The organism is Arthrobacter sp. TE12232 (assembly GCF_054062615.1).
The window spans coordinates 4,394,464-4,508,217 of record NZ_JBSSFK010000001.1 but is presented as its reverse complement, the minus strand read 5'-3'; the positions used below and the strand labels follow the sequence as shown (position 1 = coordinate 4,508,217).

General features: G+C 66.3%; 98 protein-coding genes, 1 pseudogene and 1 riboswitch (2 of these 100 cut by a window edge). Of the genes and pseudogenes, 48 read left to right on the top strand and 51 right to left on the bottom strand.

The window, feature by feature from the left end; all coding sequences use genetic code 11:
* The 3 genes from ACVWZ7_RS20145 to ACVWZ7_RS20135 all read left to right on the top strand — a co-directional run.
* Position 1, top strand: partial view of an endonuclease/exonuclease/phosphatase family protein gene (locus tag ACVWZ7_RS20145; RefSeq protein WP_116768287.1) — a 1-nt sliver only. 707 nt of this gene lie to the left of the window's left edge; only 1 of the gene's 708 nt is visible here; its start codon lies beyond the left edge, outside the window; the stop codon is cut by the window's left edge — 1 of its three bases falls inside, at position 1.
* Between the two features lie 96 nt (positions 2-97).
* Positions 98-1,366, top strand: coding sequence for an alkaline phosphatase family protein (locus ACVWZ7_RS20140; RefSeq protein ID WP_344367570.1), 1,269 nt, complete (start codon positions 98-100; stop codon positions 1,364-1,366).
* Positions 1,363-2,565 carry an alkaline phosphatase family protein gene (locus tag ACVWZ7_RS20135; protein WP_456508901.1) on the top strand — a complete coding sequence of 401 codons (1,203 nt, stop codon included), beginning with the start codon at positions 1,363-1,365 and terminating at the stop codon, positions 2,563-2,565. The genes ACVWZ7_RS20140 and ACVWZ7_RS20135 overlap by 4 nt, the downstream gene beginning before the upstream one ends.
* A 37-nt stretch (positions 2,566-2,602) precedes the next feature.
* Here ACVWZ7_RS20135 and ACVWZ7_RS20130 read toward each other — a convergent pair whose 3' ends face one another.
* Positions 2,603-3,544, bottom strand: a complete 942-nt coding sequence (locus ACVWZ7_RS20130; protein WP_237563547.1) for an alkaline phosphatase family protein — start codon at positions 3,542-3,544, stop codon at positions 2,603-2,605.
* A gap of 438 nt (positions 3,545-3,982) precedes the next feature.
* On the opposite strand from ACVWZ7_RS20130, the gene ACVWZ7_RS20125 reads away from it, so the two are divergent.
* Positions 3,983-5,020: an isopenicillin N synthase family dioxygenase gene (locus ACVWZ7_RS20125; protein WP_344367568.1), complete on the top strand. Its 1,038-nt coding sequence runs from the start codon at positions 3,983-3,985 to the stop codon at positions 5,018-5,020.
* Between the two features lie 45 nt (positions 5,021-5,065).
* On the opposite strand, the gene ACVWZ7_RS20120 is transcribed toward ACVWZ7_RS20125, so the two are convergent.
* From ACVWZ7_RS20120 to ACVWZ7_RS20110, 3 genes are read right to left on the bottom strand one after another with little or no spacing between them, the layout of a single operon-like run.
* Positions 5,066-5,533, bottom strand: a complete 468-nt coding sequence (locus ACVWZ7_RS20120; protein WP_116768291.1) for an SRPBCC family protein — start codon at positions 5,531-5,533, stop codon at positions 5,066-5,068.
* Between the two features lie 48 nt (positions 5,534-5,581).
* A complete protein-coding gene (locus ACVWZ7_RS20115) occupies positions 5,582-7,264 on the bottom strand; it encodes a DUF5671 domain-containing protein (RefSeq protein ID WP_456508900.1) in 1,683 nt (560 codons plus the stop codon).
* Positions 7,261-7,794, bottom strand: a complete 534-nt coding sequence (locus ACVWZ7_RS20110; protein WP_456508899.1) for a hypothetical protein — start codon at positions 7,792-7,794, stop codon at positions 7,261-7,263. Before ACVWZ7_RS20110 ends, ACVWZ7_RS20115 begins: the two co-directional genes overlap by 4 nt.
* A 104-nt stretch (positions 7,795-7,898) precedes the next feature.
* Here ACVWZ7_RS20110 and ACVWZ7_RS20105 point away from each other — a divergent pair, with 104 nt between their 5' ends.
* Positions 7,899-9,353: a DUF5129 domain-containing protein gene (locus ACVWZ7_RS20105; RefSeq protein ID WP_116768293.1), complete on the top strand. Its 1,455-nt coding sequence runs from the start codon at positions 7,899-7,901 to the stop codon at positions 9,351-9,353.
* Positions 9,354-9,401: 48 nt separating this feature from the next.
* Here ACVWZ7_RS20105 and ACVWZ7_RS20100 read toward each other — a convergent pair whose 3' ends face one another.
* Positions 9,402-9,596: a DUF1918 domain-containing protein gene (locus ACVWZ7_RS20100; RefSeq protein ID WP_456508898.1), complete on the bottom strand. Its 195-nt coding sequence runs from the start codon at positions 9,594-9,596 to the stop codon at positions 9,402-9,404.
* A 269-nt stretch (positions 9,597-9,865) separates the two neighbouring features.
* Between ACVWZ7_RS20100 and ACVWZ7_RS20095 the strand changes: the two genes are divergently transcribed.
* The 4 genes from ACVWZ7_RS20095 to ACVWZ7_RS20080 are packed head-to-tail and all read left to right on the top strand — an operon-like array spanning position 9,866 to position 17,552.
* The gene (locus tag ACVWZ7_RS20095) at positions 9,866-13,012 is read left to right on the top strand and encodes an efflux RND transporter permease subunit (RefSeq protein ID WP_456508897.1); all 3,147 of its coding nucleotides are present in this window, start codon (positions 9,866-9,868) and stop codon (positions 13,010-13,012) included.
* Positions 13,009-13,479: an efflux RND transporter periplasmic adaptor subunit gene (locus ACVWZ7_RS20090; protein ID WP_344367563.1), complete on the top strand. Its 471-nt coding sequence runs from the start codon at positions 13,009-13,011 to the stop codon at positions 13,477-13,479. Before ACVWZ7_RS20095 ends, ACVWZ7_RS20090 begins: the two co-directional genes overlap by 4 nt.
* Before the next feature lies 1 nt (position 13,480).
* Entirely contained in the window at positions 13,481-16,621 is a 3,141-nt protein-coding gene (locus ACVWZ7_RS20085) for an efflux RND transporter permease subunit (protein ID WP_456508896.1), read from the top strand.
* Positions 16,622-16,664: 43 nt separating this feature from the next.
* Complete coding sequence (locus tag ACVWZ7_RS20080) at positions 16,665-17,552, top strand: hypothetical protein (protein WP_456508895.1); 888 nt, start codon at positions 16,665-16,667, stop codon at positions 17,550-17,552.
* Between the two features lie 13 nt (positions 17,553-17,565).
* On the opposite strand, the gene ACVWZ7_RS20075 is transcribed toward ACVWZ7_RS20080, so the two are convergent.
* From ACVWZ7_RS20075 to ACVWZ7_RS20065, 3 genes are all read right to left on the bottom strand, one after another.
* Positions 17,566-18,735 (bottom strand): serine hydrolase, encoded by a 1,170-nt coding sequence (locus ACVWZ7_RS20075; protein ID WP_456508894.1) that lies wholly within the window; start codon positions 18,733-18,735, stop codon positions 17,566-17,568.
* Positions 18,736-18,884: 149 nt separating this feature from the next.
* Entirely contained in the window at positions 18,885-20,090 is a 1,206-nt protein-coding gene (locus ACVWZ7_RS20070; protein ID WP_456508893.1) for a type II toxin-antitoxin system HipA family toxin, read from the bottom strand.
* Positions 20,090-20,287 carry a helix-turn-helix transcriptional regulator gene (locus tag ACVWZ7_RS20065; RefSeq protein WP_344367558.1) on the bottom strand — a complete coding sequence of 66 codons (198 nt, stop codon included), beginning with the start codon at positions 20,285-20,287 and terminating at the stop codon, positions 20,090-20,092. The genes ACVWZ7_RS20070 and ACVWZ7_RS20065 overlap by 1 nt, the downstream gene beginning before the upstream one ends.
* Before the next feature lie 205 nt (positions 20,288-20,492).
* Between ACVWZ7_RS20065 and ACVWZ7_RS20060 the strand changes: the two genes are divergently transcribed.
* From ACVWZ7_RS20060 to ACVWZ7_RS20040, 5 genes are all read left to right on the top strand, one after another.
* Positions 20,493-21,050, top strand: coding sequence for a dihydrofolate reductase family protein (locus ACVWZ7_RS20060; protein WP_456508892.1), 558 nt, complete (start codon positions 20,493-20,495; stop codon positions 21,048-21,050).
* Positions 21,051-21,159: 109 nt separating this feature from the next.
* Positions 21,160-21,930: a phosphatase PAP2 family protein gene (locus ACVWZ7_RS20055; protein WP_456508891.1), complete on the top strand. Its 771-nt coding sequence runs from the start codon at positions 21,160-21,162 to the stop codon at positions 21,928-21,930.
* Positions 21,931-21,942: 12 nt separating this feature from the next.
* Positions 21,943-22,665, top strand: a complete 723-nt coding sequence (locus ACVWZ7_RS20050) for a VTT domain-containing protein (protein WP_425547241.1) — start codon at positions 21,943-21,945, stop codon at positions 22,663-22,665.
* A gap of 5 nt (positions 22,666-22,670) precedes the next feature.
* Positions 22,671-23,345: a response regulator transcription factor gene (locus tag ACVWZ7_RS20045; RefSeq protein ID WP_456508890.1), complete on the top strand. Its 675-nt coding sequence runs from the start codon at positions 22,671-22,673 to the stop codon at positions 23,343-23,345.
* Positions 23,338-24,345, top strand: coding sequence for a sensor histidine kinase (locus ACVWZ7_RS20040; RefSeq protein WP_344367554.1), 1,008 nt, complete (start codon positions 23,338-23,340; stop codon positions 24,343-24,345). Before ACVWZ7_RS20045 ends, ACVWZ7_RS20040 begins: the two co-directional genes overlap by 8 nt.
* A 129-nt stretch (positions 24,346-24,474) precedes the next feature.
* Here ACVWZ7_RS20040 and ACVWZ7_RS20035 read toward each other — a convergent pair whose 3' ends face one another.
* Positions 24,475-25,149, bottom strand: coding sequence for a hypothetical protein (locus tag ACVWZ7_RS20035; protein ID WP_456508889.1), 675 nt, complete (start codon positions 25,147-25,149; stop codon positions 24,475-24,477).
* 4 nt (positions 25,150-25,153) lie between these two features.
* A riboswitch (cyclic di-AMP (ydaO/yuaA leader) is annotated at positions 25,154-25,352 on the bottom strand.
* A 177-nt stretch (positions 25,353-25,529) separates the two neighbouring features.
* Here ACVWZ7_RS20035 and ACVWZ7_RS20030 point away from each other — a divergent pair.
* Genes ACVWZ7_RS20030 through ACVWZ7_RS20020 form a run of 3 tightly spaced genes read left to right on the top strand, consistent with a single transcriptional unit; the run spans position 25,530 to position 27,468 of the window.
* Positions 25,530-25,784 (top strand): hypothetical protein, encoded by a 255-nt coding sequence (locus ACVWZ7_RS20030; RefSeq protein ID WP_456508888.1) that lies wholly within the window; start codon positions 25,530-25,532, stop codon positions 25,782-25,784.
* 35 nt (positions 25,785-25,819) lie between these two features.
* Positions 25,820-26,257: a hypothetical protein gene (locus ACVWZ7_RS20025; RefSeq protein ID WP_344367551.1), complete on the top strand. Its 438-nt coding sequence runs from the start codon at positions 25,820-25,822 to the stop codon at positions 26,255-26,257.
* On the top strand, positions 26,254-27,468 hold the full coding sequence (locus ACVWZ7_RS20020; protein WP_456508887.1) for a cation:proton antiporter: 1,215 nt from the start codon (positions 26,254-26,256) through the stop codon (positions 27,466-27,468). The genes ACVWZ7_RS20025 and ACVWZ7_RS20020 overlap by 4 nt, the downstream gene beginning before the upstream one ends.
* Before the next feature lie 21 nt (positions 27,469-27,489).
* On the opposite strand, the gene ACVWZ7_RS20015 is transcribed toward ACVWZ7_RS20020, so the two are convergent.
* Complete coding sequence (locus tag ACVWZ7_RS20015) at positions 27,490-28,200, bottom strand: DNA alkylation repair protein (protein WP_456508886.1); 711 nt, start codon at positions 28,198-28,200, stop codon at positions 27,490-27,492.
* 114 nt (positions 28,201-28,314) lie between these two features.
* Between ACVWZ7_RS20015 and ACVWZ7_RS20010 the strand changes: the two genes are divergently transcribed.
* Positions 28,315-28,941: a DUF4430 domain-containing protein gene (locus ACVWZ7_RS20010; RefSeq protein WP_456508885.1), complete on the top strand. Its 627-nt coding sequence runs from the start codon at positions 28,315-28,317 to the stop codon at positions 28,939-28,941.
* Between the two features lie 209 nt (positions 28,942-29,150).
* A complete protein-coding gene (locus ACVWZ7_RS20005; protein ID WP_456508884.1) occupies positions 29,151-30,314 on the top strand; it encodes a glycoside hydrolase family 16 protein in 1,164 nt (387 codons plus the stop codon).
* 16 nt (positions 30,315-30,330) lie between these two features.
* Here the strand turns inward: ACVWZ7_RS20005 and ACVWZ7_RS20000 are convergent, their stop codons facing one another.
* Positions 30,331-30,984 carry an aspartate/glutamate racemase family protein gene (locus ACVWZ7_RS20000; RefSeq protein ID WP_456508883.1) on the bottom strand — a complete coding sequence of 218 codons (654 nt, stop codon included), beginning with the start codon at positions 30,982-30,984 and terminating at the stop codon, positions 30,331-30,333.
* Between the two features lie 323 nt (positions 30,985-31,307).
* Between ACVWZ7_RS20000 and ACVWZ7_RS19995 the strand changes: the two genes are divergently transcribed.
* Positions 31,308-31,571 carry a hypothetical protein gene (locus ACVWZ7_RS19995; protein WP_456508882.1) on the top strand — a complete coding sequence of 88 codons (264 nt, stop codon included), beginning with the start codon at positions 31,308-31,310 and terminating at the stop codon, positions 31,569-31,571.
* A 30-nt stretch (positions 31,572-31,601) separates the two neighbouring features.
* Here ACVWZ7_RS19995 and ACVWZ7_RS19990 read toward each other — a convergent pair whose 3' ends face one another.
* The 5 genes from ACVWZ7_RS19990 to ACVWZ7_RS19970 all read right to left on the bottom strand — a co-directional run bounded on the left by ACVWZ7_RS19990 (position 31,602) and on the right by ACVWZ7_RS19970 (position 35,900).
* Positions 31,602-32,363, bottom strand: coding sequence for a glycoside hydrolase family 16 protein (locus ACVWZ7_RS19990; RefSeq protein WP_456508881.1), 762 nt, complete (start codon positions 32,361-32,363; stop codon positions 31,602-31,604).
* A 68-nt stretch (positions 32,364-32,431) separates the two neighbouring features.
* Positions 32,432-33,415, bottom strand: coding sequence for a dienelactone hydrolase family protein (locus ACVWZ7_RS19985; RefSeq protein WP_456508880.1), 984 nt, complete (start codon positions 33,413-33,415; stop codon positions 32,432-32,434).
* 85 nt (positions 33,416-33,500) lie between these two features.
* Positions 33,501-33,929 carry a nuclear transport factor 2 family protein gene (locus ACVWZ7_RS19980; RefSeq protein WP_456508879.1) on the bottom strand — a complete coding sequence of 143 codons (429 nt, stop codon included), beginning with the start codon at positions 33,927-33,929 and terminating at the stop codon, positions 33,501-33,503.
* A gap of 164 nt (positions 33,930-34,093) precedes the next feature.
* On the bottom strand, positions 34,094-35,095 hold the full coding sequence (locus tag ACVWZ7_RS19975; RefSeq protein WP_456508878.1) for a zinc-binding dehydrogenase: 1,002 nt from the start codon (positions 35,093-35,095) through the stop codon (positions 34,094-34,096).
* Positions 35,096-35,153: 58 nt separating this feature from the next.
* Positions 35,154-35,900: a TetR/AcrR family transcriptional regulator gene (locus tag ACVWZ7_RS19970; RefSeq protein WP_456508877.1), complete on the bottom strand. Its 747-nt coding sequence runs from the start codon at positions 35,898-35,900 to the stop codon at positions 35,154-35,156.
* Here ACVWZ7_RS19970 and ACVWZ7_RS19965 point away from each other — a divergent pair.
* Positions 35,817-38,381, top strand: coding sequence for an alpha/beta fold hydrolase (locus ACVWZ7_RS19965; protein WP_456509158.1), 2,565 nt, complete (start codon positions 35,817-35,819; stop codon positions 38,379-38,381). The two genes, ACVWZ7_RS19970 and ACVWZ7_RS19965, sit on opposite strands and share 84 nt — an antisense overlap.
* Positions 38,382-38,393: 12 nt before the next feature.
* Here ACVWZ7_RS19965 and ACVWZ7_RS19960 read toward each other — a convergent pair whose 3' ends face one another.
* The 3 genes from ACVWZ7_RS19960 to ACVWZ7_RS19950 all read right to left on the bottom strand — a co-directional run bounded on the left by ACVWZ7_RS19960 (position 38,394) and on the right by ACVWZ7_RS19950 (position 43,896).
* A complete protein-coding gene (locus ACVWZ7_RS19960) occupies positions 38,394-41,864 on the bottom strand; it encodes a choice-of-anchor D domain-containing protein (RefSeq protein ID WP_456508876.1) in 3,471 nt (1,156 codons plus the stop codon).
* A 472-nt stretch (positions 41,865-42,336) separates the two neighbouring features.
* Complete coding sequence (locus ACVWZ7_RS19955; RefSeq protein WP_456508875.1) at positions 42,337-42,975, bottom strand: hypothetical protein; 639 nt, start codon at positions 42,973-42,975, stop codon at positions 42,337-42,339.
* Positions 42,976-43,077: 102 nt separating this feature from the next.
* Positions 43,078-43,896, bottom strand: a complete 819-nt coding sequence (locus ACVWZ7_RS19950; RefSeq protein ID WP_456508874.1) for a nuclease-related domain-containing protein — start codon at positions 43,894-43,896, stop codon at positions 43,078-43,080.
* A gap of 168 nt (positions 43,897-44,064) precedes the next feature.
* Between ACVWZ7_RS19950 and ACVWZ7_RS19945 the strand changes: the two genes are divergently transcribed.
* Positions 44,065-44,760, top strand: a complete 696-nt coding sequence (locus ACVWZ7_RS19945; RefSeq protein WP_456508873.1) for a maleylpyruvate isomerase family mycothiol-dependent enzyme — start codon at positions 44,065-44,067, stop codon at positions 44,758-44,760.
* Between the two features lie 16 nt (positions 44,761-44,776).
* Here the strand turns inward: ACVWZ7_RS19945 and ACVWZ7_RS19940 are convergent, their stop codons facing one another.
* The 10 genes from ACVWZ7_RS19940 to ACVWZ7_RS19895 form a co-directional block, all read right to left on the bottom strand.
* Positions 44,777-45,280, bottom strand: a complete 504-nt coding sequence (locus tag ACVWZ7_RS19940) for a mycothiol transferase (protein WP_344367534.1) — start codon at positions 45,278-45,280, stop codon at positions 44,777-44,779.
* 74 nt (positions 45,281-45,354) lie between these two features.
* A complete protein-coding gene (locus ACVWZ7_RS19935; protein ID WP_456508872.1) occupies positions 45,355-47,166 on the bottom strand; it encodes an FAD-dependent oxidoreductase in 1,812 nt (603 codons plus the stop codon).
* A gap of 12 nt (positions 47,167-47,178) precedes the next feature.
* A complete protein-coding gene (locus ACVWZ7_RS19930; protein ID WP_456508871.1) occupies positions 47,179-48,018 on the bottom strand; it encodes an aldo/keto reductase in 840 nt (279 codons plus the stop codon).
* Complete coding sequence (locus ACVWZ7_RS19925; protein WP_456508870.1) at positions 48,015-48,935, bottom strand: sugar phosphate isomerase/epimerase family protein; 921 nt, start codon at positions 48,933-48,935, stop codon at positions 48,015-48,017. The genes ACVWZ7_RS19930 and ACVWZ7_RS19925 overlap by 4 nt, the downstream gene beginning before the upstream one ends.
* Positions 48,932-51,058, bottom strand: a complete 2,127-nt coding sequence (locus ACVWZ7_RS19920) for an FAD-dependent oxidoreductase (protein ID WP_456508869.1) — start codon at positions 51,056-51,058, stop codon at positions 48,932-48,934. Before ACVWZ7_RS19920 ends, ACVWZ7_RS19925 begins: the two co-directional genes overlap by 4 nt.
* Before the next feature lie 9 nt (positions 51,059-51,067).
* The gene (locus ACVWZ7_RS19915) at positions 51,068-52,192 is read right to left on the bottom strand and encodes a Gfo/Idh/MocA family protein (protein WP_456508868.1); all 1,125 of its coding nucleotides are present in this window, start codon (positions 52,190-52,192) and stop codon (positions 51,068-51,070) included.
* A gap of 65 nt (positions 52,193-52,257) precedes the next feature.
* Complete coding sequence (locus ACVWZ7_RS19910) at positions 52,258-53,013, bottom strand: SDR family NAD(P)-dependent oxidoreductase (RefSeq protein WP_456508867.1); 756 nt, start codon at positions 53,011-53,013, stop codon at positions 52,258-52,260.
* Positions 53,010-53,921, bottom strand: coding sequence for a shikimate dehydrogenase (locus ACVWZ7_RS19905; protein ID WP_456508866.1), 912 nt, complete (start codon positions 53,919-53,921; stop codon positions 53,010-53,012). The genes ACVWZ7_RS19910 and ACVWZ7_RS19905 overlap by 4 nt, the downstream gene beginning before the upstream one ends.
* On the bottom strand, positions 53,918-55,294 hold the full coding sequence (locus tag ACVWZ7_RS19900) for an MFS transporter (RefSeq protein WP_456508865.1): 1,377 nt from the start codon (positions 55,292-55,294) through the stop codon (positions 53,918-53,920). Before ACVWZ7_RS19900 ends, ACVWZ7_RS19905 begins: the two co-directional genes overlap by 4 nt.
* A gap of 172 nt (positions 55,295-55,466) precedes the next feature.
* Positions 55,467-56,369, bottom strand: a complete 903-nt coding sequence (locus tag ACVWZ7_RS19895; protein ID WP_116768324.1) for a LysR family transcriptional regulator — start codon at positions 56,367-56,369, stop codon at positions 55,467-55,469.
* Positions 56,370-56,623: 254 nt separating this feature from the next.
* On the opposite strand from ACVWZ7_RS19895, the gene ACVWZ7_RS19890 reads away from it, so the two are divergent.
* Positions 56,624-57,655: an alpha/beta fold hydrolase gene (locus ACVWZ7_RS19890; RefSeq protein WP_456508864.1), complete on the top strand. Its 1,032-nt coding sequence runs from the start codon at positions 56,624-56,626 to the stop codon at positions 57,653-57,655.
* Here the strand turns inward: ACVWZ7_RS19890 and ACVWZ7_RS19885 are convergent.
* Complete coding sequence (locus tag ACVWZ7_RS19885) at positions 57,652-58,248, bottom strand: TetR/AcrR family transcriptional regulator (protein WP_456508863.1); 597 nt, start codon at positions 58,246-58,248, stop codon at positions 57,652-57,654. The genes ACVWZ7_RS19890 and ACVWZ7_RS19885 overlap by 4 nt on opposite strands.
* A 109-nt stretch (positions 58,249-58,357) precedes the next feature.
* Here ACVWZ7_RS19885 and ACVWZ7_RS19880 point away from each other — a divergent pair, with 109 nt between their 5' ends.
* The gene (locus ACVWZ7_RS19880) at positions 58,358-58,867 is read left to right on the top strand and encodes an LURP-one-related/scramblase family protein (protein WP_456508862.1); all 510 of its coding nucleotides are present in this window, start codon (positions 58,358-58,360) and stop codon (positions 58,865-58,867) included.
* A gap of 34 nt (positions 58,868-58,901) precedes the next feature.
* Here ACVWZ7_RS19880 and ACVWZ7_RS19875 read toward each other — a convergent pair whose 3' ends face one another.
* From ACVWZ7_RS19875 to ACVWZ7_RS19845, 7 genes are all read right to left on the bottom strand, one after another.
* Positions 58,902-59,525, bottom strand: a complete 624-nt coding sequence (locus ACVWZ7_RS19875; protein WP_456508861.1) for a short chain dehydrogenase — start codon at positions 59,523-59,525, stop codon at positions 58,902-58,904.
* A gap of 77 nt (positions 59,526-59,602) precedes the next feature.
* Entirely contained in the window at positions 59,603-60,838 is a 1,236-nt protein-coding gene (locus ACVWZ7_RS19870; protein ID WP_456508860.1) for an NAD(P)/FAD-dependent oxidoreductase, read from the bottom strand.
* Positions 60,839-60,859: 21 nt separating this feature from the next.
* Entirely contained in the window at positions 60,860-61,516 is a 657-nt protein-coding gene (locus ACVWZ7_RS19865; RefSeq protein ID WP_344367522.1) for an amino acid ABC transporter permease, read from the bottom strand.
* Positions 61,513-62,145, bottom strand: coding sequence for an amino acid ABC transporter permease (locus ACVWZ7_RS19860; RefSeq protein WP_456509157.1), 633 nt, complete (start codon positions 62,143-62,145; stop codon positions 61,513-61,515). Before ACVWZ7_RS19860 ends, ACVWZ7_RS19865 begins: the two co-directional genes overlap by 4 nt.
* Before the next feature lie 9 nt (positions 62,146-62,154).
* Positions 62,155-62,928: an amino acid ABC transporter ATP-binding protein gene (locus ACVWZ7_RS19855; protein ID WP_091252141.1), complete on the bottom strand. Its 774-nt coding sequence runs from the start codon at positions 62,926-62,928 to the stop codon at positions 62,155-62,157.
* Complete coding sequence (locus ACVWZ7_RS19850; protein ID WP_456508859.1) at positions 62,928-63,914, bottom strand: ornithine cyclodeaminase family protein; 987 nt, start codon at positions 63,912-63,914, stop codon at positions 62,928-62,930. The genes ACVWZ7_RS19855 and ACVWZ7_RS19850 overlap by 1 nt, the downstream gene beginning before the upstream one ends.
* Positions 63,915-63,965: 51 nt before the next feature.
* Positions 63,966-64,811: a substrate-binding periplasmic protein gene (locus ACVWZ7_RS19845; RefSeq protein ID WP_456508858.1), complete on the bottom strand. Its 846-nt coding sequence runs from the start codon at positions 64,809-64,811 to the stop codon at positions 63,966-63,968.
* Positions 64,812-65,060: 249 nt separating this feature from the next.
* Here ACVWZ7_RS19845 and ACVWZ7_RS19840 point away from each other — a divergent pair, with 249 nt between their 5' ends.
* The 6 genes from ACVWZ7_RS19840 (at position 65,061) to ACVWZ7_RS19815 (ending at position 74,345) form a co-directional block, all read left to right on the top strand.
* The gene (locus tag ACVWZ7_RS19840) at positions 65,061-65,726 is read left to right on the top strand and encodes a GntR family transcriptional regulator (protein ID WP_456508857.1); all 666 of its coding nucleotides are present in this window, start codon (positions 65,061-65,063) and stop codon (positions 65,724-65,726) included.
* 193 nt (positions 65,727-65,919) lie between these two features.
* Positions 65,920-67,110, top strand: coding sequence for an NAD(P)/FAD-dependent oxidoreductase (locus tag ACVWZ7_RS19835; protein WP_456508856.1), 1,191 nt, complete (start codon positions 65,920-65,922; stop codon positions 67,108-67,110).
* Between the two features lie 77 nt (positions 67,111-67,187).
* Positions 67,188-68,603: a 2-oxoadipate dioxygenase/decarboxylase gene (gene hglS, locus ACVWZ7_RS19830; protein ID WP_456508855.1), complete on the top strand. Its 1,416-nt coding sequence runs from the start codon at positions 67,188-67,190 to the stop codon at positions 68,601-68,603.
* 40 nt (positions 68,604-68,643) lie between these two features.
* The gene (gene amaB / locus ACVWZ7_RS19825; protein ID WP_456508854.1) at positions 68,644-70,173 is read left to right on the top strand and encodes an L-piperidine-6-carboxylate dehydrogenase; all 1,530 of its coding nucleotides are present in this window, start codon (positions 68,644-68,646) and stop codon (positions 70,171-70,173) included.
* A 132-nt stretch (positions 70,174-70,305) separates the two neighbouring features.
* Positions 70,306-71,445, top strand: a complete 1,140-nt coding sequence (locus tag ACVWZ7_RS19820) for a Glu/Leu/Phe/Val family dehydrogenase (protein ID WP_456508853.1) — start codon at positions 70,306-70,308, stop codon at positions 71,443-71,445.
* A 44-nt stretch (positions 71,446-71,489) separates the two neighbouring features.
* Complete coding sequence (locus tag ACVWZ7_RS19815; protein ID WP_456508852.1) at positions 71,490-74,345, top strand: FAD-binding and (Fe-S)-binding domain-containing protein; 2,856 nt, start codon at positions 71,490-71,492, stop codon at positions 74,343-74,345.
* On the opposite strand, the gene ACVWZ7_RS19810 is transcribed toward ACVWZ7_RS19815, so the two are convergent.
* A complete protein-coding gene (locus tag ACVWZ7_RS19810) occupies positions 74,317-76,236 on the bottom strand; it encodes a plasmid pRiA4b ORF-3 family protein (RefSeq protein WP_456508851.1) in 1,920 nt (639 codons plus the stop codon). The two genes, ACVWZ7_RS19815 and ACVWZ7_RS19810, sit on opposite strands and share 29 nt — an antisense overlap.
* Positions 76,237-76,332: 96 nt before the next feature.
* Positions 76,333-77,361, bottom strand: coding sequence for a LacI family DNA-binding transcriptional regulator (locus tag ACVWZ7_RS19805; RefSeq protein WP_456508850.1), 1,029 nt, complete (start codon positions 77,359-77,361; stop codon positions 76,333-76,335).
* 374 nt (positions 77,362-77,735) lie between these two features.
* Here ACVWZ7_RS19805 and ACVWZ7_RS19800 point away from each other — a divergent pair, with 374 nt between their 5' ends.
* The 3 genes from ACVWZ7_RS19800 to ACVWZ7_RS19790 are packed head-to-tail and all read left to right on the top strand — an operon-like array spanning position 77,736 to position 80,764.
* Positions 77,736-78,938, top strand: coding sequence for a phytanoyl-CoA dioxygenase family protein (locus tag ACVWZ7_RS19800; protein WP_456508849.1), 1,203 nt, complete (start codon positions 77,736-77,738; stop codon positions 78,936-78,938).
* A 6-nt stretch (positions 78,939-78,944) separates the two neighbouring features.
* Positions 78,945-79,985: an inositol 2-dehydrogenase gene (gene iolG / locus ACVWZ7_RS19795; RefSeq protein WP_456508848.1), complete on the top strand. Its 1,041-nt coding sequence runs from the start codon at positions 78,945-78,947 to the stop codon at positions 79,983-79,985.
* Positions 79,982-80,764, top strand: coding sequence for an SDR family oxidoreductase (locus ACVWZ7_RS19790; protein WP_456508847.1), 783 nt, complete (start codon positions 79,982-79,984; stop codon positions 80,762-80,764). The genes iolG and ACVWZ7_RS19790 overlap by 4 nt, the downstream gene beginning before the upstream one ends.
* Before the next feature lie 13 nt (positions 80,765-80,777).
* Here ACVWZ7_RS19790 and ACVWZ7_RS19785 read toward each other — a convergent pair whose 3' ends face one another.
* The 4 genes from ACVWZ7_RS19785 to ACVWZ7_RS19770 all read right to left on the bottom strand — a co-directional run bounded on the left by ACVWZ7_RS19785 (position 80,778) and on the right by ACVWZ7_RS19770 (position 87,943).
* Positions 80,778-81,797, bottom strand: a complete 1,020-nt coding sequence (locus tag ACVWZ7_RS19785) for an LLM class flavin-dependent oxidoreductase (protein ID WP_456508846.1) — start codon at positions 81,795-81,797, stop codon at positions 80,778-80,780.
* Positions 81,798-81,889: 92 nt separating this feature from the next.
* Positions 81,890-82,570 carry a hypothetical protein gene (locus tag ACVWZ7_RS19780; RefSeq protein ID WP_456508845.1) on the bottom strand — a complete coding sequence of 227 codons (681 nt, stop codon included), beginning with the start codon at positions 82,568-82,570 and terminating at the stop codon, positions 81,890-81,892.
* A 369-nt stretch (positions 82,571-82,939) separates the two neighbouring features.
* Entirely contained in the window at positions 82,940-86,338 is a 3,399-nt protein-coding gene (locus tag ACVWZ7_RS19775; RefSeq protein ID WP_456508844.1) for a putative Ig domain-containing protein, read from the bottom strand.
* A gap of 261 nt (positions 86,339-86,599) precedes the next feature.
* On the bottom strand, positions 86,600-87,943 hold the full coding sequence (locus ACVWZ7_RS19770) for a putative Ig domain-containing protein (protein WP_456508843.1): 1,344 nt from the start codon (positions 87,941-87,943) through the stop codon (positions 86,600-86,602).
* 73 nt (positions 87,944-88,016) lie between these two features.
* Between ACVWZ7_RS19770 and ACVWZ7_RS19765 the strand changes: the two genes are divergently transcribed.
* The 6 genes from ACVWZ7_RS19765 to ACVWZ7_RS19740 all read left to right on the top strand — a co-directional run bounded on the left by ACVWZ7_RS19765 (position 88,017) and on the right by ACVWZ7_RS19740 (position 96,263).
* The gene (locus tag ACVWZ7_RS19765; RefSeq protein WP_456508842.1) at positions 88,017-88,340 is read left to right on the top strand and encodes a hypothetical protein; all 324 of its coding nucleotides are present in this window, start codon (positions 88,017-88,019) and stop codon (positions 88,338-88,340) included.
* Between the two features lie 273 nt (positions 88,341-88,613).
* On the top strand, positions 88,614-89,846 hold the full coding sequence (locus ACVWZ7_RS19760) for an amidohydrolase (RefSeq protein WP_456508841.1): 1,233 nt from the start codon (positions 88,614-88,616) through the stop codon (positions 89,844-89,846).
* Between the two features lie 132 nt (positions 89,847-89,978).
* On the top strand, positions 89,979-91,085 hold the full coding sequence (locus ACVWZ7_RS19755; protein ID WP_456508840.1) for a T6SS phospholipase effector Tle1-like catalytic domain-containing protein: 1,107 nt from the start codon (positions 89,979-89,981) through the stop codon (positions 91,083-91,085).
* Between the two features lie 74 nt (positions 91,086-91,159).
* Positions 91,160-93,025, top strand: a complete 1,866-nt coding sequence (locus ACVWZ7_RS19750; protein ID WP_456508839.1) for a hypothetical protein — start codon at positions 91,160-91,162, stop codon at positions 93,023-93,025.
* A gap of 2 nt (positions 93,026-93,027) precedes the next feature.
* Positions 93,028-94,320: an MBL fold metallo-hydrolase gene (locus tag ACVWZ7_RS19745; protein ID WP_456508838.1), complete on the top strand. Its 1,293-nt coding sequence runs from the start codon at positions 93,028-93,030 to the stop codon at positions 94,318-94,320.
* A 128-nt stretch (positions 94,321-94,448) separates the two neighbouring features.
* Positions 94,449-96,263, top strand: a complete 1,815-nt coding sequence (locus ACVWZ7_RS19740; protein WP_456508837.1) for a DUF222 domain-containing protein — start codon at positions 94,449-94,451, stop codon at positions 96,261-96,263.
* Positions 96,264-96,302: 39 nt separating this feature from the next.
* Here the strand turns inward: ACVWZ7_RS19740 and ACVWZ7_RS19735 are convergent, their stop codons facing one another.
* Positions 96,303-96,647, bottom strand: coding sequence for a cupin domain-containing protein (locus tag ACVWZ7_RS19735; protein WP_456508836.1), 345 nt, complete (start codon positions 96,645-96,647; stop codon positions 96,303-96,305).
* 253 nt (positions 96,648-96,900) lie between these two features.
* Here ACVWZ7_RS19735 and ACVWZ7_RS19730 point away from each other — a divergent pair, with 253 nt between their 5' ends.
* The 5 genes from ACVWZ7_RS19730 to ACVWZ7_RS19710 all read left to right on the top strand — a co-directional run bounded on the left by ACVWZ7_RS19730 (position 96,901) and on the right by ACVWZ7_RS19710 (position 101,769).
* Positions 96,901-97,572 (top strand): DNA alkylation repair protein, encoded by a 672-nt coding sequence (locus ACVWZ7_RS19730; RefSeq protein ID WP_456508835.1) that lies wholly within the window; start codon positions 96,901-96,903, stop codon positions 97,570-97,572.
* A 197-nt stretch (positions 97,573-97,769) separates the two neighbouring features.
* The gene (locus ACVWZ7_RS19725) at positions 97,770-98,618 is read left to right on the top strand and encodes an SDR family oxidoreductase (protein WP_456508834.1); all 849 of its coding nucleotides are present in this window, start codon (positions 97,770-97,772) and stop codon (positions 98,616-98,618) included.
* Positions 98,619-98,822: 204 nt separating this feature from the next.
* Positions 98,823-99,329 carry a hypothetical protein gene (locus ACVWZ7_RS19720; RefSeq protein WP_456508833.1) on the top strand — a complete coding sequence of 169 codons (507 nt, stop codon included), beginning with the start codon at positions 98,823-98,825 and terminating at the stop codon, positions 99,327-99,329.
* A 194-nt stretch (positions 99,330-99,523) separates the two neighbouring features.
* Positions 99,524-100,048 carry a DUF2087 domain-containing protein gene (locus ACVWZ7_RS19715; RefSeq protein WP_456508832.1) on the top strand — a complete coding sequence of 175 codons (525 nt, stop codon included), beginning with the start codon at positions 99,524-99,526 and terminating at the stop codon, positions 100,046-100,048.
* 269 nt (positions 100,049-100,317) lie between these two features.
* Complete coding sequence (locus ACVWZ7_RS19710; protein WP_456508831.1) at positions 100,318-101,769, top strand: phospholipase D family protein; 1,452 nt, start codon at positions 100,318-100,320, stop codon at positions 101,767-101,769.
* Positions 101,770-101,918: 149 nt separating this feature from the next.
* On the opposite strand, the gene ACVWZ7_RS19705 is transcribed toward ACVWZ7_RS19710, so the two are convergent.
* Both ACVWZ7_RS19705 and ACVWZ7_RS19700 read right to left on the bottom strand, forming a co-directional pair.
* Positions 101,919-102,968 (bottom strand): IS110 family RNA-guided transposase, encoded by a 1,050-nt coding sequence (locus ACVWZ7_RS19705; protein ID WP_241709585.1) that lies wholly within the window; start codon positions 102,966-102,968, stop codon positions 101,919-101,921.
* A gap of 445 nt (positions 102,969-103,413) precedes the next feature.
* A complete protein-coding gene (locus ACVWZ7_RS19700; RefSeq protein WP_456508830.1) occupies positions 103,414-104,520 on the bottom strand; it encodes an IS110 family RNA-guided transposase in 1,107 nt (368 codons plus the stop codon).
* Positions 104,521-105,080: 560 nt separating this feature from the next.
* On the opposite strand from ACVWZ7_RS19700, the gene ACVWZ7_RS19695 reads away from it, so the two are divergent.
* On the top strand, positions 105,081-106,130 hold the full coding sequence (locus ACVWZ7_RS19695; RefSeq protein WP_456508829.1) for an IS110 family RNA-guided transposase: 1,050 nt from the start codon (positions 105,081-105,083) through the stop codon (positions 106,128-106,130).
* 174 nt (positions 106,131-106,304) lie between these two features.
* Here ACVWZ7_RS19695 and ACVWZ7_RS19690 read toward each other — a convergent pair whose 3' ends face one another.
* From ACVWZ7_RS19690 to ACVWZ7_RS19680, 3 genes are all read right to left on the bottom strand, one after another.
* Positions 106,305-106,910 carry a cysteine hydrolase gene (locus tag ACVWZ7_RS19690; RefSeq protein ID WP_456508828.1) on the bottom strand — a complete coding sequence of 202 codons (606 nt, stop codon included), beginning with the start codon at positions 106,908-106,910 and terminating at the stop codon, positions 106,305-106,307.
* 890 nt (positions 106,911-107,800) lie between these two features.
* Positions 107,801-108,217, bottom strand: coding sequence for a hypothetical protein (locus tag ACVWZ7_RS19685; RefSeq protein WP_456508827.1), 417 nt, complete (start codon positions 108,215-108,217; stop codon positions 107,801-107,803).
* A 695-nt stretch (positions 108,218-108,912) separates the two neighbouring features.
* Entirely contained in the window at positions 108,913-109,332 is a 420-nt protein-coding gene (locus ACVWZ7_RS19680; protein ID WP_344366126.1) for a hypothetical protein, read from the bottom strand.
* Between the two features lie 433 nt (positions 109,333-109,765).
* Between ACVWZ7_RS19680 and ACVWZ7_RS19675 the strand changes: the two genes are divergently transcribed.
* Positions 109,766-109,933 (top strand): hypothetical protein, encoded by a 168-nt coding sequence (locus ACVWZ7_RS19675; protein WP_344366128.1) that lies wholly within the window; start codon positions 109,766-109,768, stop codon positions 109,931-109,933.
* A 283-nt stretch (positions 109,934-110,216) separates the two neighbouring features.
* On the opposite strand, the gene ACVWZ7_RS19670 is transcribed toward ACVWZ7_RS19675, so the two are convergent.
* A complete protein-coding gene (locus ACVWZ7_RS19670; RefSeq protein ID WP_456509169.1) occupies positions 110,217-110,387 on the bottom strand; it encodes a hypothetical protein in 171 nt (56 codons plus the stop codon).
* Between ACVWZ7_RS19670 and ACVWZ7_RS19665 the strand changes: the two genes are divergently transcribed.
* Positions 110,338-111,087, top strand: a complete 750-nt coding sequence (locus ACVWZ7_RS19665; RefSeq protein ID WP_344366131.1) for a neutral zinc metallopeptidase — start codon at positions 110,338-110,340, stop codon at positions 111,085-111,087. The two genes, ACVWZ7_RS19670 and ACVWZ7_RS19665, sit on opposite strands and share 50 nt — an antisense overlap.
* Before the next feature lie 377 nt (positions 111,088-111,464).
* Here the strand turns inward: ACVWZ7_RS19665 and ACVWZ7_RS19660 are convergent.
* Positions 111,465-111,811, bottom strand: a pseudogene (locus ACVWZ7_RS19660) (DDE-type integrase/transposase/recombinase); the annotation flags it as partial.
* A 745-nt stretch (positions 111,812-112,556) separates the two neighbouring features.
* Between ACVWZ7_RS19660 and ACVWZ7_RS19655 the strand changes: the two are divergent.
* Positions 112,557-113,754: the 5' portion of a hypothetical protein gene (locus tag ACVWZ7_RS19655; protein WP_456508826.1), read on the top strand. Its footprint extends 539 nt past the window's final position; the window shows 1,198 of its 1,737 coding nt (coding positions 1-1,198); the start codon lies at positions 112,557-112,559; the stop codon falls past the right edge of the window.

Genomic DNA, 113,754 nt, shown 5'->3' with positions numbered 1-113,754 from the left:
GCGGGCCATCCCGCTGTCAAGAACACCGGGTGAACAAACGGTGAACCGGGTATCGAAAGCAGGCTTATCGTAATCTTGCCGTGATCTACTGCTGGGCGTGAACTTCTCCAGACGCACGTTCCTGACCACTGCCGGAACGGCCACGGCTACCGCGCTAGCTGCCGGCACCAGCTGGCGCGCGGCGGAGGCCGCCACGGCCGTCCTGCCCCCGGCCGCCGCATCGGGCATCGACCACATCATCGTCGTGATGATGGAAAACCGTTCCTTTGACCACTTCCTGGGCTGGCTCCCCGGAGCTGACGGCGCCCAGGCCGGCCTGACCTTCACGGACCGCTACGGTATTCCGCACACCACGCACCACCTGGCAGACTTCCAGGGCTGTGGCCACCCGGATCCGGACCACTCCTACGAAGGCGGCCGGATCCAGTACAACAACGGCAAGAACAACGGCTGGTTGCGGGCCGGCGAAAACGACGAATTCGCCGTCGGGTACTACAACGCCGCCGACCTCGACTTCTGGCGGCAGGCCGGTCCGGACTGGACGGTCTGCGACCAGTATTTCGCGGCCACCATGGCCGAAACCTACCCGAACCGGTTCTACCAGCACGCCGCCGCCACCGACCGGCTGCACAACTCCACGGTGACGTCCACGCTGCCCACCATCTGGGACCGGCTTGCCGCCGCCGGCGTTTCCGGCAAGTACTACTACGGCGACATCCCCTTCACCGCGCTCTGGGGCGCCAAGTATCAGGGCATTTCGCACCACTACTCCGAATTCCTCACCGACTGCTCCGCAGGGACCCTGCCCGCGGTGTCCTTTGTGGACCCGCGGTTCACCGACGAAGGCTCCGGGACCTCCGGCGACGACCACCCGCACGCCGATATCCGCTCCGGCGAGCTCTTCCTCGCAGAGGTGTACAACGCCGTCACCACCGGGCCGGCCTGGGCGAACACCCTGCTGGTCATCAACTACGACGAGTGGGGCGGCTTCTACGACCACGTCGCGCCAGCCACCGCACCGGACACCAACCCGGAAACCGCCCTGCGCGGTTTCCGGGTTCCCTCCGTGGTGGTCTCACCCCGCGCACGACGCCGGTACGTTGCCCACGACGTCTACGACCACACCTCGGTCCTCAAGGCCATCGAATGGCGATGGAACCTGCCGCCCTTGACCCCGCGCGACCGGGCAGCCCGCAACATCGCCGAAGTCCTGGACTTCAGCAGGCCGGCAAACCTGGCCGCTCCCAAATACTTTGTCCCGCCGTTCGTGGCCGGCCCCGCCTGCACTCCCGTGGGACCACCACCGGCCGAGGAATGGTCTGGACTCAAAGAAAAAGCACTCGCCGACGGATGGAATCTCCCGTGAACCCCACTACCCAAACAGCCCCCGCCGCACGCGCCGCACGGCAACGGCGCGCGAGCCGCCGCACCCTGAAGCGCTTTGCCTCCGCCGCGCTGCTCGTGCTGGCCGCCGCGGCGCTCAGCTACGGCCCTTCGGCCGTCACGGCGGCCACGCCAGCCAATGCGGCCGCGCCGGCCGCAACCACCGCGGGCCAGGGCTACCTGCCCGGCGCAAAGCACATCTTCGTGATCAACCTCGAAAACAAGGGCTACGACGAGACTTGGGGCCCGGCGTCGGCCGCACCGTATCTCTCGCAGACGCTGCGCAGCCAGGGCGTGCTGCTCAATCAGTACTACGGCACGGCTCACAATTCACAGCCGAACTACGTCGCCCAGATTTCCGGTCAGGGCCCCAACCCCCAGATGCAGGCCGATTGCCAGACCTACTCTCCCTTCGCGGAAGCAGGAACGGCCAGCCAAGGCCAGGCCGTCGGGGACGGCTGCGTCTTCCCAGACACGGTGCCCACCGTCGCCGGGCAGCTCACCGCCGCCGGCAAGACGTGGAAGGGGTACATGGAAGACATGGGAACGCCGTGCCGCCACCCGGCCCTCGGCGCGGTGGATGACACGCAGAAGGCCAGGGTCGGCGACCAGTACGCGGCCCGCCACAACCCCTTTGTCTACTTCGCAGGGATCACCGGCTCCCCGGACTGCGCCAAGAACGACGTCGACCTCACCGCCCTGACGAAGGACCTCACCTCGGTAGCCACCACCGCGAACCTGTCGATGATCACCCCAAACCTGTGTCATGACGGCCACGACACCCCCTGCGTGGACGGACAACCCGGCGGCCTGGCAAGCGCGGACGAATGGCTGAAGCAATGGGTACCTGTCATTACGTCGTCCCCGGCCTTCCAGGAGGACGGCGTCCTGGTGATCACGTTTGACGAATCCGACGGGCCGCAGTCCGACGCCACTGCCTGCTGCGCCGCAACCGCCGGGCCCAACACCCCCGAGCCTGGCATCACCGGCCCGGGCGGTGGCCGCGTCGGCTCCCTCGTGATCTCACCCTTCACGAAGGGTGGAACGTGGTCCACCACCCCCTACAACCACTACAGCCTGCTGGCCAGTATCGAAGACAGCTTTGGCCTGCCATACCTGGGCTATGCGGGAACCCCGGGACTGAACCGTTTCGGGCTCGACGTCTACAACGCGGGGGTCTAAACGGCGCCGTGGCAGCGACGAGGGCGGGGCGCCGCCGCTAGGAGCCGGCGTTGAAGACGTCCGCGCCAAAACTGTTCAGGCCCGGCGCCCCGGCATAACCGAGCCGCGGCAGCGAGAAGGCGTCTTCGATGCTGGCCAGGAGGCTGAAGTGGTTGTACGCCTGATCCGACGTCGTGCCGCCCTTGGTGAACGGCGAGATGACCAGCGCACCGATCTTGCCGCCGGCCGTCCCGCCCGGCAGCAGGGCTGACGGTCCTACCGTCTTTCCCTCGGTTTCATCGAAGGTGATGACCAGCATCCCGTCCTGTTTGAACGCCGGGGAGTCCAGGATCGCCGGGACCTGCTGGCTCAGCCAGCTGTCAGCGGCCGCCAGCCCGCCGGCGCTGCCATCGACGCAGGGGCTATCGTGGCCGTCGTTGCACAGATTCGGCGAGATGTAGGCCAAATTGGGTGTGGTGTCGACGGACTGGAGGTCACCGGCAAGCTGGCTGAAGTCCACCACGTTGCTCTGGCAGTCCGGGGTCGAGGTGATGGACTCGAAATACACGAACGGATTATGCCGGGTCGCGTACTGGTCGCCCACCTTGGCACCCTGGCTGGTGTCCTTCGCGCCGAGCTTGGGATGCCGACATGGCGTCCCCATGTCCTCCATGTACCCCTTCCACGTCTTGCCGGCGGCGCTGAGCTGTCCGGCGACCGTGGGGACCGATGCCGGATACACGCAGCCGGTTCCCTCCACCTGCCCCAGCGCGGCCGTCCCCGTTTGCTTGAAAGCGACGTACGTGGGGCAGTCGTCGCGGGTCATGGCGTTGGATGCCTGGCCGGAGATCTGGGCCAGGTAGTTCGGGTTCGAGTTGTGGGCGATTCCGTAGTACTCGGACAGCAGGACGCCCTGGCTGCGGAGCGTCTGGGAGAGATAGGTGGCCTCAGAACCGGCACCCCACACCTTGTTGTAGCCCTTGTTCTCGAGGTTGATCACGAACACATGCCCCGGTTTTGAGCCCGCCTGCGCCGAGGCAGAGCCCCCGGACGTGGCGCCGGGGCTGCTGGTGCCCGCTGACGCGCCGGTACTCGGCGTGGCACTAGGCGTGCCGGATCCCGTTCCCGGGCTGCCACCGGGCGGCGAGGGCTGACACGCTGCTGCTGACAGCACCAGGACTGCTGCAACAAGCAGCCGCGCGGCGATTCGACGTTGAGCTTTCGTGGCGTTCCGGCGCATGGATTCCGGCTTTCTCGTTAACCCGATCAGCGTGGCATTGGCAACCCTCGTTGTTGAACTCTTACACACCGCGATCAAGAAAGCCCGCGAGGAGCCTAGGCAATAGCTGGGAACCGGCACCGCCAATTCGGCTGGCGTCCGGGCAACCGGAACCGGCCTACCGTTCAGTAGGGGATGCCGTGGTGGTAGTTTGCAAGCATGAACGCACCATCGGATTCGATTCCGTTGCTGGATCTCAGTGCAGCCAGAGGGCGGGACGGCACTTTTGACCCGGCGTTTATTGAAGCCTTGCGCGATGCTTCGCACCGGGTGGGCTTCTTCCAGCTCACGGGCTACGGGGCCACTCCCGGCGAGGTGGACGAACTGTTCGACGTCACCCGGCGGTTCTTCGAGCTTCCGCTTGAGTCCAGGCTGGAACTGGACAACCGGCTCTCACCGCATTTCCGCGGCTACACGCGGTTGGGCCACGAAGTCACCCGGGGGCGGCCGGACGCCCGTGAACAGCTCGATTTTGGACCGGAGCGCCCCGCCGTCGAGGGCTACCCGCCGGATCAGCCGTATTGGCTGGTGCAGGGGCCCAACCTGATGCCGGACCGCGCGCTGCCTGAGCTGCGGAGCGTGTGCATGGCCTGGGCGGACCGCATGTCACGGATCGGCGCAGAACTGCTGAGCGCCATCGCCGTGTCCTTGGAACTGCCGGAAGACTACTTCGACGAACCGTTCCGGGACTCGCCGGCCTGGATGGCCAAGCTCGTCCACTATGTCGGCGGCGTCGTCGCCGATGCCGGTCCCCAGGGGGTCGGCGCCCATGCGGACTACGGCTTCGTCACCTTGCTGCTTCAGGACGAGGTCGGCGGCCTGCAGGTGCTCCCGCCGGGCAGCGACAACTGGATTCCGGTGGAGCCGGTTCAGGGGGCCCTGGTGGTCAACCTCGGAGAAATGCTCGAAGTCGCGACCCAGGGCTACCTGGCGGCCACCATCCACCGCGTCGAGGCGCCCCCGCCCGGCGTCGACCGCTACACGGTCCCGTTCTTCTGGTCGCCCCGGCTCGACGCCGTCATAGATCCGGTGCCCCTCCCGCCCGCGCTCGCGGCCCGGTCCCGGGGGATCACCGATGACCCGGACAACCCGATGCTCGCATCCTACGGCGCCAACGTGCTCAAGGGCTGGCTGCGCGCCCACCCGGAGGTCGCCCGGATCCATCACCCCGAACTGGTCCCGACCACCGGGTCCTGAACTGCCCCGGCGGCGGGGCAACGTCACCGGGCGGGGCTTCCCTGCTCAGGCCTTTGGCTGTGCGGCAGCCGTGGCGAGCGCGGCGAGCCCCTTCTCGAAGTCTGCACCAACCATCTTGTCCATGTTCATGAAGAGGGCGAAGACCTTGCCGATGCCCTTGTTCTCCCCGGTCATGGTCCACGTGACCTGAGTGCCGCTGCCCGACGGCGTGAAAGTGAACGTGGTGGGGTTGACGGCCTTGAAGGGCTTGGTGAACTCCAAGCGGATCTTGATGCTGCGTGGCGCGGCGGCGTCCACGATCTCCATGGTGCCGGAGCCGGCCTTCCGGTTGCCGCTCCAGGCGTACTTGGCGCCGACGCCGGATTCGACGCCGGAATAGCTGCGCTCCATGGCAGGGTCAACAGACTCCCACGGCGACCACTTGGTCCATTCGTGGAAGTCGTCGACCAGCGGAAAGATGTCCTCTGCCGGTGCGGGAATGACTGCGCTGCGCGTAACTTCAAAGGTAGACATGCCGCCATCCTAGGGCGTGGCCGGCCCCACCTGACGCAGGACAGGCGGTCAGCCTTGCAACGGGATGACGTCGATCCCCCCGTGCTGATCCGCAACCACCAGAACCCGGGCCGCTGACACGCCGTGCAGTGCCGCCGCCAGCTGCTCTTCCTGCGCCGCGCCGGCCTCCTGGAGTGGCCCGGGCGGGCCGCCGGGAAGTGCAGGCACGCCGGTCAGGTCAGCAGCCCTGGCGTCCGCCCGCGTCCAGACGGTGACCGCTGCCCCCGTGACCTCGCTGATGACGCGGCGCAAGGCCGCGGAATCCGGTCCGGCCACCAGGATCACGTGGCCGATCGTTCGCGGACGGACCGGACCGACCGTGGCGAGGACGGCCCGGTCCTGCCTCCATACCGCGAAGTGGTAGCCGAACACGAGCCCGGTGGCGACCAGGAGCCCCAGCGGGGCGCGGATCCGGTCTATGAGGCTTCCGCCGCTGACATCGCTCAGGAAGAACTCGAACAGCCGGAACCCGATCACCAGCAGGGTGACCACCGCAACGACGGCGCTCAGGCCGAACACGGCGACCAGGTAGATCCGCCGGGCGTTCAGTCCGGCGCCGGTTGCTGTGCCTGTCCCCGCAGCCTGCTCCAGCGGACGCCATGCGAGCCACCAGACAGGCCCGCCCACCAGGAGGGAGCTGATTCCCCCGAGCAGGAGCGTCCGCGCCCCGGCGCCGGCCAGCGGCGTCGCCGTCATGGCCAGGACCGAATTCACGATCACGCCGATCCCCGACGCCGCCGCGACCAGCGCGACGCCGGAGGTCACGAGCCTGCCGCCCTGAAGGGTGGTTTCCGAGCGCCCGCTCGCGATGTTGCGGTGGTAAACCCAGACGAGGCAACCGATGGCAGCCGCCGCCACGGCGGGAGCGAGGGGCTCCAGCAACAGCTCCAGCGCTTCGGTACGGTCAAACAGCAGGCGAAGGGCCACAAAGAGTGCCACCCCGGACCCGGCCAGGGTGAGGATGCCGGCGCCGAGCACCCCGACGGTGATGAGTGCGACGTCAGCCAGCCCGGTGCGCAGCCGCCGGCCGCCGTCGTGCTTCCAGTGCCACCACCAGACGGCGGTTCCGCCGACGGCCCAAACCAGGGACTGCAGCGCCGACACCCACCATGGCTTGCCCACCGATGCCTCAACCGCGGCGCCCCGCAGGGCGGCATCCAGAAGGGTGGACAGGGCCGAGACGGCGCCGCCGACGCCCAGCACGAGCCCCAGCACCGAGCCGAGCACCGTGGGGACCTCGGCCAGCTCGGCCGGACCCTTCCGGGGATGGCGCCACATCCACCGGTGCCAGACCCAGACCGCCGCCCACACCAGTCCCGTGGCCAGCGACAGCCGCCACTCCTGGCCCGGGCCGCCGATCAGCGAGGACAGCGTGTTGATCAGATTGGTGGACGCGATCAGCAGGGCAACCAGGTAGGCGCCGGTCACATAGAGGCCCCACCCGACGGCGGACCGTTCCTCCGGGTCCTCGAGCCGCCGCCAGACCACCCACCACAAGACGGCCGCGAGCGGGCCGCCGATGAGGGCGAAGGCCAGCGAGCGCGCCAGCCCCGCGACATCGTCCACGGCCAGTTCCGTTCCCGTCACGAACAGGCGGCCCAGCAGTCCGCCGAGCCCGACGGTGGCGATCACCACCAGCGCGAACAGCAGCGCGTAGGTGATCAGCCGGCGCACTGTCCGTTGGGCGCTCATTGCTTCACCTGCCCGGGACACACCGTCAGCTGCCAGGGTGCGTTGTCGATCTGCCAGCCGTTCCCCGACCGGACGAGGTCAAAGACGTCCTCCACCTGGTATTCAGCACTGCCGAACGGCCCGCCCGGCTCGGACACGGTGATGAGCACCCGCACGTCGGCTGACTGCGGCCGCTCGGTGGTGGAGACCAGCGTGACACGCAGGTTCTGCGCGGCCCGACGGGCCTCGCTGTTGCACTTGCTCCGGGCGGCCGGGGTCAAGTAGGCGGACGCGGCCGCCTCATCCCCGGCAATAACAGCGGCGGCATAGCGCTGCACGACGCCGGCGGGCGTCGACTCGGCCAGCGGCGCCGGTTCTCCGCGGGTCAGGACGACAGCCAGGGCAACGATCACAATCACCGCGATCGCGACCATGATGGCCAGCAGGGTCCGGTCGGGCCTGGCGGGGCGCGCCGGACCGGGCTTCGTTTCCTCCGGTTCTGGTTCTCCTGGAGGTCGTTCGGGCTGGGATCCTTCCGGCGGAGAACTCATGCCGCAAGTATGGACGCCGGGCCGGTGCGCGGTCATGGTGTCTTTCGTCCCGTTCCCGCGGCGGTTGCATCGACGCGGCCGGGGCCACCCACTACGCTCGGAAAATGGGAATCATGCGCAATGCCCTCGCCGCTGTGCTCCTGCTCATGGTCGGACTGCTCGGCGGAGCCGCCGCGGCGCTCGCCGTGACACCGACCGCCGTCGTGGTTGAGGACCGCGCCGGGGTCCTGGACCAAAACACGCTCCTGCCGGCGGTGCGGTCCACCGAGTTCTATCAGCCCACCAAGGTTGCGATCTACACATACAACGGCACGGCCGCGGACAACCTGAACGAGGAAGTCCTGAGGTTCGCCCGCGCCGAACATCCCGAATGGATCAGTCCCGACGGGCAGAAGTGGGCGGACGGGCTGTTCATTTTTGCCCTGGACCCGGTCGGCCGGCATGTCGGGACCTACATGGGTGAGGACCGCAAGGTCTCCCCCGAACAGCGCGAGGACATCCAGAACGCCTCCAAGGAACTGTTCCGCGATGCCCAGTGGACTGACGGCACCATTGCCGGGGTCCGCCGCGGCGCCGAACTCATCAACCAGCCATGGTACCGGTCCACGGCTTTCGTTGCCTCGGCCTGGCTGACGGTGACCGCCGCGGTCTGCGGCGCGGCAGCATGGCTGATCGTCCGGTGGCGGACCAGGGTGTCCTGCCGGAAGGAACTCGCGCGGGGCGACGCCAGCTACGCGAACGTCAGCATGGACCTGCAGGTCACCGAGCTCAACGCCAGCACCATCCCCGAATCCTCGCGGTACGGCAGCACGGTCCTGGAAAAACACCGCACGTTCATGAACCGCTACAACATGGCCACCGAGCTTTCCAATCAGGTGCATGCCCTCAGCCGCCGGGACCTTAGCCGCCGGCCCAACCTCAAACTGATCCGGAACTACGCCGACGCGGCGGCGGAACTGGACGTGCTGGACGACGTGATTGCCGATACCAATGCCCTGCTCAACCGCGGAGCATCCTGGCCGGCCGCCTGGGACCACCAGCTCGCACCCTTCCGCAGCGACCTGAACGGCCTGGAAGAGATGCTCAGCCAGCGCCGTGCCGAGGGATCCTCAGCGACGGCGGCTGCCCTGCGGTCCTTTCGCGATGAAAGCCGCAGCGACCTTGAACGCTGGTCATCGGAACTGGCCGACGGCTCCATCACGCCCGAGACGGCGCTGGACCGGTTGCGTGATGCCCGGACCCGGCTGTCCGAACTGCTGAAGCAGCACGCCGATACCGTGATCGGGGCCTACGCCCGCAACGAGAAGGAGGCCGGGCTCATGCGCAAGGACATGGAGAGCGCCCAGGCCGGGACCAAAGCCAGGTACGGCCGCTCCTACGAGCCGAGCATCCTCGGCACCGTGTATCCGTCCTACTACTTCTTCTCGGTGCCGAGCTTCAATTCCGGCTTCAGCACCGGCGTCAGCAGCGTCAGCACCGCCCGCGGCGGCGGAGCCACCACCGGGTACGGATCCAGCGGCGGCAGCTTTTCCGGTTCCGGGAGCTCGTCGGGTTTCTAGGGCGGAGCGTCCTGGGGCCCAGTTCCCGGCGCCCTCCGAAGGTGCCTTTTAGGGCCCGTTCCCGGCCCGTTCGACGACGAAATCCCCGCCGGGGAACATGATCGTCTCGTGGCCGTCGTCGAATCTGACGTGGTACGGGGGCGCCCCATCGGCTCCCTTGACCTCAAGGATCAGACCGTGCCGGTCCGTGGACTCCACCGTGGTCCCACGGATGATGATGCGGTCTCCTGCGGCTGCATTCATGGCGGTCACCTGCATTTCTATTGACGCCTGTGTGCCCGAAGATCATTATTGCTCTTGACGGCTGGGGGGCGCTATGGCCTTGAACCAAGGAGCCGCGCCGTGCGAAGCAAACAGGCAATTTGGCAAACAGGAAAAGCCTCAAAAACCCTTTTCCCGGTGATCGGTTTCGCGGCGGGGCCACTCCACGTCCCCGGATACAGACGACGCCGACGACTCGACCCTGATTCCCCTGATGTGTGCACTCCTGTGGAGCCTGCGCGGTACCGGCCATGATGGGTGCAATCCTCCGCTGGGTCTTGCAGTTCCGGCTGTTGGTCCTCGCCGCGGCGGCGGGAATCCTGGCCCTCGGGCTCACCAGCCTGCCGGGCATGTCCGTGGACGCCTTTCCGGAATTCGCCCCGCCGCAGGTGGAAATCCAGACTGAAGCCTTGGGACTCTCGGCCGCCGAGGTTGAGCAGCTCATCACCTCGCCCATGGAAGCCGACCTGCTGAACGGCGTTGCCTGGGTGGAGGCGATCCGGTCCAAGTCCGTGCCGGGCCTTTCCTCAATCCAGATGGTCTTCAAGCCAGGGACCGACCTCTTCCGCGCTCGCCAGCTGGTCTCCGAACGGCTGACCCAGGCACGCGCACTCCCCAACGTGTCGGCGGCGCCCGTGCTGATGCAGCCGCTGTCCTCGACGAGCCGGGTCATGATGATCCGGCTGACCTCCAAAGACATGTCGGCCATCGACATGTCAGTGCTGGCCCGCTGGACCATGAAGCCCGGGCTCCTGGCCGTGCCCGGCGTCGCGAACGTGGCGATCTGGGGCCTGCGGGACCAACAACTTCAAGTCCTGGTGGATCCGGCGCAGCTCCAGGCCAAGGGGGTTACGCTGGACGAGGTCATCAAGACGACGGGCAACTCAGTGTGGGTTTCGCCGCTGAGCTACCTGGAGGCATCCACACCGGGCACCGGCGGCTTCTTCGAGACGGGCCACCAGCGGATCGGTGTTCAGCATGTCCTGCCGATCACCACGCCGGAGGATCTGGGCCAGGTTCCCATCGAGGGGGCCGGCGGCAATCTCCTGCTCAAGGACGTGGCCACCGTGGCCACGGACCACCAGCCGCTGATCGGCGACGCCCTGCTGAGCCGGGACGCCGAGTTGCTGCTGGTCATCGAGAAATTCCCCGAGACAAACACGATGGACGTGACCCGCGGCGTTGACGAGGCACTCCGCGCGCTCCAGCCAGGCCTGCCAGGAGTCACCATCGATACCAGCGTGTACCGGCAGGCCTCATTTATCGACAACGAGGTCGGGACGCTCGGCATCGCTCTGCTCATTACTCTCCTGCTGATCGTTGCCTTGTTCGGCGTCTTCTTCCGTTCCTGGCGCACGGCCCTGATCAGCCTCATCACCATTCCGGTGTCGCTGACCGCGGCGGCGCTGGTGCTCGACTGGCGCGGCACCGGGATGAACACCATGGTCCTGGCCGGCATGGTGCTGGCCCTGGCGGTCATCGTGGGCGATGTCGCGGAGGACCTCAACGGCCTTGCCCGGGCACGGCGCCAGCAGGCACAGGACCGGCAACCGGGCGATTCAGTGATCCCGGCGGCCCTGCGGGCTGTCCGCACGCCGATCCTCTACTCGCTGCTGATCATGGCGTTGGCTGTCATGCCTGCGCTCTTCATTTCCGGTGAGAACGGCGCCCTCTTCGGGCCTTTGGTGGAGAGCTACCTGATCGCCCTGGTTGTCTCGATGATCATCGCGATCACCGTCACTGCTGCCCTGGCATTCGTCCTTCCTGTCGGTTCCAACGCGCCGGAGCGCCGGTCGCTAAGGCGGCTCGAAGGCGCGTACGGCCGGCTCGTGACGCGCCTGGCGGGGAAGACACGGTGGGTGTTCGCCGCCGCGGCGGTGGTGGCACTGGCCGGACTTGCACTCGTTCCCCAGCTGGCCGGGAGCAATCCCGTCGTGCCGGTGCTGGCGGACAAGACCCTGGTGGTGCACTGGAACGCGAGTGCCGGCACCTCCGACCAGGAAATGAGCCGGGTCACCGCGGCAGCAGCCGCAGAGCTGCGCGCCCTCCCTGGCGTGGCCAACGTCGGTGGGCACGTCGGGCGGGCCATCACCTCCGATCAGGTCGGCGACGTCAGCTCCGGCGAGCTGTGGGTGACCGTGGCCGACGACGCCTCCTACGCCGACACGGCCGCCGCCGTCGACCGGGTGATCGCAGGATATCCGGGCCTGACAAGCAAGATCTCCACCTACCCCCAGGAGCGCATCGACCAGATCCGGGAAGAGGCGGACAGCGGCTTTGCCGTCCGGGTCTTCGGACTCGACCCGGCGATCCTGCGGCAGAAGGCGGCGGAGGTGCAACAGCTGCTGGAGCAAACGGCCGGAGTCGTTAACCCCCATGTCGACCTGCCGGCCGAACAGCCGATCGCCGAGGTCAAGGTGGACCTCGCCGCCGCCCAAAAGGCCGGCGTCGTCCCCGGCGACGTCCGGCGTGCGGCCGCCGCACTGCTGCAGGGCATTGAAGTCGGGAACCTCTACGAACAGCAGAAAGTCTTCTCGGTCATCGTGAAAGGGACTGCAGCCACCCGCAACAGCCTGGACAGCGTCCGCGACCTGATCATCGACACCCCCAATGGCGGACATGCCCGCCTCGGCGACATCGCGCAAGTGACCATGGTCGGGAACGAGTCCGTCATCCTGCACGATGACACGTCGCGGCGCATCGACGTCAAAGCCGAGATCCAGGGGCGCCCCCTGGGCGACATCCAGCGCGACATCGACGCAAGCTTGCAGAAGATGCAGTTCCCGATGTCGTACCACGCGGAAATCCTCACTCAATACGCCCAGCAGCAGAGCAATTACCAGTGGCTCTGGCTCCTCGCGGCAGTTGCCGCGGCCGGCATCCTGGTCCTGCTGCAAACGGCGACGGGAAGCTGGCGGCTTGCCGCACCGCTCTTCCTGGGTCTGATCCTCGCGCTGTCCGGCGGCGTGCTGGCCGCCCAGGCCACGGGCGGGGTCAACTCGCTGGTCGCTCTGGTCGCCTTCGCCGCCGTCCTGGGGATCGCCGTCCGCGGCGCCCTCCTGTTGACGGGCCACGTCCGGAGCCTGCGTGCCGGGGACGCCACTGCACCGTGGCCTGCCCTGGTGGTCCGCGGGACCCGGGAGAGGCTCGGCCCCGTGCTGATATCGACCCTGATATCGGGCCTGGCGCTGTTGCCCCTGGTCCTCTTCGGGGGCGTCGTCGGAACGGAGATCATCCAGCCGCTCGCCGTAATCATCTGGGGCGGCCTGCTGACAACGCTTTTCTTCACCCTGCTAGTTGTGCCCGCCGTGCTGCTCAGATTCGAGCCGAAGCCGGCACCCGGCGCACAGACCAGCCAGGGCTCCGCTGCACGGACGGAAAGTCAGGATGCATCATGAATTCGACACCTTCGCAGCAGCGGGGCACCAAGGTTGCGTCATTCATCATCGGGGCGTTTGTGACGGCGTTGACGGCACTCAGCGTCGTCGGCTGCAGCCCGACGCCGGCAGCCGCCCCGGCCGACGGCGACCCTGCGGTCGTTGCCGAAGTGCCCGGCACGGACCTGCACCGGCTGACCCTCACCGAACACGCCGTCCAACGCGTCGGAATCGAAACCGCCGCGACGGCCACGGATCCCCAGACCAAGAAGCTCACCGTCCCCTACGGGGCCGTAATCTATGACAGCACGGGCAAGACGTGGGTGTACACCAACCCCGAGCCCCGGGTCTACATCCGCCAGCCCATCACGGTCGAACGCATCAACGGCGACGTCGCCGTCCTGACGGAGGGGCCTCCGGCCGGCACCGTAGTGGTCACGACGGGGGCCGAGGAACTCTTCGGCGCTGAATTCGACACGGCCCACTGACATGCGCTGGCTCATCGGGATCAGCCTCCGATTCAGGACGGTCGTCGTCGCCCTCGCGTGCGCCGTAATGCTGCTTGGTTCCCTGCAGTTGAGTGCCGCGTCCGTGGATGTCTTCCCCGAATTCGCCCCGCCCCGCGTGGAAATCCAGACCGCGTGCCTGGGGTTGACCGCCCAGGAAGTCGAAGAGCTCGTCAGCGTGCCGATCGAGGCCGCCGTGAGCGGCATGCCGGGTCTGGACGAGCTGCGGTCAAAGTCCGTGCCGCAATTGTCGTCGATCGTGCTGGTTTTCCACCAGGGCACGGACCTGCTCAACGCCCGCCAGCTGGTGTCGGAACGGATGGCCTCGGTAACCGCGGCGCTGCCCACCTGGGCGGCCCCACCGGTGATGCTGCAGCCGCTGTCCTCGACCAGCCGGGTCATGAAGATCGGGATGACATCCCAAGAGCACTCGCTCATCGAAATGTCGATGCTGTCCTACTGGACGATCCGGGCCCGGCTGCTGCGGGTACCCGGCGTGGCCAACGTGGCCATCTGGGGTGAGCGGCTCCAGATGCTGCAGGTGCAGGTTGAACCTGACAAGCTCAAGGCCCAGAACGTCTCCCTCAACCAGGTTATGGAAGTCACCGCCGGCGCCCTGGACGCCGGCCTGCTGAAATACTCGCCCGGACGGTTCATCGGAACAGGCGGCTTCATCGACAGCCCCACCCAGAGGATGGGCATCCGTCACGTCCAGCCCATCCAGACCCCTGCAGACCTGGCCCAGGTGACCATTCGGGAAAAGGACGGGGTGGCACTGCATCTGGGCGATGTGGCCCAGGTCGTGGAGGACCATCAGCCGCTCATTGGTGACGCCGTGATCAACAACGGCCACGGGCTCATGCTGATCGTCGAGAAGCTGCCCTGGGGCAACACCCTGGATGTGACCAAGGGCGTAGAGGAGGCCCTGCACGAACTGCAGCCGGGCCTGAGCGGCATTAACTTCGACACCACGATCTTCCGCCCCGCCAGCTTCGTTGAGGAGGCGATCTCCAACCTCAGTGTCGCGCTGCTGCTGGGCTGCCTGCTGGTCGTCATGATCCTCGTCGCGTTCCTCTTCCAATGGCGCACGGCATTGATCAGCCTCATCGCCATTCCGCTGTCCCTGCTCACAGCCGCACTGGTGCTGTATTTCACGTCCAGTTCGATCAACACGATGGTCCTGGCGGGGCTGGTGATCGCCGTCGGCGTCGTGGTCGATGACGCGATCATCGACGTCGAGAACATCATGCGCCGGCTCCGACAGCACCGCGCCGCGGGCGGTGACGAATCCGCGTCGTCGGTGGTCCTGCGGGCCTCGCTCGAGATGCGGAGCCCGATCGTGTACGCGACGCTGATCATCGTGGTCGCGGCCGTGCCGATCTTCTTCCTGGACGGGCTCACGGGCGTCTTCTTCCGCCCGCTCGCCGTCGCCTACACCCTGGCTGTCCTCGCTTCCATGCTCGTGGCGCTGACTGTCACACCGGCCCTGGCGCTGATCCTTCTGGGCAACGCCAAACTCGAGGAACGCGACCCTCCCCTGGTGCGGGTGCTCAAACGCGGCTACCACGCCGCCCTGTCCAAGACCATGAACAGGCCCCGGTACGGCTACGCCGGCTTTGGGGTGCTGGCGGTGGTGGGCCTGGTCATCGCTCCCCTGATGGGCTCGTCCCTGTTCCCCACCTTCAAGGAACGGGACTTCCTGATGCACTGGGTCTCGCAGCCGGGAACCTCTGCCGCGGAGGAATACCGGATCGCGCAGCGTGGCTGCGAGGAATTCCTCAAGGTCCCCGGCGTCCTGAACTGCGGGACGCACATTGGGCAGGCGTTCGCCGCGGACGAGATCGTCGGTGTCAATGCCGGCGAACACTGGATCAGCATCGACCGCCACGCCGATTACGACAAGACGGTCGCCGCCATCCAGGAAGTGGTTGACGGCTACCCGGGACTGCACCGCGACGTCCAAACATATCTGAAGGAGCGCATCGAAGAGGTCATCACCGGCGCCAGCGAGCCCATCCTGGTCCGTGTGTACGGGGACGATTTGAACGTGCTGCGGGAACAGGCGCAGCGGGTCAAGGCCATCTTGGACGGGATCCAGGGCACCGAAGACGCGCATGTCTCCCTTGAAGTGGAGGTCCCCCAGATCGCCGTCACGGTCAATCTGGCCGCGGCGCAAAAGTACGGGCTCAAGCCCGGCGACGTCCGGCGTGCTGCCGCGACGCTCGTGGCGGGCGAGGAAGTCGGGGACGTTTTCCGCGACGGCCGGGCCTACGACGTCCAGGTCTGGAGCACCCCGGCGACCCGGGCCAGCGTCACCAGCATTGAAGACCTGCCCATCGACACGCCGAGCGGACAGCGGGTGCGCCTGGCCGACGTCGCGAACGTGAGCCTGGTGCCGACGCCGAACCAGATCGACCGCACCAACGGCTCCCGCCGCGTGGAAGTGGGATCGTTCCTGGCCCAGGGGGCGGACTTGGGAAGGGTGGTCGGCGCGCTGCAGTCGCGGCTGGAAAGCCTGGATCTGCCGACCGGCTACAGCGTGCAGCTGCTTGGCGAGTACACCGAACGCGAAGCGGCAACGAACCGCTTGATGATTTTCTCCGCGGCGGCGCTTGCCGTGATCCTTCTGCTGCTGCAGGCGTCCTTCCGGAGCTGGCGGCTGGCCGTGCTGTCGCTGCTGACGCTGCCGGTAGCCCTGGTGGGCGGCGTCATAGCCGCCTACATGACCGGCGGTGTCCTGTCCCTCGGGTCCCTCGTTGGCTTCCTCACCGTGATGGGGATAGCTGCCCGCAATGGCATCCTGCTGATCAACCACTGCCAGTATCTGGAAATGCATGAGGGCGAGACCTTCGGCCGTCCTCTGGTGATGCGCGGGGCGGCGGAGCGGCTCTCGCCGATCCTCATGACCACCCTGGCCACCGGGCTGGCACTGGTGCCCCTGGTCGTCATGGGCAACATCCCCGGCCATGAAATTGAACACCCCATGGCCGTCGTCATCCTGGGCGGCCTGGTCACCTCCACCCTGCTCAATCTGTTCATCGTTCCCTCTCTCTATCTCCGGTTCGCCAAATCCAAGAAGACACGTCAGAAGGAACGCGCGGCCGCCGGCCCGGCGACCGTTTGAACCCGGCTACGGGCCGGCCTGGAACCCCGCAAAGGAATGTCCGATGTTGCACAAGAACATTGCCGTAGTCAGTTGCCTCCTGGCGTTGCCGCTGTCCCTCCTCACGGCCGGTGCAGCGGAGGCCGGCACCGCACCCGCGCCGGCCCGCGCCTCGACCGCGACAGACTGCGGACCGGGTTCGCTGCCCGACTTCAACGCCGGAAACTTCCCCCACGAGCCTACGGTGGACAACACTTGGCTTCCCATGAAGCCGGGAACCCGCTCCGAGTTCACTGGCACCGTCAAGGACCTCACCACGAGTCCGCCGGAGGTCCACACGCACCGCGTGGTGTCGATCGTGACGGGACTGACAAAGGAGATCGACGGAGTCCGCACGGTGGTCCTGTGGGACCGCGATTACTCGGACGGAGTCCTTGGGGAATCCGAACTGGCCTTCTTCGCGCAGACCGAAAAGGGAGCCGTCTGGCTCCTGGGTGAGTACCCGGAGGAGTTCGACGCCGGAAAGTTTACCGGCGCCCCGAACACGTTCGTCTCGGGAGTCGACAAGGCACGGGCAGGCATCGCCATGTTGGCGCACCCCGCAAAAGGATTTGGACCCTATACGCAGGCGTCAGCGCCCTCGATTGGTTTCCTGGACTGCGCCCAGGTGGTCAGCCGGAAAGCCAATATCCTGAAGATCGACGAATTCAACCCGCTGGACGGGGCGTCTGTCGGCCACCAGCAAAAGTACTACCGCGCCGGCGTGGGGAGCTTCAAAGTCACGGCGTCCAGCGGGGACAGCCAGGAGTTCCTCAACCTCGTCTCGACCACGATGCTTGATGCGGCCGCCCTGGCGGCCGTCAACAAGCGTGCGCTGGCCCAGGATCGCCACGGCTATACGGTCAGTCCTGACGTCTACGGCACCACCGAAAAGGCCTGCACCGGTTCCTAACAGCCATCATTGCTCAGAACAACGCGGCGGTCACCGTCCGGGTGAGCTGCTGAATGATCGCCGTACGGGGGCCCATGTCCGAGTAGTCGCGGCCGCGCGTGTACACGACAAACACGAAGGCGCGGCCGTCCTTGTCCAGGACACTGGCATCATGCAGGTTTCCAAACAGCAGCCCGTACTTGTGGTGAACCCCTATGCCGGGCGGAACCGCGGGCGGGATCAGGGTCTCGTAATTGGTGTTCTGCATGTAAGACAACAGCTGGGCCGTGTTGCGCGCATTGAGCAGCTGCCCCGTGTAGAGCAGGTAGAGGGTCCGCGCCATCTCCTCCGGGGTCAGCAGGTTCACCGTGAAGTCGTAGCCGATCCCGATTGACGCGGCGTAAGCCGTCATCCGCTGCTGACCGACAGCCCGAAGTATCAGGAGCCATGAATCGTTATTGCTCTGCTGAACCATCTGGCGGATCTGGGCCCCCGCCGTCGAGGCGCCCAACGGGGCACTCAGCGAGGCGCGGCCGGTCTCGACGAGGTGGTAATAGGCCGACGCGGCAAGGATCTTGGCTGTACTGGCGGCGACAAAATTGCCCTGGACCCCGTAGCCGTGGACCACGCCGTCCGAGACATCGATCAACGACACCCCCAGTGCATACGCGCTGTTGGCCGCGATGATCGCGTTGATCCGGCCGCCCAGTTCGGGTGTGACCGTCGGGACCGTGACGGCAGCGACGGGCTCGTCGGCGATTTCCGGAGGCGTCGTGACGGAGGGGACGGCAGTCCCGGAGGCCGCGGGCGGCGTGACGGAGGGGGCGGCAGTCGCGGACGGGGCGGGGAGGGCCAGATCAGTGGTTTCCGGCCCGGTAGTTTCCGGCACGGTAGCTTCCGTCGCGGCCGCTTGGCTGGTGTCAGTGACTGCCGGCGTTGCCTGCGCCGTGAGCGGGGCCGTGACGGCGGTACCGGAAGCCGCAGCGGCCGCCGCGGCCGCGGGCTCAGCCGGCATCCCCGGCATCCCCGCCTGGCCGCTCGCGTAGACGCTGCCGGTCACCGCCAGGGCGACTGCGACGGCGGCCGCCGTCAGGTACTGCGGCCGGATCCTTCCCACCCGCCAGGCGAGGGGCCATGGCCCGGGCTTCGACCCGTCGGAGGCCCGGTGCCCGCCGGTCCCGTAATGACGCGCCGGCTCAGTCATCCCGAATTCCCCGGGGCATCTGTTCGAAAAACGTTCGCAGACATGTTTCTCCCTCGGACGGCGACTGACCGCTGTGGGGCACTAAAGTCCCTGCATTCTGCACCCTCCCCGGACCCCGCGCAAGAGCCTGGCCGTGGGAAAAGCTGCGATCAGCCGGTCAGCTCCCGCCGTCGAAATCCCAGTTCCCGCTGCGCACCGTGCAGCGGCGACCCGGTGAACGGCAGGTCCTCCAGCCTGACGGTGCCCGCGGCGGCGAGCGCGGTCCTGTTGGCCGAGGCCGCCGCTCGCGGGGGAAGGCCCAGCGTGGCGGCGAACTCTGCCCAGTGCCTCGCCTTGAGGTTCCTGGTCTTCCCCGAGACGGGCAGAGCGAGGGTTTCGTCGCCGTAGAGGAGGGTGCACGGGACGTCGAAGACCGGGGCGATGGTGCGTCCCGGTCGGTTCCCGAGGACGGCCAGGTTCTTGGCATGGAGGTCACCGTTGCCGGTCAGCCAGGCAAAGACGAACTGCAGGTAGAGGTTGCGGCTCGCGACCACCGGTGCCTTGCAGATCCCGGCCAGGGCCGCTGCCACCTGCTCCGAGCTGACGCCGTACTTCGCTGCCGGGGGCAGTCCCAGCACCTGGGTGCCGTCCTCCAGGGGAAGCCGGATCCAGTCGCCGGCCGGATTCCTGACGCGGTCGAACCGTTCCACCAGCAGGCCGGGGAGGCCGTTCCGGTCCGCGATGACCCGGCTCTTGGCCACAGGGATCTTCAGCGACTTCGCGGCGCGCAAATGAGCCGCCTCGTTGACCACCAGATGCGGATGTTCCGGCGGGTCCAGTTTGAGCACGTAGCGGTGCCCGCGCAGGGCGAGCGGCGTCGTCAGCATCGAGGCGCTGGTCTTCCGCTGGACCCCCGGCAGGCCGTGCAGGTCCACCGTGTTGGCCAGCACGGAAAAGTCGAGTTCCTCCGGCCGGGACGTGTCGGCCAGGGTGGGCGGTTCCGCCCGAGGGGCACCCGCGGGGACCACCTGAACATCCCCCGGCACGTCCGCCCCCACGGCCAGCAGGAGGGTGAGTTCGTCGTCGAAGCTGGTCTTGGTCGCGTTCTTCAAGACCGTGAGCCGGTGCCCCTCCGGCAGGAGTCCGGCGAAAAACGCCGGCAACGCCCCGGCAGTGCTCTCCACCGCTGCCGCGGACAGCGGGAGGGAGACAGCCACGGGAGGCAGGCCGGACGTGAGATAGTCCGGGAGATAGTCGAACCTCACCGCGCCGGAATCGGTCCGGCTCAGGTGTCCGGCCAAAATGCCGCTCTTATATACGTCCGCGGACCGGACGAACTTCAGGTCCTGCAGGTCCCCCGGCGCCAGGACCCCCATCACTGCACCGTCAGATGCAGGCCCAGGACATTGCTGACGGCGATGACGGCCTGCAGCGACGGGTTGCCGCTTCCCGTTTCGATGGATCGGACGGTGCGCACCGAAGTTCCCGCCAGGTGGGCCAGGTCCTCCTGCGTGATTCCGGCGTCCTTGCGGGCGCTCCGGATGCCCGCAGCCACTGACAAAACATCACTCATAGCCGCGCCTGCCTCCCGTATTCCCCGCACCGGAAGAGGCAGGATGCTGCCGCTTGGGCGGGTCGTGGCTCCCATCCTGCCTCAGTGGCCGCAATTCGGCAAGATCCTGCCGGATCGGCGGTGGGGCGGGGGCTGGACATGACCGAAACCCCCCAACCGGCAGGATTCTGCCGGGGTACGCTGGAAAAAACGCAAGGAGCGCCCGATGCGGAAAATTATTATGGCCATGCAGGTGTCCTTGGACGGGTTCTTTGAGGGCCCGGACCGGGACCTGAGCTGGCACATGGTCGACGACGAACTGCACCGCCACTTCAACGAGCAGCTCGCCGCCATGGGCGCCTTCCTGGACGGCCGCGTCACCTACGAGCTGATGGCGGAGTTCTGGCCGACAGCGGACGCCGACCCCGATGTCAGCGCCCCGATGGCCGAGTTCGCCCACATCTGGCGGGAGATGCCCAAGATCGTGTATTCCCGGACGCTGAAGCCAGCCGGCTGGAACACCACCGTGGTGCCGGAGGTCGTGGCCGAAGAAGTCCTGGCGCTGAAGTCGCAGCCGGGCGGCGACCTGGCCCTTGGCGGAGCGAATCTCGCGGACACTTTCCGGCGGCTCGGACTGATCGACGAATACTGGCTGTACGTCCATCCGGTTCTCGTGGGACGGGGTAGTCCCCTGTTCAAGCCTGAGGACAAAACGGTCCAGCTCCGGCTATTGGAGACCCGGACCTTCGGCAACGGAGTGACCCTGCTGCGCTACGCCGCGTAATCAGCCCTGCGGAACGTCCGGGCGGCACTTCTTAAGCGTTTCTTAATTGCCTCGCGGAAGAGTGGAAACCGGCGCCAACCTGGCGCCCTTGTCCCGAGCCGGAGGACCCATGACTGGACCCGTCCCTGTTGAACGCGATACAGCACTAGGTCGTACCGCCGCGCGGCCGCTGCTGCCGGCCCTCCCCCAGGTCCGCCACTGGTTGCTGCTGGGCCTCCTCCTCTCCGCCGCCGTCCTGGCTCTCGGCCTGGCGGCGCAGCTGACGCCGGGCTTCAGCGCCACCGAGCTCGGCGTCGATCAGGACCTCAGCCAGCATCACGCCGCGGCCCTGACCGCCGTCGCGATGATACTGAACGTCGTGTTTGGCCCGGTCGCCGGCGTCGCGCTGATCGCCGCCGTCGCCCTCTGCATCTGGCTGTTCCGCGGCGGACTGGTCAAGGCGATAGCATTCGGCCTGGTGGCAGTGTCCGGCTGGGTGGCCAGCGAATTCTTCAAGATCCTCGTGGCCCGCCAGCGGCCGAACCCCGCGCTGCTGTTCGATCCTTTGGCACCGGAAACCGGCTCCAACAGCTTCCCGAGCGGCCATGTGTCCTTTGCCGTCGCTCTCGGTTTCGCGCTGTATTTCCTGGCCCGCGGGACCCGCTGGGCCAAGGTAACGGCCTTCGCGGCCGCGGCGATGGCGCTCATCGTGGCGTGGTCCAGGCTGTACATCGGCGTCCACTACCCCTCCGACGTCACGGCATCATTCCTGGCTGCCAGCGCAGCCGTGGTGATCCTCACCGGGCTCTGGAACGTTGCCGCGCCGAAGATCGCGGACCGGCTACCTGCCCGTGCCATCGCCCGCCCGCTGGCCTCTGAGCCGGCATCTGAGAGGAAGTAACCCCTGCACACCGTGGACATTTCAGCCCTCCTTCCGGCCGCGCAAGCCGCCGGGTCACCGTCGCTGCTGGATCCGGCAAGCCTGCTCGCCGGTCTGGGCCCGGGAGCCCTGGGCGTCATCGCGCTCATGGTCTTCATCGAGTCCGGCGTGCTCTTTCCCTTCCTGCCCGGAGACTCGCTGCTCTTCACCGCCGGGCTCCTGCACCAGCAGCTGCACCTGACGCTGCCGGTGCTGATCGGCGTCGTCACCGCGGCCGCCGTCGTCGGGGACCAGGTGGGGTACATGCTGGGCCGCACTTTCGGCCGGCGATGGTTCAAGGACGATGCCCGGATCCTGAAGACGGCCCACCTGACCACCACGGAAGACTTCTTCCGGCGGCACGGCGGCGCCGCCGTCGTGCTCGCGCGCTTCGTCCCCATGGTCAGGACTTTCGCGCCGCTCAGTGCCGGGATCGCACGCTATGAGTACAAATCCTTCGTCCTCTGGAACATCACCGGCGCGGCGGCGTGGGCAATCTCCGTGACGATGCTGGGTACCTGGCTGGGACACTTTGACATCGTCGCCAAAAACATCGACGTCATCGCCGTGGGCATGGTCCTGCTCTCCGTCGTCCCGGGTATCGTGCAGTTCCTCAGGCGCCGCCGCACCAGCCGGCGCGCGGGGGTAACTGCCGGCGACACGGAGGCGGAAACCGGGGAGGGACTGCCGGCCCGGGAATTGGTCACGGAAGAATAGCTGACATGACAACCGCTGACCGGCCGTCCCTGCTGCTCGTCGAGGATGACGCCGCCCTGGGACCGCTCATCGCCGAGCTTCTGGACACGGATTACCACGTCCGGCTGGTCACCAACGGTCGTGACGGCCTGCACGCGGGGCTGACCGAGGCCTGGGACGTCATGGTGATCGACCGCGGTCTGCCCGTGATGGACGGCATCGCCCTCATCGGGGCCTTGCGGTCCAAAGGAATCGGCACGCCCATCCTGATCCTGACCGCGCTGGGCGACGCAGAGGAGAAAGTCAGGGGTCTGGACGCCGGCGCCAACGACTACGTGACCAAACCGTTCGACGCCGGCGAACTGGCGGCACGACTGCGCGCACTGACGCGCACCTATGCCGCAGTGCCGGCACCGCTGAGCATCGGGGACTGGGAACTTGACCCGGCGCAGCGCTCGATCCGCTCGGTCTACGGGCACACGGTGTCGCTGACCGCAAAGGAAGGGCAGCTGCTGGCAGCCCTGGCCGCGGAACCTGACCGGGTCTTCACCCGGGACGAACTCCTCTCAGCGCACTTCCATGCCTCCGACCAGCCGGGGGTGATCGATACCTATGTCCACCACTTGCGCCGGAAGATCTCCAAGGCCGTCATCCGCACCGTGCACGGCGTCGGCTACCAGATCGGCGATGCCCATGAGTAACGGCGGGGGCGCCGGCGAAACCCCGGACCACTCCACCCTGCGCAAGGCCTCCCTCAAAGTCGCCTTGCGGATCAGCGCCGCCTGCGCGGTCATGGTCCTCGGACTCCTCGCCGCCACGGCGCTGTACCTCGTCAACCAGCTGGCCCATCCTGAAGTTCCGCGTTCGGCATCGGCCGGGGCGGCCTACGCCTACCTGGATTCCCGGGACGTGCTCGAAGCCATGCTCATCGCCGGGGTCGCGGGAATCGTGCTGGCAGGCATCGTCGGATGGCTCAGCGCGCGCAGCGCCATCCGCCCCCTCGGCGACGCCTTGGCCCGGCAGCGGCGCTTCGTCCAGGACGCCAGCCATGAACTGCGCACTCCCTTGACCATCCTGGACACCAGGATCCAGCTTGCCCAGCGCAACACCGAGCCCGGCTCCAAACAGGCCCAGGACCTGGCCCGGATCCGGGAGGACGCGGCGACGCTGACCGGGATCGTCAACGAACTGCTCCTCGCGGCCACCACCGACGCCCCTGACCGCTCGGCAGCGCCTGCCGACCTCGCCGACACCGCCTCCGGCGTCGCCGAAAGCCTTCGGCTGGTCGCGGAGCAACGGGACGTGCGCCTGGACTTCTTCGCCGTTGCCCGGCCGCTGGCCAGGATCGACGCCAACGCCTTGCGCCGCGCCGTCCTGGCCCTGGCGGACAACGCCCTCTCCCACACCCCGCCGGGCGGCCGTGTGACCATCACGACGGCGATCGAGCAGAACCGCGCGGTCATCACCGTGGCGGACACAGGGACCGGGATCACCGGAGTGGACCAGGCCCGGATCTTTGACCGCTTCGTGCGGACCGCCAGCACCGGCGGAACACAGGGACAACGGAGCTTTGGCATCGGCTTGGCCCTGGTCCGGGAGATCGCCGTGGCTGCCGGAGGCGCCGTCGAGGTTGCCTCCACCGGCGACGCCGGCACGGTCATGAAGATGACGCTTCCGCTCGCCGCGGGCAAAAATGACTGAGAGACCGGGGGAATCCGTGAGAATCCGGACAAGGGAAAGACCGGCGATCGCTTGCCCCCAAGGGAAAATCGATCGCCGGTCTTTCCGGATTGGGTGGCCCCGGGAGGGGCCGTCTGGCCCGTGCGGGGTTTAGGCGCGGACGAAGGTCACGCCGCCGGTCGCGGTGAGCCAGGACAGCGGGTGCACGATCGTCTGGTTGGCGCCGTTCATGCCGCCGCTGATCACCTGGCCGTTGCCGGCGTAGATGCCGACGTGGCCGGACTGGACCACCATGTCACCGGGCTGCGGGGCCGCCACAACGGTTCCGAGGCCGAGGAAGGCCCGGGGCCCGATGTCGCCGACGGGCTTACCGGCCGCGCCAAGGGCCTTTTCCACCATCGCGGTGCAGTCCTGGGTGATGCCCAGCTGGCTGTATGCGGCAGAAAGCATGATGGCGTTGCGGCCACCGGCGGGCGCCGCGGCCGGGGCGGCCGCCGGAGCTGCCTGCACCTGTACGGACGGCGCCGCGGCCGCCTTGGGTGCTGCTGCCGGCGCTGCTGCGGGAGCAGCGGCAACGGGCTTGGGCTGTTCGATGACCGGCGCGGCGACAGAGCTTACTGCGGGGCGGTCGAAGCTGATCTTGACGCTTGAATCGGCGCTGACGGGCGCGCTGAGAAGTCCCTTGACGTCCGCGGCGGAGGCCGGGGCGGAGTCCCGCTGCACGGGTGCCGGGGCTGCGTTGGCGGCCATTCCGCTGGTAAGAACCAGGCCGGATGCGGCGGCGAGGACGGCGGCATGGCGCGCAAAAGTATTGATTGAAGACATGGATGTAGCCTCTCCCAATGCCTGCGAGGTGAGCTGTCGGATTCGGATGGGAGTCACCCGGCCGCACTCCGGGGCCCGTCGTTGCGGGCACTGTGCGGCTTCACCCCAAGGCCTGCGTATCAGCAGGCCAAAAGTGGTTTCCCCGTCTCTGCCGGTCGTTGGTGCGAGTTACCCCCGGGCCGCGGCAGAGTTAGGCAATCGGCTGGGGAGCGCCCGTATCGGAGACAACAGGCACTTATCCACCGTAGCGCGAACCGCAGGCGAAAGTCACATTCAGGTAACGGCCGCCACAGTGCGGTCCGGCAGTTGCCCATAGGGCGGTGCAGCTTTTCGACCATAAGATGATGCCATCAGCACCACCTTGGAAGCGGAGGCCCGAAATGAACAGCCACTGTATCGCCATCTGCCAGTTGAGCAACCAGCCCCAGGAGGATTTCGACGTCAATACCGAACTGCTGATCCTCGACGGCCCGGACGTCCATGTGTCCACATGGGATGCGGAGCCACGGGACGGCGGCTTCGACGAACACGTCCTGAACGACCGGGTGGACGCCCTCGGGTTTATGGTTGTCAACGACTGGGCATTCCTGGACGGCAAGGCCTACGCGGTGGTGGAACGGCGGTCAGGAACGTAGGCGCGCTGCCCCCTCCACGGGACTAGTCTCATTCCATGACAAAGGATTCGGACAAGGGCCATGAGGGCGACCAGGTGTTGTGGCGCGGGGAGCCCGAGGAACACGACTATCCGGCCGCCGGTCGTTATCTCTCGCTGCTCACCGATGACGCACGGGCCGCCGTCATCGTGGAGTCGTTGCGCCTGGCGCCCGTAACCCACCACGTGGCCAAAGACATCCTGCGGGCCTCAGGCCTGCCGCTCCTGACCCGGGACAACCCCCATGTGGCCTCCGACCTGGCCAAGATTGCCGACGGCCGCCCGCTCTCCCCCGTCCTCCTGGTCCGCGGGGACCTCGACGCCGGAGTCGCGGCCCAGATTGCCGACGGCTATCACCGGGTCTGCGCCTCCTACCTCACGGACGAGAACACCGACATTCCGGTGAAGCTTGTTGCCCCGATTGGCCCGGGGCCGTCCCGCAGTCTCGAGCCATGACCTTCCTGACCCTGGCGCTGATCGCCGTCGTCGCCCTGGCTGGTCCCCTGCTCGCGCTGCCGGTGCACTGGCGGCTGCCGGTGGTACTGGGCGAACTGCTGGCCGGGATCGCGATCGGACGGACGGGCCTGGGCCTGGTGAACCCGGCAGATCCGACGTTCAGCTTCCTGGCCAACATCGGGTTTGCACTGATGATGTTCGTGGCCGGAACCCATGTTCCCGTGCGGGATCCCCAAATCCGCTCCGCCCTCGGCAAAGGCACCCGCCGCGCCGTGGCGGCCGCCGCGGCGGCAGTGGTCGTCGGAACCGGCATCGGCCTGCTCTTCGGGACTGGACATGCTCCCCTCTACGTCGTGCTGCTGGCGTCCTCGTCGGCCGCGCTGGTCCTCCCGATCGTCGATTCTCTGCGCCTCGGCGGACCCGACGTCGTTTCCATGACCGCACAGGTGGCGATCGCTGACATAGCCTGCATTGTGGCGTTGCCGCTCCTGGTGGATCCGCCGCACGCGGGCCGGGCGGCCCTGACCGTGCTCACGGTGGCGGGCTGCGCTGTGGCGCTCTTTTTTATACTCCGCTGGCTGGAGAGCACGGGAATCCGCGGCCACGTGCACCGGCTCTCGGAGAACCGCAAGTTTGCCCTGGAGCTGAGGATCCAGTTGGCGGTGCTGTTTGCCCTGGCCGGTGTCGCGACTTTCGGCAACGTGTCCGTGATGATGGCGGGCTTTTCCTTCGGCCTGGTGGTGGCGGCCGTCGGCGAACCGAGGCGGCTGGCCCGGCAACTTTTTGCCCTCAGCGACGGCTTCCTGGGCCCGCTGTTCTTCGTCTGGCTGGGCGCATCCCTCACGCTCAAGGACCTGGCCGGGCATCCGGACATGATTGCGCTCGGTCTGGCACTGGGAGCCGGAACATTGCTGGCGCACGCCGGTTTGGCGTTCCTGGGGCTCCCCCTGCCGCTCGGCGTGTTGTCGGCGGCCCAGCTCGGCGTGCCGGTGGCAGCTGCGAGCATCGGCACGCAGCTTGACGTCCTGTTCCCCGGCGAGGCAGCAGCCCTGCTGATGGGTGCGTTGATCACCATCGCCGCGAGCGCAGTGGCCGGGTCACGGGCGGCCAGGAGGTTCGCGTTGCCCGCGAAGGCCGGCGGCGGCTCAAGCGAAGCCGGCAGCACCGCCGACCAATCTGATCCAGGCGATCCAAACGCTCCGAAGCACTGAACAAGATCGAGTAAGGGAACGTCACCTTCCGACGGGCGTGAACTGTAGCTCGGGTCTCCTCTTGGCCATTTCCGCCAGGACCCGCGTTACGGCGTCCCGCACCGCCGCGGCGTCGTCGGCTGTGGCGCCGTCGGCCTCCGTGTCGGCGTCGAACGTCAAACCCGCCGCGTCCTCGCCGAGCACCGCCCGCGCGTGGCGGACGAACCTGTCCCAATCCCCGGCGCCGGCGCGCAACGCCATCAGCGGCGAAAGAAGCGCGGCCCGGCGCAGCCAGGGATCGGGCTCGCGCACCCACCGGTCCAGCACGCTGTCGGCCCGCACCCTGCCCAGGACGTCCAGACCGTCCACGAGCGGCCCGACGACGTCGACGGCGAGCGGATCCACGAGGTCCGGCAGCCGAGCCTCCCGGATGAAGCCCTCCAGCCGGGTGAGATCCGAGTTGGTCAACAGCTTCACGTTGTCCTGCAGCAGCACGACTGCTGCGAGGCGGCGCTCGAAGACCGGCACCGCCCAGAGTTCAGAACTCAGTGCCGTGATCTCATCATGCGCGAGTCCGGAATACCGGCGGCCGGCATCCCGGACGGTCCCGCGCACGGCACCCACGGAGGCGCCGTAGAAACCGAGGCCACCGCCCCCCGGATTCTTTCCCAGCCCGTACCGCAGCGCCTCCGCACGGCTCCAGGAACCTTCCCGCTGCAGCGCGAGGTCAATGAAATCGCCAGCATCACTCACAGGTCCATTCTTTCCCCTCGGCGCGCGGGCGGGAAAACGCGTAATCGTGCCCCGCCGGCTGCGCCTACCTAGACTGATTGGGACAAGTTTCCGATTGAAAGCGGTTCTCCAGCCATGCACACCACCACCAGGCACCCCAAGCTGGCACTTGCCGTCGCACTTTCCGCCGTGACGTTGGGGGTGGCGTCGTGTGCTGCTTCCGGGCCGTCCCCCGAGGTGCCTGCCACGTCGGCGGCGCCGACGACCTCCACAGCCTCCGCCGCCGATTTTGGCCTCGACATCGCAGGGGCTCCCGGACGGATCGCCCAGGCCGGTCTCTCGGTGCTGACAGCCGAGGGGAACGTGGACCACTACCATGCGCATCTGGACGTGCTGAAGGACGGCAAGGCCGTAGCTGTGCCGGCCAACATCGGCATCACGGCCGGCCCGGACAACAGGGCCAACGGCATCTCCGCGCTGCACACCCACGACACCACCGGCGTGGTGCACATCGAGTCCCCCACTGCCGGCCAGGTCTTCACCCTCGGGCAGCTCTTCACGGAATGGGGCGTCCTCGGAGGCAGCGGCGCCCCGGGCACCGGGGCGGGATCGCTGGACGGGTGGACCCTCTACGTGAACGGCCAGAAGTACGACGCCGGCATCCGGGACCTCCCGTTGAAGGCACACGACGAAATCGTCCTGAGCTACGGCACTCCCCCGGCAAAGATCCCGGCCGCCTACGATTTTCCGTCTGGAGAATGAGGGGGCGCCGGGCCGCCGCATCCGATCAAGCCGCCCGACTCCGGCACTTGCGGCGACAAGCGCAGGTTTGCGGGCCAAGGTAACGATCCAGTAACGTAGGCGACTGGCCGCGAAGGCCTGGCCCGAACGCAGGGCCCCGGACTGCCCCTTGCCGGGCCCGGTTGCGCCGTTCGGCGTCTGCTCGCCCGTGCCCTTGCGGCAGGGGCCGGATGAAGCTTCCCGCACTGGCCGCCGCCCTGGCAGCGACGGTTGTGTGCGCCAGTCACCAAGCCCGGAGGGGTCCGTTGTTCACGAAATCACCGTCCAAAGATGCACCGTCCAAAGAAGCACAGTTCAAGACGACACACTTCAACAAAATCGCCATTGCGCTGACCATGGGCGCACTGTCCCTGACCGGGTGCGGCGCTGCTCCCACGGCAGGAGCCGCAGCCCTTTCCCCGGCCAGCGAGGCCTCACATCCCGCCGTGGCGTCGACGCCGTCGGCGGCCGCAGCGAGTAAGGCGCCGGCCACCGGGTCTGCGCTGAAGCCGGTCGGCGGGTCGGCCACTACAGCGGCAGATCCCGGAATCGTGGCGGCGCCGGCAGTCCCTGCCACACCCGCAGCCGCACCGGTCGATCCGGGCGCAGGGGGTGCCGCTCCGGCGGCAGCCGCCACGGGTTCGACGTCGGTCACGCCGGCCGCCGCGCCCGTTTCCGCCCAAGCCGCCGTCGCCGCCACCGGCGACGGTTCGCAGGCCGCCACGACCCGGGGCTGGGGTGCGGTTGTCGCGGGCGACGAGTTCTCCAACACGGGCGCCCCGGACTCCACCAAGTGGAGCGTCTTCAACGGAACCGGACATGCCGGAAAGGGCCTGCGCAGCCCGCAGGCGTGGTCAGTTGCCAACGGCGTGGCCACAGTCAGCGGTAACTCGGCCGGCACCACGGGCGGCATGTCGGCCAAATTTGCGCAGCAAAAGTACGGCAAGTGGGAGACCCGCATGCGGACCAACGCCCGGGACCCGAAGTACCATCCTGTGCTGATCCTGTGGCCGAACAACAACACCTCCCCCAACTGCGCCGAGATCGACTACGCCGAGGGCAGCACCAACACCGCCCAGATCAAGTTCTTCCTGCACTATGCCTGCAGCGGCTCGAACTTCCAGACCACGGCGGCCACGACCATCGACACCACCCAGTGGCACAACTATGCCGTCGAGTGGACTCCTGGCGGCATCACCGGCTACATCGACGGCGTGAAGACCTTCTCCGACACGAACCCGGCGCACCTGCCCTCCGTGGGCATGCACCAGACGCTGCAGTTGGACTGGTTCCCTGACGGATCAGCCACCAAGCCTTCACAGATGCAGGTCGACTGGGTCCGCGTCTACAAGTAGGCCTCGGTCGCCGGCTTCAAACCTTCTGGACTTCGCGGGCAAACACCGCTGAGACGAGCATGGAGCCGGCCGCCGTCACGGCGTCGATAACCGGCACCCCGAGCCGGCGGCGGAGCACGTCCGCCATGCCGATGCTGCTCAGGCCCGTGCTCGCTTGGACAATGACGTCGGCGCCGGCATCAACCAGCATGTGGGCCGCGGCGAGGGCATCGAAAATCCCGGCGGGCATCAGGAACGCATCGGGCGTTTCGCGCCGCCCTTCGCCGTCAATGAGCAGCATGCGGTCGCCCAGCGACTCCGCGATCGGGCCCGGCACATGGGCGCCCAGTCCCAGGACCCCGATCCTTCCGCCGAACGTCAGCGCGGCGGCCGCGGCTGCGGCTCCCGCCCCGATGACCGGGATATCCACGGCTGCCCGGGTTGCGGCCAGCCCCGGGTCCGACGTGCAACTGATAATCAGGGCGTCGGCCTCCCCGGCCATTTCCTGCGCCAACTGGACCACCTTGGGAGCCGCAGACTCGAGCGACGCCTGATCGTAGACGCCGGACGGCTGGTCCGGAATACAGCGGGAGGTGACGGTGAATCCGAATGCTTCCTGCAGGAGTTTGCCGTGGGCGTGGAGCAGGCGGCGGTCCGACGTCGTCATTACCCGGATCAGTCCAACACGCATGACGCACTACCTTTCCGAACGGATACCTTGCTGCGAGGCTACCCGGCGAGTATTTCCATGTGTTTTCGGGGAGATGACCAATGCACGCGGTGCCGGGAATTTTGGAGGTGGCGATCGCGGATGCGGGGCCGCTCAAGGCCTCGACGCCGTAACTTGTGCATCAGCTTGGCAAAAACTTCGCTAGCACTGGGCAAGCGCGTCCGGCGCCGTTGTATGGTGTGTCTCGGTGGTCCGCCTTCGGATCCGGGTCCCATACCCGGGATGGGGGGAAGTCGGAACACCGGTTCCGGGCTCAGCCGGAACGTTGACCAAAGGAATAGCCCATGTCGGTGGAGCCGTCGTCCACTCCAGGACTCCAGGAAGACCAGGATCGCGATGACCTGGCATTCGGCGCAGAGCATGCCTCAGGTGCGGCCGGAATCCGACATCAGGCCGCCAGAATCATCGAAGCCGTGCTCGCCGACACCGCGCCGGAGCACGACCGGGCCCGGGAACTGCTCCGCCGGCAACTTGACGCCCATCCCGGACACCCGGAACGGGCGTTGGTGGAACACCTTGCCGCCTTGAAGGCTGCCGTCGGAGAGTAAGCGCGGCTTCACCGGCTCACGTACGGGACCTCACTTGTAGACGCGGATCCAGTCGACCTGCATCTGGCTCGGATGGGTGGGATTCCCGTTAGGGAACCAGTCAAGCTGCACGGATTGGTGCATCCCCACGGTGGGCTGATGCGCCGGGTTCGTGTCGCTGAACCACAGCAGCCCATCGAGGTATCCGGTGATCCCGGCGGGAGTCCACTCCACGGCATAGTTGTGCCACTGGGTCGTGTCCATCGTCCGTGCGGCCCGGGTCTGGAAGTTCGGGCCGCTGCACGCGTGGTGCAGGTTGAACTTGATCTTGGTGGTGTCCGCGGTGCCTTCCGCATAGTCAACTTCGGCGCAGGTGGGCGATATGTTGTTGTTCGGCCACAGCATCACGACGGGATGGTATTGCGTGTCCCGCGCATTGGTCCTCATCCGCGCTTCCCAGCGGCCGTACTTCTGCTGGGCAAACTTTGCGGACATGCCGCCCGTGGTGCCCGCAGCGTCGCCGCTGACGGTCACCACGCCGCCGCCTACGGCCCAGGCCTTCGGACTCCGGATCCCCTTGCCCGCGTGCCCGGGGCCGTCGTAGACCTTCCATTTAGCGGGGTCCGGGGCCCCGGCGTAGCTGAACTCATCGCCCGCCACCACCGGCCCCCAGCCACGGACGACGGCGGCTTGGATCCCGTCGGATACTGCCGTCACGGCGGCCGACCGCTCGAGGGCGGGCGCGGCGCCGCACCCGCTCAGGGCCAACGTGCCTGCCGCGGTCAATACCGCAACCGTGCGCTTTGCCAACATCGGGCCTCCTGGTGTCTGCGATAGCTGGAGTCTGGAATGATGACAGGCTGAGCCAGCCATGCCCTTTTTTAGACATACTTGCCGAACCAGGCCAGGGTGTCGTTCCACGCGGCGGTGGCCTGCTCCCGGTTGTAACGCTCCCCCGTGTCATTGTGGAAGGCGTGGTCCACACCGGGATAAACCTTGAGCTCATGCCGGACCTCGGTTTTGGCCAGGGCATCCCGGAGCGCCGGCATGGCGCCGGTGATCCGCTGGTCCAGTTCGGCGTAGACACCAAAGACGGCCGCCTTGATGGCCGCCACCTTGTCCAGATCGGGCGCGGGTCCGTAGAACGCGGACGTAGCCTTCAAACCCGGGAGCGCCGTCGCCGCCTGCCAGGTGATTCCCCCGCCAAAGCAGAAACCGTTCATGGCGATCCGGCCCTGGTCGACGAAGTTCTGGGCTGCCAGATAATCGAAGGCCGCGGCGAAGTCGGAGACGTGCCGCCGGGCTCCGGCCTGGATCAGCGCTCCAGGGACAGCGTCCGGGTCCATGCTCGCAGTTCCGCCTTCCCGGCTCAGCAGGTCCAGGGCCAGTGCCGCATACCCGGCCTTGGCGAAGCGGCGCGCCACATCGTGGATATGCGGGGTCAGCCCGCGGTTCTCGTGGCAGACCAGCACGGCCGGGCCGGCCGGTCCATGATCCGGCCGCGCAAGGTAGCCGCTGATATCTGTGCCGCCAGCGGTGAACCGCACCATGGCCGTCGTGAGTCCGGCCGCTCCCTCGGGGACGGACAACGGACTCTTGGCCCCCGGTACCGCACCCGCGGACGACGCACGTGTCCCTTGCCCCGGCCCGGCCGAGGACGTAGCCGGCGTCGGCATGGGGTCCTTGCTGCGAGGAACTTCGTCGGGCGTGCAGCCGACCAGGAGCATCGCTGCCGAGGCTGTCGCCATGCTGCCTGTAATGAACGCCACCCGGCGCGTGAACGTGCCTTGGCTCATGGCGCCGGCGCGGTAGTCGTCGAAGAATTCCTCAATCAGATACTTCTCAAACTTGCCAAGCTGGATCATGATGGACCTCCTGGACTTTGCCGTTCATCCTCCTCCGAAGGCCGACTCCCGGCAAGTGATGCGGCTCGTCATGAGGCCAGCCCTATCAGTCCGCGGGCCGCGCGGGCTGATCCGGCCGGCGCCCCGCCAACGACTGCACCGTCTCGGCGATCCCCACGTTTTCTCGTTCAAGCTCTTCCATGTACAGCCGTCCGCCTGTTATGAGGCCGTCCTCGACCTCGAAGATCGTCACACCACGCATGTCGAAGGGCCGTCCGTCGCTGCGGGTGCCGGCCCAGGTCCATTCGTTCCACGCGGTGTTGCCGTGGTCCGCCGAGCTGATCACCTCGGCGTGAAAATCCGGAATGCCAGCGAACATCGCTGCCCAGTTGGCGTGCATCTGCCGCCTTCCCACGAAGGCCCTGGCCGGGTGGGCCGGTTGCACGCTCTTGTAGGACTCATGGAACAACGCGGCTGCTGCCTCGAGGTCGTGGGCATTCATCGCAGCCAGCAGGCGTTGGATGACTTCGCTCATGTGATCGCTCCTCCCCGCGGCAGGGGGCTTGCGCATATGCTCGTGCGCGGCGTTGCGCCCTGCCACGTTGTTGGTCGGGACTGTGCCCGGAAATCGGCGTGCCCCGAGCTTCAATCTACGCCCCGGGACTTCCCGCTTCCAGACCGCCACGTCACCGGAAGCCGCTATGGCTTGAGCACGATCCGAATCGGGTTGCCGTCCTTCTCGCTGAGCATCCGCACGGCTTCGGCGGCGTCGGCGAGCGGCATGATGCGGCTCACGGAGCGGGAGAACTCGATCCGGCCCAGTTCGTAGAGCGAGACGAGATCGGCCACGTCGGCGGGGGCCGAACCGTAGTGCCCGAGAATCTGCTGGCGGAGGTAGCTGAAGAGAGTCCCGTTGCTCACGTGCAGGGGTTGATCCGCCAGACCCACGAGCACCATCTTTCCGCCGGCGCCCAGCGATCCCGCCGCCTGCTCCCTGACGGCCGGCACCCCGGCGAAGTCGAACGCCGTGGCGAGTCCGCGGCCGCGCGTCGCCGCCCTCATGGCGGCCGTGAATCCGGCGTCGTTGGGGTCAAGGGCGACGTCGGCGCCGAAATCGAGGGCCCGGGCGCGGGCCGCTTCGAGCGGGTCGACGGCGATGATCGGAGCGGCGCCCACGAGCCGGAGCAGCTGCACCGCGTGGGCACCGAGACCGCCCACACCCCAGATCCCGGCCGGCTTGCCCGGCTGGATCCTGGCCGTCGAGGTGATGGCCGCCCACGGCGTCGAAACGGCGTCGGGGATGAAGCAGGCCTGTTCAAAGGGGAGGCTGTCCGGCAGCGGAACAACAGTTCCGGCCGAAGCGACTGCGTACTCCGCCCATCCGCCGTCGTAGTCCACGCCGCGGGTCAGAACGGTGCCGCCGCGCTCCTCGCCGGCATGGAGGAGCACCCGTTGGCCGAGCCGCAACCCCTCCACGCCGTCGCCGAGCTGGTCGATCACCCCGGCGACTTCGTGCCCGAGGGTCACGGTATCGCCGCGGAGGTACTGCGGCTTGAGCATTCCTTCGATGAGGTGGACGTCAGAGAGGCAGACGCCTGCCGCGGCGACGGCGATCCGTACCTGTCCGGGGCCGGCCTCAGGCTCCGGTACTTCCTCAACCGCGAACGTGGCGGTCCCAACGTCGAGTCGGCCTGCGAGCATGATCTCTCCTTCGAAAAGCGGCAGTGCGTGAGTGGAGTTTCCTCCGGCGTAGGCATTCCTAAGGGTCAGCCGGCACCGCTCCGTAGATGCTGGTGAGCCAGATGTGGAGCAAGGTCTCAATGGTGTCCTCAACGACGCCCGGGAGGGCTGGTGCCCGAAGCGCCGGTCCCGTCGGCTCGAGCCCGGTCAGCGCCGCCGTGATGACGCGCTCGTTGAGCAGATTGAGCGCGCTGGCGAGCAGCCGCGGCTCCGGTCCGGCGGGAGAAGCGCCGCGGTCGCGTTCAGCACCGATCGCCGCCGCTGTGGCGTCGATCCAGCGGTTCGTCAGCGTGGCCCACTCGGCAGCGAGTTCGGGTTCCGAGGAACGCGCGGCCGCAGCGGCCACCGAGACCCCCCGATGCGCCGCGAACGTCCCGGCGAAGGCTTCGATTGCCTTCCGCCAGGCGGCCGACGGTGCCGCGCTGAGGTCGCTGAAGACATCGGCCGTGCGCTTCTCGGCCTCGTGCGCCACCTGGTCCAGGAGGGTCAGCAGAACAGCCTGCTTCGAAGCGAAATAGAAGTAAAACGTCGGACGGGAGATGCCGGCGCCCCGGGCGAGGTCGTCGATCGTGACGTCCGCAAAGTCCTTTTCGCCGAGCAGCCGCTCGGCCGCGACCAGGATGGCCCGCTGGCGTTCGTCGCCGGACAGCCTGGCCGCCCGGCGTCCCCGGTTCGGAACGCCCTGTGCGGCGTCGTCGGGCGCGGCCTTCGCCGCCGCCGGTCCGGACGACGGCGGCGCAGTTTCTGCGGCGGATGCTGGGTTCATGCGGTCAGCGTAGCACCCTCTCGACAGGGTGTTGACTTCATCAACACCCTGTTCATAGACTGCGGGAAATCGGGGCGGCACCCATCGGCCGCGCAACTACCAGGGAGCACCATCATCGCCGAACATCTCGACGTCCTCATCGTCGGAGCCGGGCTCTCCGGCATCGGCGCTGCATGCCGCCTGACCACAGCGTTCCCGTCGAAATCGATGGCGATCCTCGAGGCCCGCGAATCCAGCGGCGGCACCTGGGATCTCTTTCGCTACCCGGGGGTCCGCTCGGACAGCGACATGTTCACGCTCGGCTATCCGTTCCGTCCGTGGGAGACGTCGACGTCGATCGCCCCGGGCGCGTCCATCCTGCAGTACGTGCGCGAAACTGCTTCGGCCTACGGCGTTGACCGCCTGATCCGCTACGGTCACCGCGTGGTGAGGGCCGATTGGTCCTCCGAAACCTCGTTGTGGACGGTCGAGGTCGGCCGCGGCGCCGAGGCGCCGGTCACCTTCACGAGCTCGTTCCTTTTCATCTGCTCGGGCTACTACCGCTACGACGAGGGCTACAGCCCGACGTTCCCGGGCCAGGACAGCTTCACCGGCGAGATCATCCACCCGCAGCACTGGCCGGCGGACTTCGACGCGACCGGCAAGCGGATCGTCGTGATCGGCAGCGGGGCCACGGCCGTCACCCTCGTTCCCGCGCTGGCAGCCACCGCGGAGCACGTCACCATGCTGCAGCGCTCCCCCGGCTACATGGCCGTCCTCCCGGACACCGACGACGGTTTCGACACCCTCGTATCCCGGCATGTCCCCCGGCGCCTGGCCGGCGTCGTCTCGCGTTGGAAGGGGATCGCGCGGGCGCTGCTGAGCTACCAGATCAGCAGGCGGAGTCCGGAAAAGATGAAGAGCATCCTGCGCCACCAGGTCACGAAGCGCCTGCCCGACGGTTACGACGTCGAGAAGCACTTCCAGCCGAAGTACAACCCCTGGGACGAGCGGCTGTGCATCGTGCCGAACGGCGACCTCTTCAAGGCCATTCGCTCCGGCCGCGCCGACGTCGCTACCGACACGATCGAGACCCTCACGCCGGCGGGGATCCGGCTTGCCTCCGGCGCGGAACTGGCCGCCGACGTCGTGGTGACGGCCACCGGCCTGAATCTGCTGCTCTTCGGCGGCATGGCCCTCAGCGTCGACGGCGTCCCGGTGGACCCGGCAACGAAGGTCACCTATCAGGGCATGATGCTGGCCGACGTGCCGAACCTGGCCTTCGCGATCGGCTACACGAACGCGTCCTGGACCCTCAAGATCGATCTCGTGGTGCACTACGTGGCCCGGATCCTGCGCCACCTTGACCGGAGCGGTCACACCACTGTGACGCCGGTGGCCCCGCCCGACGTCGGCGAACTCAGGCCGCTGATCGACCTTACCTCCGGCTACATCCGCCGCGGCATCGACCAGATGCCAAAACAAGGCGCGCACGCGCCGTGGCGGCTGCACCAGAACTACCCCCGGGACGTCAGGATGTTCCGGCTGAGCCGGCTGCACGGCAACGGCTTGCTGTTCAGCGGACGTGCTGTTCAGTGGACACGGCGCAGCGGCTCGTTCAAGGAAACCCCGCACGTTGGCGGCGTTGTGAGTGCGGACCCGGTGCTGGCGGCACCGCGGAGCATCGCCGTGGACGGCCGCCCGGTCTCCTACCGCGACACCGGTACCGGGTCCCCGGTCCTGTTGCTCCATGGCATCGGCCGGAGCCTTGCGGACTGGGATGAGCAGCACACGCTGCTGGGGGCCGGCCATCGGGTGATCAGCGTGGATCTCGCCGGGTTTGGCGGCTCGACGGCGTTGCGCGGACGGCACACGCTCGACGTCCTGGCCGCGTGGGTCTCCCGGTTCCTGGACGCCCTGGACGCTGAAGAGGAGTTGGGGGCCGTCGACGTCGTCGGCAACTCGCTCGGGGGCGCCGTCGCGATGCGCTTGTCGGTGCTGCGCCCGGAGAAGGTGCGCCGCCTCGTGCTGATCAACAGCGCCGGATTCGGCGCGACCGTGACCCCGGCGCTGCGGCTGATCGCGGTGCCCGTGCTCGGCCGGCTGCTCCTGCGGCCCTCGCCGAAGGCCGCGTACCGGACGGAGCGGGCGCTCTTTGTGAACCGTTCCTTCGTTTCGCAGGAGCGCATTGCCGCGAGCGTGGCCCGCGGTTCGCAGCGGGGCGCCATGCGGGCTTTCCGCGAAGTGGCCTGCGATCTTGGCACGTTCAGGGGGATCCGGCCGAGGTGGCGGTCGCGCCTGATCGCCGAGGTCGCCGCGGCAGGGAAGCCCGTGCTGATCCTGTGGGGCGACTCCGATCTCATTCTGCCGGCCGGGCACTTGGACGAGGCCCGCAGATTGTTGCCCGAGGCCCAAACGCATCTGTTCGAGCAGACAGGACACATGCCACACATTGAACGGGCCCGGGAGACAGCCGGACTGATCCGGGAGTTCCTGTACTGACGCCGCGGACCGCTAACCGATCACTTTCTTGGTGGTCGAGTTCCAGGTAAGCCGGCCGTATTCAAATTCCGACACCCGACCGGTGGAAATCAAATACTGGTCGCTGGTCGGATAGCCCAACCGGCTCGTCTCCCAGCCGAGGGATGCCCATTTGGCCCGGATCACACCCTGGACATTGTGCGCCCCGGTCGCCGGCGACCAGTAGATCGACGAACCGTTCGAACCGGAGAAGTGGTTGTACCGCCCCTTCTTGTCCGGGGTGCCCTTCTCGTCCGTGATCGGGTAGCCCAGCGCGCCGGTTTCCCAGCCCAGGGACGCCCACTTGGCCCGGATCGAACCCAGGACAAAGTGCGCCCCGGTGGCCGGCGACCAGAAGATCGAGTTTCCGCCGGCCCCGGAGAAGTGGTTGAAGCGCCCCGCGCCGTCCGCAGAACCGGTCGTGTCCGTGGTCGGATAGCCCAGGCCCGTTTCCCAGCCCAGGGACGCCCACTTGGCCCGGATCGCACCTGTCACCGAGTGCGCCTTGGTCGTCGGTGTCCAGTAGATCGATGCCCCGCCAGCGCCCGAGAAGTGGTTGTACCGCCCCACCCCGTCCGGGGTGCCCTTCTCGTCGGTGATCGGATAGCCCAGAGCTCCTGTTTCAGCCCCCAGCGCCCTCCACTTGGCCCGGATCGCACCCAGGACATAGTGCGCCCCGGTTGTCGGCGACCAGTAGATCGAGGCGCCGCCCGAACCGGAGAAGTTGCTGTACTTCCCTGCTCCGTCCGGGGAAAGCTGCTCATCGGTCGTCGGGAAGCCCAGGATGCCCGCTGCGCCGCCGGCGGCCCTGAACCGGCTGCTGATCTCGCCGACCACCGCGTGTGCGCCGGTCTTGGGCGACCAGCAGATCATCCCTCGGAAATAGTCCTGGCATTTCCCTCCTGCAACGTCGTATTCCAGGGTCAGCGAGCGGCCGAGGATTGACCCCGGACGTCCTGCGTTGGTCTTCCACGCGTAGGCCGCAATCGGGTCGTCGGTGCCGTTCCCGGTGAGCATCACCTTCAGCGCGCCCTGGCCGTCGTCGGCGGTGATCAGATAGTAAGTGTCCGTCGTCCCGGCCTGGCCGAAGGCCGACGGCGTGAAGGTCACGCTCTGGTATGCGGATTCACCCGCGGGAATCTTCAGTCCCTCGGCAATGGGTGTGGTGGTCGAGAAGGCTCCCTGCGGCGCCTTCGCCTTGGTGATGGTCATGGGCACGTTGCCGGTGTTCTGTATCTGGAACGCCCGTGTGGCCGAGGTCCCGACCGGGACGTCACCGAAGTCCAGCGAGCGCGGCATTTGCAGGTGCGCCGCTCCTTCGACGGCGGTCGCGGTTACCTTGACTGTCACCTTGCCGCGGTCACTGGCGACGACGAGCGAGTCGGTGACCGGCGTCGCCGTCGTGGGACTGAACATCATGGATACGGCCACCGACGCCAGGGGCTGGATCGTCTGACCCACGGCCGGCACCGTGGCCGGGTCGACGCTGAGCTGTGCGTTGACCGGCAAGGTGACGCCGGTGATCTTGACGACGGTCGTTCCGGTATTGACGATGTTGACCGTCTGCCGGCTGACCGTCTTGGTGGGTACGTCGGTGAACTGGACCAGGGCCGGGGTCGCGCCCAGGCCCTCCTTCGTGCCGACGCCGTGGACGCCGAGGAGGTCGGTCTCGCCGTCGGCGGTTTTGACGGTGAGCGTGCCATCGGCCTGTCCCGCGACCGTCGGCGAGAAGGTCACGGGAACCGTCATGCTTGCCCCTTTGGACAGCTTCCGGGGCAGCGTGAGCGTGGTGCCGACCTTGAACGGGGCACCGGCGGTGATGGAGTTGATCGTTACCGCCCGCGACGCCGTGATCGTCACGCTTCCGGTCACCGAGGAACCAACCTTGACCTGGCCGAGGTCGGTGTCCTTCGCCCCGACCGCTGATGTTGTCGGAGCGCCGAAGCCCAGGACGTGCCCGTCCCGGGTACCTACATACACACGGCCTTTGTCAGTGGCCACGGAGGAGAACTTGGCCCCCGTACCCAGAGGGGCACTGAACACTTCCTGGAGGTTCCCGGTGTTATCCGGGAGTGCACGGTAGGCGCGCAGTTCCGCGTCTGCCCCGGTGCCTCCGCTGACGTAGACCACCCAGACCAAGGCGGACGAGCCGTCCGTACCGGAGGACGTCACCACCGGGGAACCGGAACTGAACCCGAAGGTTCCGGCGGAGGTGCCGACGGCGGCGAGGCTGACGCCGCCGGTGGCGCCTGGCACGAGTTTGAAGGCCCGGAGATACCCGTTGCTCTCGACGACGTAGAGGTATCCGCCGGTGCTGGTCCCGAGAAACGCGGGCTTTCCCCATACTCCGCTGTAGGGACCGGCCTTGTCGAGGACGGCGTCAGTTCCGCCCGGCCCTTGCGCCATGCCGCCCAGATTGTCGCGGTCCAGCAGGTACAACTGGCCGCCTTTGCCGATTTGCGCCATCAGGTGCGGGTGCGCCGCTGTGCCGTAGCCGTCCGGTATCCCGACCGGCGCACCGGACCCCAGATCGGCGTCGTTGCGGTTCAGTTTCGCGTTGTCCGCCGGGCTGAAGAAGTCGGTGGGCTTCAGGTTGCCGTCGGTGCCGACGCGGAGCCGGACCAGCGACTCCGCCAGGGTAGTGGGAGGCTTCGTGCCCGGGCCGGCCTTCGGCGAGATGCCGTTGCCGGTGGTGAGCAGGATCTGGCCGGGGCCGTCGGACACCAGTCCGCCGCCGGACTGCCAGATGCCGCCCTCCGCGTTGGCGTTGCCGGATTCGGTCGCCCACATCGTCGTCTGCCGCCCGGCCGTCGACACACCGACGACGTAGCCGACGAACGGGGTGTAGTCGCAGTGGCTGGCGAATCCGGCGTAGACCACGCCGTTCAGGAGCAGCAGCCCGGGCCGCTGCATCGCGGTCATGGGGTTGAACGGGCGGGTGGGGTCGTTCGTCGGGGCGCCTTCGATGGTGACGGGAAATCCGGGCCGCTCCGCTCCTGTGACCGCGTCGAGGGAATGCATGTACCAGTGCGGGAGCTGTTTGGTTGCGCCGTCGTTTGTCTTCGCCAGCAGGAAGACGCTCTTCGTGGCAGGGTCATAGACCGGCGTCGACGTGATTCCGATATTGGGGGTGAGGTCACCGCAACTGACGGTCGACACCGGCCACGCCGGCCCGAGTTTGCGGGTCCATTTCTTCGCACCCGTGGCGCTGTCCAGTCCGTAGACGGCATTGTTTTCCGTCGCGGCGATCACGGTGCCGCCGACCACAAGGGGCTGGGCGTAGACCTGCCCGTCCACGGTTGCAGAGAACAGTTTGCCGAAGTTCGATGATGCGACCGCCGACGGCGAAAGCCCTGGCTCGTCTCTATCCCAGCCTGTCCGCAGCGAATCGGTGGAGATCGTCCCGACGTCCGCAGCGGCGATCTCGCTGACGGTCAGCCCGGCCAGTGTGAGCGAGGCCGACACGAGGGCGGCCCATGCGTGTCGGGACCACGGGCGGTGCACGGACTGCTTTGCCAGGAGCGTCGCCGCCCGTTCCTTCCGGGCATGTGGCGCCTCGCCCCTTCGCCCACCACGCAAACGGCCAGCGGAATGGCCGGACAACACCGAAGGTACTGTTTGATCATGCATGGTTGAGACCCGTTTCTGACCACTACATTGACTTTATTAACCCAGTACTCAGGAGCCTAGAAGTCGGGCAGGAACGGCGCGCGAGTGAGGCCTACTCGACTTCCACGGGGTGACTCTTGCTTTCTTGCGGGCGCTACTTGCCCGTCGTGCGGGCCCACCCGGCTGCCTACTTGCTGGGCCCGGATCCTCGCCCATCGCACGAAAGCCGCTACCTCAGTGGAAGCGGCTTTCGTCGTTTCATCATGTGCCCCGGTGATGCGGGGGTCAGGGCTAAGGTCCGTCGACTCGGGCCGTCAACGGCGGTCGTTCATTCGGGTGCGCGGAGGTGGACGATATGGGCGGCCACTGTCCACCCCGAGGCGGTGTAGTCGGCCACCCGGTGCGGGGCGAGGACTGTGTAGAGGGTGTCCGCGCCGTGCACATAGGCCTCGTCCGCGAGTGCCGCCACAACGGCCGGCTCAAGGCTTTTCGCGGATTCCGGCGTGAGGGTCTGCAGGCCGCCGATGACGGCCAGGCCCTCCTCGATCCTGATACGGCCGCCGGCAACGGGGTGGTCGAAAACGGATATTTCCACGACGTCGTACCGCTCCAGGGGCGCCTGGGCCAGCTCGGCGTTCTCGGGTAATTCAGGAGCAGCGTTCATCTCACCCGTGGGGGCAGTGAGCAGCACCGCCTGGTCTACAGGTTCCAGGCCCCGGGCTGCGGCGTAGTCCAACGCGTCCCCGGACTCCGCGGTGACCAGCGTGAGGACCGCCCCCGGATGCTCGCGGACGGTCTCTGCGGCGCGGTCCGCGTCGGTTCCGGGCCAGGCGAAGATGTACTCCGGAGGGGCCGGCTCCGTGTCCGGTGCGGTGACGAGTCCGGAGCCCTCCGGTGCTGAGGATTGTCCGCGGACGGCGGCCCAGGCGGCGGCCCAGAGCGGAAGGGTGTCCTGCCAGTCAGCCATGACGCGTTCTCCTTCAAATCTGTTAGGCCGAGGATACGCTCCTGCTGTGAAGAAGTCGCCGCGCGGGACTGCTGACGCAAGCGCCGCGCTGGAGGGTCTCCCCTACCGGTTGGTCAAAGCGTGCATGATCGCCGCGGCCCACTGGCCTCCGGTCAGCATCAGGACGCCGACGGCCGGTACGCCGAGCGCCCAGGCGACCCGGCGCCGTCGTGCCTGATCCACCAGGTCCCGGAGGGCGGCGAAATTCCGCTTGAGTTCATCAGGGTTGCCGCGCGCCGTCGGCTTCGTGTGCCAGGTCCGGGGCTGCATGGCCGCGGCGGCGATGCCGTGTACCTGTTCAGCGTTCAAGACGGGGTGGCGCCGCTGGAGAAAGCCCAGGAGCTGCCGTTCGCTCAGCACCATCACCTGGCGCGGCTTCTCCCTAACCGTGAGCCGCCGGGGTTCAACGATCACCACGACGCCGGTCACCTCGACTGCCGCGCCCGTTGCGGTGCTGAGGAGCTTCGAGGCCCGGGCGGCCTCGTGCGCGGCGTTGGAGAGATGGCGTTGCTTCTTTCCTGACACCATCAGGGTCTGCCCTGCCACCCAGATCGATTGATCCGCATGGTTTTTGGTGTTGAGGGTGAAAACGCCGGCCGGACCGACAAGCACGTGATCGATGTCCGACCAGCCTGAGCCGACCGGGACGGCATGCAGCACCAGCCATTCGGGCCCCAGCCCGGCCAGAATCCGTCCCACGGTAATCTCGCCCAGTGCACCCTTGTACCAGGGCCAGCTGGCGTCGTTCAACGGGCTGGCGCCGAATATCCGCCGGAGCCGCGAACGCGGCGGTACGAGCGCCTGGACTGCCAGGAGTTCCTCGATCACGGACTGCGCCGCAAATCGCTCGGTGAGCAGGGCAGGCGCGGGGTCTGCGATCATGGCTGCGGCTGTGGTGTGGGACGCATGCGAGGCAGCCTACGCGTCCAAGGCCCACACCGTGAGGAGGGAGCGTCGGCGCGCCGCAATCCTTGCGGGCAGCGCGGATGACGCCCCGGTCCCAGGCAGCGCGCGTGGGGCCCTCGCCGGGTGTCGCGTTAGGCTCATCCCATGGTCCCCGATCGCTACCTGGCCGAGCTTGCCAGCTCTCTTGACCGCCTCAGCACGCTCGCCCGCCAGCCGGTGGACGTGCTGGCCCGCTCCGTTCCGGCCTGCGCCGGATGGACTCTCGAGGAACTTTTCGGGCATCTCGGTTCAATTGAGCGGTGGGCTGCCGCAGTGGTTCGTGAGGGCACGTTCGTTGCGGAACCGGCCCCGCCGCCAGAGGGTTCGGCAGCCTGGTTCCTCGACGGCGTTGCACCCTTCTTCGAGACGCTCATGGCCCTTGATCCAGAGGCACGGTGCTGGACTTTTGGACCACCGCCGCGCACGGCCGGGTTTTGGCTTCGACGCCAAGCCCACGAACACGCCATCCACCTCATCGACGCATGCCAGGCGCTGGGCCTGGAAAGCCCTGCTCCCGGCGAGGACTTCATGCTCGACGGGATCGCCGAGGTCCTGACGATGTTCACCCCGCGCCAGCTTCGACTGGGCCGGATGACGCCCCCGGACAAGGCCGTAACCTTCCACGTGCCCGGGGCCGCGAGCTGGACCCTGGGCCCGGGTCCCGCCGTGGCATCAATTACGGCCCCGGCGGTTGGGATGTACCTCGGCCTCTGGGGCCGATCCAGGCTCGAGGATACTGCCATCATCGAAGGTGACGCCGCCGTTGCCCTTCGCGTCCTTCGGGGCCCGCTTACGCCGTGAGGCCCGGAGTTCGGGCTTAGGCGGGATTCAAACCCTTGGCATATGCCGCCTGCCCCACGTGCTGGAGGCAGTCGGCAATCGTGCTGACCAGCCGCACCCCAAGCGTGACGGGCGGGTCCCATCGCGTATCGACGATGCGGTCGAAGTCCTCGTCGCCGAGCGGCGTCAGGAACCCCACGGTCTGCCGGTGAACGGCGTCGTAGTAGTCGAACAACAACTGCCGGGAAACCCGCACCGCGTCGACCTGGCTGCTCGAATGGCCGTAGCCGGTGTCGCGTTTGGGCAGCGGAAGGTCGAATCTGCCGGCGAACCCCTGCGAGGTCCAGACCTGTTCCAGGCCTGCGGCGGAGGCGAGTTGCGCGTCTTCGACCCGGCTGAGGTGCCAGATCAGCCATGCCATCGAATTTCCGTTACCCGCCGGCCGGCGCACCAGAGTCTCGTCGTCGACGCCTTCCAGCGCGGCGGCCACGGTCTCATGGATGCGGCCGAAGGCGTCCAGGAGCAGTTCGTTGGATTTCATCGAGTCCCCTCACGGTGCATCATCGCTGAGTCCCCATGCTTGCACGGAAGCCGCAGCGGTGGGTAGGGCCGGCCCTACGCCGAGGCGGTCACGTGGCCCGCGGGCTCCTCATCCCCCGCGGTACGCTCAGGGGCCAGGCTGCTGTCGTCTTCGTAGTGTGTCGCGTTGGCGAGGTCGCGGCCTGCGATGTAGCCGAACGTCAGGGCCGGTCCGAGGTTGATGCCGCCGGCCGGGTAGTGGCCGCCCATGACGGATGCCTGGTCGTTTCCGGCGACGTAGAGGCCGGCAATGGGCCTCCCGGCGGTGTCCAGTACCCGGGCGCGCGAGTCGGCGGCGAGTCCCGCGAAGGTGCCGAAGGATCCCGGCACGATCTTGACCGCGTAGAACGGCCCCTTTTCGAGCGGCCGCAGCGACGGGTTGGGCGTGTTCTTCGGGTCCCCGCCGTAGCGGTTGAATTCGCTCGCGCCGCGGTCGAAGTCGGGGTCGAGGCCCTTGCGGGCGTTCTTGTTGAAGTCTGCGACGGTCTTGGCGAGGCTTTCCGGGTCGATGCCGCAGGCAACGGCGAGTTCCTCGATGGTCCGGCCTTTCTTGAGGTAGCCGGAGCGCAGGTAGGGGAAGCGCGGCACGGGAAGCGGCTTGGCCATGCCCAGCGGGAACTTGCGCACGAACGCGGCGTCGGCGATCTGCCAGGCTTCGACGGGTTCGCCGTCCGGGGTCGCGTTGAGCATTCCCTCGACGTAGTCGTAGTAGCCGTTGGCCTCGTTCACGAACCTGCGTCCGTCCGCCCGCACGCCGATACTGCCGGGTTTGGCGCGGTCCATGATGTGCGGGAACGTCCCGGTGCGTCCGTTGCGGTACGGGACCAGGGAGACCGGGCACCAGGCGGCCGGGGACTGCATGTCGGTGTCGAACCGGGCGCCCACGGCCTGGGCCATGGTGATGCCGTCGCCGGTGGTTTCCTTCGGCGCCAGCGTCCAGTGCTCGCGCCCGGTGGGGGTCTTGGGGAACAGCGCGGCGCGCCGGGTGACGTCGTTCGGGAAGCCGCCAGCGGCCAGCACGACGCCGCGGGCGGCGTTGATCTGCAGCTCGCCTTCCGGTGAGCCCACCACAGCTCCGGTGACTGTGCCGGCAGCGTCCGTGATGAGGCGTTTCGCGGGGGTGGAGACGCGGATGTCCACGCCGAGGTCATCGGCGGATTTCATGAGCCGGCCGGTGAGCGCGGTGCCGTTGACCAGCTGCATGTTGCGCCGGTGGGTCAGGAGATCCAGCAGGTGCAGGCCCACCCGCCAGCCGGCGTGGAAGAGTCCCTGGACGTTGCCCTGGGAGGCGGAGAGGAACTTGGTGAGGTCCGGGCCGGCCATGATGCCCATGCCCAGGAAGGAGGTCTCGTAGAGCTGGTGGCGCATCTTGGCGCGCAGCTCGGGCCTGATCCGCCGGGCGTTGAACGGCTTGGGCCCCACCGAGCGGTGCCCGGTGCCGGCACCGGGCGTGCTGCCGTAGATGTCCTTGATTTTGGCGCCGGGGACAAACTGCAGGCTGGTCTTGTCGTGGAAGAAGCCGACCATGTGCGGGACTGCCTCAAGGAACGCGTCCACCTTGTCGTCGCGGTAGTTCCCGCCCAGCCGGTGGCGCAGGTAGGTGCGGAAGAGTTCGCGGTCCTCGTTCACGCCGTCGGCCTTGGCCAGCGGGTTCCCCGGGGTCCAGGCCCAGCCGCCGGACCACGAGGTGGCGCCGCCGCAGACATCGGCCTTTTCAACAACAATGACTTTCAGCCCGTGATAGGCGGCCGTGACCGCGGCGGACAGGCCGCCGGCTCCGGAGCCCACCACCAGGACGTCACAGTCCAGGCTGGTGCGGTCACGATCGGCGTTTAGGGGTGCAGGCATGGTGTTTCTCTTTCAGTGGAAGAAGGTGTCGGAGTCCAGGCGCGGGGGCGCCCCGGTGTCGAGTGCGTCGATCGCGTCGAGCTGGTCCTGGCTCAGGGCGAAGGTGAAGACGTCGAGGTTTTCGCGCTGACGGTCAAGGCTTGCGGACTTGGGCACGGCCACCCGGCCGTGTTGAACGTGCCAGCGCAGCACGATCTGCGCGGGGGTCTTGCCGAGGTCCCGGGCCGGGCCCGTCACGGCAGGGTGGCTGAGGAAGGCGCCGTTGCGGCCGAGCGGGCTGTAGGCGGCGGTCAGTATGCTGTGGTCCCGGTGGTAGGCAAGCTGCCGGGGCTGACCGTGTTCGGGGTCGATCTGCACCTGGTTCACCGGAACCTTCAGCCCGGCGGCTTGAACGAGCCGCAGGTGGGCCGGTTTGAAGTTGGACACGCCCCAGGCCCGGATGGAGCCCTCCTCCACCAGGCGTTGAAGTCCTTCGCAGGCCTCGACGAACCGACCTTGCGCCGGGTTGGGCCAGTGCACCAGGAAAAGGTCCAGATAGTCGGTCCGGAGGCGCTTCACGGCGTGGCCGAAGGCCTCGCGCACGCCGTCCCGGCTGTGCCATTCGGTGTTGAACTTGGTGGTGAGGAACAGCCGGCTGCGCTCGATCCCGCTGCGCCGGATCCCCTCCCCCACGGCGGCCTCATTGGCGTAGTTCTCGGCCGTGTCGATGTGCCGGTAGCCGCTGCCGATCGCCTGGGCCACGGCCGCCGCGGCATCCTCGCCGGTCAGGGGCCAGGTTCCCAGCCCGATGAGCGGGATGCGGACGCCGGGGGCCAGTTCCGCCGTCGTGGTGTCGTCCCTGGTTTCAGTCATCGGGGCCCCGCCCCCTGGAGGATTTCCGCGTCCCGCAGGGTGCTGGCGGCCGCCAGCACCGTGTCGACGCCGGATTTGAGCCGGCGCGCCCAGCCAAGTTCGCCGAGTTCGGCTACGCGGCGGTCCGACGGCGTCTCCGCACTCAGCGGGAGGCCCTCCGGGAGGGCGGCCACGGCGGCGGCGAGGTCGAAGTCGCCTTCGCCGGGCACCTCGCGTTCCGAGCGGGATTCGGTGACGAGGTCGTCGCGGCTGGCCGGCCGCCGGGCCGGCCCGTCGCACAGCTGCAGCAGTGGCACCAGGTCTGCGTTGGCGCGCAGTTGCTCCCATTGCGCGGCTTCCCGGCCATCCCGGCCGTCCCGGCCGTTGACAGAGTTGACCGAGTTGACAGAGGTGAAGCCGTTGAACCGGTTGAAGTGCAGGGTGTCCACCACGATCCTGCAGCCGGCCTGCCGGGCAATGTCCGCGGCCTGGGCGATCGAGGCCACGGGCTGGTAGGAGATCGCTTCAAGGGTCGGGGTGATTCCGAAACCGCGGCCGTCCTCGGTCATCCGGGCCAGCGTGTGGACCAGCCGGGCACTGTCCGGATCGGCTCCCGCAACGGTCAGGGATTCCGCCCCCAGGGCCTGCCCGGCTTCCATCATCCGCAGCCAGGCGTCCCGCTGGTCGGTGCCGTCCAGCAGCAGGAATTCGATGTCACGGACACTTACACCGGTGTCCCGCATCCGGGCCAGGGTTTCCCGCAACATCGGCGAGCCGGGCTGGAGGTCGTAAGGCCGTTCGGCCGCAGTCACGGGACGGACCCGGGCTCCGATGAAGTCGAAGCCTGCTGCAGCCGCGATGCCGAGCAGTTGCGGCGGGGCGGTGTTCAGGAGGGACAGTTGGGCGAGCCCCAATGGTCGCCGGGTGCCGTGGGTCATGATGCTGCTCCGTTCAGGCTCATCGTCTTGTTCTCAGTCGTGTTCTCGGTAGGGCTCTCAGTGGTGCCGGGTGTCAGGAGCGCGGCGATGCGCTGGGCTGCGTCGTAACCGCTTTTGACGGCGTTGGAGGCGATCGCGGGCGTCTGGTCCACGACGGTCCCGGCCAGGGTCACCGGCACTCCGGCGGTGCCGGTCAGTCGCGCGTCCCGGACGTCGGCCGGGACCGAGCCGTCCAGCGGGACCACGGAGCGTGAGACCAGGACAGGTCCCGGAGCGGCCAGCCATTCGCCTCCGGCCGGAAGGCCCGGCCCGCTGATCCGGACCCGGGCGCCGTCGTACTCCTCAATGGCCGCGCCCAGGCGGATCCGCACCCGGGGGTTGGCGGTCAGCCGGGGCACGGCCAGGATCTTGGCGCGGCGGCCCGATTCCGGGGCGATGACTTCCTGCGGTCCCACCAGGAGAACCGCAGTCCCGCGGTCGGCAAGGGTGTCCGCAACGCTCATGGCGACGGAATCGGCGCCCCACATGGTCACGGCCTCCGGAGCGGCGGCGCTGCCGTCGAGGATGTCCGCGTGGGCGGCGAGCCACGCCCGCACGTCCAGGACGTTCGGGGAGTCGTCACCGGGGAACCCGGCGGCCGGCCGTAGCCCGCCGGTGGCGATCACGACGGCGTCTGCCGCGGTGTCACGCACCAGCTCGCCGAGGGCGTCGGTGTCCACGCGAGTGCCCGGACGGACGTCGATGCCGAGCCGCGCGTTCTCCTCCGCGGACCATTCGGCGAAGCGGTGGAAGTCCGGCGTGGATTTCATGCGTTCGGCCAGGGCGAACTGACCGCCGGGGCGGGCGGCGGCGTCGAGCACGGTCACGTGGGCGCCGGCTTCGGCGAGTTCGCGGGCGGCGGTCAGGCCGGCGGGCCCGGCACCGACCACCACAACGCGGGAGCCGTCGCGGACGGCGGGGGTGGGGACGGGGACGCGGGAACGGCCCACGGCCGGGTTGACCGTGCAGGTCACCTGGCCAAGTCCGAGGTTGTCGATGCAGACGTTGCAGGCAATGCAGGGCCGGTAGCGCTCGCCGCGCAGGACACCGCCCACGAAGGCGGGGTCGGCGTGGATGGCGCGGGCCAGGCTGACGAAGTCGCAGGTCCCCTCGCGGAGGACCTCCTCGATGATCTCCGGGGAGTTCAGCCGGCCGGCCATGCCAAGTGGCAGCCCGAATTGGCGGTACGCCTTGGCGTAGTCGGCCAGGATGCCCGGCTTCCATTCGCCGGACTGCACGATCCATTCGCCGGCTTCGTAGCTGCCGGCGGAGATGTCCAGGAAGTCCAGGTGTTCCAGGTGGGCCTTGGCGATGATCCCGAGCTGCTGTTCGGCGCTGATTCCCTCGGCAGGACCCTCCACCACCGAGACGCGCAGTCCCACGATCGTGTCCGGGACAGCTGCCCGTACGGCGTCGATGACCAGGTTCATGAAGCGTTCGGGGGCGGCGAACTCGTCGGTGCGGTGGTTGGAAATCGGCGACATGAACTGGTGGATCAGGTAGCCGTGGGCTCCGTGGATGTTGATGACGTCGAAGCCTGCCTGCACGGCCCGGCGGGCGGCCTGGGCGTAGGCGTCCGCGAGCTCATAGCACTCGGCGGCGGTGAGTTCCCGCGGAACCTCCCCGCCCGCCGTCGCACACGGGACCGGCGACGGTGCCAGGTTCTTGAACCCGGAGACGGCGGCCTGCGCGGTACGGCCTCCATGGTTGAGTTCGACGGCGGCGAGCGCACCCTCGGCGTGCAGGGCGTCGGTGAGCCGGCGCAGCCCGGGAATCATGGCATCGGTGTGCAGGCCCAGCTGGTGGGTGCGGCCCTTGCCGTCGGCTCGGACGAAGGTGGCTTCCGTGGTGACCAGGCCGAGGCCGGCCTTGGCCCGGGTGACGAGGTAGTCAATGTACTGCTCTGTGATGGCGCCCTCGGTGGTGCCGTAGTTGCGCTCCATCGGGGCGGAGGCGAGGCGGTTGCGGAGGGTTTTCGGGGTGCGGCCGTTGCGGCCCAGCGTCAGGGGCTGCGCGCTCAGGGTTTGGGCGCTCAGGGGCTGTGCGCTCAGGGCTTGGGCGGCGCGGCGGGTGTTGTGTTCCATGACTGTTCCTTAGCCGGCGACAGGCGCCGGTGTTTGCTTGGTGGACGGTAGAGCGGCGAAGCGCACGGGTTGCCCGGACCGTGAGGACTCGTAGACGGCAAGGAGGATCCGCAGGGCTTTGGTGGCGTCGTGGCCGGTGATGGCGGGGTCCGTGCCGTCGCGGAGGGCCTGGACGAAGTCACGGACCTGGGTGGTGTGGTGCGGGATCAGTTGGCCGTTGATGGTGGCCAGGTCCACGTTCGGGTGGACGCCTTCCGGGTGGGCGGGCTCCGCGCTGATCGTCTCCGCCACGGCCCACAAGTCCACGCGGCCGTCGCTGCCTTCCGGAAATTCGGTGAGGGAGGCGCAAGCGCCCGTCTCCCCCGTGACGCGCAGCTGCACGCCCAGGCTCGGGGACACCGCCGTCGAGGCTTCCAGGGTGGCCATGGCCCCGGAGGTGAAGGTGATGACGGCGGCGGCCGAGTCCTCCACCTCGATGTGATGGCCGTGCTTGTAGGTGTTGATCCTGCCGTAGACCTCGGCCACGTCGCCCATGAACCACTGGAGGAGGTCGATGTAGTGGATGGCCTGGGTCATGAGGACTCCGCCGCCGTCGTTGGCCCAGGTCCCCCGCCAGGCGTCCCGGGAGTAGTACTCGGGGTCACGGTGCAGCATCACCGAGCACTGGCCCATGATGGGCCGGCCCAGCGTGCCGTCGTCGATCGCGGCGCGGATGCGCTGCGCCGCCGGCCAGAAGCGGCGCTGGAACAGGACGCCCAGCCTCACTTCCGCGGCATCGCAGGCGGCAACCATGCGCTCCGCGGAGGCCAGTTCGATGGCGATCGGCTTCTCGCAGAGCACGTGGACCCCGGCGGCGGCAGCCTGCAGCACGACGTCCTCGTGGGTGGGGTGCGGCGTGCAGACGGACACGAGGTCCAGGTCCAGGTCCAGCAGCTCGCCCACGGTGGCGACGGCCGCCGGAACACCCCAGGCGGCGGCGGTGGCCTGCGCCCGGTCCAGGTCGACGTCGCACACGCCCGCGATCTGCACGTTGTCGAGGGCACGGAAGGCCGCCAGGTGGTTGCGCGAAATGGCGCCGCAGCCGGCTATTCCAACGCGGAGCGTGCGGGGGGCCGGGGATGCTGAGGGGGTCATCGGAAGAGCCGTCTTTCTGATCCGGGGATCGTGGAGAAATGTGGTGGGCTAAGGTGCTAGCGCAGCTAGTACGTGGCGCGGCCCCCGGAGAGGTCGAACACGACTCCGGTGGTGTAGGAGGCCGCGGGCGAGACGATGAATTCGATGAGTGCAGCGGCTTCGGCGGGTGTGCCGAAACGGCCCATGGGGATCTTGGCGGCCTGTGCCGCCTGCTGTTCCGCGGGGACTTCCTGGAACAGCGGTGTCATGACGTTGCCGGGGGCCAGGGCATTGACGGTGACGCCGGTGAGGGCAAATTCCTTGGCCAGCGACTTCACGAGGCCCAGGATGCCGGCCTTGCTGGCGGAGTAGGCGGGCATGTTGATCACGCCCTCCTTGCCCGCCGTCGACGAAAGGTGCAGGAGCCGCCCGTAACCCTCCGCCGCCATGGCGGGCAGGACCGCCCGGGAGACGATGAAGGCCCCCGTGAGGTTGACCGTCAGGATCCGTTCGAATTCTTCGACCGTAGTGCCCAGTGCTGAGGCCACCGGCCCCAGGATGCCCGCGCAGTTCACGACGGCGTCGAGGCCGCCCATGGCCTGTACGGCCGAGGCAACGGCGGCACGAACGGACTCGGGGTCCGTCACGTCCAGCGGAAGTGATCCGGGGTCCTCGCCGGGCCAGCGGGCGGACGGGAGGTCAGCCCCGATGACGGCGGCGCCCGACGCCCTGAGACGTTCCGCCGTCGCCAGGCCGATGCCGCTCGCTGCGCCGATGACCAGGCAGCGTGACTCCGCGATGGTGCCGGGTATTGCAGTGCCGGGTGCCACGTCTGAACTCATGAGCGGGCCTCGGCCCGGAAGCTGGCCAGCATGCGTTCGGCGTCAGGCCGGCTGCCGGTGAAGAGCTCAAAGGCGGCGACGGCCTGCCCGACCACCATGCGTCCGCCGTCGAGCACCGCGCAGCCGCGGTCCCGGGCGGCCCTGATCAGTTCAGTGTCGAGGGGCCGGTAGATGACGTCCGCCACCCAGAGTCCGGAATGGAGAAGTTCGGGATCCACCGGCAGGCCCGGATGGCCGCTCATGCCGATCGGCGTCGTATTCACGAGCCCGTCGGCTGTCCGGATGCTCGGGGCCACGGAGTCGGTGCGCGTGACGGACACCTCGCTGTCCGGAAAGTGCGGGGCGAGCCGTGCGGCGAGGCCCTCGGCCCTGGCCGTTTCGATGTCGGCGATGACCAGCTGCCGGGTGCCGGCGCGGAGGAGTCCATAGGCGACCGCTGCTCCCGCTCCGCCGGCGCCGATCTGGACCACCAGGTTGGTCGCGGCGGCGGGGAGGCCGGCCCGGAAGCCGCCGATGAAGCCGAGGTGGTCCGTGTTGTGGCCGACTGCTTTTCCACCGTGGAAGGTGATCGTGTTCACGGCGCCCAGGATGCGGGCGTCGGGTGAAAGATCATCCAGGCCATCCTGGACCAGCTGCTTGCTGGGGTGGGTGACGTTGAGTCCGTCGTAGCCGAAGTCGGCTGCGCTGCGGACCAGGGCGGCGGACCGCTCTGCGGGCTGGCCGACGGTGTCGAGGTCGATCACCCGGTAGGTGTAGGACAGACCGAGCTGATCGGCTTCAGCCTCATGAAGGCGGGGCGTCAGCGATCCGCCAATGCCGGCGCCCAGCAGGCCGACGACGTGCCGGTGGGTCGGATCGGCAGCCCGGGGCTCAAACGCCCACGTGCTCTCCAGCGTCTGCAGGCTCATGCTGGGGCCTTTTCGGAAACAACTGCTTCTGCCACGACGGCCTGCGGCGTCCGGCTCTGCGTGCGCGATTTCTTTAGTCCCAGCAGCGCGGTGGGGGTCCGGTACGTCTCGGGACCGGTGAGGGTTGCGATCGCGGAGATGAGGCAGGCCACGGCGGCAAAGGTGGCCACGGGGATCCAGTTGCCTTTGTTGCCCCCAATCAGAAGTTCGGAGATCGCGGGAGCGAACCCGGCCAGGAGCAGGCCGAACATGAGGCTGATGGCCATGCCCGAGTAGCGGACTTTGACCGGGAACTGCTCCGGGAAGTAGGCGGGGTAAATGGCGTTCGCGCCGGTGTAGGCGACACCGATGAGCAGGATTCCGGTCAGGAAGATCAGCGGAACGTTCGCTGCGGACAGGGCTGAGAAGAACACGTAGATCATCCCGATCTGCAGGACGAGCCCGGTAAGGAAGACCGGCTTGCGGCCGATGCGGTCCGAAAGAAGTCCGGCCAGGGGCCCCATGGCGACTGCGGTGACGTTGGCCACGGCGATCACCACGAGCATGAGTCCCTTGTCGATTCCCACCACCGATGTGGCATAGGAGAGCGCGAAGACGTTGATGATCGTATTGATGATGGTGAACAGTGACATCGCGGTGATGCGGAGCACGGTGACCCAGTGGTAGCGGAACAGGGTGACCAGGGGTACCTTGACCACTTCGTCGTTGTCTTTCACTTCTTCAAAGACCGGAGGCTCCTCGAGGAGACGCCGCAGCACGAAAGCGATGACGGTCACGATTGCGCTTGCGAGGAACGGGATGCGCCAGCCCCAGGCCAGGAGCTGCTCTTCCGGCATGGACGCCACGGGAATGAAGACCAGGGTGGAGAGCACGATGCCGAACATGATGCCGCTCATCGTCCAGCTCGTGTAGAAAGCGCGCTTCGTGTCGGGGGCGTGCTCGAGGGTGAGCGAGCTCGAGCCGGGCGATTCGCCGCCGGCGGAGAGTCCCTGAAGCAGCCGAAGGGCCACGATCAGGACGGGTGCGGCCATGCCGATCTGGCTGTACGTGGGAAGGCAGCCGATCAGGAACGTTGAGGTGCCCATGAGCAGCAGGGTGAAGAGCAGCACGCGCTTCCGCCCGAACTTGTCTCCGAGGTGACCGCAGATCACGGCCCCGAGCGGGCGGGCGACGTAGGCGACGCCGACCGTTGCGAAGGACAGCAGCATCGACGACGGGCCGGGGGCAAAGAACAGCTTCCCGAAGATCAGCGCTGCCGCTGAGCCGAAGATGAAAAAGTCGTAATACTCCAGAGCGCTTCCAACAAACCCTGAGACCGCCGCGATTTTGGCGTTGTTCCGAGGCCGTGCTGACGCCGATGTCGACATTGACATGGTGTTCCCTTCGTGTGACCGGGAACCGTTGCTCCGCTGCCTCCTGAAGTGGGCGACGATGCGGATCGGTTCCGCCGCTGTGTGCGGCTCATCCACAAGTGTGATGCGTTGCACTGTGTAAGTCCACGACAGAAATGATCTATCACTAAGTGGATTTTGGTCTCAATTGCGGTCAGTCGAGCGGGTCCGGGAAGATCTCTTCGACGACGGCGAGGACTGCCGCCAGGACGGCGGAGTCATTTTCGGAGGACCAGGCGATGGCGTGGTTCATATAGTGCTGCGGGTCCTCCAGGGCCACGTACGTGGCGCCCGACGGGATGATGTTCGCTATTCCGCTGCTCATCAGCGTGACGCCGACGCCGGCCGCGACGAACGTCAGGACCATATACGGATCCGACAGCTCCTGTACGACGCGAGGCCGGAACCCCGCCGCCATGCATGAGGCCAGCAGCACCTCCGTCATCGAGGACGACCCGTCCATCGGCGGCGATATGAAGTCATCCCCGGCCAGGCTTTGCAGCGGGATGGACCTTTCGCCGGCCAGCGGGTGATCCAGCGGGAGCACAGCCCCGATTTCCTCGCGGGCAACCAGCCGGGCCGTGACCGAGGGGACCGGGGTTTCGGGAAAGCCGACGAAGGCCAGGTCAAGGGTGCCGTTTGCGACGCTCGCCAGGCCGTCCGCCGTGCGCACCCTGCTGGTGAGGTCCAGTTCGATGTCGGGATATCGACGCCGCAGGGCGCGCGTGAGCGGCGGAAGGGTCAAATGGTTCACCGCTCCGGAGAAACCGATCCGGATCTTCCCCCGGATGCCCGCGACCTCCGTTTGGGCGGCTTCGCGGGCCAGGCGCATTTCCTGCAGCACGCGGTAAGCCCGCGGCAGGAGGGCGTGGCCGGCGGGCGTCAGCGCCACGCTGCGGGTGTTGCGCTCAAAGAGCCGCGTCCCGAGGTCGGCCTCGAGCTTGCGGATCGTCTGGCTCAGCGGGGACTGCGAGGTGTGCAGGCGCACCGCCGCGCGGCCAAAGTGGAGCTCTTCGGCAACCGCCACGAACGCTTCAAGCCATCGGATTTCGGTCATTTCAGGCGCCCTACTCCTCGCCGCGGCGGCCCCTTGCGGACCCCTGTCCGGCTCTGGCCGGATGCGGATAATGCCATGAATCAACACAATAGTGCGGTTATTGAGCCCGGTTCAAGCCTGATCCTCCGTAGGAAAAAATTCATAAGCGGATTCACTGCTTTATCTCATACAGCACTGTATGATTTAACCAGCAGACCGACAGCGCGGAGACGTCGCACCGCATACCTCAGTCCCTTCTTCCTGGAGTTTTTGCCATGCCGCTACGCCTCGTCCGCCGCACCAGCTCAGCCTCGGACCAGCCGCCCCGCCGGCGGCGGGGACGGCCCCTCCGGCTGGCAGGAGTCGCGGCGCTGAGCCTCGCCGGGCTGCTGCTCGCCTCCACCTCAACGAACCTCCTGGTGGAACAGGTCGAGAAGACCAACACGGTCGCCTACGGTCAGAAGGTCCACATCAACGAGGGAACCATCAACGTCACCCGGACCGGCGATGCCGGACCGACAATCGTACTGCTCAGCGGACTCGGAACCCCCGCCCCGGGCCTGGATTTCGCCCCGCTGATCCGGGAGCTGGGAGGCTACCAGGTCATTGCCGTTGAGGGGTTCGGCTACGGCTACAGCGACATGACAGCACGGCCCCGGACCATAGAAAACATCACCGAAGAACTTCACGAAGTGCTGTCCACACTCGGCGTCAGGGCGCCGTACACACTCATCGGGCACTCCATTGCCGGCTACTCCACCCTGTACTACGCCAACAAATATCCGCGCGAAGTGTCCGCGGTGATCGGCATCGACCCGACCGTCCCTGCGGGCAAATCATCCTCGACCGGAACTACGGCCCCCGCGGAGAGGGCCGCAGCGGACTACTCCTGGGCGCACATTCCTTCGACCCTGGGCGTGGTCCGCTGGGCCACAGCTCTGGGTTACGGGGAGCCCGGGGGTGACAGCTTTACGCCGGCCGAACGCGAACACATCCGCCAGCTGACCAGCTGGAACTTCGGCAACCAGGCCGTCACGGACGAAACTCTCCGGATGGGCGAGAACGCCACGAAGCTCCGGGATGTCCGGTACCCCGGCAACCTCCCGGTGCTCGACTTCCTGTCCCGGGACACGATGCAACAGCAGCCGGACTGGTATGCCGCGCACGAACGCCAGCTGGCCAACGTCACGCACCACGAGCTGGTTGTCCTCGAGGGAGACCACTACCTGCACTGGACTCAGTCCAAAGCTATGGCGAAGACGATCACGGAGTTCCTGGGCCGAAGCGGCGTGAAGCAGGGCCCTTAGGGCGCCGGATCCGCCGGCGGGATCAGGAGGGCCCGGATGGTTGCCGGAAGGACCCTTGCTGCATCGTCTTCTGTGAGACGCCCTGCACGGATTTCCGCGGCTGCGCTGTGGAGGATCGAGTAGAAGCAGGCCCCCTGCCATGTGAGGGACTGATCGGTGCGGAAGGTTCCCTCACTCCTGCCTTTTTCAAGGACCGTGATCACCCGCGCGAGCGGCTTGTCATGGTGGGCTCTGATTTGCTCGGCCGAAAGGTACGGTTCGGCCGCCGCCAGGAGCGAGTTGAACTGATATAGGACTCGCCAGGATGACTGAACGAGGTCCCGGAGGCACTTCCACGTGTCCTGCTTGATGTCTACTGCGGCGAGTTCGGCCGCGGCACGGTCCATTGTCCGGGCGAAGACGGCACCGACCAGTTCCTCCCGGTCCGCGAAGTGTCCGTACAAGGTCACCCTGCCCACTCCTGCGACGCGCGCAATTTCAGACATGCTGGCCCCCGGATCATCGCTGAGGCAGGTCAGTGCCGCATCGATGATGGCGTCCTTGTTCCGGACGGCGTCCGCCCGCTTGGTCCGCTCTTTCTGCACCTCAGACACCCGGCCTACCCGCCCATCCGATTACTCAAACAATTATGTTCAGGTTACCAGCGGTGACCATCCGGTTCGGGTGAGGCGCCGGCCGGCGAACCGGACCTATGGTCAAAACATGGGACTACTACGGCACCGGCACGAACCCGCGGGCGAACGGTTTCAGATGCGCGAGAAACTTCTCTCGATCGGGGATGACTTCTGGATCGAAAACGACCAAGGCCAGCGCGCGTACAAGGTCAATGGCAAGGCGCTCCGCGTCCGGGACACGTTCGTCCTGGAGGACGCCTCGGGAAACGAGGTGGCCCGGATCCAGGAGCGCAAGCTCTCGCTCCGGGACAAGGTCGCCATCGAACGCGGCGGCGACACCGCCGCGACTGTCCACAAGGCGCTGATCGGGCTCCGCGATCGCTTCACCATCGATGTGAAGGACGGCGCCGATATGAAGGCGCACGGGAACATCGTCGACCACGAATACGAGATCGAACGCGACGGCCACACCGTCGCCACGATCTCCAAGAAGTGGTTCCGCGTGCGTGACTCCTACGGCGTCGACGTCGCCGCGGGCCAGGACGCCCCGCTCATCCTCGCGATCACGGTCGCCATCGAGTCGTTGACGACCCACTGACATGGTCCGTGGCGTTCAGGAAGCGCCCTCCCTGCTATGACCAGGCCCTAATCGTCTGCCCCGTTTCGGAACCGTAGACGCTGCGGACAAAGGCCGCGGCCGCCACGGCGCCGGGAACGGCAGCGAAACCGGGGAACACCGCCGCATAGGCATCAGCGGACTCCTCCAGCACCGTGGCGCTAACGGTATTCAACCGCAGGTGCGGCAGCTCCGCAGCGGCACTTTTCACGAAGGCGTCAAGGCCAATGTTGGCGATGGCGCTGGGCGATCCGCCCGGGAATGCATAATTTCCCACGATCCCGCTGGTCAGGGTGATGGATCCGCCGGGCCGGACATGGCCACGGGCCGCCAGGGTGATGCGGATCTGGCACAGCAGCTTGCCGTTGACGGTCGACGCGTAAGTATCCAGGGTCGCATCCGATGCTGATGCCCATTTGGCTCCCCCGATGGTGCTGACCACCGCGTCCACGGTCCCCACCCTGTCAAAGAGGGCCGCGACGCTGGCATCGTCCCGGCAATCGACGGGATGTTCGGTCGACGACCGTGACGCGCTGATAATGTCCGGCTGCCCTTCCCCGACCTTGTCGTGGTGTGCGGACAACGCCCGCACCACGTTTTGGCCGACGGTTCCGGTGGCGCCGATGACGAGGATTCGCATGAATGTGCCCTTCGTTGTTGAGAATGTGCAACCGGAACCCCCGGTTGACGGTCCTATCTGCGCATCTATCTGCGCATTTATCTCCGCAGGGGGTTGAACGCCGCTAGCTGGTGCGGCACGGCACCCGTCACGATGTGTTCGGCCAGTAGCTTGCCTGTTGCCGGTCCCAAAACCATCCCCCACATGCCGTGTCCGCCGGCCGCATAAATTCTGTCCGAGGCCAGGCGCCCAACAACGGGCAGACCGTCGGGTGTGATCGGGCGGGAGCCCACCCACTCGTCGCGACGGGACGGCCAGTCGATGCCCCGCAGCAGCGGACGAACGGCTCGCGCTACTGACTCAAGCCGGGCAGAATTCAGAGGCTCGTCCGGATCAAGGAACTCCATGGTTCCCGCGATCCGCAGCGCCCCCTGATAGGGCGTGCAGACAACCCGCTGTTCCGGAAAGTAGAGAGGTCCGGCCGGCAGGCAATCGCCGTCGACGGTGAACGAGTAGCCCCGGCCGGCCTGGACGCCGATTCTCAGCCCCCACCGAGTGGCCAGCCTGGGCAGCAAAGCGCCGGTGGCAAGGACGACGACGTCGGCCGTGAGCCGGTTGCCGTCGTCGGACGTCACGCTTGCCGACGACGGCCCGGCGTCAACGGAACATACGTTGGCGCCGTCCATGATCTGGCCGCCGCAGGCTTTAAAGGCCCGGGCAAGGTCCCAGACGAAGTCACCCGGATCAAGATAGCTCTGTCCGGATATCTCCAGGCCGTGCGCCACAGCGTCGGAGAACACCGCCGGACGGTTCCCGTCGGCCAGGGTGCTGACACCGATGCTCTGGCCCATGGCGTGGAGATGTTCCAGTTCCGTCCGGAACGCCGCGGCGGCCCTCGCGCTGCTGAAGCCTGCAACGTAGGGCGCCGCAATGACCGGTGAGGCAATGCCGTGCGCCTTGAGCTCGGCGAAGGACTCATCAACGGCCGTCGTGATGGGCTGGAGCGCTGACATGGTCTGCCGCCACGTCCGGGCGTTCATGTTCGCGGCGAATCGCAGGAGGAATTTCCACAGCTGCGGGTCGAAACGCAGCGGCACGTGCAGCGGGGCGTCCGGATCGGTCAGGCTTTGCAGGGCGTGCTTCCAGGCGCCCGGCTCAGCCAGGGGCATGACCAGGCCCGGGGTCACCCAGCCGGCGTTGCCCCAGCTCGCTCCGGCGGCCGGCCCGACTTTGTCCACGACGGTGACGGATAACCCCCGTTGCTGCAGGTGCCAGGCCGTCGACAGTCCGACGATGCCGGCGCCGACGACTATGGCCGATTGCGGTGTGTTCATCTGGTTGCTCCCTGTCATCGTCTAAAGGTGCCGGCTCAGCATGCGTTCCGCGAAGACGGACAGCCATGTTGCGGGGATCGAGATGGCAGCGTAGAGCAGGCCGGCAATGATGAACACCGGCAGGTACTGGAACGTGGACGAGCCGATCGAGTACGCCTGGCTCATGAGTTCCGGGACGGCAACTGAATAGGCCAACGACGTCGCCTGAAACAGGAGTACTGCGAAGCCCATCAGCGACGGGAGGGCAATACGCAATCCCTGCGGGATGACCACGAACCTCAGACAGTCCCGGTAGCTCATGCCCAGCGCATGGGATCCCTCGACTTCACCCGGCGGCACCGACTGGATGCCGCCGCGGATCAGCTCGGCGCTATAGGCCGCCGTCGTCCAGGTCAGGGCCAAACATGCCGAGGCCATGGAGCTGAGGGTGATCTCGGCGTTCGGCAGGCCGTAGTACATGAGCTGCAGGAGGACCAGGGCCGGCGCGCCGCGGCCCACTTCGACGAAGAACACCGAGAGGTAGCGGAACGTTTTGTTGCGGGCGGTCACGCCGAAGGAGAAGACCAGCCCCAGGGGCAGTCCAAAGGCCAGGCTCAGGAGCGTCAGGGTGAGGCTGACTTTGAGTCCGTCAAAGAGTGTCGGCCCGTATTGGATTGCGACATCGACCAGGTTGTTCATCGGGCCACCGCCTTCCGCATCTTGATGTCAAGGTGCCTCGAGAGCAGTCCCAGCGGAACGCTCAATAGTATGTAGACACCGGCAGCCACGAAGAACACCATGATGCCTTCGCCGGACTGCCGGGCGTATTGGCTGGACATGAAGACGATCTCGGCCACGCCGATGGACGACGCGATGGAGGAATCCTTGAGCAGCCCGATGGCAAACGTGGTGTAGGCCGGAACGACGGCCCGCGCTGTTTGCGGGCCGATGATTAGGCTCCAGACCGTGGCCCGGTGAAAGCCCAGCGCCGAGCTGGCCTCCCACTGGCCCTTGGGAATTGACGAGATGGCGCCGCGGAAAATCTCCGCGAGATAAGCTGCGGCCACCACGCCAAGGCCCAGGACGCCGGCCTGCAAGGCGGTGAGCCGGATGGCGCCGATGGAGACGCCGTAGTACAGGATGAAGAGCCACACCACGGGCGGGACTCCTCGCAGCAGGTCAACCAGCCCGCGCGACATCAGCCAGACGAGCCGGTTCCGGCTCCGCAGCCCGGCAACGATGGGCAGCGCGACAACCGTCCCGATCATCAGGGCCAGAATGGTCACGAGGACTGTGAGCGGCAAGCCGATGGCGATGGCCCGGAGCATCTCCACGGCTCAACGCTCCAGTACGGCGCGGAGGAACCGGCGCGTGCGCTCGTGCTGTGGATCCTGCAGGATTTGTCCGGGCTCGCCCTTTTCGATGATTCCGCCGTCGGCCATCACGACGAGCTCGTCGGCAACGTTTCCCGCGAACGCCATCTCATGGGTCACCACCACCATCGTCATGCCGGTGCACGCGAGCTCTTTCATAACCTCGAGCACTTCAACCCCTACTTCGGGATCCAGCGCCGAGGTCGGCTCGTCAAACAACATCACCCGCGGGCCAAGGGCCAGCGCCCGGGCAATGGCGATGCGCTGTTGCTGGCCGCCGGAACACCGCGACGGATATTGGTCGGCCTTGTCGGCCAGGCCCATGCGCTTGAGCAGCTCCATGGACTTCTCGTTGGCCTCGTCGCGGCTGCGTCCAAGAACCCGTTCCTGGGGCAAACTGATGTTCTTCAGGACCGTCATGTGCGGGAAGAGGTTGAAGTGCTGGAAGACCATGCCGGCGCTGCGGCGCAGGGCTGCCAGGTTCTTTGGGTTGGGCTTCCTGCCGGCGTTGATGCGGTGTCCATCAATCTCGATTTCGCCGCTGTCCGGCTGCTCCAGGAGATTCATGCACCGCAGGACGGTGCTCTTCCCGGCGCCGCTGGGCCCGATCATGGCCGTGACTGATCCCTCCGGCACGGACAAGGAGACGTCACGAAGCACTACGTTCGAACCGTAGGCCTTGGCAAGATTCTTCACCTGGACCACGGGTGTTCCGGTCCGGATAGTCGGTTCAATCATCAGTTGTTCCATTTCTCATAGTCAGGCCGGGTGCAGGCTTCGTAGAGGGCGGTCGCGACCGCAAGGTCCTCCCACGGCATGCCGGTGGTCTTGAAGACGGCCGGACGGTCCGCGGCAACCTCCCGGCGTTTCAAAACAAGGTCGGCCAGGGTGATCAGGTCGGCGGGCCCGGCGATGGCACCTGATTCCATGGCCTGGATGACATCGCCGGCCTCCCGCGCTGCGGAATCCCTCGACTCCACGCACACCGTGGCCTTGGCCAGCAGCGTGTCATCGAGCTCGCGGTGCTCCCTGTCATGCGACCCGATGGCCACCACGACGGCGGAATCCTTCACCATGGCGCCGTCAAAGAGGGCGGTCGGCGACGCCGTCGCGCAAATGACGAGATCGGCCTCCCGTACGGCTTCCGGACCGGCGACGGCGGCAGGCAGGCCGAGTCCTTCGGCATTTTTCACAAGCCGCTCCGCTGCTTCCGCGTTGCGGCCGACGATGTCAACGCTGTCCAGCTCAAAGAGTTCGGCAAATGCCTCGATGTGGGCCCGCGCCTGCACCCCTGTGCCGAACACGACGAGACGCTTAGGTCCGGGCGAAGCCAGGAGCTTGGCCCCCATCACCGAAACGGAGGACGTCCGCAGTTCGGTCAACGCGACGCCATCGAGCACGGCCAGCGGCCGCTGGTCGTGGCCGCCGAACAGCACGTAGAGTCCCTGGATCACCGGAGACGCGGACGCTGCGTTGCCCGGCGTGATGGTCAGGAGTTTGGTGCCGACGTACTGGCCATGGCTCGCCGGCATCTGCATGAACGTTCCGCTGCCCGTTTCCACCCGGGTCCTGGGTGCGCTCGTTTCGGGATCGAACCCGGAGGCCAGGACCGATTCCATGGCGGCCACAGCCTCGCGCGCCGTCAGTGCCGACGCGATGGCAGCGCCGTCGAGGAAGACGGGTGCCGACCGTTGAGGCCAGGTAGGGGTGGCAGGTGAATCCATGGAATCGGTTTCCTTTGCTCGCGGTGCCGGAACGGTGTAGGGGAGGCGTTCCTACTTCACCAGGCGGGGTTCACCGGTCTCGACGGCCGACTCGGGCAGGCCATACGACTTCACGATCTCCGCGATCTTGCCGCTGGACTTCATGGCTGCGATGGAGGAATCCACGGCCTTGGTCATGTCGGCGTTGTCCTTGCCGATCGGGAAACCGATCTGGGCAGGCTCCTTGGAGGCAATGACGCGGGCGTCGGCGCTGGCGCCTGCAACCTTGTATTTGGCATCGGACTTGTACATCTGGACGGCGGAGCCGAATCCGTCGATGCCGGCCTGAATGCGTCCGGCCTTGAGGTCTGCCTGCATCTCCACGGCGCTGGGGTAGATGGTCAGATTGGCGCCCATGACCTTCTTCATGTCCGGCACCCAGAGGTAGCCGTCGACGGTGCCCACCTTCATACTCTCGAGCTCCTTAATGTCCTTGACCCCGGTCTCGGAAATGATCCCCATCTCGTCGGTGTACACCGGAGCCGACAGGCTGACGATGTCGGCCCGGACGGCGGTGCGGTAGTAGCAGCCGATGGCGACGTCGGCGCGCCCGCTCTGGACCGCCGGGATGGTCCCGGCGTAGGACGTCGCCTCGACCTTGATGTCGAGGCAGTTCTTGGCGGCGAACTCCTTGATGATGTCGGCGTCGACACCGGTGAGTTTGCCGTCCTTATCGGACGAGAACGGGGGGAACTCGGGGGCGGCAACGGTCAGGAAGCCGGCGGAGATCGTCTTGAAGGTTGATGCCGGCCGGCAGCCCTTGGCAACGGAGCTCTCGGCGGTGCCGCCGCAGGCGGACAGGGAAAGCGCCAGCAGGGCAATTGATGTGCCGCCCACCAAGATTTTACGAGTGTTCATGATGATCCCCTTTGATCAGAGCTGAAGTTTGTTCGGTGTCCGACGGTTCGATGCACATCGGAGTAATTGGTGATGTATGACACACTATCGATTGTCGATTACCAATCTCCATCCATTGCCCGTGGATGTCAAGCATTAAAAATCGCCGCAGAATATGTGGAAACAAGTCGGAAATCGTCGCGACCTTTCCCGGCGGCGCACATGTTGTGTCTTAGTGTTAGCCGTGAGGACCACCGTCTGAGGAGCGAAATGCAGGAACAGCGAATTGCCGTTGCGGGAATATCCGAGCTGGGCGAAGGCCGGGTCACCCTCAAGGACGAGGCCACCTCCATAGTCCGCCACGCCCTCATGTCCGGTGACATGCAGCCGGGCAAGATCTATTCAGCCAACGCCCTGGCCACCCAGCTCGGCGTCTCCAACAGCCCTGTCCGCGAGGCCATGATGGCGCTGAGCGAAAAGGGTCTCCTTGAAGTGGTGCGGAACCGCGGCTTCCGGGTCGTGGAGATGACCCCGAAGGACCAAAAAGAGGTCTACGACCTCCGCCTGCTGATCGAGGTGACCGCAGTGGGCCGCGTTGCCGAACAAGGGGTCTCCCCTGCCGACGCCGAGCGTCTCACAGAGCTGGCAGAGGCCACGCTCGCGACGGCCAAGCCCGACAAAATGGTCGACTACCTCGAACACGATCAGCAATTCCACCTGGCCATCGTCGAACTGCTGGGCAACTCCCGAATGACGAAGATCATTGAGAACCTGCGGGACCAAAGCCGGATCAGCGGCTCCTACCACCTGGCCGAACGCGGACTGCTCGCCACCAGCGCCGCTGAACACGGGCCCATCCTGGCCGCCCTGATGGCCGGCGACCGGACGCTCGTCGAGTCCCTCATGGTCCAGCACCTCAGCTACTCGCTGCCCTAAGCGGGACGCCGACGGCGGACCTGCCGCGCACTTTCCCGCGTCCCCTGCCGTCACTGGCCGCCGGAGAATCTGTCTGAATATTTTGCTTGACGTAGATCACATCGAACCCCAAGATGGTTATATATAACCCATTACCGATAGTTGATACCCACAGAGCGGTGGGTATGCTTCCGCAACTGAGACAGGACGATCAATGTCAAATGTGGTCTCGCTCCAGCTTCCCGCCGGAATCCGGCAGCCTTCGCATGCAGAGGTCGTCATCATCGGTGGCGGCATCATGGGAACCAGCATCGCGTTCCACCTGGCCGAAGCCGGTGTACGCAACATAGTTCTCGTTGACCGGTCCGACCTGGGCGCAGGATCATCGTCCAAACCCCTTGGCGGCGTGCGGGCGACGTTCTCGGATCCGGCAAACATTGTCCTTGGCCAGCGCAGCCTGCGCGCGTTTGAGGGATTCGGGCAGCGCTTCTCCACTGACATCGGACTGCGCAAGGTAGGTTACCTGTTCCTGTGCCGCAGCGAATCCGAACTCCTGGACTGCGAGCGCAGCACCGTCATCCAAAACGGTCTTGGCAGCACCAGCCGGATGATTTCTCCCGCCGAGGCTGTGGACATCAATCCCTTCCTCCGCCAGGAAGCCCTGATCGGCGCATCGTTCTCACCGGAGGATGGTTTTGCCGAACCGGGGAAAGTGGTCCAGGCGTACGCCGACGCGGCCGCCGCGCTGGGCGTTTGCATCCTTGAGCACACGGAAGTCATGGATGTGGCCGCCTCAGGCGGAAGCATCAGTTCAGTGACCACCAACCGCGGCACCATCACCACCGATGCCGTCATCTGCTGTGCCGGCGCCTGGTCCCGGCGCGTGGGCGACATGGTCAACGTCAACCTGCCGGTTGTCCCGGTGCGGCGGCAGATCGGCATGACCCGCCAGATGAGCTCCCCCATGCCCACCGTGCCGTTCACGCTGGATCTGTCCACCACGATGTACTTCCACAACTACCGCAACGGCATGCTCCTGGGGATTTCCAACTCGAACCAGGAGCCCGGCTTCGCCCGTGACTTCACCCATGAATGGCTCCCCGAGTTCAATGCAGCGGCCCGCGTGTGCGCCCCCGCGCTGGAGGCCCCGGAGCTGGAGTGCGGATGGGCCGGTCTGTATGAGAACACGCCGGATCACAATGCGCTTATCGGAGCGTCCAGCTCAGTAGGCGGCTTCTACTATGCCACGGGATTCTCCGGCCACGGCTTCCTGCAGGGCCCTGCCGTCGGCGAACTCGTCAGGGACCTCTACCTGGACCGGGAATCCTTCATGGACCACACTTCGTTTTCCGCCGATCGTTTCCGCACGGCCGACCAGCTCATCCAGGAAGTGCACATCATCTAGCGCGGAACGCCCCGCCGAGCCGCAGCTCAAGCCGCATCCCCCGCTCCATCAGCAATGATCGTGAAAGGAACCACGCCATGACCGCCCTTGAAACCTGGGAACTTCGAGCCGAGTTCGCGCGGCGGCTCTCCGCCATGTACGGGAGGGAAGTCCCCGCCTACAACACGCTCGTGGAGGTTTCCACCGAGGTGAACGAAGCGTATGCCGCCAAGCACGGCGCCGAAGCCGAGCGGCTGGGCAGCATCGCACGCGTGACGGCGGAGCGCCACGGCGCCATCCGCGTCGGCTCCCCGAAGGAAATGGCCCAGGTTGCCCGCGTTTTTGCGGCCTTCGGGATGTACCCGGTCGGCTTCTACGACCTTCGCGATGCGTCCTCCAGTTCCGTTCCCGTGGTCTCGACGGCCTTCCGCCCGATCGACGGCGCCGAACTGGCAAAGAATCCGTTCCGTGTCTTCACCTCCATGCTGGCGGCCGAGGATCCGCGGTTCTTTGACCAAGAGCTGCGCGCCGAGCTGGCCGCATTCATCGGCGCCCGGCAGCTGTTCGGTGAGGAACTGCTCACCCTGGCGGACAAAGCCGCCGCGGACGGCGGCCTCGCGGCGGACGACGCCGACCGGCTGCTGGAGCTGGCCACCGCGGCCTTTGAACTCTCCGGCGACCCCGTCGACTATGAGTGGTACAAGAAGCTGGAAGCGGTCTCCGCCGTCGCCTCCGACATCGGGGGCGTTTCCACCACGCACATCAACCACCTCACGCCCAGGGTGCTGGACATCGATGAGCTGTACAAGCGCATGCAGGACCGCGGCATCAGCATGATCGATGAGATCCAGGGGCCGCCGCGCTGGGATGGGCCGGACCTGCTCCTGCGCCAGACGTCCTTCCGGGCACTTGGTGAAAACCGGGTGTTCCGGTACGCCGACGGGTCCACCAGCGAAGGTGAACTGCGTGTGCGCTTCGGCGAGGTCGAGGCCCGCGGGATGGCCCTGACGGTGGCGGGACGCGACCTGTACGACCGGATGGTCGCCGAGTCCGATGCCCGGCTGGCGGTGGCCCCGGCCGGCACGACGCGCGTCGAGGTCGCGGCCGGGGTCTGGGCGGAGAACCTGCCCCGCACCGAGAAGGAGCTCGCCCTGCAGGGACTGGCCTTCTTCACCTACCGCCTCGACGACGCCGCCCTGGACAGGGCCTCCCTCCGAAGTGCGCCCCTGGCCGGCACCGCTTCCCTGGCCGGTCTTGTCGAAGCCGGAATCGCCGTCCCGGAACCCATCGTCTACGAAGACTTCCTCCCCCGCTCTGCCGCCGGGATCTTCCAGTCGAACCTCACCGAGGAGGGTTCCAAGGACGAAGCCCAGCTGGGAACCAGCTACGACATCCACCGGATGTCCGAGATCGTCGGCTCCGAAGTCCACGACCCCAACGATCTCTACCAGCGGCAGCAGGACGCATCGATCGCGGCCCTGGCCCACCGCCTCAACATCACCATCACCCACTAATCAGCCCGCCAGACCAACCAACCAACCTCAGGAGATCACGATGACCGAAACTCTCACCCAAACGTCAGAACTTGCGGCGATCGTCCGCGACGCGCTGGAAGCCTGCGGCGTCAACGTTGACGCCCTCGGAGGCCCGCACGAGGCGTCCTCTCCGCTGACCGGCGAAGTCCTGATGACCCTGCCGGTCAACACACCGGCGGACATTGAGACGATGATTGGCCAGGCGCACGAGGCGTTCAAGACGTGGCGTGATGTGCCCGCGCCGCTCCGCGGCAACCTGGTCAAGCGCTGGGGCGAGCTGCTGACCGAGCACAAGGACGACCTGGCCAGGATCGTGACGGCAGAGGCCGGCAAGATCCAGTCCGAGGCACTCGGCGAAGTCCAGGAAATGATCGACATCTGCGACTTTGCGGTCGGCCTGTCCCGTCAGCTCTATGGCAAGACGATGCCCTCGGAGCGCCCCGGACACCGCCTCATGGAGACCTGGCACCCGCTGGGCGTCGTCGGCGTCATCTCCGCCTTCAACTTCCCGGTCGCCGTCTACTCCTGGAATACGGCACTGGCCCTGGTATGCGGCGACACCATCGTGTGGAAGCCCTCCGGGATGACCATGCTCAGCGCCCTGGCCGCCGATGCCCTGCTGGCCCGCGCCGTCGCCGATGTTGGCGCTCCGACAGACCTGCACAAGCTTGTTCTGGCGGACCGGTCCGGCGGCCAGGTGATCGTCGATGATCCACGGGTTGCCCTGCTCTCCGCCACCGGTTCGGTTCGGATGGGCCAGGAAATCGCCCCCCGCGTGGCCCAGCGGTTCGGCCGCGCCCTGCTTGAGCTCGGCGGAAACAACGCGGCGATCGTTGCGCCGTCGGCCGACCTGGATCTGGCCCTGCGCGGCATTGTCTTCGCCGCCGTCGGAACCGCCGGCCAGCGTTGCACGTCCATGCGCCGCCTGATCGTGCACGAATCGATCGTCGACGAACTGACCGACAAGCTTGTCAATGCCTACGCCACGCTGCGCATCGGCACCCCCCTGGACGAGGAGAACCTGATCGGGCCGCTGATCAACAAGTCCAGCTTCGATGGCATGCAGGCCGCCATCAAGGCGGCCCGGGAACAGGGCGGCACGGTGCTGTGCGGCGGCGGCCGCGTGAACGCCGACGATGAGCCCGGCGCCTACTACGTGGAGCCGGCGATCGTACGGATGCCGGCCCAGACCGCCGTCGTCAAGGACGAGACGTTTGCACCCCTGCTGTACGTCATAACGTACACGGACTTCGATGACGCCATCGCCATCCAGAACGACGTTCCCCAGGGTCTGTCCTCGGCCGTGTTCACCAACGACCAGGCCGAGGCCGAACGCTTCATGTCGGCCAGCGGTTCGGACTGCGGCATCGCCAACGTCAACATCGGCACCTCGGGGGCCGAAATCGGCGGCGCCTTCGGCGGCGAGAAGGAAACCGGCGGCGGCCGGGAGTCCGGTTCCGACTCGTGGAAGGTCTACATGCGCCAGGCCACGAACACCGTCAATTACTCGGGACAGCTGCCGCTCGCCCAGGGCGTGAAGTTCCTCTAGGCACCCCGGCGGAGACGGTGCCGGCCGGTCCGTCCGGCACCGTCTCCGCGGCCCGTCCCCCGTCAGATCACTTAGCCGCCAGCACACTTGGCCCCGGAACACTTGGCCCCAGCACAGAAGGAGTATCCCACGATGACCAGTCTGTTCGACATGATGGATGAATGGGGACCGGAAAAGATCGTCACGGTCAGCGACGCAAAAACAGGTATGAAGGGCGTGCTGGTCATCGACAACACCGCCCGCGGCATGGGCAAGGGCGGCACCCGGATGCAGCCCGGCGTCACCGTCGAGGAAATTGCCCGCCTGGCCCGGGTCATGACCTGGAAGTGGGCCGGCGTCGACCTTTTCTTCGGCGGCGCCAAAGCCGGCCTCCGCGCCGATCCCAACTCGCCCCACAAGGAAGCAATCCTTCGCTCCTTTGTCCGGGCCCTGAGCAATGAGGTCCCGTCCGAGTACGTCTTTGGCCTGGACATGGGGCTGACGGAAAACGACGCGGCCATCATCATCGACGAATTGGGCGACCGCGGCGCCGCGGTGGGCACTCCGTACGACCTCGGCGGCGTGCCCTACGACCAGCTGGGCATCACCGGCTACGGCGTCGCCGAAGTCACGGATGAGGCCGCGGCAACCATCGGCCTCCAGGGCCAGCGCGTGGCCATCCAGGGTTTCGGCGCCGTCGGGCATGCCACGGCGGCCCGGCTGCATGAGCTCGGCTACAGCGTTGTGTCGATTTCCACCGCTGAGGGCGCGCTTCACGATCCCGCCGGGCTGGACATTCCCATGCTGCTGGCCATGCGGCCGCGGCTCGGCGACGGACTGGTCAGAGAGTTCCCGGAGCTGGCTATCCCGGCAGGCACCGAGTTATTCGTCGACGCCGAAATCGCCATCCCTGCTGCCCTGCAGGATGTCCTCCATGAGGGAAACGTCGCCGGCATCTCGGCCAAGCTCGTGGTGGAGGGCGCCAACCTTCCCACTAACGCCGCGGCACAGCAGGCGCTGCGCGCGGCGTCCGTGACGGTCGTGCCCGACTTCGTCGCCAACGCAGGCGGCGTGGTCAGTGCAGCCTTCGCCATGGAGTCCCGGTATTCGCCGTTCCGTCCCGAGACGGACCAGATCTTCACCACCGTCTCCCACAAGCTCCGCGAGAACACGGCCATCGTCCTGGCAGAGGCGGAAAAACTGGATTCCACCACCCACCATGCCGCCCGCTCACTGGCCCAGAACCGTGTCCGCCGGGCCATGGAGCTGCGCGGCAAGCCCCTGCAGTACTAACCTCCCACCACGCAACGCCGCAGGGACAAGGAAGAGCACCACGCATGAACATTGACCAGATTGTCGACGAACTCACCGCAGCAATTGCGGGCATCGTCGACAGCAGCACCCGTCGGCGTGCGGAATATTCGACCGACGCCTCGAACTACCGCGTGGTGCCCCAGGTGGTGGTCATGCCCAAGACTGCCGACGACGTCGTCGAGGCGGTCAGGATTGCCCGCCGGCACGGACTCGCCGTCACCGGCCGCGGTGCCGGGACGTCGTGCGCCGGCAACGCGGTGGGGCCAGGACTGGTGCTGGACTTCAGCCGGTTCATGAACCGGATCATCAACATCGATCCGCAAAACCGGACGGCGGTGGTCCAGCCCGGCGTTGTCCTCAGTGACCTGCAGCGGGCGGCCGCCGTCCACGGGCTGCGGTTCGGGCCTGATCCGTCCACGGCCACGCGGTGCACGATCGGCGGCATGATCGGCAACAACGCGTGCGGCCCGCACGGGCTCTCGTACGGGCGGACGGCGGACAACGTGCACCGGCTGCGCTGGCTCACCGGCTCGGGACACGTGGTGGAGCTGGGCGCGGGCAAGGATGCCACGGCCCGGATCCCCGGACTCGATGAGTTCATCACGGCCAACCTGGAGGTCCTCCGGCTGGAATTCGGCCGGTTCGGCCGCCAAATCTCGGGCTACAGCCTGGAGCACCTCCTGCCGGAGAACGGCGCCAACCTGGCCGCCGCCCTGACGGGGACGGAAGGTACCTGCGGCATCATCCTGGAGGCCGAGGTCCGGCTGGTCCCGCTGGCGGCGGCCCCGGCCTTGGCCGTCCTGGGCTATCCGGACATGCCGGCCGCGGCTGATGCGGTTCCCGGGCTGCTTCCACACCGTCCGCTGGCCCTGGAGGGCCTGGACGCACAGCTGGTCGACGTGGTCCGCAACGCCAAAGGCGTGCACGCCGTCCCCACCATGCCAGCCGGCAACGGCTGGCTCATGGTGGAAGTGGGAGGAGCGACGTCGGAGGAGGCGGTGGCGGCAGCCGAACGGATGGTCCTGGATGCGGGGGCGATCGACTCGCTGATCCTTCCGGCCGGCCCGGAGGCCACGCGGTTGTGGCAGATTCGGGCCGACGGCGCCGGGCTGGCCGGCCGGACCGCCGCCGGGACCCAGGCCTGGCCGGGCTGGGAAGATTCGGCCGTCCCGCCGGAACATCTGGGCGACTACCTTCGCGATCTTGAACTGCTCATGGCCCGCGAAAACGTGTCAGGGCTGGCATACGGCCACTTTGGCGACGGCTGCGTCCACGTCAGGATCGACTTCCCGCTGGACGACGATGCCGGTGTGATGCGCCGCTTCCTGACGGCGGCGGCGGACCTCGTCGCCAAGTACGGCGGCTCGCTCTCGGGCGAACACGGCGACGGCCGGGCACGCGGCGAACTGCTGAAAACCATGTATTCGCCCCGGGCCCTGGCCGCGATGGCCGGGTTCAAAGCCCTCTTCGATCTCCAGGACATCTTCAACCCCGGCGTCATCATCAATCCGGACCCGTTCGACGCGCACCTGCGCCGCCCGCACGCCGGCAACCTGCTGGCATCGGACGGTTTTGCGTTTGCGCACGACGCCGGCAACATCACCAACGCCGTGCACCGCTGCGTTGGCGTCGGCAAATGCCGGGCCGATCTCCGCGAGGAGGGCGGGTTCATGTGTCCGTCCTACCTCGCCACCAAGGATGAAAAGGACACCACCAGGGGCCGGGCCCGCGTCCTGCAGGAAATGCTCAACGGCGGCGTAGTGGACATGTCCTGGAAGTCCCCGGAAGTCCATGAGGCCCTCGATCTGTGCCTGAGCTGCAAGGCTTGCGCCAGCGACTGCCCCACCGGCATCGACATGGCCATGTACAAGTCGGAGGCACTGCACCAGAGCTACAAAGGCCGGCTGCGTCCGCTCAGCCATTACACGCTCGGCCGGTTGCCCGCCTGGCTGGGACTGATCGGGCCCCTCGGCCCCCTGGTCAACAAAGTTGCCTCCGTCGGGATCCTCCGCCGGACCATGCTGCGGCTCGCCGGGGCGGATCCCCGCCGGTCCCTGCCGACGTTCCCCAGGGCGCCGTTCCGTGCCCTGGCGGGGGCAGGCAGCCCGACAGGGCACGCGGCGTCCTCCGCCCACAAGGTCCTACTCTGGGTTGATTCGTTCTCGGACGCGCTGAGCCCCGAGGTCCCCCTCGCCGCGATCAAGGTTCTGCAGGCCGCGGGCTGTGACATTGAAATTGCGGGCCCCGGCGCGTGCTGCGGATTAACGCTGATCTCAACAGGACAGCTGACCGCGGCCAAGGCAGCCCTCAGGAAGACCCTGGACGTCCTGCACCCGCATGTAGCCGACGGCCGGACCGTGATCGGACTCGAACCGTCCTGCACGGCAGTCCTCCGCTCGGACCTGCTCGAACTGCTGCCCGACGACGACCGCGCCCGGCAGGTGTCCGCCCGGACCCGGACCGTCGCGGAATTCCTCACATCCATCAACTGGCAGCCGCCCGCCAGCGGCGAACTGGTCCTTGCCCAACCCCACTGCCATCACAACGCCGTCATGGGGTACCAGAAGGATCTGGAGCTGCTGACGTCCATGGGCTGCGACGTGGACGTCTCCAACGGATGTTGCGGCCTCGCCGGCAATTTCGGCATGGAAAAAGGCCACTATGAAATCTCAGTGGCCATTGCCGAACAGGGAATTCTGGGCAAGATCGCGGCTACCCCGGACCGGGGCATCCTCGCCGACGGGTTCTCCTGCCGGACCCAAGTGGCCGATCTCGCCGGCCGCGGCTCCCGGCACATCGTCCAGATCATCGCGGAGGCGCTGGACAGCTCCGCGGCACCGGAGCCAGTTGTCAGAAGAGGTCTGCCAGGTTCTCGTTGAGCTCGTCGATATCGAAGGCTCTGGGATCCAGGATCTCGCCCGGCACCATTCCCAGCCACTCCCGGTACTCCCTATTATCTTCGTGGCCTGGATCGTTGACGGCCTGGACAATGTTCGCCCATCCCCGCGTGCCGCCGCTGTCCTCCGCCGGCGCGGCACCGCGCCCCGCGGTGCACCGCGGGAGCTGCCCGCCGTCGTCGTCGGACGTCAGAACTTTCTCCAGCTTGATGCCGTGCACCCAGTTATCGCCGAAGTCATACGTGTAGGTCAGGGTGCTGCCCACGGCCGGGAGCAGGTCGCCGACCGTGACCGACGATTCGTCGAGGGAAGCGTCACCGTAGAATTCACCCTCGTCGTTCAACGGCGCGTAGGCGGGGCCACGGAAGCCCCCGGTCCGGAACTCATGCAGATGGTAGTCGAACCAGCCGAATAGGGATTGGATCACCTGGTGCAGCTGCGGAAGCGGCATGCCCGCTGGAACCAGAACCCGCCGCCAAATGGGCGGCCTCGAATCGTTGAGCGTGATTTTCAGCTGCAAAACCGGGGCGCCGACCTGCGGTGCCGCCGTCACTGCTGTCAGAGGCACCGCAGTCTCCGGAACTGCCGTCTCCGGACCTCCCCAGCGCAAGAACTTGTCATCATCCGAATCGTCCGGGTCTTCCTCGAGGCCCAGTTCTGCCAGCAGCCGGTCGTCGTCGAAAACGTCCGCCACGCAGCCAATGAGCGCCGCCGGCACCCGGAAATGGGTGTCGATAGTGAGCAGCCCCAGCTCGGAGAGCCCTTCCAGGCGCCCCACGGCCATGCTGGTCAAAAGCTCGGTCATTGACTTTTCCGCCGCTGGCGCGTGGTGCGGGGCGGCGAGCACGCGCTCCATCGACGGCGGATCCGCCGTCGTGGCCGCGATCAGAATCGACGTCTGGATTCCGGCGAGGATCCTTTCCCAAGGCTGTTCGGGGTCGAACCCGAGCACAGCCTCGCGCAGGAAACACAGCGCGAAAAGGGAGAACTCGTCCAGCCGTTCCGAGTCGCTGCCCGTCAGGAAAGCGGCCGAGTCCGGAAACGGCACAGCCTTTGTCGACTTGATCTGAATCAGTTCGGCGGCTTCGAGGGCGTTCCACATCTGTGCTAGAAGCGGCACCTCGTACATGCTCCGGACCGTGGGCACGGGCTCCGAGGATACGGCAGTGCCCGGCAGCGGTGCACTCGTCTGCTTGGCCCCGCCCTTGACGGCGACGCCGACGCAGGCAGCCGCCGCTTCGATATCGCGCAGACGGAGCGCTCCGGTGGCCGTGACGGGCCGCCCGTCGCCGATCCACCGCAGCAGTGCCGTCGCCCGTCGGATCAGCGGGAGCTCAGACAAAGCCTTCAGGGCCTCTTCTTCGGGGATGTACGGCACATCGATGACACCGGGTTCGTCGTCGTCATCCGCGATGAGGTCCAGGAAATCCACGACGCCTGCCAGCTGCTCTGCTGAGCCGCTCCACTGGCCCGTTTCGGCAAGGAAATCAACATAGACGTGGAACGCGCCAACGATGAAACCGGCGTTCTCAAGGTCCGTCATCCCGTCGGCAGGAGCGTCGCTCAGGGCAACGACTTCGTCGGAGATCGCGGCCGCAAGGGGAACCGGCTCGAATCCGGTCACCTCTGCCGCGGCCGTGCTGTCCATATAGCGGCCGAGGACGTTCTCGACCTGCTTCAAGCACCCCAACGCCAGAGCGGCGGCACCCGGCGAGCCGTCGTCGAACCACTGCACGAACGCCGGCGTAAGCGCGTCCAGTGCACGGCCAACGCGGAACGTGCTCAGGGAAACGGATCCAGGCACCTGGGAGCCTGCGCCGTTCTTCCCCCCGGAGCCGTTGCCCTTGTGCCGATTCCTGCCGCTCTTGCTCATGGTGCCCCTGCCTGATGGCGAACGTGCCGTTACGACGACGGTACTAACCCTTAGCGCAGCATGCCAATTTGTGCGAGCTAATGCGAGCCGGTTGCCTCAGAATCCCGATGGAATGTTGAAGGGAGTGATGATGTCAATCTTGGAGGGTTCGCCGCCGGCATCACTGTCGGCCAGGGCCCCGTGGGCCTGCATGATGATGCGGCAGCATCTCTGGATGTCCTGCTTGAGATCATGGTGCAGCACGGCACTGATTTTCCCCTCGCGGAGCAAAGCCATATTGTCCGGGACCAGGTCGTGGCCGATGAACACGTCAGGGCGGCGGCCGGCGGCATCGAAGGCTTCGCTGATGCCGGCGTTGCCGCCGCCGATCGAGTAGACGGCGCGAAGGTCGCGGTGTGCCGCCAGGGCATCGCCCATCAGGAGCCGGGTGGTCCGGTCCAGCCCGTCGCTGCCGGGCAGATACAGGACGTCCCGTCCGGGGTCCATGGCCCGCATGGCCGCCCGGAAACCCATTTCCCGTTCCTCCTCGCCGCGAAAGAAATCGTTGCTGACCGTCACGGCAACTGTTCCGGGTGCGGTTCCCATCCACTGGTGGATCAGGTAGGCGGCTGTAGCCCCCGCCGATCTGTTGTCCATGCCGACGTAGGCGGCACGGTGACTGGCCGGCAGGTCGGTGACCAGGGTAACAACCGGGATCCCCACCTGGGCCAGCCGGTCCACGGCGGCCGTGATTGAGGCCACGTCCGGGGCTTTGAGGATGACGCCGTGGCTTCCCCGTTTGGCGATCGTGTCCAATTCCGCCACACATTCATCGGCGCTCCACTGCTCGTGCAGATGGAAACGGGCCCGGAACACTGCCGGCCGCATGAGCGGCAGGACAGATTCCAGCGCGTGTTTCACCGACGACGTGAACCGTGCGGGAGCGTCGGCGACGACGTCCACCATGAATCTGCGTCCGGTGAGCTCCAGCTGGATTCGCTGGGCCTCCAGGTCCTTGATCGCCTGGCGCACCTGCCCCACGGTGCTCTGCCGTACGCCCGGGCGGTCATGGAGGACACGGTCCACCGTCGCGTCACTTACCCCTGCCTGGCGTGCGATTTCCCTGACCGAAAACGGATGGGTCATGAGAGTCCTTCCACAACACGCCCTGATGTCTTTTTGATGTATTTGGGTGTGGAAACGACTCTGCCATGAGCTCATGCTGGAAGGCAAGAGACCACCAATGAAAGGAGCCTCCCATGAGCGAGACCGAGCCCAGAGAGGGCCGTCACGCCTGTTCAGCATGCGGTGTGTGCGAGCGAACAAGTGCCGTGTCTTTTGTGACCATCAGCAGGCAGCCGCAGCCGGCCGTAGCCGAGGACACATCCGGGCAATGCGGGGGCGCCGAATGATGGTTTTTTGATGGATTTTGGCCTTGTGACGCTCCGGCCGGATGAACGAAGCTGGGAACCACAAGAACCAACATCAACGCAAGATCGACGTTTCAAGGAGGAAACACCATGACCACCGCCGCTAAGACACACACCCTGGGCGCTAACGGCCCGCAGTGGTTCGACGAGGGCATCTGCAAACTCGACGACTTCATCGCCCTCGTCAGCCAGGAAACCCGGCTCGAGGACTACGCGTATGCTGACGCCGTCGAACGCAACGTCCTGATCTACGGAAACCGCCTCCGCAACTACGTGGACACTCCGGAAGAACGGGCCGATGTCCAGGCCGAACTCATCCGCGCCCTAAGCACCGGCCCCGGCATTGTGGTCTTCAAGGGCGCCTTCGGCGACACCGCCATCGTCGACCGCGCCACCGCATCCTTCAATACGATCATCGCCGAACAGAAGGCCTCGGGCGCCGCGGCCGGAGACCACTTCGCCAAGCCCGGCGCCAACGACCGCATCTGGGGGGCACTGGACAAATTCGCCGTCCGGGAACCCGAAGTGTTCGCCGACTACTACTCCAACGACATCCTGGCCCTCATTTCCGAGGCCTGGCTGGGCCCCAACTATCAAGTCACCTCGCAGGTCAACGTTGTCAACCCCGGCGGGGCCGCCCAGACCGCCCACCGCGACTACCATCTCGGCTTCATGTCCGCGACGCAGGCCTCGCGCTTCCCCGCCCACGTCCACCTGCTCTCCCCCGCACTGACCCTGCAGGGAGCGGTGGCACACTGCGACATGCCCATGGAATCAGGGCCTACTCTTTACCTTCCGCACTCCCATAAGTACGACGCCGGCTACCTCGCCTTCCACAAGCCGGAGTTCACCCGCTACTTCGAGGACAATTACGTCCAGCTGCCGTTGGAAAAGGGGGACGCGGTCTTCTTTAATCCGGCTCTGTTCCACGGCGCGGGTCACAACACGTCCTCGGACATTCGGCGCATGGCCAACCTGCTGCAGGTCTCGTCCGCGTTCGGCCGTGCCATGGAGTCGGTGGACCGCGCCGTTATGTCAAAGGCCCTGTACCCGACGCTGCGGCAGCTAAAGGCCGACGGCGCTAGCGAGAGGTTCCTGCGCAATGTCATCGCCGCGTCCGCCGAGGGCTACGGCTTCCCCACCAACCTGGACCGGGACCAGCCTGTCGGCGGAATCGCGCCCGAATCGCAGGCCGAGCTGATCTGGCGCAGCCTGCAGGAAGACGCCACCGAGGAAGACGTCGCCCGCGATCTCGAAGCGGCCAGCCGTCGCCGCCTCACCGACGGTCAGTAGGCGATCGTGACCTCACGGAACACATTGAACATCGCGTTGTGTGGATCCGGCCGGATCGGCCGGGTCCACGCCGCGAACATCGCCGCCCACCCCGGCGTGAACCTGGCGTGGGTGGCCGATCCCGTGATCAGCAGCGCCAGCGAGGTCGCCGCCCTGTATGGCGCCCGGGCTACCGGCTCCACCGACGACGTCTTCGCCGATACGTCCCTGGATGCCGTCGTCGTCTGTTCGCCTACGCCGACGCACATCGACCTCATCCGGGCTGCCGTCGGGCGGGGTGTTGCGGTGCTGTGTGAAAAGCCGATCGATCTGGACATTGGCCGGGTGCGGAGCTGCCTGGCGGACCTGGCCGGCAGCACCGCCGCGGTGATGATGGGGTTCAACCGGCGCTTCGATCCGACCTTCGCAGCTATCCGCCAACGGGTCCAGGCGGGGGAAATCGGGCGGCTCGAGCAGCTGACCATCACGAGCCGGGACCCCGCACCCCCGCCCGCCTCCTATATCGCCGCGTCCGGCGGGATCTTCCGGGACATGAGCATCCATGACCTGGACATGGCCCGGTTCTTCATCCCTGACGTCGTCGAGGTCACCGCGCACGGCGCGAACGTCTCCTCCGACTACATCGCCGAGGCAGGAGACTTCGACTCCGCCGCCATCACCCTGCGCGGCCGGAACGGGGAACTAGTCAGCATCACGAACTCCCGGCACAGCGCCTACGGCTACGATCAGCGGCTGGAAGCCTTCGGCAGCCAGGGCATGCTGCGCGCGGACAACATTTCACCCACCACGGTCCGCAGCTTCGGCACACTGGCCGTGGAAGGGGCCGACCCGTATGAGCCGTTCTTCCTCGAGCGCTACGCCGCGGCCTACCGCCGTGAGCTGGACGCCTTTGTCGACGCCATCCACACCGGAATCCCCTGTTCGCCGGGGTTTGAGGATGGCATGGCCGCCCTCATCCTTGCCGACGCCGCAGCCGAGTCGGCCGCAACGGGCAAAACCATCGCTATCGAAAAGGTCATTACTCACGAAGGAGCCCTACGAAAGTGACAGGACTACTCAAGGACACCATCGTTCTGGTCAGCGGGGGCACTCACGGCCTCGGCGCCGGCATCGCGCGGCAGGCCGCCGTGGAGGGCGCCGCCGGCATCGCCGTCACGGGACGTTCCGTCGACGCCGGCGAGAAGGTCGCCGCAGAGCTAACCGAGCTCGGCGTGCCCGCCGTCTTCCTGCCGGCGGATCTCGCCAACACCGGGCAGGCCACCAGCACCGTGACCAGGACGATCGACCGCTTCGGCCGGCTCGACGCTGTCGTCAACGCCGCCGGTCTGACCACCCGCGGCAGCATGACCGACACCACGCCGGAGCTGTTCGACCAGCACATCGCGGTGAACCTGAAGGCGCCCTTCTTCATCATGTCCGAGGCCATCAAGCACCTGAAGGATCGCGGCGCGGGCGGCAACATCGTCAACATCATCACGATGTCCGAGCACGCCGGCCAGCCGTACCTGGCACCCTATGTCGCATCGAAGGCCGGCCTGGCCGGGCTGACCCGCAACGCCGCGCATGCCCACCGCTGGGACAAAATCAGGATCAACGGCGTCAACATCGGCTGGACCGCGACCGAAGGGGAAGACGCGATCCAACGCCGGTTCCACGGAGCCGGCGATGACTGGCTCGACAAGGCCAACGCGTCTGTCCCCATGGGAAAGCTCGGTCAGATCGACGAAATCGCCGAGTTCGTGGTCTTCCTGCTCTCCTCACGGAGCGGGGTGGTCACCGGATCCGTGATCGACTGGGACCAGAACGTGATCGGCGGCTCGGACTGAGTCGGGGACGGCGTCAATCCCATCCCAGGGACGGGCGGAGATGGCGGGAAATCGACTCGAGCAGCCGGACGTTGAAGTCCACGCCAAGCTGGTTGGGGACGGTGACGAGCACGGTGTCCGCCGCGGCCACGGCCGCGTCCCGGGCCAGCTGGTCAATGAGGCGGTCGGGTTCGCCGATGTAGCTTCGCCCGAAGCGGGCCAGGCCGCCGTCGAGGTAGCCCACCTGGTCCCGGGCATCGGCCTGGGCGCGCAGCCCGAAGTACCGCTGCGATTCGTCATCGATCAGCGGAATGATGCTGCGCGAGACGGACACCCGGGGCGTGTGCGCATGGCCGGCCGTAGCCCAGGCCTCCCGGAATCCGGCGATCTGCTCGGCCTGCAACTGGTCGAAAGGAACCCCGGTGTCCTCGGTCAGCAGGGTTGAGGACATGAGGTTCATTCCCTGCTGCCCCGCCCACCGGGCGCTGGCCCGGTTTCCGGCACCCCACCAGATCCGCTCGGGCAGTGTTGGTGACAACGGCTGAACCGGGACCAGCCCGCTGTGCCCGCTGAGCTGCGGATTGGCCCGGGCCACGCCTAAGCCGGCAATGGCGGCACGGAACCGCTCGGTGTGCCGGCGGGCCATGTCGGCGTCGGACTCGCCCTCGGCGGGGAGGTGCCCGAAGGCCTCGTAGCCGGCTAACACAGTCTCGGGCGAACCACGGCTGACCCCCAGCTGCAGGCGGCCGCCGCTGATGAGGTCGACGGCGCCAGCCTCCTCAGCCATGTAGAGCGGGTTTTCATAGCGCATGTCAATGACACCCGTGCCGATCTCGATGCGGGAGGTGCGCGCTGCAATCGCGGCGAGCAGCGGGAACGGCGAGGCCTGCTGCTCGGCAAAGTGATGGACACGGAAGAACGCGCCGTCGACGCCGACTTCTTCCGCGGCCACGGCCAGCTCAATCGCTTGGAGAAGGGCGTCCCGGGCCGAACGCACGCGCGAACCGGGGACGTCGCCCCAGTGCCCGAAGGAGAGAAAACCGATCCGTTTCATCAGAACACACACTGTCATGAGGACTCGGACTTTCGGAAGTGCACCTGCCACAGTTCCACTCCCCCGGCTTGCCTGGAAGTGTCGGTGCCCTCTTATGGCGTGACTGTCAGGGTGTACGTCGAATTGATCGTTTGGCCATTGAGTGTCCCCGTGAAATTCAGCGTATGAGTGCCCGGAAGCACATTCTTGATCAGCGCGTAGTGGCCGGCATCAGCCCCCATGTTGTAGTAGCCAGCGAACGTCGGGTCGCGGAAGACGTTGTCAGCGGGCAGGGTGACGTTAAAGATGGGTGATTCTTCATACTTCACGACGCCCGGGGGTACGGCTGTTCCGTCGAAGGTCGCCGTCAGATTGCTTGCCCCGGCCTGGACGCCGGCCAGCGCGACCTGCGCCCGGACGTAGGCGGGGGTCTTATGGGCAGACTGAGGCTCTATATCGAAGGCGTTCGCGAGCGGAAAGAACAGGTCCTTGTGGGCCGGAATGGTGCAGCTGCGGGTGACGCTTCCACCGGTGCTAAAGAGTCCGGCGAGGAACCACGTGGGGCCGGACTGCTGGTTGGAGCACTGCGAGCCGGTGGTGTCGAGCAGCGGATTCGAGGCCGCCGGCTGGCTCAGTGCCCAGGTCCACCACTTCGCCGCAAGAGGACTGTAAGCGTTGGCCACCGACGGCGCAGCGGCTCCCGCCGGCGTGGCCACGGACGAGGCTGACGCTGCCAGCGGAGCTGCCATCAACAATATGGAGGCGCTAATGAATGCGATGATTGCCCTTTTCACCTTTGATCCTCTGTTCAAGCGGAAGACAACGAAGCCGCCTCAGGGTGCGCTCCCGGCGCCCACATTCTTCTCCCCGGAAGGCAGTCCCGGGGCTGCGGCAGCATCAGGGTCAGGCTCCGCGATGGTGGAACGTGAATTTCATCGGTGGCATACCGACCGGAACTGTCGAATAAGACCGGCTGCCGTGAAATTTCGGGACAACGCCCTGACTGCGGCGTGGCGACATGCCGCCAATCGGCCGGGTCTACCGGCACAGCGGTCCGAGCCTAACCGAGCCGAAGGTGCCAGCCCAAGAGTAGTGGCTACCTGCCTCATGAGTGCTGACTACCTGTTCGGGCGCGCGCCCCAACTTGTAGAGCCGGATGCTGCTTAGGGGGCGGCGCGGATTTCGATGACCGCGAGGTTCCAGCGATCGGTGGTGGGGGCGGTGTCGTTGATGGCGACGACGGTGCCGCTGGTGGCGGTCAGCCCGGTTTGGCGCTGCACCCAGTAGGTGTCGCCGGCCGGCGGGAAGTACTGGTCAACCAGGGTCTGGGCCGGCCCGACGGTCCGGGCCCGCGCTGCGTCCCAGTCGGTTCCGACGCCCCAGACCCATGACCCGGCACCGGTGGTGGTCACGCTGGCACTCGGTGCTCCGGAGGCGGCGCCGGCCCCGGCCGTGGCGCCATTGGCGGTGTCGGCATTGTTGAACGCCACGACGGTCATGGCTGACTGCCACGAGCCCGAGTTCTGGGTGGCGGTAATGGTGACATTGGTCAGCGGGGCCGGTGAGGCGGCCTGCCATATTTCGGCCGTGCCGGCCTGGGCGTTGGCGCGCCGGCGCAGCGTCCAGGTCAGGCCGCCCCCGCTGACCGATCTGATGGATTCGGTGCCGCCACCGCTGGGCCCGTCGGAGCTGATGAAGGCAAGGATGAGCTGGTTGCTTCCGGTGGTCGTGAGGCCGGCGGCGCTGACGGTAGCGGCGCTGGTGCCCTGATGGGCGGTCACGAGCTTGTCGACGGTGATGGTCCGGACGCCGGCGGCGGTGGCCGTGGCGGTGTTCGAGGGAGCACTGACATTGCCGGCCCCGTCCTGTGCCGTCACGGTGTAGCTGTAGGTCGTGCCGGCGACAACCGATCCATCGACGAAGGACGTGCCGGTAGCGGTGCCGATCGCGGCCCCGTTGCGGGAGATGTTGTAGCGGGTGACGCCGACGTTGTCGGTGCTGGCACTCCAGGCCAAAGAGATCTGGCCGGTACCGGCCACGGCGGAGAGATTCGTGGGGGCCGTTGGGGCTGTCGTATCCGGGTTCACGGTAATCGTGATGGACGGGGTGACCGCGTCGGGGCTGACCCCGTTCGTGGCGGTAACCGTGAAGGTTGCCGGACCAGCCGCCGTCGGGGTGCCGGAAAGGACCCCGGTGGTGGTGTTCAGGCTCAACCCGGCCGGCAGGGCACCGGAAGACACCCGAAACGTCGGCGCCGGATTACCCGAAGCGGCAAAGGCATACGAGTAGGCAGTGCCGACCGTGGCAGTAGTCGGCGGCGTGGACGCGGTAAACACCGGGGCCGTCTGGGCGGTGTTCACGGTAATCGTGATGGACGGGGTGACCGCGTCGGGGCTGACCCCGTTCGTCGCGGTGACCGTGAAGGTTGCCGGACCAGCCGCCGTCGGGGTGCCGGAAAGGACCCCGGTCGTGGCGTTCAGGCTCAACCCGGCCGGCAGGGCACCGGAAGACACCCCGAACGTCGGCGCCGGATTACCCGAAGCGGCAAAGGCATATGTGTAGGCAGTGCCGACCGTGGCAGCAGCCGGAGGCGTGGACGCCGTGAACACAGGCGGTGCCGGTGCTGGGTTCACGTGGATCGCGATGGGTGGGGTGACGGCGTCGGGGCTGACCCCGTTCGTCGCGGTGACCGTGAACGTTGCACTGAACGGGGCAGCGAGTGCCGCTGCCCCTAACGTGTTGGCGTTGCGCGGGAGCCCGTAAGCATCCTGGATCAGGCCAAGAATGCTGTAGTGATTGATCGTCTGCGTGTAGTTGCCGGGGATGACGTTGGCCCCGTTGAAGAACGTGGCGATTTTGTTCGTGCTTACAGATGAATCGTTTTCATCCCAAGTGGTGATCAGCAGTGAGTTGTGCGTTTTGGCCCATTGCAGGTATGTGTCCATGTGGTTCATTGCCCACGTGTCACCGGTGCCGACGGAGCAATCGTGCATGCTGTTGCAACTGTCGGGGACGACAAAGGACACAGTCGGTAGCGTTGTGAAGTCAGTCGGCCATGCGCTGTAATCGAGGCGTTCCGATGACGGGATGGATGCCCAGTTGTTCCATGGTGAGTGATAAGCGAGGTAGTTCGTTCGCGAGGTCTGGCCTTCGGCGAATCCCGTGAATGTTCTGCCTGCTGCTTTTAGCTGGCCCTCAAGCATCGTAGTTGTGAAGCTATGCGGGTAGCTGTCATCTGTGATCCCCTGCGTGGAGCCTGAAAACAACGCGAGATAGTTCGGCTGCGAAGGGTGGCTTTCCGCGAACGTCTGCGTCATGTTCGCGCCCGATGTGGCGAGGGAGTTCAGGTAGGGCGCGCTGGAGTTGCCGATAATGGACGTGTCCTTTTGGTTCTCGTCAATCAGGATGACGATGTGGTCCCATGTAGCGACAGTGGTGGGGGTCCCGGAAAGAACCCCGGTAGTGCTGTTCAGGCTCAACCCGGCCGGCAGGGCACCGGACGACACCCGGAACGTCGGCGCCGGGTTACCCGACGCGGCAAAGGTATACGAGTAGGCAGCGCCGACCGTGGCAGTAGTCGGCGGCGTGGACGCGGTGAAGACCGGGGCCGCCTGGGCGGTGCTCGCCGTGATCGTGATCGACGGGGTGACCGCGTCGGGACTGACGCCGTTCGTCGCGGTGACCGTGAAGGTTGCCGGACCAGCCGCCGTCGGGGTCCCGGAAAGAACCCCGGTAGTGGTGTTCAGGCTCAACCCGGCCGGCAGGGCACCGGACGACACCCGGAACGTCGGCGCCGGATTACCCGATGCCGCGAACGTGTACGAGTAGGCAGTGCCGACCGTGGCAGCGCCCGGAGGCGTGGACGCCGTGAACACCGGGGCCGCCTGGGCGCCGCTCTTGACGATGACGTCGTCGACGTAGCTGTCGCCCATCTGGCTTGTGTGTTCGGATCCGAGCTGCACGGTCGACAAGGTGGTGAATCCGGTGCTGACCTGGTTACTGGAATAGACGAGGACGCTGTCAAACCACACCTGTATCGTTGTCGCGCTTGTATTGGGGACGATCTGCATGACGACGTGGTGCCAGGAGCTGAGAGGGATGCTGGAGGACAGCAAGCGTGTGTAGACGAAAGCGCCGGTAGGTGAGGTCACACGCAGCCAGAGCTGGCCATTGCTGTTGTAGCGGTATACGTCTGCGATCCGCGTGGTTCCGGAGAAGAACCGGAAATAGGGTACGTCACTGCCGGTCAGGCCGGCCGTGGTGATGTTGAACCAGCCGTCTGCGTAGGCGGAAGGGGTTCCTGCCGGCAAGGGGGCAGTGAGGTATGCGAGCGAGCCGGCGTCGGAGGTTACGTGGAGGTAGGCGGCGCAGCCGCCTGTGTGTGCCAAAGCTGAGGAGACTGTGGCGGTTCCGGTTCCGGCGGTTTGAACGATGAACGGGGCGAGGGTAGCTGATTCGAAGTTGTCGGCCACGACGGTGGCACCAGGGTACGGGTCGGTCGGTGCCGGCGTGGTGGGCTGGCAGCTTGGGGTGGCTGCTGCGGCGATATCTGCGGTGGGCATGCCCGTTCCCAGCAGTGGCGCCAGAAGCAGTCCGATAAGGCCCAGCCTTGCTAAGAACCGCATCAAGTCCCCCTGCATTGATAACGCCTGTTACGGCTGGCACCCGCTTGCCGCATTGGCCGAAATGACGGCTAAGTCCGGAGCCTATCGGCCCGGCAACCTGCGGGTCACCAGTGGGCGATACTTGTCTCTCGAGTGAAACTACCGGGGTTCCGTGGGTGGTGTCAGAGTGTTCGCGTCCGCCGAGCCAGACGTCGGGCGTCAGGCGTAGACGCGGACCCAGTCGACCTGCATCTGGCTCGGTTTGGTGGCGGTCCCGTCCGGGAACCAATCGAGCTGGATGGTTTGGTGCATCCCGACTGGCGGCTGGTGCGCCGGGTCCGTGTCGGTGAACCATGGGACTGCGTCGATGTAGCCGGTGATCCCGGACGGGGTCCACTGGACCGCGTAGTTGTGCCACTGGGTTGTGTCGATCGTCTGGGCTGCCTGAGTCTGGAAGTTCGAGCCGCTGCACGCGTAGTGCAGGAAGAACTTGATCTTGCTCGTATCGGACGTTCCTTCGGCGTAATCAATCTCCGCGCAGTTGGGCGACGTGTTGTTGTTCGGCCAGAGGATCAGGACTGGATGGTACTTCGGATCCCGGTCGCTGGTTCGCATCCGGGCCTCCCAGCGGCCGTACTGCTGCTGGGCAAACCTAGCCGACATGCCGCCGGTGGTGCCGGCCGAGTCACCGCTGACGGTGGCGACACTGCCGTCCACGGCCCAGGCGTTCGGGCTCCGGATCCCGTTCCCCGCATGTCCCGTGCTGTTGTACACATTCCATTTCAAGGGATTCGGCGCGCCTGTATAGGTGAACTCATCCCCGGTTACTACCGGGCCCCAACCGAAGACGACGGCGGCCTGGGTACCGTCGGGCGACTGCGCGGGGTTCACGGTGATGGTTAGCGAGGGCGTGACCGCGTCGGGGCTGACCCCGTTCGTGGCGGTGACCGTGAACGTTGCCGGGCCCGCCGTCGTCGGGGTTCCGGACAGGACCCCGGTGGTGGAGTTCAGGCCCAGCCCCGCGGGCAGGGCACCGGACGAGACCCGGAAGGTCGGGGCCGGGTTCCCTGTCGCGGCGAAGGTGTAGGTGTACGCGGCTCCCACCGTCGCCGTCGCCGGTGGCGTGGCCGCGGTGAACACCGGCGCCGAGGGCGGGGTCGGGGCGGGCAGAATCTCGATCAGAGACATATTCCACTTGTCCGTAGTCGGAGCGGTGTCATTGATTCTCACGGACGACGGCGCTGTCGCCGTACCGGGCACGGTCTGGCGCTGCGTCCAGAACGTGTCACCGTTGCTGGCAAGGAACTCATCTACCTTAGTTTGACCGCTTCCGACTGTACGGGCGATGGCCCTGCTCCAGTCGTTTCCCACGCCCCAGACCCAGGAACCGGTGCGGGTTGTCGTGAGCGAAGCGCTGGGCGCACCCGTGGGCCCGTTGGCTCCCGCGACTGCTCCATCGGTGGCCGTGTCCGCGCCCGTGAACGTCGCAACCGTTATGGACGCCTGGTAAGACCCGTTGTGCGTAGCCGTCACAGTGGCGTTCGTGAGGATGCTGCTCGCCACCGCCTGCCAGATTTCAGCCGTCCCATACTGAACGTTGGTCCGTTTACGCAGGCGCCAGGTGAGCCCTCCACCGGTGACCGAGGTGAATTGCTGGGAACCGGTGACCGCCGGGCCATCAGCGCTCACAAATGCGATCAACAATTCCTTGGATTGGCTGGTTGTGAAAGCTGGCGATACCACAGATCGCGAAATCGAAGACTGGTGTTTACTGACAACCTTGTCTGTCGCCACACCAGTGGCTGCCTTGGCGGGCAGCGGCACCAGACTGAAACACACTATTGCGGCGATGACTATTAAACGTTCCAAAATCGCTCGACGCATGAATTCCTCGCAAGTCGTCATTGAAGTGAAATATGCTCTGCCGGCCAATGCTGAAGGACCCGCGATGACCCAATAACAATGTGGGATAAAAGCCCTGACTGCGGCGCGATTGCGTCATGCCGCCGAATTCATCCGGCCGGAATAACCGGCCACGCAGAGGCCATCTTAACGAGTCAGGAGTCGCCACCTCCTGAGTGGCGGCTACGTGTTAATATCCGGTTCTTACCCGTCAGAGCCTTCGCGTTACTCGCCCCTGGCACTACAAATATGGCTCCACGGGCCTAGTCTGGTTTCTATCTGTTGCGCCCGGCGCACGCGGGCGTTTTGAAGCTCCGAGAGCGAGATGCGCATGAGCAGTTCCGAGACAGTTTTGGCAGGCCTGGAATCCGAGCTCGGCTGGTTGCAGGAGATTTACACCCGGCTTCACCGGCATCCCGAACTGAGCTTCGAGGAGCATGAGACGTCGAAGATTGTCGAGGAGAAACTCACTGCCTTCGGGTATTCGGTGACCCGTATTGGAGGAACGGGCGTGGTCGGCGTCCTCGCGAACGGGGTCGGCCCGGCTGTTCTGGCGCGCGCCGACATGGACGCACTGCCTGTCACGGAGGCCACGGGGCTGTCCTATGCGTCGGCGGTGAACGGGATCATGCATGCGTGCGGTCACGACCTTCACGTCAGTGCGTTGCTCGGAGCCGCCAAGCTCATGGCGGACGGGCGTGGAGCCTGGTCCGGAACCTACATCACCCTTTTTCAGCCGGCCGAAGAAGTCGGGGCAGGTTCCCAAGCAATGATCGACGACGGACTTGTCACCAAAGTGCCACGGCCCGACGTCGCCTTTGCCCAGCACGTGATGCCAATACCGGCGGGGACAGTCGCCACCACCATCGGACCGGTCCTCTCCGCCGGCGATTCGCTCAAGATCACGGTGTACGGGAAAGGCGCGCACGGCTCGATGCCGCACATGTCCGTGGACCCGGTAGTCATGGCCGCCTCAATAGTGCTCAGGCTTCAGTCGATCGTCTCCCGGGAGACGAAGCCCGGCGAGTTCGCCGTCGTCACCGTGGGGGCGCTCAATGCCGGGGCGACATCGAACATCATCCCGGACCGCGCCACGCTGCTGCTGAACATCCGCACGTACGACGCCGGAATCCGGGCCGGCGTGCTCGCCGCGGTTGAGCGGATCGTCAAGGGCGAGTGCTCTGCCGCCGGATCGCCCCGGGAACCTGAGTTCGAGTATTACGACCAGTTCCCGCTCACCAGCAACGACGCAGCTGTGACAGAACGGGTGCGGACGGCGTTTACCGCCCGCTTCGGGGCAGAGGTTGTGCGCACGGCGGAGCGGCAGACGGCGTCCGAGGACTTCAGCCGCATTCCGGACGCGTTCGGCGTGCCCTACACGTTCTGGCTCCTCGGCGGCGCGGACCCCGATGCTTACCGCGCTGCGGCCTCGAAGGGAACAGTGGCCCGGGACATCCCGGCGAACCACTCCCCCTCCTTCGCCCCCATGATCGAGCCGACTCTGTCCGTGGGCGTCCAAGCCCACGTCGTCGCCGCACTGTCCTATCTCTCCCGGGACGGGTGACGCCCTGCGGGAAGCCGGGTGCACTTGAGTGCTGACCCGGTTCGCAACTTCCTCTTCCCTTGGCGGCGCTGGAGGGGGATGATCGGCTTCAGGTGCGGCAGGTGCGGTACGTGCCCGGCGGGGAGGTTTCAAATGTCCCGGAATCTGGTGGTGTGTCTGGATGGGACCGGTGCGCAGGTGCGCGCCAAGGGCAACACCAACGTCGTCCTTCTGTACGAGCTACTCGATCATTCCGATCCGACTAAACAGATCGCCTACTACGACCCTGGGGTCGGGACGTTTGCGTCTGCCGGGGCGTGGACTCCTCTCGCCAGGTCGATCTCGCGGGTGGGCGGGCTCGCGTTCGGGTGGGGTCTGCGGCAGAACCTTGGGGAAGCCTATGCGTGGCTGATGCAGAACTGGGCCCCCGGGGATCAGATCTTCATTTTCGGGTTTAGCCGCGGCGCGTATACGGCTCGTGCCCTCGTGGGGATTCTTCGCGCCATCGGCGTGATGCGTCCAGGTTCGGAGAACCTCGTTCCGTATGTGGTCGCCACCTATGCCCGTCGGGGCGGTGAAGGGAGGATTGACTGGGACGAGGTGCACCTCACGTCGGAAGTGTTCGCGCAGCACGTCGACGGCAAATCGACCGTGCCGGTGAGGTACCTGGGCGTGTGGGACACCGTCAAGGCTGCAGGGTTCCTCCGATGGGAGATCCGCTGGCCTTTTACGCGCGAACTCCCCAATGCCGTGCGAATCCGCCATGCAGTGTCGATCAATGAGAAGCGGGCTCCCTTCAAGGAGTACCTGGTCGACGCCCGCACGGACGGGTCCCTGGAAGAGGTTTGGTTCGCCGGTGTGCACAGCGATGTCGGAGGAACCTTCGTCGACAAAACACCCGCCGGCCAGGCAGCGCGCCCGGGGAAGCCGACCCCTGCTCCGCGGCTTTCGAGAATCGCCTTGAAGTGGATTATCGAGGGCGGGATTGCCGAGGGTTTGTTAGTTCGATCCCGCGCCGTCGGTGCCGCCTGCGCGGTCACCCCTGCTGACGCGACCGCGGAGCTGCACCGCCGCGGCCGGGCATGGGTGCTGCTCGGCACACGCAACAGGAAGGTCCCCGCCGGCGCCGCCGTCCACGCCAGCGTGAACACCCGGGCCGTGGCCGATCCAACGTTCAAGGCACCCGCCAATGTGGTCTGGGCCGATCCGGACTGGGCCGGGCAACAAGCGACGCCTGCGTCGGCTCGGGCTGAGCAGTGACTCCCGCGAGGAGGGACCGGCCCGAGGCCGTGTTGCCGGCCCGGCGGCTACTTCGTGCGTATGCGTTCGATCCGATGTCGACCCGCCTTTCCGGCAGGTTCCTCACGATCGACATCCCGTTCGAAAGGGACCTCAGGCCCGGCCCGGCCGGCCGGCTCTTGCAGGTCGTCGACTATGACGTGGCCCGTGACCTCTGGTATTTGCCGGTTGACCTGAACGCCGCCGCCATCCTCGCCCAACGGGGTATGCGCCCCTCGGAAAGCGATCCAAGAACCCATCAGCAAGTCGTCTACGCAGTGGCGATGAGCGTGATCGAACGCTTTGAACGATTTGGCGGCTTCCGCTTCCGCTGGCGTGGCGACGACAAACTCCGCCTCGTCCCGCATGCGTTCGAGGGACGTAACGCCTACTTCGACAAGGACCGGCGGGCTGTCCTTTTCGGCTACTTCCGTGCCGACGAGAGGGACCCTGGAGCCAACCTGCCGGGCCAGATGATGTTCACCTGTCTGTCCGTTGACGTGGTCGCCCATGAAGTCACTCATGCCATCGTGCACCGCATGCGCAAGTACTTTTCCGAACCCACTCACCCGGACGTGCTCGCATGGCATGAGGCAATAGCCGACCTCGTTGCACTGTTTAACCATTTCGGCTTCCCCGAAGTCGTCTCCGATGCCGTAGCGAAATCGGAAGGCACCCTCGAGAAGGGGTCGGCGCTGCTGGATCTTGCAACCGAGTTCGGCGCGTCCACCGGACGCGGTGCGGCACTGAGGTCCGCGATCGGATCCCCCCGCACCCCGGACGCGTTCCTGAAATCCGTTGAACCACACGATCGCGGGGCGTGCTTCGTCGCCGCCGTCTTCGACGCGTTCATTGACACCTACAAGTCGCAGATCGCCGATCTCCGACGTATCGCCAGTGCAGGCACCGGGGTCCTGCCGCCGGGAGCGCTCCCAACAGACCTGGTCAATCGCGTCACCGCCACGGCGGCGATGAATGCCGACCGTTTCCTGGAAATGGTGGTCCGGGCATTCGAATACCTCCCCGTCGTCGACGTGACCTTCGGTGATGTCGTCCGGGCGATCGTCACCGCGGACCAGGGACTCTACCCCGATGACGCCGGACACCTCAGGGCAATTCTTGTCGAGGCCTTCCGTCGGCGCGGTATCTACCCGCCGGGAGTGACCTCCCTCGCTGACGAGGCCCTCGTCTGGTCCAAGCCGCCACTGGACATGAACCTGAGAGACGGGATCAATGCCATCGACCTGGCACCCCTGATCCTGGAAGCAACACTCGACCTCGACACCGGCAGCACCGTCTATTTCGCCGACGATTCTGACACCACTCCGGCCACCGGGCATGCTGTTCCCGGTCGGGCGGTTCCCGGACAGGCGCCACATGGCCAGTTGACGTCACAGCCCGATGCCAGACACCTTCAGGAGCTCATTCGCGGCTGGGGAGTAGAACACGCCTATGAACTTGGCCTGGACAAAGCCGCAGGGAAGATCGAGATGGTCAGTGCCCGGGTCGTCTACCTGTGGGCCTCCGACGGGCAACCCCGACCGATCGTCGCCATCCAGTTCGCCCAGCGTCGCGACGACCTGGAAGATCAGCGGACCGACGACGCCGGCGCCCAGATCCCGCCAAATCAACGCGCAGCGATTCGCGCCGGCACCACCGTCATCGCCCGCGTGGACGGACAGGTCGAATTTCTCGTCACCAAACCGCTGCCGCTTTCGGACCACACAAAACTCGACGACCTGTCTGGGGACATCAGAGGCTGCGCACTGGACTTCCACGAGGCCGGCACCGAACGGCTGCGGTCGATCCGCGACTGGATGGGCGACGTCGAAGACATGGACGCGCTCTCGGCCTGGACCGTCGAACCGGCAACCCTCCGACTCTCCTTCGCGCGCCTGCACGCCGGCCAGGACGGAGCCTGAGCATGCCAGCGTCCTCCGTCACCGTCCGCATGTACGACGTCGGCTTCGGCGATGCCTTCCTGGTCACCGTCAAACGCGACGATCAGGCCTGGCGGATGCTGGTGGACTGCGGCGTCCATAGCCTGGGCAAGGCGCGGCCCCTCCTCGACGTCGTACGTGCGATCATCTCCGACCTCACCGAGGCGGCCGCACCGGGAGGACCCCCCACTCTCGACGTGGTCGTAGCAACGCACCACCATGCCGACCACATCACCGGATTCGCCTACGACGACTGGGAAAAGGTCCAGGTCGGCGAAGTCTGGGTGTCATTCGTCGAAGACGATTCCGACGACGACGCCAAAAGACTCAAGAGCGGTCTCGCCCGCGCAGCAACAAGCTTGAACACCCTGATCGGCCGTGCGCCCGCAGCGCTGAACGACGAAGCACGAACCCTGGCTCTCGGGGTTGCCGGCACTCTGGCTCTGAATTCGCTGGGCAACGAGGACGCCATGGACCGCCTGCTCGGACGCAACGGCAAGCACTTTCTCAACGTCCCGACGGTCCGCTACCTCCCGGACAGGATCGCGCAGCTCAACGTCATCCGCACGCCACTGCCCGATGTCACCATTCATGTCCTCGGACCCTCACGTGACCCTGACCAGCTCAAACTCATGAACCCTCCCGCGTCTGCCCGCTGGCTTGCCATGCAACAGGCTCTGGATGCCGAACCCGCGAGCGACTCCCCCGGCAGCCAGACGCCTGCTGCGCCCCTTTTCGCCGGGATCTACAGTGTCACGCCCGACGAAGTGAGCCACGACATCGGAATCGAACTTCTCAGCACCTTGGCAACCCTCAACCTCGGAGCCCTCCTCGACGACGCGAGCGAACTTCTGGCGGCGGCCTCCATCCTCGAGCGCTCCGTCAACAACACCAGCATCTACTTCGTTCTCGACGTCGAGGGCACCAGACTCGTCTTCGTGGGCGACTCACAAGAAGGCGCCTGGGACCATGTCCTTCAAGACCCGGCGGCCCGCGCTCTCGTCTCAAACCCTGCCTTCTACAAGATCGGCCACCACGGCTCCCACAACGCCACCCCACGCGATTACGTCACCAGCGCCATCGGCAACCAGGGAACTTACGCGATGCTCCCCTACGGGAAAGTCGAGCAGTGGGGCGACATCCCGAACGGGGCACTGCTGGCCGCATTGACCACCGTGAACACCCACATCGTCAGGGCTGATGCCCCAGTCGCAGACGCCCGGGTTCACGTCGGACCCGGCAACCTCTGGAGCGAGATCACCTTCCCCGCGACGTGAATGAGGCCAGACCTCGCCAGACGTCCGGCACTGCGGTGTTTTTCAGAGGACCGGCAAATTCATCAATATTGCCGGCGTCCCGTCGGAGCAGCATCAAGATTGTCGGTGCCTCTTCATAGACTTGGGGTATGAGAAGCAGGGTGGCGTGGAGCGGGGACAGCGGGGTGGCGGTGGAGGCCGTTGCGGCGTCTGTGGCTGTGCTGGTTGCCTTGCTCGGGTCCGGATCCGAGGGCCCGGACCGCTCTGATTCGGCCGCCGCCGATGCCCAGCGGGATGCGGGCGCCCTGCGGGATGCGGGTGCCGTGCGGGGTACTGGTCCCGGCGCCGGTGGTGATCCGTTGCGGGATTTGGCGGATGGGTTGTTGGACGGGTTGGCTGAGGTGGCCCGGTTGGAGGCCCGGACGGCGGCGCTGAAGGTTCAGTTGGCCGCCGATTACGCGCGGGCGGCGAGGTTCCTGGCCCCGCCGGCGGGATCTGTGCGGGACCGTGCCGTCCAGGAGATGGCGCTGGTCGCCGAGGTCGCGTGTGTCCTGACCGTGAGCGAACGCGCCGCCGGGGCGCTGTTGTCCGAGGCCCGGGCGTTGACGACCGGGCTGCCGCTGACCTGGGCGGCGTTGCGGGCCGGGACGATTTCCTGGCAGCACGCCCGGATCCTTGTCGAGGAAACCGGCGGCCTGGATTCTGCCGGGGCGGCCTCGATGGAGGGACATTTCCTGGACCCGGCCGCGCCCGGGGCGGCCCGGGGCTGTGCGGCCGGGGGGCTCGTGCCGTCCCGGTTCCGGGCCAAGGCCCGCACCTGGCGCGAGCGCCACCATCCGGAGAGCATCGAGGCACGCCACACCGTGAGCGTCGCGGACCGGCGGGTGGAGTTCGTCCCGGACCGGGACGGCATGGCCTGGCTTTCGGCCCGGCTCCCGGCCGAGACCGCGGCCGGGATCTGGGAACGGACCACCGCCGCCGCCCGGGCCCTGCAGGGCCCGGCCGAGACCCGGACCCTGGCCCAGCTCCGCGCCGACATCGCCGCGACCTGGCTCCTCACCAACGCCACCGGCGGAACAGGCGACGGCACCACCAACGTACTTGCCGGCGGGGGCACCACCAACGGACTTGCCGGCGGCGGGACGGGCGGGTGTGTGGGCGGGGGTGTTCCGGTGCCGCGGGCGCAGGTCCTGGTCACCGTGCCGGTGCTGTCGCTGCTGGGCCTCACGGACGAACCGGCCGTCCTGGACGGGTACGGTCCGATCCCGCCGTCGATGGCCCGCCGCCTCGTCGCCGGCGGCGCGGGTTCCTTCTACCGGGTCCTGACCGATCCCCGGGACGGGGCGCCGCTGGAGATCGGGCGGAGCAGTTACCGTCTGACGGCGGCGCAGCGGCACTGGCTCCGGCTCCGTGACGGCAGGTGTCCGTTTCCCGGCTGTAACAACCATTCCCTGGACAACGAGGCGGACCACCTCCTGGCCTGGGCCGACGGGGGCACCACGGGTATCTCCAACCTGGGCCAGCCCTGCCCGAAACACCACCGCCTCAAACACTCCTCGGCCTGGACACCGAGCGGGGCCAGCACAACGAGCCCGCCGGGCTGGATTTCACCCTCAAAACGCTACTATCCGAGCGAGCATCAGGACTGGGAACCGCCCCGCTGGCCCGCCCACCTCCCGATCACGAAAACAGACACAGACCCACGGGCGGAGCGAGGCGTGCCCGCGGATCCGGACCATCTCCCGGGCCCGGGCCCCACCGGGCACCCAGACCAGAACCGCATCCAGGACCCCATCCAGGATCCCGGCCAGGATCCCGAGCCGGAACTGCCCCCGGATCCCTTCCCCGACTGGCACCACTTCACGGCCGGGCACCCATTCCCCGCCGCAGACACCGACGACCCCGGCTGGCCGGCACCCCTCGACGACCCCACCCACGAATCCGCCCTGTACCAATCCGCCTGAACGACAAGTCGCGGGTCGATTCCGATCTTGGGCCTGACCTTAGTCTTGCCTGACTATGTCGACCGAGATCTCCAACGCGGGAATCGTTCCTCTGTTCTCCAGCCAGTGAGTGGTGTCCCTGTTCTCGGGCCAGCCCACCCCCGGCCCGTAGTCCGTAGTGACTCCATTCCTATGGTCGGTGATCGTTCCTTGCAAGATGTAGACGATGCCTGGTCGGTCTATATGGTCGTGCACCGGGCCGAAGACTCCCCCTGGCTCGAAGGTCACCATACGCATTCGAAGCTGGCGACCGGCCATGCCCTCGATCTCGGGGCCGAGGTCAACCGTTGCAAGTAACTCCGACGTGACACCTTTCGTCTCAGGTGCCGCTTGGTCTTCGCTCATCGCGCTTTCCTCTCTGCACTTCCAGGGGCTAACGTTCGACCTTCAACACGAGCTGATCTCCGGATTGACGTGCCCGACGTCACGTCATTGAACCATGGAACCGGAATCGGCGTCTGGGAGTTTTTCAGATTCTTTGACCCTCGGGGTTTGGCCAACACCCCTCTTCAACCGCATCCCGAGTGCGCTCCTGACGGCGCAGGCTGACCGGTTTCCAAGTAGGCTCAACCTCATATCTGATGAACAGGAGGCCGAGGTGGCCGAGACGACGGTGGCCGAAGTGATGGCCGAACTGGCCGATCTTGAGGACCCGAGGGCACGCGTGGTGAACGAGAAACACGGTGACGATCACGGTGTGAACCTCGGCAAACTGCGTGCACTCGCGAAGCGGCTGAAGACCCAGCAGGACCTCGCGCGCCAGCTTTGGGAGACGGATGACACCGCTGCGCAACTGTTGGCTGTCCTGATCTGCCGCCCGAAGGCGTTCGAACGTCAAGAGTTGGACTTCATGTTGCGCCAGGCGCGCAGCCCCAAGGTGCACGACTGGCACGTGAACTACGTGGTGAAGAAGAGCCCGCACTCCGAAGAGTTGCGCCTGACCTGGTTGGCCGACCCGGATCCGGTAGTGGCTAGTGCCGGCTGGGCGCTGACCAGCGAACGCGTGGCGAAGAAGCCCGAGGGCCTCGACCTCGCAGGACTGCTCGACGTCATCGAGGCAGGGATGAAGGACGCCCCGGACCGCCTGCAGTGGGCAATGAACCACTGCCTGGCCCAGATCGGGATCGAGCATGCCGAGCACCGCGCCCGCGCCATCGACATTGGTGAGCGCCTGGAGGTGCTCAAGGATTATCCGACTCCCCCGAACTGCACATCTCCGTTCGCGCCCATCTGGATATCCGAATTGGTGCGCCGACAGCACGATAAATAGGAGCGTTCGCACTCGACTGCGACCCCTGCTAGCTCTTGACGGCAATCGAGCAATCCGCCGGAAGCACGCCGCATTGGGACGCCTTGAGTCCCGAAGGAACTTGTCCGGCCGGGCTGCCACCTGCGGATCCGGCAATATTCCGGCCCTCTGCGCGTCTCGCTCTTGCTCTCTGCGGCCGTTGCGCGTATGAGAAGAGCATGGGTTCGCAACGAGACGTCCTCCGCGGCCGCGTGGCGGTCGTGACTGGCTCGACACGCGGTCTGGGGTTTGCAATGGCCCGGCTACTGGGGCATCAGGGCGCGACGCTGGTGCTGGCGTCCAGGTCGGAAGTGGACGTCGCGGCCGCCGTCGAGCGGCTGCACACGGAAGGGATCGCGGCGTCCGGACGTCACTGCGACACCGGTGAGCTGGCCGACGTCGAAGCCGTGCGCGACGAGGCCTTAGGCCGCGGGACGCTCGACATCTGGGTCAACAACGCCGGAGCCTCAGGTGTCTACGGGCCCACGGCGTCCACGCCGGTCGATGACTTCACGCGAGTGGTGCGCACGAACATCCTCGGCACGTTCCACGGGTCGAGGGTTGCGTTGCCCGTGTTCCTCGGCCAAGGCCGCGGCGATCTCGTCAACGTCTATGGCCACGGCGACCAGGGGCCGGTCGCGCTGCAGAACGCGTATGCGTCGAGCAAGCGCTGGGTCCGCCAGTTCACCGAGACGTTGCGGCTGGAGACCAAGGGCACCGGCGTCCGGGTGCATGGCATGAATCCGGGATTGGTGATGACAGACATGCTGGGGCACGTCACGTCCCAGCCAGGGTACGAGCATCGACTGGGCGGGCTGCAGGTCGTCGTCGGGCTCTGGGGGCAGAACCCTGACGACGCCGCGCGCCCTCTCCTGGACCTCGTAACGTCGGACGCCGCCGAGTTCCGGGATCTGACCAAAACGACCATGGTGACCCGCGGGGTGCGCAACGTGCTGGCCGGACGCCTCCGTCGCGCCAACCGCATGCCCCTGGACGTCACCGTCCTGGACGCGAACCGCCAGGGCTAACTGAAGACCGGCAGCCGTCCATCGCGAGTGTAGCCGGCACAAAATTGGGGCCCGAAAAACTGAAGTCACAGCATTCGCCAAGGTTCTGCCAAGCATCGGCGCTTCCGGTTGAACGACTCTCTGCTTCCACTTTAGGCTGACGGCAACCGGCGAGCGAGATCCCCGCCCGCACGGCCCGGGCCACTCATCATTGGAGTATCACGCATGTCGATTGCAAAGAAACTGGGCGCTGTAGTCCTGACCGCCGCCGTTCTCACCGGTGCAGGTGCCGGTGTCGCCAACGCGGCTCCGAGCAAGGCCGCACACTCGGTCTCCGTGAAGGCGTCCGCAAAGGCCACTGAGGCAAAGGCCAAGGCGCAGTTGAAGAAGCAGGCAGCCGCCGCGAAGCTTGCCGCTGTGAAGGCCAAGGTCACGTCCCTGAAGGCTGCCGCCGAGGCGAGGAACGCTGCCGCCGTTGCGGATGTCGCACAGAAGCACGCCGCCCAGGAGGCCAAGAAGGTCGCCAAGAAGGCCACCCAAGCCCAGAAGCGTGAAGCCACGGCAGCGAAAGTGGCAGCCCTAAAGGCAGCCGCTGATGCGAAAGCTGCAGAGGAAGCCGCCGCCGAAGCTGCGCAGGCCGCCGTCGAGGCCGACGCGGAAGCTGCCGAAAAGGCGGCAGAATCCGCGGCAGAGACCCCTGTCGCGCCGGTGGAGGATCCCGCCGACGCCTGATCCGAACGCCCCTGGCTGCACCCCCTTCCGATACACCGGCCACCATCTGGCGGCCTTAGGGAAGGGGGTGTTGCCGTGTCCCGACACTTTTGCCCACTCTGTCCGTCGCGTCCGCGCCGGACTACGATCTTGCCTATTGACCAGACACACGCTGACCGGCACAGAATGGGTGGTCGCAGAGTGAGGAGAAGGCTGTGACCGGAGGGACGCGGCTGAGCGGACCGCACTGGCGGCGAGTGGTGGCGGCCCTCGCCAACAAGGACGCGCGGACCGTCTACGCGCAAATCGTACTGGGCGCCAAGCTCGCCGACGTGGTTGCTGATCTGAATGACCAACGGCGGAACCGGGCCATCGCCGCCCTGCTCGAGTCAGGGCTCGTCGAACGGAATGCTGCCAACGAACTGGAGGCGTCTGAGGCGATCTTCCGCGACCTGCTCACGCAGCAACCCCGGCGACAGGCGCAGACCGGAGTGGCTCGCTTCATGCGCCTAGGCAGAATCGATCGGTATCCAGCCAACATGGCGGAACGGCGGGAGCTCCTGGCCTGGATTGCCAGCGAAGCAATCGAGCCGGGCGAACACCTAACGGAAAAGCAGGTAAATGAACGGCTCCTCAGTTATACCGATGACGTCGTGATGCTGCGCCGCTACATGATCGACTTCGGGCTATTGGAACGGACGCCCTCCGGCTCCTCCTACTCACGGCCCGACAAAACATAGGCTTGAACCGGACGCTGATCACCCTGTCGATGGCATTGGTCAGCACAGTCGTAGGCTATTTTTTGAGACCGGACACTAGCAGCAACGGGCCCCGAAAGAAGGACTGAGTGGACAGTAATGCTGGTACGTGGTTTCTGAGTCGCGCCGAGCGGGGGAATCTGGCCACAGACGTCCACGCGGGGGGTGCCGGATCGCTGTCCTGGTCGGAGGGCAATCTAGTGCGGCCCCTGATTCATGGAGCAACCTACTTCGCCCGACTGCATGAGGAGTTGACGGCTCTGCAGGCGGGAGACCGCGTGTGGTTCACCGACTGGCGCGGCGACGCCGACGAGCGGCTGCTGGCCGACGGACCGTCGATCGGCGACGTGCTCTCCGGCTTGGCCCGCGCAGGCGTGGAAGTGCGGGGCCTTGTCTGGAGATCCCACGGAGAGCGCGTATCGGCCCCGATCAGCAGCCGATCCAACGAGCTGCTAAGTCATCAGATCAACGACGCCGGCGGAGAGGTGCTGCTGGATCAGCGTGTACGCCTCTTCGGCTCCCATCACCAAAAACTCTTCGTCATCCGCCATCGTGACAATCCGTCGCGGGATGTCGCGTTCGTTGGCGGGATCGACCTTTCCCACAGCCGTCGGGACGATGCCGGCCACGCGGGAGACCCGCAAGCGGTGGACATGGATTCCCGGTACGGGAAACGCCCCCCGTGGCACGATGCGACCCTCGAACTGCGTGGCCCCGTGGTGGCTGATGTCCTGGCAGTGTTTGCTGAACGGTGGAACGACCCCCATCCCCTGGACCGGCGCACCCCCTACCGGATGCTGCTGCAACGTCTGGCCCGTATGCCCCGGCACCCCGAACCGCTCCCGGAGACTGCGCCGCCGCCCCCACCGGCGGGCCCTCACTCCGTGCAGCTGCTGCGCACGTACGGGGTGAAACGTCCTCCGTTCCCGTTCGCACCCGAGGGGGAACGCAGCATTGCCCGCGGCTATGCGAAGGCCTTCGCCCGCGCTCGCTCGCTGATCTACATCGAGGACCAGTACCTGTGGTCTACAGAGGTCGCAACCGGAATTGCGGAGGCCCTCGAACGGAACCCCGAATTGAACGTGATCGCCGTCGTGCCCCGCTACCCCGACTCCGACGGTGCTATAGCAGGACCGGCTATCCGGATCGGGCAACTGCGTGCCATCAGGATGCTGCGCCGGGTCGCGCCCGACAGGGTCGGGGTGTTCGATCTGGAGAACAGCGCCGGAACCCCGATCTACGTCCACGCCAAGATCTGCATCATCGATGACACCTGGATGACCTGCGGCTCAGACAACTTCAACCGCCGATCTTGGACCACCGACAGTGAGCTCACCTGCGCCGTACTCGATGCCACTGCTGACAACCGGGAAACTCCCGGCACAGACTCGGGCCACGACGTCTCCGGCCCGTTGGCCCAGGGGCTCCGGCTCCAACTCTGGGCGGAACACCTGGGCCTGGACCAGGACGATCCCCGGCTCCTTGATCCGGGGGCCGGGCTCAAGCTTTGGAACTCCACCGCAGACGCTCTCGACCAGTGGCACGAATCCGGGCAGCGCTCGCCTCGCCCCGCCGGACATGCGCGCCGCCACATCCCAGAGCCCGTGTCCTCCCTCCAACGTCTCTGGGCGGTTCCGCTTAGCCGCCTCGTCGTGGACCCGGACGGCCGCCCCCGTCGGCTGCGTGGCACTATAGAGTTCTGATATGTAGTTCTGGTTGTCAAGAGGCATAGATGAGCGGCTCCTGGGATTTGGTTCCGGGGCCGCTCATCTGGTGCCTGCCGGTCCGTGGTGAAGGGTGTTGGCGGGTCGTTTTCGACTGCAGTGTCAGACTGACCCTTCTATGGGTGGTGTCAAGCCATGAGTGTGGTGAGTTTGCGGTAGATCTGCCGGGCGATGATCCTCTTGAGGCAGCGGCGGATTTCTCGGCGTGTTTTGCCTTCCTGGGTGCGCCGGTCGAGGTAGGCGCGGGTGTCGGCGTCGGATGCCATGCGGGTGCGGGCGATGACGTCCAGGGCTTGGTTCAGTTGCCTGTCGCCGTGCCGGTTGAGACGATGCCGGGTGGTGTTGCCGGAGGATGCCGGTATCGGGTTCACGCCGGCGAGGGCGGCAAAGGCGGCTTCGGAGTGGATGCGGCCGGGGTGGGAGTAGGCGGTCAGGATGATGGCGCCGGTGATGGGTCCAAGACCCCGGAGATCCTGGAGGCCGGGGGCCATCTGATCCACGAGTTGCGCCAGATCGGCCCGGTTGGTCTCCAGTGCGCTGGTGTGCCGGAGCACCGCGGTGGCGAGGCGTGTGGCCTCGGATCGGGCAACTTTTGTGCTGACGTCGTCCGTTGGGCGATCACGCCAGGCCGCGATCGTGTGGAGTTGTCGGTCCGTGATGGCCTTGCGGGCGTCGATGCCCAGGTCCATGGTGCGGGCCAGTGCGGTCAGGGCATGACGGTCGGCGGTGCGTTGACCGTCCATGGACCGCCGGGCGGCCAACAGAACCCGCAGGGCATCCCGTGCGCCTTCTGCCCGTGGCTGGGCCAGGGCTGCGATGTCGGTCCCGAGCACGGCCCGTGCCGCGGCGCGGGCGTCGATCTCATCGGACTTGCCGATGCTGCCGCGGTTTTGTCGCTTGGGCGGTCTGGCCTCACACACCGGAAGGCCGGCGGCGCGGAGGGCGCGGGTCAGGCCTGCCCCGTAGGAGCCGGTGCCTTCAACCGCGACCAGGACTTCCCCGATTGTTGTTCGTCGCTGCATCCAGCTGATGGCGCGGGAAATGCCGGCCTGGCTGGCCGGGAAGGTCGAGGTGTCGATGACCTGACCGGTCGCCGCGGCCAACACGGCATACGTGTGCGTTCTTGAGTGGGTGTCCACCCCGATGACGTGCGTGTACTTCTCTGCCACGATGGTCACTGTGGCGTCTCCTTTCGTTAGGGGCCATCACGGCGCCGGTCCGGGGGAAGAGTCACTTCGAGGCAAATCTCTAACGAGTCACGGCCGGCCGGTCACGGGCGGGACGGACAACCTTCTATCAAGCCATCGCAGTGGGTCAGACTGGTGCCGCTCCGGCCGGGCGGACGGGTCAGTCTCAAGACACTGCAATAGCGAACAGGTCAGATATGCGCTGAGTCACGCCCGGCAGGAATGGCAGCCAGTCTGCCAGCCGGCCTCGGGTCGGCTACTAACCATTAGAGATATTCGCGGGTTGGCTACCGCATGACGATTGTTCGGCTGGAGCGTTTCGGTGTCTAGGATCGAGCGTCGACGGGGCCGGGCGGTCTGCTCATAGAACTCTCCCGGGTTAGCTCCTGGTGCTGCCATCACACGTCCACCCCGTCCCGGTGGCACGTTCATGGGTTCAGGCCGCGTTCATGCGTTCTCCTCGCTGGAGCGGGGCTGCCAGTGACCAGCACCAGCCGGCGAGCTCGCGGGCGACCGCAGTGTTGGCCTTGACCGGCATCTTGTCGCGCTCATCGAAGTGCTCCCACTTGCGGTGCAGCCGGTGATTTCCTTCCAGGGCGCGGATGCGTGTCGCCGGGGCGACGAGGTCAAGTTGGCGCAGCAGCCGTTCCCCGGGCCGGGCATAGGGGCGCCGGTGCTGCCAGGCGGCCTCGATGAGGAGTTTGCGGGCGTAGGTGTTCCCTGCCTTGGTGATCGGGCCCTGGTGCCGGGACTGGCCGGAGGATTGCTCGCTGGGGACCAGGCCGAGATAGGAGCCGATGGTTGAGCCGGTGAACCGGTTCCAGTCGCCGATCTCCACGGCGAGGCCGTACGCGGTCGTGATCTGGATGCCGCGCAGACACATCAGCGCGTCAATGACCGGGGTGTAGCGGCACGCAGCGGCCGTGGCGGTGACCTGCTTGTCGATCCGTGCCAGGTGGGCGGCCAGCAGTTCGGCCTGTTCGACATCGGCCTGATAGCTGAACTGGAGGGCGGGTTCGTCAAAGTGCTGTCGGTGCAGCCACAGACGGTGTTCCTTCGTCCACCGGGTGTCTTTAGGGTAGCGGATGCCGTGGCGCAGCAGGATGGCGTTCACGTGCTGGCGGGCGTGCGCGAGGTCCTTGGCCGCGCCGGAGCGCAGCCGGGACAAATCCCGCAGCGCTTCTTCGTCAGGGTCCGGGATGCGCACCTCGGTGACCGAGCCGACCGCGAGCATTTCGGCCAGCATCCGGGCGTCCCGCCGGTCGGTTTTCACCCGGTCCCCGGGGGCGCGCAACAGTTTCGAGGACGCCGTGACGACGCAGTCGATCCCCGCGGCCCGCAGGTGGCGGGCCAGGACAAACCCTGTGGGGCCCGATTCGTAGACGACCTTGACCGGCGGCTCGAACCGGCGGACCCACTCCAGCACCACGGCCGGATCGGCGGTCATCGTGTGTCGTGTGATTTCGCCGGTGTCCGGGTTCAGCGCATGGCCAACGACGTTGACCGCGTGAACATCCAGACCGATGAAAGTATGCTCGAACATAGCCGGGACCTCCCAACTTCACATGTGGCACTACCATTGCACCCCCGACAGGGCCGCGCAGGCCACGGGAGCCGCTAATGGCAACCCACGGACGCTGTGAAACAGAAGGCCCCGGCCCCCGTTCCTGCCGGAATCTGCCCGTCCGGGATAGAGGACATCACCGCCGGGGGTCCAGGTCCCGCAGCGCCGCCCTTCATCCGGGGGCAGCGAGCACCCCAAGCCGGCGCTGCAGGACCGCCCGGCGATAATGGGCCGGCCCCGGACCGGCAGGATCCGATCACACTTCATATCTCTAATGGGTAGTGACCGGCCCGAGGTTGGTTGGCAGACTGCTTTCCGGGACCGCCGGGGCGTGACTCCTTTCATATCTGACCCGCTCTGCGGTGTCTTATAGACGACCTGTCCGCCCCCGAGGTCCCGGGAGCAGTCGGCCCACTCCGATGGCTTGATAGAAGGCTGTCCGCTTCGCCCCGGTGGTGCGGCGTGACTCGTTAGAGATTTGCCTCAGGGTGATCCTCCGGCTGGTTTCGACCGCACCCCATCGGGACAGGAGCGAGCACATGACCACAGTCGCAGAACAGTACACACACGTCGTCGGCGTGGACACACACGCCAAAACCCACACATTCTCAGTTCTCACCACCGCCGCGGGCGCGGTGATCGAGACCGACACGTTTCCGGCCAGCGCGGCAGGCATGAGCCGGGCGGTGGAGTGGATCCGCCGCCGCACCCAGTCCGGGAACGTCCTGGTCGCGGTCGAGGGGACGAGCTCCTACGGGGCCCGGTTGACGCGCCTGCTCGAGGTGGAGCGCTTCGCCGTCTGCGAGGCCAGGCCGCCCCGGCGGCAGTCCCGCCACGCCCACGGCAAATCCGACGCGATCGACGCCGTCGCCGCCGCCCGGACCGTCCTGGGAGCGGCCACCACAGAACTCGTCAACCCGCGGGCCGAGGGCCTGTGGGAAGCACTGCGGATCCTCCTGGCCGCCAGGCGCTCGATGGACACCCAGCGCACGGGCGCGCGCAACGCGCTGACCGCCCTTCTGCGGACCCTGGACCTGGGAATCGACGCACGCTCCCCACTGACCGGTGCCCAAGTCGCAACGGTCCAGGGCTGGCGGGCAAGACAGGGCGACGGCGCTGCCGCCACTGTCGCGCGGGCCGAGGCACGGCGGCTCGCGTCTGCCGTCATCGCCCTCGGCACCGAGCTGGAGGCCAATCACCTGGCCCTGGCCGAGCATGTCCAGCTCATGGCCCCGGGAATCCTGGACATCCGTGGGGTCGGCCCAGTGACCGCGGCGATCATCCTGGCCGCGTACTCGCACCATGGCCGTGTCCGCTCGGAAGCGGCCTTCGCGGCCCTGGCCGGCGCGAGCCCCATCCCGGCATCCTCAGGCAGCACGCACCGGCACCGGCTTAACCGCTACGGAGACCGGCAACTCAACCGCGCCCTGGACGTCGTCGCCCGGACCAGAAGCCTCACGGACCCCGCCACCCGCGCCTACATCGAGCGACGCACCGCAGAAGGCAGGAGCCCACGGGAAATCCGCCGCTGCCTCAAGCGCTTCATCGCCAGACAAATCTTCCGCCAACTCCAAACACTCATGGCTTGACTCGACGCCATAGAAGGGTCTCTAGGGAGGCCGGTGTGGGCGAGTCGATAGAAATCGGCCTTCACACGGTCAACGATTGCGGCGCAGCGTGACGGCCACCAAATAGAGCGGAGGCAGAACAAGGACCGCACCATGGCTTCGTGCCGGACGGTGCGGCCTTCGTCCTCTGCAAAGCTAAGACAGCCGGCTGGAGAATTCCTCGGCAGTCATCGGGGTGGAGAACATCGGGTAGTCGTACGCGATCGCGTTGTCGTGTTCCTCAACCGATGTTGCAGCGACACAGTCGCTCAAAGTCACGACCTGGTACCCGTTCTCGTAGCCACTGCGCATGGTTGATTCGACGCAACAGTTCGTCAGGAACCCTCCCAGGACGATGGTGGTGATGCCTTTGCTGCGCAGGATGAAGTCCAGGTTTGTGCTGGCGAAGGTGTCGAGACCCCTTTTACCTTCAATGACGATGTCGCCCTCGGCCGGCGCCAACTCGTCGATGATGGCCGCACCCCAGGTTCCCTTTACGAACACGCCACCGTCCACGACCCCCTTGAGGATCCCGTACAGATGCTTGCCGAGCTCGTTGTAGCCCTCGGCAAACGTGATGGGCGCGTGCATTACCGTGACACCGGCCGCGCGGGCCACCTCTACAACGCGAGCCGTATTGGCGAGCATGTCCGTTTTTTCCATGACCGGTCGGACAGCGTCATGCAGCCCGCCGCCCTCGGACGTGAAATCGTTCTGGTATTCGATGAGTACAACGGCGGTGGTGTTCGGATCAAACTTCAAGGCATCCTCCTGATCGGCGGTGACGCGCCCGCGGCAATGCCGACGGTCGAGGTCAGACTAGCCTCGGCCCACGCACAGGACAAGGGGCCGCGTTGACTCATGGAAAAGGTCCGGGGAGCCGGGTGCGTTGCCTCATCTGAAAAGGTCCGGGAATGACGGCCGTGGACATCCTTGAGGGATGGGACTGACGATGAGCTTGCGGAAGGCTGTCACGGTGATCAAGGCCAGGGCGTATGCCCATGCCGGCCGGTGGGTGGTTCCGCAGGCCCACCCGTTCGTCCAACCCGACAACGTTCCCCCGGATCCGCGTTGTCGCGGTAAAACCGAACCAGAGCATTTCCGATCAGCTGTACTGGATCGCGCGCGCCGCGCGGAGGCTGCCTGGCCGTGCCGGCCGGGGGGCACATCAGCCGGTGGCCTTGAGCCGTCTGCCCGGGACTGGACTCACAAAGCGGACCCTGCACGATTTAGTGGCAGCTACTTGGAAGACTTCCACCTAGACGATGCGCTTCTTCCATCTAGGGTGACATCTCTCAACAACATGACGAACGATGACGACTGTGAGATCGGAGGCTCGTTGGCGGAAATGCCAGAAACTAATCACCGTCATTCCGGGGTTTTCTTCCAGCCTCTAACGCTATCGGATCACTGAACTAGTTGGCGAAGACACTTGGAGACGGTGACTCCGGCCTCTACGTAGTCACCTAAGGTCCTGTTCGTCCGTGGTTCCGATTGTGGTCACCATTCGTCATCGATAAAGGGTTCATAGACCGAGAACGCCACGCCGCGCGAACGTCGCGCGATCCCAAACGTTGCCACTACCGAGCAGTATGTGGGTGCAGATCTTCGTAACCACTGCAGCCGCGAAGGAGATGTGTTTGAGCCCAGGCCTAATCGGCAAGTTCACCTTGGCACTGCACCCGCGCGCCGACTACGGCCGGTTCACTGCAATCAGCCCGTCTGAACCATTTCTGCAGCTGCCCGCCACGGCGGACTCGCACTTCGCCCAGCGTTCCGAGGCCGCGGCGGCGGAAGACATCGTCGACCTGATTGCTTTCGAGCTCCTCCTCGCGCCAGTTTTCCCGGTGGGCGATGAATTTGCTCCGCAGGTGCCACTTGCTGGGCCTTTCCCGGCCACGCAGGAAGTCCAGCCAGTCGGCGGGGGCAGCTTCCGGCATCCCGGCGACGTCTTCCGTGGCGGCGGCGATCAGGTTCACGTTGAGCCGGTAGCGGTTGTATGCGGGCAGCCAGGGACAGACGGGCCTGCAGCCGGGGTGTTCGTCGCGGTGTTCGCGTTGAGTAGTCATGGGCTCCATGTGTGCGGACTGGGCCCTGGCGCTCCCCCGGCACGAAATGGCCGCCCCGCCGTGGGGTGGGGCGACCTTCGCCGTCGCGGTGGTCTAGCTCTTCACGCAGAGCATGGTCCGCAGGTGCTGGACGATTTCCACGAGGTCCTTCTGCGCGTCGATGACGCTGTGGAGGTCTTTGCAGGCGCCGGGGATTTTGCCTCTAGCCCAAGTCTATTAGCTGCGTGACTAGAAGCATGGGTACACACTCCGCGACACGCATGTGACTAGCCCAGTCCCGAGGCTTGGGGCTGCGTTGCCCGGATTCCCGTAGAGCGGGGACGAACCTGACCAGACGGCGGCAACGCCACCGAGGCTCGTACGCACTTCTTGCCTCGCGACAGCGCGCACGTACCTGTAGATGTCATCGCCATACACATAGAACGCGCCGCAGCCACTGCTGTCCGTGTTCATTATCAGGGCCGTGTTCCAGTTCACCATGTCATCGCTGAACTGAATGTAGACGGGCTGAGTGTCGTACGGGTACCCGTTTGTCTCGTATTGAAAGCAGTAACTTCCCCCTGATGCTGCGTTAGCTGACGGCGCGATGGCAATCGAACCAAGTATGACCAAAGCCAAAGCAGAGAGTGCGGTGGTGATCTTTCGGAGCATGGTGATCTTCTCTCCTCATCGAAATCCCGGTTGGAAGATAGCGGTCAGTAGCATGGGGAAGTTTCATCTACGCTTGCGCAGATGACAATGTTGCTCCCCAGCGAGTCATACTGAGTCCCCGGTGAACCGGCAATTGTGAACCCGGTCCAGTGTTGACGAAGTTCCCCATTGATGCCCGTCCACCACCAGTCTGCTGTGACGCGGACGTAGTACTGCGTGTAGTCGCCCGTCAGGGTGTACCAGCCGCATCCGCTCTCATCAGTCTGGAGAGTGAGCACGTTGTACCAGTTGTTCCCATCGGCACTCAGCTCAAGGGACACGGGTTTGTTCATGAAGGGGTCATCATTCTGCTGGCGGAAACAGAACGTGCCTCCCGAGGACGCCTGTGCGGGCGAAGCCAAAGCGACCGTTCCCAGAACGAGCATCACTATGGAGAACAGTGCTGTCATGATTTTGCGTCTCATCGTTGTCTTCTTTCATCATGACGACGCCCCATTCGTGAATCGTGAGCACGCTGGATCAGCGCAGCAAGAATGCTGAGATGCAAGCGGGTCATGAGAGGTAGCCCCAATATTCCGGATTTAGTCCGTGCATGAGCCTTTACGGCTGATGCCTGCCCCTCGCAGGTGTCATATTGCGCTCGGCGGAGAGAATTGAGCGCGTTTCGGCGGGAACGGTGCCCGCAAATCATCATCCCAATATGGATGGTGGATGAGGCGATAGTAGTCCTGATGGGACAAACATGACAAGGGACTGTCGTCCACAAGCTTTAATCGGCCCACGCCGGACCAACTCAACTGTGTGTGCGCGTGCAGACGCTCCGCGCCGGTGGCCGGCCCTCTCTCGGCCATTTCGTCCCGATTGCTCCTAGAGTGACGCCAATAGATACCATCAATCTTGAATACGCACGCCTCCGCGGGGGCATCACCGAACATGATGCAGGGCAGGCCGTACAACCAGTCCGTCCGGATCAAGGTCACACCGGCAGACGAACTCGCTGTCCGGGCCTGGCTCTCCGGCTGCGCAGAAACGATGCGCGCCATGTGGGAGCCGTTCCTCGATTAGCGGACCGCCTCGGTCGTGGCCACGAAGCTAGCATTTCCGGCGAAATTCTTCGACTTCGTCAGGTCGAACCAGTGCAATCCGGGACCCACCGGCGTATTGTCGGGAGCATCACTCCATAAATCCGACATATCACGTGTCGGTATCGACGACTTTGGGTGGGGTCGCCTCGTATCCAGCAGTTAATGCATGAGAAACGGGACACCATGAAAGCACCTAGAATCGCCCTCTCCGTGGTCGTTATATCCGTACTGGCCTGCACGTCGTGCTCGTCAGGGCTGACAGCTCAAGGACCAGCGTCCGCGCCGGCATCGGGTCCGACGCCCACTGCGAGTTCAGCTTCCGCTACCCCGTCTGTGTCGCCGGCGTCACCGGGGGCGTCATCGGCGAGTCCTTCATACGAGGCCATGGTGACGCCGCCGGGTACGCCGGACCCGGCCGCACCCGTCCCGGCCACGACGCAGCTTCCGCAACAGCCACGCGCTGGCCAGGGCGCACAACTCCGTTCCACAGGGGATTCGCGGGCAACCATGTCAGCGTTCATGACGATGGTTGCGACGGACGTCGACAAGTACTGGACGAAGGTCCTGCAAGCGGCTGGCCTCCCGGCGCCCTACGTGAACGTGGTGTTCCCGGGCCCTGGCGAGTCCGTGCAGAATGCCTGCGACAACAACGCGCCGACAACTGATGATGATGCGTACTATTGCCCGCTCGATGACAGCATTGTGTTCTCCCAGGCCATTGCGACCAAAATCTGGAATGGGGAGCTGAGGGCGCCAGGGAACACTGAAGCTGCTACAAATTTGTCCGGGGACTTCTCGGTGGCCATGGCCGTGGCCCATGAATATGCCCACAACGTGCAAACCGAGCTGGGCATCGTTCCCCTTCCGCCGGCGGATCTGAACTACCCCGTCTACAAAACGGAGCTCCACGCGGATTGTTGGGCCGGTGTGTGGGCTAACTCGGCGTACTACGAGGGAATCCTTGAGGCCGGTGACATCGAGGAGGCCATCCAGGCAACGATGCTGGTGGGCGACTACAACACCAGCTCACGCGGCCACCACGGCACTCCTATGCAACGGCACGCTGCCTTCATGACCGGGTACAACTCCGGTGCGCCCGCCAGCTGTGACCCCTGGCTGCTGGACTCATACTGACCAGCGCCTATCAGGCACAGGAAGGCCGCCGGCGCATCGCCCCGGCGGCCTTCTGGTCCAGCCCCTTGTCAGGAAGGGACGTCGAAGCGCGCGGCCGTACCCTTCACCTCTGAAATAAGAAGATGAACCGCGCCACTTCGAATCCGTGCCGTCTAGTAGCAGGCTTTGCACCTAGCCCGGCGCCTCCCTGCAACTAGGTGCCGGAACTTTCAACTATCCCGAAATCTCACACTGGGTCGTTGGCGCCAACAAAGCCAGATTTCGCAAGTCTTCTTGTCCCGTTTCGCCAACTAAAGTTCGAACCTCGAACTAGCCTCCGACCTCACAAAAGCGAGGACGACCAAGGTACAAGAACACACTCAGGAAGTCATGTTGAAGGCCGTCCTTCCCGTCGCGCAAGGGGTCCGATAGACACGCTCGTTTTTCAGGGCTGAGAAGAACGATTCGGCCATGCTGTTGTCCCGGCACACCCCGGCGTGTCCGATCGAGGAGCGCATTCCCAGACCTGTCGCGAGGGCCCTGAATTCGGTCGAAGTGTAGAGGCTGCCTCGGCCGGATCGCGGATGGCTCGATCCGGGTTGTCGGGGCGGCGTTCTTGAGTGCGTCGGCGACAAGCTCGGTGCGCATGTGATCCGTGATGGACCAGCCGACGATTTTCTTGGAGTAGCAGTCGATGACGGTGGCGAGGTAGACGAACCGTTGCCAGGGTGTGGATGTAGCTGATGTAGTGATCCAACCGTCAGCTAGCTTCCGATCTCACACCAGCATCAGGATAAGTCCCGAGGAAACCCGGGCTTAGTTGCGGATCTTGCAGCTAAGCCCGGGCGTCCGTATCGCCAATTGGATCGGTCTTCGCCAAACAACGTCTGGTCCCATTTCGCCAACTAGTATTCAAATCGCCAACTAGCCTCCGACCTCACAGCGACGCGACTGTGAGATGTAGATCAATTTGGAAGAGCATTTAACAAGGAATCGCCGGGATCGCGCGGAGGCACGTGCCTGCGAACCGGGTCATCGCGGCCAGTCTAATTGGAAGTTTGTGGCGCCGGTTCCGTAGTTTTGCCCAATCTCGCAGGTACAGTTCCGACGCTAGAGACAGGCTGCCCATGGTGTACAGATCTTCGTAACCACTTCCTCGCGGGCAACGCTCTGTGTTGGCTCTACGGCAAGCCCTGAAGACGGCAGTCTTACCCGGGAACGATGCACCAGACAGGGGCGCCGGGGGGTTGGGCCGGCAGATTCTGTGTCACATTAGTCCAACTATCGCTCAGCCCGGGGGCATTATCGACTCAGCGAAGCGCGGACGATGACTCTCGGGCGGAATGCCCGTCAACGGGGAAACAGGCGTAGTCGAAGGGCATCCCTCTGCGCCGGCGACGCGTGGTCCTGTCCCAAGACTTTTGGCTGCGGGCCGCGTCATATAGCCGTGGTTGCGTCGAAATCGCCGGGGTGCGCCTCAGAATGTCGGTATGAAACGGCTTCTGGGAGTAGCCCTGTCAGTGATCGCGCTCAGCTGCATCGTGGCTGTCGTGCTGGTGCTGACGGGGGTGTGGTCGCCGCCCTGGAGCGCAGCCGCGAAGGAAGATGCCCCGAGGCAGGACCCCGGGGCCGTCGCCGTCAGCCAGGGCCACGACGTGACACTGCCCAGCAGTGATGGATCGCCCGAGGTTCGGATCCCGGCTGCCGCGTTCGCCGGCGACGGGCGGCTGGAGGTCAAACCGGTCGAACTTCCGGAGCAGCGGCACGGCTGGTCGATAGGGCTCACTGGCGCCCGGCTGACAGGGCAGGCCACCCTGGTGTTCAAGAACGCTGTCATCGACGGCACCCCTCCCCCTCTGGTGGGGTTCAATGAGCGGCCCGGCGACCCGATCCAGTATGTCCTCGACACGGAAGTCTCCGGACATGACCTGGTGGTGCACACCACCCACTTCTCGAACTGGGTGACCGACGGTTGGAACTGGGTGACGGACTGGGCCCGCGGCCAGCTGGACCGCATCTACAAGGACACCGGCGCCGGGAGTCAGCCCCAGTGCGACCGGGAAGCTGAGGCACGCGCGGGGAACGTCTCTGTCAGCAGCGACAGCGGCGGCCGGGTCCAGTGGTGCCTGGGCAAGGCACCGGACGGATCCACTGTCCTGAAGGTCAACAACTCCCGCGGGTACGCCGTGGCTGCAGAACGGACCCCGGGCCTGACCATAGGCACCCGCAGCCTGGACTTCGGCCAGATGGTTCCGCGGCTGGCCCGATACATCACGGCGCCCTCGAAGCCGGGCAACACCATCGACATCATCGGCCCCGGAGAGACCGTCGAATACAAGGTGGACCCGGCCAGCGGGCCGAAGGGTGTCCGCCTCGAGCCCTCTCCTCCGGCGTACCTCGCCACTGCCCTGTGGTTCGGGATCCAAACAACGACCATGGTGTACACCAAGGTTCTCGGGAAGATCTCCATGGAGACCGTCTCAACGGCCGTCGATGCCGCGGACTGCATTGCCGGGTTTCAGGGCATGGCCACGGCCGATGTGAGCGATGCCAGGACAGCGGCGAACTACCTGAACGGCGCCATGGGGACCGTCATGTCGTGCATGGGCAAGGTGTTCATGAGCCTTGCGAAAGGTAAGCTGCTCGACGTCGTCGCCGTGACAATCGCATCGGTCTTCACCTGGGTGT

Bases quoted from the DNA above. Each gene is read 5' to 3' on its own strand.
- ACVWZ7_RS19700 (WP_456508830.1), bottom strand. From the start codon at position 104,520: ATGTTCGAGCATACTTTCATCGGTCTGGATGTTCACGCGGTCAACGTC.
- ACVWZ7_RS20110 (WP_456508899.1), bottom strand. From the start codon at position 7,794: ATGAGTTCTCCGCCGGAAGGATCCCAGCCCGAACGACCTCCAGGAGAA.
- ACVWZ7_RS20010 (WP_456508885.1), top strand. From the start codon at position 28,315: ATGCACACCACCACCAGGCACCCCAAGCTGGCACTTGCCGTCGCACTT.
- ACVWZ7_RS20000 (WP_456508883.1), bottom strand. From the start codon at position 30,984: ATGCGTGTTGGACTGATCCGGGTAATGACGACGTCGGACCGCCGCCTG.
- ACVWZ7_RS19800 (WP_456508849.1), top strand. From the start codon at position 77,736: ATGACCACCGCCGCTAAGACACACACCCTGGGCGCTAACGGCCCGCAG.
- amaB (WP_456508854.1), top strand. From the start codon at position 68,644: ATGACCGAAACTCTCACCCAAACGTCAGAACTTGCGGCGATCGTCCGC.
- ACVWZ7_RS20120 (WP_116768291.1), bottom strand. From the start codon at position 5,533: ATGTCTACCTTTGAAGTTACGCGCAGCGCAGTCATTCCCGCACCGGCA.
- ACVWZ7_RS19895 (WP_116768324.1), bottom strand. From the start codon at position 56,369: ATGACCGAAATCCGATGGCTTGAAGCGTTCGTGGCGGTTGCCGAAGAG.
- ACVWZ7_RS19905 (WP_456508866.1), bottom strand. From the start codon at position 53,921: ATGAGCCTGCAGACGCTGGAGAGCACGTGGGCGTTTGAGCCCCGGGCT.
- ACVWZ7_RS20040 (WP_344367554.1), top strand. From the start codon at position 23,338: ATGAGTAACGGCGGGGGCGCCGGCGAAACCCCGGACCACTCCACCCTG.
- ACVWZ7_RS19915 (WP_456508868.1), bottom strand. From the start codon at position 52,192: ATGACCCCCTCAGCATCCCCGGCCCCCCGCACGCTCCGCGTTGGAATA.
- ACVWZ7_RS19890 (WP_456508864.1), top strand. From the start codon at position 56,624: ATGCCGCTACGCCTCGTCCGCCGCACCAGCTCAGCCTCGGACCAGCCG.
- ACVWZ7_RS19805 (WP_456508850.1), bottom strand. From the start codon at position 77,361: ATGACCCATCCGTTTTCGGTCAGGGAAATCGCACGCCAGGCAGGGGTA.
- ACVWZ7_RS19665 (WP_344366131.1), top strand. From the start codon at position 110,338: ATGGTGACGCCGCCGGGTACGCCGGACCCGGCCGCACCCGTCCCGGCC.
- ACVWZ7_RS19860 (WP_456509157.1), bottom strand. From the start codon at position 62,145: ATGCTCCGGGCCATCGCCATCGGCTTGCCGCTCACAGTCCTCGTGACC.
- ACVWZ7_RS20055 (WP_456508891.1), top strand. From the start codon at position 21,160: ATGACTGGACCCGTCCCTGTTGAACGCGATACAGCACTAGGTCGTACC.
- ACVWZ7_RS19945 (WP_456508873.1), top strand. From the start codon at position 44,065: ATGGTCCCCGATCGCTACCTGGCCGAGCTTGCCAGCTCTCTTGACCGC.
- ACVWZ7_RS20115 (WP_456508900.1), bottom strand. From the start codon at position 7,264: ATGAGCGCCCAACGGACAGTGCGCCGGCTGATCACCTACGCGCTGCTG.
- hglS (WP_456508855.1), top strand. From the start codon at position 67,188: ATGACCGCCCTTGAAACCTGGGAACTTCGAGCCGAGTTCGCGCGGCGG.
- ACVWZ7_RS20075 (WP_456508894.1), bottom strand. From the start codon at position 18,735: ATGACTGAGCCGGCGCGTCATTACGGGACCGGCGGGCACCGGGCCTCC.
- ACVWZ7_RS19935 (WP_456508872.1), bottom strand. From the start codon at position 47,166: ATGCCTGCACCCCTAAACGCCGATCGTGACCGCACCAGCCTGGACTGT.
- ACVWZ7_RS19920 (WP_456508869.1), bottom strand. From the start codon at position 51,058: ATGGAACACAACACCCGCCGCGCCGCCCAAGCCCTGAGCGCACAGCCC.
- ACVWZ7_RS19835 (WP_456508856.1), top strand. From the start codon at position 65,920: ATGTCAAATGTGGTCTCGCTCCAGCTTCCCGCCGGAATCCGGCAGCCT.
- ACVWZ7_RS19855 (WP_091252141.1), bottom strand. From the start codon at position 62,928: ATGATTGAACCGACTATCCGGACCGGAACACCCGTGGTCCAGGTGAAG.
- ACVWZ7_RS20025 (WP_344367551.1), top strand. From the start codon at position 25,820: ATGACAAAGGATTCGGACAAGGGCCATGAGGGCGACCAGGTGTTGTGG.
- ACVWZ7_RS19910 (WP_456508867.1), bottom strand. From the start codon at position 53,013: ATGAGTTCAGACGTGGCACCCGGCACTGCAATACCCGGCACCATCGCG.
- ACVWZ7_RS20070 (WP_456508893.1), bottom strand. From the start codon at position 20,090: ATGGGGGTCCTGGCGCCGGGGGACCTGCAGGACCTGAAGTTCGTCCGG.
- ACVWZ7_RS20035 (WP_456508889.1), bottom strand. From the start codon at position 25,149: ATGTCTTCAATCAATACTTTTGCGCGCCATGCCGCCGTCCTCGCCGCC.
- ACVWZ7_RS19975 (WP_456508878.1), bottom strand. From the start codon at position 35,095: ATGCTCGCAGGCCGACTCGACGTTGGGACCGCCACGTTCGCGGTTGAG.
- ACVWZ7_RS19680 (WP_344366126.1), bottom strand. From the start codon at position 109,332: ATGAGACGCAAAATCATGACAGCACTGTTCTCCATAGTGATGCTCGTT.
- ACVWZ7_RS19940 (WP_344367534.1), bottom strand. From the start codon at position 45,280: ATGAAATCCAACGAACTGCTCCTGGACGCCTTCGGCCGCATCCATGAG.
- ACVWZ7_RS19810 (WP_456508851.1), bottom strand. From the start codon at position 76,236: ATGAGCAAGAGCGGCAGGAATCGGCACAAGGGCAACGGCTCCGGGGGG.
- ACVWZ7_RS19955 (WP_456508875.1), bottom strand. From the start codon at position 42,975: ATGGCTGACTGGCAGGACACCCTTCCGCTCTGGGCCGCCGCCTGGGCC.
- ACVWZ7_RS19685 (WP_456508827.1), bottom strand. From the start codon at position 108,217: ATGACTACTCAACGCGAACACCGCGACGAACACCCCGGCTGCAGGCCC.
- ACVWZ7_RS19815 (WP_456508852.1), top strand. From the start codon at position 71,490: ATGAACATTGACCAGATTGTCGACGAACTCACCGCAGCAATTGCGGGC.
- ACVWZ7_RS20020 (WP_456508887.1), top strand. From the start codon at position 26,254: ATGACCTTCCTGACCCTGGCGCTGATCGCCGTCGTCGCCCTGGCTGGT.
- ACVWZ7_RS19695 (WP_456508829.1), top strand. From the start codon at position 105,081: ATGACCACAGTCGCAGAACAGTACACACACGTCGTCGGCGTGGACACA.
- ACVWZ7_RS19865 (WP_344367522.1), bottom strand. From the start codon at position 61,516: ATGAACAACCTGGTCGATGTCGCAATCCAATACGGGCCGACACTCTTT.
- ACVWZ7_RS19785 (WP_456508846.1), bottom strand. From the start codon at position 81,797: ATGAAACGGATCGGTTTTCTCTCCTTCGGGCACTGGGGCGACGTCCCC.
- ACVWZ7_RS19880 (WP_456508862.1), top strand. From the start codon at position 58,358: ATGGGACTACTACGGCACCGGCACGAACCCGCGGGCGAACGGTTTCAG.
- ACVWZ7_RS19745 (WP_456508838.1), top strand. From the start codon at position 93,028: ATGCCAGCGTCCTCCGTCACCGTCCGCATGTACGACGTCGGCTTCGGC.
- ACVWZ7_RS19950 (WP_456508874.1), bottom strand. From the start codon at position 43,896: ATGATCGCAGACCCCGCGCCTGCCCTGCTCACCGAGCGATTTGCGGCG.
- ACVWZ7_RS19990 (WP_456508881.1), bottom strand. From the start codon at position 32,363: ATGTTGGCAAAGCGCACGGTTGCGGTATTGACCGCGGCAGGCACGTTG.
- ACVWZ7_RS20095 (WP_456508897.1), top strand. From the start codon at position 9,866: ATGATGGGTGCAATCCTCCGCTGGGTCTTGCAGTTCCGGCTGTTGGTC.
- ACVWZ7_RS20005 (WP_456508884.1), top strand. From the start codon at position 29,151: ATGAAGCTTCCCGCACTGGCCGCCGCCCTGGCAGCGACGGTTGTGTGC.
- ACVWZ7_RS19850 (WP_456508859.1), bottom strand. From the start codon at position 63,914: ATGGATTCACCTGCCACCCCTACCTGGCCTCAACGGTCGGCACCCGTC.
- ACVWZ7_RS19875 (WP_456508861.1), bottom strand. From the start codon at position 59,525: ATGCGAATCCTCGTCATCGGCGCCACCGGAACCGTCGGCCAAAACGTG.
- ACVWZ7_RS19970 (WP_456508877.1), bottom strand. From the start codon at position 35,900: ATGAACCCAGCATCCGCCGCAGAAACTGCGCCGCCGTCGTCCGGACCG.
- ACVWZ7_RS19840 (WP_456508857.1), top strand. From the start codon at position 65,061: ATGCAGGAACAGCGAATTGCCGTTGCGGGAATATCCGAGCTGGGCGAA.
- ACVWZ7_RS20065 (WP_344367558.1), bottom strand. From the start codon at position 20,287: ATGAGTGATGTTTTGTCAGTGGCTGCGGGCATCCGGAGCGCCCGCAAG.
- ACVWZ7_RS19735 (WP_456508836.1), bottom strand. From the start codon at position 96,647: ATGAGCGAAGACCAAGCGGCACCTGAGACGAAAGGTGTCACGTCGGAG.
- ACVWZ7_RS19985 (WP_456508880.1), bottom strand. From the start codon at position 33,415: ATGATCCAGCTTGGCAAGTTTGAGAAGTATCTGATTGAGGAATTCTTC.
- ACVWZ7_RS19820 (WP_456508853.1), top strand. From the start codon at position 70,306: ATGACCAGTCTGTTCGACATGATGGATGAATGGGGACCGGAAAAGATC.
- ACVWZ7_RS20105 (WP_116768293.1), top strand. From the start codon at position 7,899: ATGGGAATCATGCGCAATGCCCTCGCCGCTGTGCTCCTGCTCATGGTC.
- ACVWZ7_RS19925 (WP_456508870.1), bottom strand. From the start codon at position 48,935: ATGACCCACGGCACCCGGCGACCATTGGGGCTCGCCCAACTGTCCCTC.
- ACVWZ7_RS20030 (WP_456508888.1), top strand. From the start codon at position 25,530: ATGAACAGCCACTGTATCGCCATCTGCCAGTTGAGCAACCAGCCCCAG.
- ACVWZ7_RS20090 (WP_344367563.1), top strand. From the start codon at position 13,009: ATGAATTCGACACCTTCGCAGCAGCGGGGCACCAAGGTTGCGTCATTC.
- ACVWZ7_RS19740 (WP_456508837.1), top strand. From the start codon at position 94,449: ATGAGAAGCAGGGTGGCGTGGAGCGGGGACAGCGGGGTGGCGGTGGAG.
- ACVWZ7_RS20085 (WP_456508896.1), top strand. From the start codon at position 13,481: ATGCGCTGGCTCATCGGGATCAGCCTCCGATTCAGGACGGTCGTCGTC.
- ACVWZ7_RS19720 (WP_456508833.1), top strand. From the start codon at position 98,823: ATGTCGATTGCAAAGAAACTGGGCGCTGTAGTCCTGACCGCCGCCGTT.
- ACVWZ7_RS20060 (WP_456508892.1), top strand. From the start codon at position 20,493: ATGCGGAAAATTATTATGGCCATGCAGGTGTCCTTGGACGGGTTCTTT.
- ACVWZ7_RS19900 (WP_456508865.1), bottom strand. From the start codon at position 55,294: ATGTCAATGTCGACATCGGCGTCAGCACGGCCTCGGAACAACGCCAAA.
- ACVWZ7_RS19995 (WP_456508882.1), top strand. From the start codon at position 31,308: ATGTCGGTGGAGCCGTCGTCCACTCCAGGACTCCAGGAAGACCAGGAT.
- ACVWZ7_RS20045 (WP_456508890.1), top strand. From the start codon at position 22,671: ATGACAACCGCTGACCGGCCGTCCCTGCTGCTCGTCGAGGATGACGCC.
- ACVWZ7_RS20100 (WP_456508898.1), bottom strand. From the start codon at position 9,596: ATGAATGCAGCCGCAGGAGACCGCATCATCATCCGTGGGACCACGGTG.
- ACVWZ7_RS19755 (WP_456508840.1), top strand. From the start codon at position 89,979: ATGTCCCGGAATCTGGTGGTGTGTCTGGATGGGACCGGTGCGCAGGTG.
- ACVWZ7_RS19775 (WP_456508844.1), bottom strand. From the start codon at position 86,338: ATGCCCACCGCAGATATCGCCGCAGCAGCCACCCCAAGCTGCCAGCCC.
- ACVWZ7_RS19750 (WP_456508839.1), top strand. From the start codon at position 91,160: ATGTCGACCCGCCTTTCCGGCAGGTTCCTCACGATCGACATCCCGTTC.
- ACVWZ7_RS19845 (WP_456508858.1), bottom strand. From the start codon at position 64,811: ATGAACACTCGTAAAATCTTGGTGGGCGGCACATCAATTGCCCTGCTG.
- ACVWZ7_RS19725 (WP_456508834.1), top strand. From the start codon at position 97,770: ATGGGTTCGCAACGAGACGTCCTCCGCGGCCGCGTGGCGGTCGTGACT.
- ACVWZ7_RS19980 (WP_456508879.1), bottom strand. From the start codon at position 33,929: ATGAGCGAAGTCATCCAACGCCTGCTGGCTGCGATGAATGCCCACGAC.
- ACVWZ7_RS19760 (WP_456508841.1), top strand. From the start codon at position 88,614: ATGAGCAGTTCCGAGACAGTTTTGGCAGGCCTGGAATCCGAGCTCGGC.
- ACVWZ7_RS19930 (WP_456508871.1), bottom strand. From the start codon at position 48,018: ATGACTGAAACCAGGGACGACACCACGACGGCGGAACTGGCCCCCGGC.
- ACVWZ7_RS20125 (WP_344367568.1), top strand. From the start codon at position 3,983: ATGAACGCACCATCGGATTCGATTCCGTTGCTGGATCTCAGTGCAGCC.
- ACVWZ7_RS19870 (WP_456508860.1), bottom strand. From the start codon at position 60,838: ATGAACACACCGCAATCGGCCATAGTCGTCGGCGCCGGCATCGTCGGA.
- ACVWZ7_RS20080 (WP_456508895.1), top strand. From the start codon at position 16,665: ATGTTGCACAAGAACATTGCCGTAGTCAGTTGCCTCCTGGCGTTGCCG.